We start from the raw sequence: 115,343 nt of genomic DNA on the forward strand, positions 1-115,343 counted from the left end.
GTACAGCATTAGACTTTGTTTTAGAACATGCTAATGCATATTTCCTTTTGCTTGATAATCCAATTGATTCACAAAAACCCTTTATTAAGTTTCCCCAAGCTTTAGATATTTTTTTGGATGATTCTGATGGCTCCTTTACCATTACTTTCTACCAAGGCGATGATTATAAGCAAGCCCTTAATTTTTATAAAAAATATTTTGAAATGGTAAAAAATTGTCTGAAGGAAAATTTTAGTTTTGTTACTAATAAATCTGAACAAAGTGAAGAGTATAAAAACACGTACTCTTTGTTTACAGAAAAATTGCAGCAAAAACCTCGCGCTGTAAAAGTTGATTTATATGATTTCTCTGTTTCAAAAACAAAGCAGCCTGTTAATTATCTTGTTGATATAAGTGTAGGAAAGCTAAACTAATTTTTTTTAGAAAGATTTTTTTAACCCCAAAATTTTCCCTAACCTGCCAGCAGACTGGTGGAAAATTTGTCACCCAGGAATGATGCTTAGCCGGAACGGCGTTCCGACTTACCGTAAGTCGATTCACCGAATCGACTGAATTAATTAGTGATAACATATTCAGACAAAGGTTTACCGACAAAGTCGGGATGAGCTCATTGATCATAGGGAAATTAACCTTTCAGTAAAACTCATTCATAATAAATTTTTGGATTGAGTAAATATTAGTTCAATCCAGGTAAATATTAAATATTCCGGTGATATACGACCAAACTTTATTTAACTGCAGCTGTTAAGAATCTTACTAGAAAATTTTTTATTTTGGTTTTAATTAACTACTGACTTTGTTTTTTAATAAAACTTAATTGAGAAGTTTTGATAAGTACAATGAACAACAGGCAGGAAATCTCAATGGCTGAAAATGATAACTTAACTTCCAGGCGTAAAAAAGATCACATCAAAATTAGCTTAACCGACGAAGCAAACTACAAAATAAAAACTAACGGTTTCGATAAGTATGAATTTGAACATTATGCTATTACTGAAGTAGAGTATAACAAAATTGACCTTTCAACAAAATTCTTCAGCCACAAAATAAATTATCCATTCATAATTTCATGTATGACTGGCGGGACTAAAGAGGCAGAAAACATAAACAAAAAATTAGCAATAGTAGCAAGCGAGTTGAATATTCCAATTGGAGTAGGAAGTTTAAGACAAGCATTAGAAAATAGTAAACAGCATTCTTCATACAAAATTATAAGAAAAAATGCAAAAGACATTCCAATCTTAGGTAATGTTGGCGCTGCTCAGATTGTTAAATTAAAGAATCCGGTAGATTCAATTAAATTTTTGATGAAGCTTGTAGATGCAAATGCTTTTGTAATTCATGTTAATCCATTGCAAGAACTATTACAGCCTGAGGGTGAACCGCACTTTAAAGGTTTATTAAAGTCGATTAAAAAATTAACAAGAGAAATTAAAATCCCTTTTATTGTCAAAGAAGTAGGAGCTGGAATAAGTAAAAAAACTGCAGAACGGTTATTGGAAGCTGGAATTATGGGAATTGATGTAGCAGGCTCGGGTGGAACAAGCTGGGCAGCAATTGAACTATTAAGAGCTAATAAAAATGATGAAATGTTTTTTAGAGAATGGGGGTTGCCTACTTCGTTTTGTGTGAGAAAAACTGCCGAATTAAAAAAACGAAAAAGATTTTTATTAATTGCCTCTGGCGGTATTTCAAACGGAATTGAAATTGCCAAGTCAATAGCATTAGGTGCAGATATGGCTGCTTCTGCTAAAACAGTTTTGCAGAAATTATTCGAAGAAAATGTAGATGGTGTGATAAAACTTCTTTATCAGTGGTTTGATGATTTAAAAAAAATAATGTACTTGACCGGCTGTTCTAATATTAGTGAACTGCAAAAACAAAAGCTCATTAGAAAAGAGGAATTATATTGATTTCTGAATCTGATAATGAAAAATTCTTGAATCTATATAAAAACGAATTAGTTAAGCTTGAGTTAAAAATAACTCGAGTATTTGAAAAGCGGCTTCCAAAGTCACTTTATCAACCATGTAAATATGCAATAGAAAGCGGCGGAAAGCGCATTAGACCATTCTTTGTACTTTTGGCTGCTAAAGCTGCTGGCGGAAATTTTGACCAAGTTTATAACGCAGCAATTGCTGTTGAGCTTTTACACAATTTTACTTTAGTGCACGATGACATTATGGATAATTCAACAATAAGAAGATGTAGACCAACATTACATATAAAGTATGATGTTAACACTGCAATTCTTGCTGGCGATAGTTTAATAGCTTTAGCTTATGAATATTTACTCAAAGATACGCCTGAGAACTCTAAATCAATTATAGAGACTTTTACGCAAAGTGTTGTAGAAGTTTGTGAGGGGCAAAGCTTAGATAAGGAATTTGAAACCAGACGAAATGTTACTATAAATGATTACAAGAAAATGATATATCAAAAAACAGCGGCACTACTGGTTATGAGCGGCAAAATTGGTGCACAAATGGTAACAGTTAAAAAAAATATAATAGATGCAATTTCTAAATATGCTGCAAATATTGGCATGGCTTTTCAAATTCAAGATGATTTATTGGATATTACAGCTAATCAAAATAAATTTGGTAAGAAAATTGGTAATGATCTTATCGAAGGGAAAAAAACTTTTCTTTTCTTAAAAGCTTATGAAAAAGCAAGTGGAAAAGATAAAAGAGAACTAAATAATTTTATAAAGAATAAAGGAATACCTGAGCATAAGATTCCAGTATTTAACGAAATCTATGAAAGGCTTGGCGTTTTTGAAGATGCTAAAAATGAAATTAAACGCTATACACAATTAGGTATTAACCAATTAAAAGTTTTTAAGGATAAAGAAGCAAAAAATTTGCTTGTATGGTTTGCTAACTTTTTATTAAATAGAAAGTACTAATGATTGAAAAAAAGGTTCGAATAATAAACAATGCTGGTTTACATACTCGTCCAGCTGCTACTATTGTGAAAATGGCTGCAAAATATAAATGTGATTTCTTTCTTAACAAAGATGGTATGAAAATTAACGGCAAAAGTATAATTGGGGTTATGACACTTGCTGCTGAAAAAGGCTCTGAAATAACTTTAATTTTTGATGGTGAAGATGAACAACAAGCAGCTAAAGAAATAGTCGATTATTTTAATAGAGGATTTGACGAATTGTAATGAAACACACAGAAGAAAATATAATTCATGGAATTGCCGCTGCACCAGGATTGGTAATTGCACCAGCATATTTGTTTTATAAGGAAACAGAAGAAGTTAAACCAGAAAGTATAACCGATAGCCAAGAAGCGATTCAAAACTTGGATGCTGCTTTATGGCAGTCGAAAAAAGAACTGAAGAAAATTTTCGAATTGGCTGTAGACAAATTAGGTGAAAGGCGAGCTGCTATTTTTGAAGCGCAAATTATGATTCTTGATGACCCCATATTAATTGATAATATTAAAAAAAGAATAATTAATGAAAAGAAAGTACCTGAATTTATTGTGTACGATGAAATTTCAAAGTACCAGAAAATTATGAACGAGTCACTAGAACCTTATATGAAGGAACGCTCGCATGATATAGAAGATATAAAAAACAGAATCATCAGAAACTTGAAAAAGAAAAAATGGCAGTCGAGAATTACAAATGACGTTGTAGTTGTTTCACATACAATTTCACCTTCCGATACCGTCTTGTTTACTAGAGTTAATGTAAAAGGTTATGTTACTGATTTAGGCGGGTTAACTTCTCACGCTGCTATTGTAGCAAGGTCGTTAAATATTCCTGCTGTAGTTGGATTGCATGGACAAACATCTCGAATTCATGAAGGCGATTTATTAGTTGTTGATGGTTTTCACGGTGATGTTGTTATTAATCCTACCGAAGCGCAGTTAAATCACTATAAAAATAGATTGGAAGTGCTCAATAAATATGATGCAGAACTGCTTGAGCTTCGAAACAAACCTGCTTTAACTACAGATGGAAAAGAAATTAAACTAATGGCAAATTTGGATATAACTGCTGAAATTGATATACTCATACAAAATGGTGCAAATGGCATTGGATTGCTTCGCACTGAACAAATATTTGAAGAGTATGAAGTTTTTCCTGAAGAGGAAGAACAATATCAAGTATATAAATCATTAGCAGAAAAAGTTTATCCTGAAAACATAATTATCCGTGCCTTTGATATTGGCGGAGATAAAGTTTTGCCTGTTGACCTGCATGAACCCAATCCTTTTTTAGGATGGCGCGGAATTCGTCTTCTGCTTGATAATCCTTATTTGTTTAAAAAACAAATTAAAGCTGTTCTAAGAGCAAGTGTAAATAAAAATGTAATGTTTATGCTGCCAATGATTTCTTCAATCTCCGAAATAAGAAAATCAAAAAAGATAATTGAAGAATGTAAATTGGAATTAGAACACGAAGGGGTTAAATATGATAATAATATAAAAATTGGGATTATGGTAGAAATACCATCTGCTGCTGTTATGGCAAATGTCTTTGCTCAAGAGGTCGATTTTATTAGCATTGGCACGAATGATTTAATTCAATATTTGCTTGCGGTAGATCGTGGTAATGAAATTGTCTCAAAATACTATCAAGAATTTCATCCTTCTGTTATAAAAACTTTGCACTACATCATAAAAGAAGGGAAAAGAGAAAATACATTTATTAGTATGTGCGGTGAGATGGCTGCAGACCCTTATGCGGTTCCTCTTCTTGTAGGTCTTGGTTTGGACTCGCTGAGCGTTTCACCTGCTACCATTCCTTTACTTAAAAAAATAATTCGCAATATATCATTTAAAGATGCAGAAGAATTAGCAAATGAATGTTTAACTTATCCAACCGAAGAAGAAGTTAGCTCATGCCTCCGCAAATTTTTTAAAGACAAATTGCAGAACACATTACAAAATTTATTTTAAAAGGTAATCCACATGGAAATTTTTAGTCTAATTAAACAAAACGATCCAGAAAATCAGTTTAATGTATTAAAGAACTCTTATTCACAAATTGAGTATGCACAAAATAACCAAGTTAATTTATCAGCTATTGATACAAATAAGATAAAAAACATAATATTATGCGGACTTGGCGGTTCAGCGATAGGAGGTGATTTGCTGCAGAATTTTCTTAGGGATGAATTAAGTTATCCTTTTCAAGTTATTAGAAATTATTATTTGCCGGCATACGCAGACGAAAACACTTTACTAATTGCTTCTTCCTACAGCGGGAATACAGAAGAGACAATCAGCTGCGTAAATGCTGGTTTAAAACGAAATTGCCAAATTATTACCATAACTACTGGCGGTAAGTTAGAAGAGTTATCCCAAAAATATAATTTACCTATAGCTAAATTATTACCTGGCTTCCAGCCGCGATACGCTCTTTGGATAAATTTTTTTACATTGCTAAAAACATTACAATCTTTGAAATTAATCCCCGTACAAAATGAAATTACTAAACAAGTAATAGAACTGCTAAAAAAAAGAGGGGATGAATTTTCAACTTTTCCTAATAGTTCATTAGAGTTTGCAGAAAAATTAGTAGGCTTTATTCCAGTTATTTACTCTGTGTCCGATTTAACATCAGCAGTTGGCTCAAGGTTAAAAGCACAAATAAATGAAAATTCTAAACTGCATGCTTTCTGTAACTTCTTCCCTGAGCAGAACCATAACGAAATAATTGGATGGGAAACATTTTCTGAAAAGCAATTTAATTCTGTTGTAATTAATATCTTAGATGTTGATTATCATCCACAAATTAAAAAAAGATTTGAAATTGTAACTGAACTAATAAGAAGAAGCGGCGTTGAGGTTTTGTCTATCGAAAGTAATTTGCCTGATTATAAACTGCGGTTAATGGATAATATTTATTTTAGTGATTGGGTAAGCTATTACTTGGCTGTTATTAGGAACCAAAATCCAACTGAAATTAAAAATATTAATTACCTCAAGGAACATCTTTGAGTAAAGTACCTTTCGTAAATACCATATTATTTTTATTTTTTTTCTCACAAGCATTATTTGCACAGCTTTATTTTTTCGGTAGGAATAAAGTGCAATACGAAAAATTTGATTGGAAAATTCTTAAAACCGAGCACTTTGATATTTATTATTACGATAATTTTGGTGAAATGGCAGAAATTGGAGCTAAATTTGCAGAAGATGCATTTGATGAGTATAAAGTAAAATTCAATAATTACATATCCAGAAAAATACCTCTTATTTTTTATAACACTCATATTCAATTTGAACAGACAAACATTGCCTCTGGATTTATACCTGAAGGAGTTGGTGGCTTTTTCGAATTTATTAAAGGGAGGGTCGTTATACCTTATCTTGGTTCAATAGAGGAATTTAAACATGTTATTAGACACGAGCTTGTACATGTTTTCATGTCCAATAAAATTTATAATGTTCTTAAAGACCATAGAGTGTCAACCGACAAAGCACCTCCTCTTTGGTTTACTGAAGGTTTGGCAGAATACTGGTCATTTAATGGTGATACTCAATCAGAAATGATTATGAGAGATGCAGTATTGAATGGTTACTTTGTAGATCTTCCTAACTTGTATTCCATTGAAGGTACATATTTGATGTACAAAGAAGGTCAATATTTTTTGCAGTTTATCTCGAAACAATATGGCGAAGATAAAATATTACTACTCATGGAAAATTTTTGGAGATTTTCAACATTTGAGAAAGTTATTGAATTTACTTTAGGGGATAAAATTGAAGAGATAAATAACAAGTGGGTTTTTAGTTTGAAGCAGAAATATTTTCCACTCTATCAAAAAAATTATCCCATCTCTATTAAGGCAATTAAACTTACTGATTCCGGATTTAATTTTGCGCCGCGTTTTTATTCAGCCGATACAACAAAAGAAATTTATTTTGTCGGAAATAAAGATGGCTATACTTCAATCTATAAAATGAATTACGAACCCGATAATGAGGAATTTGTTGAACCAATTAGAGTTATTCAAGGTGAGAAAGACGCAATCTTTGAAGCTTTTCACCTTCTAGATAATTCATTCGACGTTTCAAAAAATGGAATTATTGCTTTTGTAACTAAATCTTTAGGCAGTGATGTAATTCATCTTTTCTCAATAAATGAAAATAAGTTAATTGATACTTTTAAATTTGATGAACTTATTTCTATAAGATCATTGTCATTTTCTAACGATGGCAAAAAAATAGTTTTTAGTGCTACTGATAAAAAAGGATTCGTGGATATTTTCTTACTTGATCTAACTGAAAATAAACTTAATCGTATTACAAATGATTATTACTCCGACACTGACCCAATATTTAACAAAGATGGCTCTGCAATTATATTCTGCTCTGACCGTACAGGTGGAATTTTTTCTCAAAAAGTTAATTTGTTCGAAATAAATATTAATTCCAGAGAAATAAAATATCTCACTTACACTAACTGTAATATTAGTACTCCGCATTTTAATCCAGAATACAACAAGTTATATTTTACATGCGATTATGATGGTGTTTATAATATTTGGGAATTAAATCTTACCGACTCAATTCCTATAGGGATGACACAATTAACAAAGTTCGTTACAAGTGCCTACGATTTTTCTTTTGTAAATAATACTACAGTTGTTACTGCCGGTTTTGAAAAATTCTCTTTCCAATTTTATTCAATTGATTTAGCTAATGTGTCCGATACTGCAAAAAAGTATGTCAAGTTTAATTTTGACCAAACCGGTGTAAAATGGGACGCTGGCAAAATATCACTACAGTCTGAAGCACAAAAAGTAAAATATGAAAAACAATATTCCTTAGATTACGCTGTAAGTCAATTAGTTACAGACCCTGTTTACGGTACTCGTGGCGGTGCTTTGTTTTTGTTGAGTGATTTAATGGGGGACGATAATTATTTGTTTTACATTTATAATACTGCAGAGGTACAGAGTGAAATCTTAAAAAACTTTAATGTGGCAATCTCAAGAATTAATTTGGGGGAAAGAGCAAATTATGGCTACGGAATCTTTCACTATGCTGGCAGAAGGTATGATATCAGAGAATCTGACGAGTTTTTTTATGAAAGAGTTTTTGGTGGATATTTTGATTTGTTTTACCCTTTTTCAAGTTTTGATAGAATTGAGACAGATGTAAGCCTTGCTAATTCTGATAAAGAACTTTTTGAAGATATAATCGGAAGAAAGTCGCTCTTACTTAGCAACTCATTGTCTTTTGTTCACGATAATTCTATCTGGGGACCTACTGGTCCATTAGACGGAAGTAGGTTCCGTGTGCTTCTTGGTTATACAAGCGATATCAAGTACAGTAATGTAAATTACTATTCTTTCATTTTAGACTATCGGAAATATTTTCGGTTAGGATTACGAACTACACTTGCAGCTCGTGCGTCAATTTTTATTAATCACGGCAAACAAGCAAGAAGATATTTTGCTGGAGGCAGTTGGGATTTGCGCGGCTGGCCGCGATTTGGAATTCGTGGAGAAAAACTCTGGCTATCTTCAGTAGAACTTAGATTTCCTCTAATTGACCTACTGCTTATCAATTTCCCAATTTTTGGCCTTAGTTTTTTTAATATCCGTGGAGCTTTGTATTTCGATGCCGGCAGTGCTTGGGATAATTCATATTATCAAACTCTGGGCAGTATTGGAACTGGAATTCGAATAAATTTATTTAACGCAATAGTATTGCGGTACGATGTAGGGAAGAAGATTGAAAATAATTTCAAGCATTTTCAGCCTAAATTATTTTACCAATTTTTCTTTGGTTTCGATTTTTGAAAAAAGCAAATACCATATTACTAATTATATTATGTGGGATTTCTATTAGCTGTACAAGAGCTTTATTTATAAGGAATTTTTATGTGAATAAACCTGGCTTTACAATTTTTTGCGGCAATTACCAAAGAAATTTTTTCGTTCGTGAGAATGTAGATACTGTGTGGACTGAACTATGGAAAGTGGAAACAGAGGGAAGCCAAAGAAGTTCTTCTTTAATTTTTTATGATAAATATCTTATTGCAACTGACCTTAGTGGTAAGATTTATGCCTTCGATGAAAATGGTAAATTGATTGGTATTTCTAAATATTCTGGCTCTATTCCAAGCGCGCCAATTGTTCATAATCAAACGTTAATATTTGTCGTTAACGACCTTAATAAAGACTATTCAACTTTAATTTACTATGATGTTAGTATCCCCAAAACAATTGAAAAGGTAATTATTAGCGGAAGTGTGCACAATGAACTTATTGATGTTAATAATGGTGTTCTTGTTTTGACTGATCAAGGTACTTTGTATAAATTTTCTTACGCTGGATTAAAATTGTCTGAACTGAAAACAAACGTGCAGTCATTCTGCACGCCTGCAATTTTCGATAATGATTTTTTATTTGGCAATCAAAACGGTGAAATTATTTCGGTCAATTACATCAACAATAAAATTAATTATAGAGTGAAAATATCCTCAGGATTCGAGAGTGGCGTTGTAATTAAAAATCAAAAAGGTTTTATTGGCAGTAGTGATGGTAATTTATTTTGCTTTGATGTAAAAGACGGGAAAATTTTATGGGAAGTAAATACCGGACATAAAATTAAAACCTTACCGGTAATGAATGATTCATCATTGTTTATTGGTAATCTTAATGGAGATATTTTTTCTATTAAACAAAGTAACGGAAAACTTAATTGGAAAATTAGCGTTGGGGGCGTAATAGATGTTACCCCTCTTCTTTTTAGTAATTATTTGCTTGAGCCAAATCAAAATAAAAAATTAGATGTAATTGATATTAAAAATGGTAAGGTTGTTAAGTCAATCGCTTACTCCGATAAAATTAGAACAACCCCACTTTACATTAACAATCTTTTATTTGTAGGGATTGACAAGGGAAATATTTATGCATATAAAGTCAACACTTATTAAAAAATGTTTGTTGGTAGTGATAATCTACTTTTCAGCTTTTAGATTGTTTGCTCAAGATTGTTTTTCTTATGTCAGCATTATGTCAAATAGTGACAGCGCATTAATTTACATAGACAATAAAGTTATGGGTATTGGGGAAGTGAAAGCGAAATTACCAATTGGCAGACATTTCTTACAAATAAAGGAAAATAAATTCTTATGGAATTCACAGACTTTTACGGATACAATTTTTATAAAAAAATGCGGGGAAGAGAAAAAGCTTAATTATAAATTCAAAAAAAGAGTTTTAATTGATTCACAACCTCAGAATGCAGAAATAATAAAAAATGACAAAATTATTGCTTTTACTCCTGCATTAATAGAAGAAGATACTAATCAATTAAAATTAACCAAGAAAAATTTTCTACAGAAAGAAATTAATATAAATGCGTTAAAACAGAACGGTAACATATTTTACCTGCAAAGAGTAAATGAAAAATTAAACAATAACAATTTCTTTGAGTCAAGTCTGTTTAAAATGTTATTAGGCACTGCTACTGTTTTTGGAGCAACAGCAGCATTTTTTAAGATTAAGGCTGATAATAAATATGATAATTATTTGCAAACTAAAGATGTTTCAATATATGACGATGTAAAAAGACTTGACTTATACAGCGGGATAGCTTTAAGTCTTCTTCAAATAAACATTGGTTACTTAGTTTATAAATTTTTGAGCAACTAATGAGAATTTTAATGAGCATCCAGCCAATTATCACCAATGCCAATATCAACAACAACGGGCACTTTAAGCGGTAAAGCAGTCTCCATCAAGTTTTTGACAATGGGCTTTAAATCATTAATTTCATCTTTATGTGCATCGAATACAAGTTCATCATGTACCTGCAAAACCATTTTCGACTTGAATTTGTTCTTAATTAATTCTTTGTGAATGTTAATCATTGCTAATTTTATCATATCGGCTGCAGTGCCTTGTATAGGCATGTTTATTGCAACGCGCTCCTCAAATTGTCTTACTACTTTATTATTGCTGTTAATATTTTTCAAATATCGTCTTCTTTTAAGCAAAGTTTCCGCATAGCCTTTTTCTTTTGCATTATTAATAGAATCTGTCATGAATTTTTTGACATTTTTAAAAGTACCGAAATAAGTTTCAATAATATCTTTTGCATGTTCTTGAGAGATTCCTAATCTAGTTTTAAGTCCAAATGGACCAATACCATAAAGTATTCCAAAGTTTACTTCTTTTGCTTTTCTTCTCATTTCAGGTGTCACTTCGCTTGGCTTTACTTGAAAAACCAGTGCAGCAGTGCTTCTGTGAATATCTTCGCCCGACTTAAAAGCATTGATTAGATTTTCATCTTCACAAATGCTTGCCATTATTCTAAGTTCTATTTGGCTGTAATCAGCGCTTAGAATCAAATAATCTTTATCCCTTGGCACAAAAGCCTTTCTAATTTCTTTTCCTAATTCTGTTCTTATTGGTATATTTTGCAGATTAGGATCGTTGCTTGATAAACGTCCAGTTGAAGCCGCAGTTTGATTAAAAGAGGTGTGTACTCTGCCAGTCTTAGGATTTATTAACTTTGGCAATGCATCTGCATAAGTTGTTTTTAACTTTGCAACTTGTCTATATTCTAAAATTAAATCGATAATTGGGTGCTCACCTTTAAGTGACTCCAAAGATTTTGCATCTGTTGAAAAGCCTGTTTTTGTTTTGGATGTAAGTGTAAGCTTGAGCTTGTCAAATAAAATTTTTTGAAGCTGTTGTGTAGAATTAATATTGAATTTTTCTTCTGCTAACTCATAAATCTTGTCAGTGTAGTAATCCATACGATTTTTAAGTTCGTTGCTAAATTCTTTTAATGCTTGTTTATCAATATGAACCCCGGTTCTTTCCATATCTTCAAGGACTAACACAAGAGGGAATTCAACATCGAAGGCAAGCTTTTCAAGTTTCTCTTTCTTTAGTTCCCTTAGCAATATTTCATACAATCTATAAGTAATATCTGCATCTTCACATGAATAATTTGATAACTGCTCAAGGTCAACTTCAAATATTTTTGATGGCTCTTTTTTGTTTCCTATTAGTTGTGTTAATGGTATTGGTTTGTAATTTAAGTATTTTTCCGAGAGGTCATCCATACCATGCTTTTGGTCGGGGTCTAAAACATAACTTGCAAGCATAGTATCGAAATAAAAATTTTCTACATTGATATTGTAATGCCTCATTACCGCTATGTCGTATTTCCCATTTTGGCATACTTTTTTTATTTTTTTGTTTTCAAGGACAGGTTTAAATAGTTTAATAAAATCGTCTATTGGAAGGCGGTCGGATAAATCATTTGAAAACAAGCCTGTCGATAAATACAATGGATTAACTGCAACAAAATAGGCTTCGTTTGGTTTTGTGCAAAAAGAACAGCCGGCAAGCTTTACTTCGAAAATGTTAAGCGAATCAGTCTCGGTATCAAATACAAATAAATCTGATTGCATTAATTTTTCAGCTAAGCTTTTAGCATCTTTATAAGTGGTTATTAATTTATACTTAACTTTATTTTTGTCAAATGAAGCAAGTGAAGGTTTACTTTCAACATAATCTTGTGCAGGAGTATTTTCTTTTTTTTCTAAACTATTGTTTTGGAACATTTTGTTCACTTTAACGGCGATTGATTTAAACTCCAGTTCAGAAAAAATCTGATTAAGTTTTTTAATATCCGGCTGTGTGAATTTTGCTTCATCAAAGTTTAACTTAAGAGGAACATCAGTCTTAATAGTAGCAAGTTCTTTGGAAAGAAATGCGTTCTCCTTATTTTCCAATAATTTTGAAACGATACTTTTTCTATCAATTTTATCAATATTTTTATATATGCCTTCAACGCTCTTAAATTGCTGAATTAGTGGCAGTGCGGTTTTTTCACCAATACCTGCAACGCCTGGGATATCGTCGGATTTGTCGCCAATTAATGCTAAGTAGTCAATCATTTGTATTGGTTCTATTCCCAAATCTTCTTTAACTTTTTTTCTATCAAGTATAATAATCTCGTCAGTTGACTTTCCAGGTTTAACAATAAATATATTATCAGTTATTAATTGAATATAATCTTTATCTGGTGTAACAGCATAGCAGATATAACCTTCCTTCTCTGCCAGTTTGCAAGCAGTGCCAATTAGATCATCAGCCTCGTAACCAGGTAAAATGTAAATTGGAATGTTAAAAGCAGTAATAATATCTTTAATTCTTTGCAGTTGAGGAATCATATCCTCAGGCATTTCTTGACGTGATGATTTGTATAATTCATATCGTTCGTGCCTAAATGTTTTTTCTTTTGAATCAAAAGCTACTGCAATGTGGTCTGGTTTTGTATCCTCTATTATTTTTAGTAATTGATTTACAAAACCAAACACAGCCGAAGTGGGCTCTCCAGCTTTTGTTGATAAAGGTCGATTTATAAATGCAAAATATCCTTTGTAAGCAAGCGACATTGCATCAATTAAAACAAATTTCTTTTTATTATTTTTCATATTATTACAAAATTATTTTTTGCTTGTGAGTTATTTTTTCAAAATGTAGCCTTAGCAAAAGCTTTGTTCTTAGAAAATATATAGAAATATTATTAATATACAACAACAATTAACAAACAAAAATACGTGATGGAAAAATACTTAATTATTACCCCAAAAATTAATTTAATAGTTTCTACACCATTCAGTAGTAGATTAAACTTTTTAATTGTCTGGCTATTAATATTGTTTTTCTTTGGTCCTGTTCAAAAAGTATTTTCTCAGCATTCTAATAGCAATAAATTTATTTATATAGCTAATTGGAATGTGGAAAATCTTTTTGATACTATTGATGACACAACAAAAAACGATGATGAATTTTTACCTTCGTCTAAAAAGAAATGGACCGAGGAAAAGTTCTTAAAAAAAATTGATAATCTCTCACAAGTAATACATTTCATGAATGACGGAAAGGGACCCGATATTATTGGTCTTGAAGAAGTTGAAAACATGAGTGTAATGAAATTTATTGTGTACAAATTTACTAATCGAGATTATATAATTGTCCACCGCGATTCTCCCGATCCTCGAGGCATTGATGTTGGTTTAATTTATGACCGCAATATTTTTGATATACTGCATGTTAATAAAATTCCTGTGCTTCTCCCAAACAATGAACCAACAAGAGATATTCTTCATGTAACCTTAAAATACAAACACGGAAATGATTCGTTACATATTTTTGTAAATCATTGGCCTTCAAGAAGAACTGGGAAAGAAACCTCTGAAGTAAAAAGAAACACCGCAGCACAAATTTTAAAAGAAAAAGTGGATAGTGTTTTACAAATAGACACTAAAAACAAAATAATAATTTTAGGGGATTTTAACGACGAACCGATTGATAATTCTATCCTAGATGTACTAAAGGCAGATACATCAAATTGTAGCGATTTACTTCAACCAGCTGATAATAAATTATACAATTTAGCTTATCACGACTATAAATTGAAATTAGGGACGTATCTGTACAAAAACAATTGGAACTTACTTGACCAAATTATTATTTCAGGAAGTTTATTAAATAACAATGGAATAAGTTATTTTTGTGACAGTTTTGAAATAATAAAGCCTGATTTTATGAAAGTGGACAAAGAAAGTGATGTGAGCGGTCCAATTCCAACCTATATAGGAAATAAATACATAGGTGGTTACAGCGACCATTTTCCGGTAGGTGCTCTTTTTAAATATTTGGGAGATAAATAAAATGTCGAAAAGTTTAATTATTGTTGGTGCCGCAGGTAGACTTGGCACCGAATCGATAAAATTTTTTTTAGAGAAAGACTATGATGAGTATTGTTTAGTTTCAAGAAGGAAAATAGAGATTAATGGTAAAATTCTAAAAAAGCATAAACAAATTGTTATAGATGACCTTGCTAATGAGAATCAAGCGAAAAATCTTTTTGAACAAATTTCTTTTATGCCTAATTCAACTTATTTTTTATTTAGTACAATTGGGGGTTTCTATGGTGGGACAGAATTAAAAGATACCCCGTATGAACAATGGCTTAAAATGTTTAGCATTAACTTGAACACTGCTTTTTTATTATCCAAATATTTTTTAAGCAAAGTAAGTGGTACAAGAGGTGGCAGTATTTGTTTTACGAGTGCACTGAGCGGTTTTTCCCCTCAAAAAGATAAAGCAGCTTATGGTGCATCTAAAAATGCATTAAATTACTTGGTAGAAACCTTAGCAAAGGAAAGTAAAAAGTATAACATAAGTACCAATGCTGTAGCGCCTTATGTTATTGATTCAGAAGAAAGTAGGAAATGGATAGAAGATAAAAAACAATTGTCAACACCGCAAAGCATAGCGCAAGTAGTGCATTTTATATTTGATAATTATAAAATAATTAACGGCAACATTATTAAGCTTGAAGGTACCTTAGAGTGATTTAATAAATTTAAAAAATGATTTAAGATATACAGAGATACGTTAACTCATTAAATTATTTATTGACTTTTTTATGCTAAATCCTTAGACTTCGTTAACTTTTTTTATTAAATAGTATCAGAAAATAAAAATCAATTAATAACTTTTGGAGGTTGCTTCCTATGCATATTACAGAAATTTCAGGATTTATTTCCTACGTTTTTGCACAAGCCACACAAAACCAAAGTGTGCTAAGCTTCTTACAGGAAAAATTTGTTGAAGGTGGTATTTTCATGTGGCCTATTTTAGGTTGTTTAGTCTTAGGTTTAGCTTTTTCTATTGAGAGATTTTGGACATTAATGCGTGCTACTACTAATACTAAAAAATTTGTAGTCCAAATAAAAGATGCACTTAAAAAAGGTGGTGTTCCCGAAGCAATCAAATTATGCGAAAATACAAGAGGGTCAATTGCTTCTGTTTTTCATGCTGGTTTATTAAGAGCAGATGAAGGCATTGAAGCTGCTGAAAAATCTATTATGGCTTATGGTGCTATTGAAATGGGATTCTTAGAAAGAGGTTTAATTTGGATTTCTACTTTTATTTCTTTGGCTCCCCTGTTGGGTTTCACTGGCACAGTTCAAGGTATGATTATAGCCTTTGATGCTATTAAAGAAGCAGCACAAATTTCACCATCGATTGTTGCCGGTGGTATTGCAGTCGCTTTGTTAACTACCTTGTTCGGTCTTGTTGTTGCTATGATACTTCAAGTATTTTACAATTATTTTGTTTCTAAAATTGACCGACTTGTAGCAGATATGGAAGAGAGTTCCATTGAACTTATTGACACTCTCTATGAAATGAATAAAAAATAAAAATCAAAAGTTGAGTTTTAAAGATGGTTCAAATAAAAAAACGTAAATTACCCGAAGCCGAAATTCCAACCAGTTCTATGGCGGATATCTCATTTTTGTTACTTTTATTTTTCTTGGTATCAACAGTAATTGATGTGGATACGGGAATTGGTTTAGTGTTGCCTGAATATGTACCACCTGAACAACAGCAGTTTGTACCTTTATCTAAAGACCGTTTGGCTGCATTGTTGATTAATGAGAATGGCGATGTACTTCTTAACAATGAATTAATTTCCATCCCACAAATTTCAAAAACATTAAAGCCAAGAATAGAAAGTAAAATTGATTTACCTGCTAATAAAAAGCTAGTAGTCTCGGTTAAAACCGACCGCAAGACAAGTTATAATCTGTTTATACAAGCATTAGACCAAGTTAAACAAGCTTATTTCGATGTAAGGAATGAATACGCCCTTAAACATTTTGGAAAAAGATTAATTGACATTGATGATAGAAGCGAAGAAATGAAAGAACTTAAGGACAAAATTCCAATTACTATTAGTATTGCAGAACCTGAAACAGTGAAAAAATAATTAAGGATTATTAATAATGAAATTCGAGAAAAAAAGAGCTAACACAAAGCAAAATATTCCAACTGCATCTTTACCAGACATTGTGTTTATGTTGCTTCTTTTCTTTATGGTTACTACCACTTTAAGAGAGGTCGATGTTTTAGTACAATATCGACTTCCTGAAGCTAAAGCAATTGAAAAAATTGAGAATAAAAGACTGGTTTCATATATATGGGTAGGTAAAGATGGCAGAATTCAAGTTAATGACAGCATTGTGAAATTAGGAGATATACAAAAAATTATGTACTCTAAGAGAGTAGCCCTGCCTAATGTAATTGTTTCGCTAAGAATTGACAAAGGCTCAGAAATGGGTATTGTTACAGATATTCAGCAAGAGTTAAGAAAAGCCTCTTGCTTAAGAATAAATTACTCAACTTTGTTAAAAATATAATTAATAGTATATTTCTATAAAAGGCGGGTTATTTTGAAATGGCCTGCCTTTTTTTTTGAGGTAATTATGAATTTAATTGAAAAAATTAACAACGACTTGAAAAATGCAATTAAATCTGGAGATAAAATTAGGATTGAAACAATTCGCTCTATTCGCGCTCTAATATTAGAGTACGAAAAAAGTGGTAAGGATAAAACAATTACTCCAGAAATTGAAATTAATCTTTTAAGTACAGCGGCAAAAAAAAGAAAAGAAGCTATTGAACAATATAAAAATGCGAATAGAAATGACTTAGCTGAAAAAGAAGAAAAAGAACTAAAGATTATTGAAGAATACCTGCCTAAACAACTTTCTGAGAAAGAACTGTTCCAAGAAATAAAAGCACTTGCATCACAAATTGGTGCACATAAAAAAGAAGATTTTCCTAAATTAATGCCACTTGCCGCCAAGACTCTTAAAGGTAAAGCCGACGGTAAGCTAATAAAAGAAGTTGTAGAAAAATATCTGAGTTCTAATTGAATTATATAGATATTCTAATTTCTGTTGTTATTATTATTGGATTTTTACTTGGCTTTAAAGATGGATTAGTAAGAAAAATAATTGGGCTAATTGGACTAATTGTAGCCGTCGCTTTTGCTTTCGAATTTTCTGATAAAATTGCAAAGTTTATTCTGCCTATATTTCAAGATGATTACCTGGCAAATATTGTAGCAGGCATACTTATTTTTCTGTTGATAATTTTAATTACCTCAATTGTTAAAAGAATTGTTCATCCGCTCGATAAAACAAATAGATTTATTAATCAATTTTTAGGCGGTATTGTTGGTGCTATCCAAATAATATTTTTTTTAAGCGGATTCTTGCTCTTCTTAAACATTTTTGATATCCCATCGAAAAAAGATATAAGTAAATCTATGTTTTATACTAAAGTTTACAACATAATACCAATTTCTATTGATTTTGTTATCGGACACAAAGCGAAGGCTACAGACTTTATTAAGGAATTTATTGAAAATAATGATAAGTCAGATTCTGGCAAGATTATTGATTCTTTCAAGGATTTAAAATGATAACTAAGGAAACATTAGAAAAATTGGAATTCTTTAAAGTAACAGAATATGCCGCAAAATACTGTTATACTGAATTAGGAAAAACACTTACGTTGAACTTGAGACCACTTTCAAAATTAGATGAAGTGATTAATGAGGGGAAAAGAGTTTCACAAGCGAAAGAAATTTTAATAAAATTGGAAACACCCCCATTTAGTTCATTGCCAGATATCTCAGAAATAATTGCAAAAAGTAGAATAGATGGAGCCGTATTAACAATAAGAAATATTTTGGATGTTCTAACTCTTGCTGAAGTTTCAAGAAAAATTGTACAGTTTTTTAGAAACAAAGGAAGTGAATTTCCGGATTTATACTTCCTTGCTAAAGAGCTGTTTGTAGATAAAGTTTTCGAAAGCCATATAACGCGCATAATAGATGAGAACGGCGATATTAAAGACGATGCGACTCCAAGATTAAAGGAAATTAGAAGAGAAATAAAAGAAAAAGAAGAGTCGTTAAGAAAAGTTGTAAACACACTGCTGAAGACATTTAGTGATTCATACTTAGTACAAGATGAGTATATAACATTAAGAGATGGCAGAATTGTATTGCCAATTAAATCAGAACACAAAAGACATATCAAGGGTTTCATACATTCTGAATCTTCAACAGGACAAACTGTCTACATAGAACCAGAGGAGACGTTGGAGCTGAACAACGATATTTTGTCATTAAACTTTGCAGAAAAAAGAGAAATAGAAAAAATATTACGCAGCTTAACAGAAAAAATAGGTTCGTTATCTAACCAGTTAAAAAATTCACTTGACTTAATTGCTTTGCTGGATTCTTACTTCGCTCGTGCTAAGTATTCTATTGAAATACTTGGCAGCTTTCCTTCTTTTCTTGAAGATAAGCCTATTCAGCTTTTGGACTTACGGCATCCTATACTAATTAAGAAAGTAGGAATTAAAAATACTGTGCCGCTTAATCTTAAAGTAGATAATCAAAAAGTTATTTTAATTACTGGTCCAAATGCCGGCGGTAAAACTGTTGTGCTTAAAACTGTAGGTATATCTGTTTTAATGGTTCAATCAGGTTTTCATATCCCTTGTCATCCAGATAGCAACTTACATTTTTTCAGCGACATTTTAGTTGATATTGGTGACCAGCAATCAATCGAAGAGGATCTGAGTACTTTTAGCTCGCATCTATCTAACATTAACAAAATAATTAACTGTGCAAATGAAACCAGCTTAGTTCTCTTAGATGAAATTGGTACCGGGACTGACCCCGTTGAAGGTTCAGCGTTAGCAATTGGAATTCTGCAAACACTGAAAGAAAAAAATGCTTTGGTATTAGCTACTACTCACCACGGCAATTTAAAGATTTTAGCTAATGAGTTAGAAGGATTTGAGAATGCATCAATGGAATTTGACACTCAAAAGCTTGTACCTACTTATAAATTCCATCAAGGAATACCAGGTTCTAGTTATGCTTTTGAAGTAGTTGAAAGAATTGGATTTAGTAAAAGTTTCATTAGCCTGGCCAAAAAATATTTGGATGTTGACAAAAATAAAGTGGAAAGATTTTTAATAGATATTGAGCAAAAATCTAAAGAATTAAGAAAACAGCTAAATCAACTTGAAGTAGAAAATATAAGATTAAAAGGCTTGGCAAACTTGTATCAGCAGAAGGTAGAGAATTTGGAAAGGGAAAAAAATAAAATTCTTCTGGAGGCTAAACAAAAGGCTCAAGATTATTTAAAAGATGTTAATAAAAAAATTGAAGCGGCTATAAAAAATATTCGTGAATCTAAAGCTAATAAAGAGATAGTGCATAAAGAACGCCAAGAAATAAAAGAACTTCAAAAAGAAATTGAATCAAAAATATCTTTTGAACAGACCAAAGAACCGGTCAAAGGAAGTTTTAGGATAGGTGATTATGTCTCAATTAAAAATACAAATACTGTGGGTATTATAAGCGGCATCGATGAAAACAAAAATAAAGCTATAATCGTAATTGGCAGCATAAAACTTCAATCAAAAATTTCTGATTTAGTGCATGCTAATAAAATTGAACCACAAACTGCTGACTTTAAAAGAAATTTATATGATTCTAAAATTCATAATTATAGATTAGATATAAGAGGTAAACGTGTTGATGAATCCGAAAAAGAAATAATAAAATTCCTAGATGATGCATATTCGAGCGGTGTTGATAGAATTGAAATTTTACACGGGAAGGGTACCGGTGCACTCAAACAAAAAGTACAAGAAATTTTAAAAAATTATAAATATGTTAAAAATTATTATTTTGCAGATATTGAAAGTGGTGGGGACGGTATTACGATAGTAGAATTTTAATTTATATGTTCAAAAAAATATTGATTGCAAATAGAGGAGAGATTGCCGTAAGAATTGCAAGAGCATGCAGGGAACTTAATATTAAATCTGCTGCTATTTATTCTGATGCTGATAGAAATTCTCTTCATGTAAGACATGCCGACGAGGCTTATTACATTGGTAGTTCACCCGCTAATGAATCCTACCTTAACTACCCAAAAATTATTGAACTTGCAAAAAAAATTGCCGCTGATGCTATTCACCCAGGTTATGGATTTCTTTCGGAAAATGCTGAGTTTATTAGTGCAGTGGAAAACAGCAATATTACTTTTATTGGCCCTTCTGCTAAGTCAGTAGCATTAATGGGCGAAAAAACAGCAGCCCGACTATTAATGAAAAAAAATAATATTCCAGTTGTACCTGGCAGCGAAAAATCACTTACAAACGTAAATGAAGCGATGGAAATAGCTAATGAAATCGGTTACCCAGTAATGTTAAAAGCTTCTGCTGGCGGCGGCGGTAAAGGAATGAGAAAAGTTTTTAATGAGAACGAATTAAAAGTTGAGTTCGAGAGGGCTAAAAATGAAGCATTAAAAGCTTTTGGCAACAACGCTGTTTATTTAGAGAAACTAATTGAAGAGCCGAAGCATATTGAGGTTCAAATAATAGCTGACAAACATGGAAATTATGCTCACTTATTCGAAAGGGAATGTTCAGTTCAAAGAAGGCATCAGAAAATAATTGAAGAATCACCCTCAACTTTTGTAGATGAATTTATAAGAGAAAAAATTACTAAAGCTGCCATTGAAGCTGCAAAAGCCTGTAATTATTATAATGCTGGTACAATAGAATTTTTAATGGATAAAAACAAAAATTTCTATTTTCTTGAAATGAATACACGGTTACAAGTTGAACATCCCGTAACTGAAATGATTACAGGTATCGACTTAGTTAAAGAACAAATTAGTATTGCGCAGGGCAATAAGTTATCTTTCTCTCAAAATGACCTTAAAATAAACGGTCACGCCATAGAATGTAGAATTTATGCTGAAGATATTAACAATAACTTTGCTCCTTCCATTGGCCAAATTAAATTACACAAACCTCCTCTAGGACCTGGAGTAAGGTTAGATTCTGGCATTGATGTTTTTTCTGATGTACCAGTTTATTACGACCCAATTTTAAGTAAAGTAATCACATGGGGTAAAAATAGAGAAGAGGCAATTGAAAGAATGAAAAGAGCGCTTAGCGAATATCAAATTGTAGGTGTTATTACTAACATACCTGTGTTTAATTGGATTTTTAGTCATGAAGTATTTATTAATGGCTCATTCACAATAAACTTTATTGAAAAGGAATTTTTGCCCAAATTCTTAACAGAAAGCAAATTACAGTCTAATGAAAAGTATGAACTTGTTTCAGCTATATTTGGGGCGATGATAAAAAACTCTGAACAATCTAATGCGGTATTTATTAATAATAACAAATCTAATAATTGGCTAAGTCAAAATTATGAATGAATTCATAATTACAAATGGCAGTAAAAAAATAACTGTTGATTTTATAAACGCTAATCAAATTAAAGTTAACGGTAAAATCTATGAAGTAAGACTTAAAAAAATAAACGATTATTTTTACTTGCTAACACTGGATAACATAACCTATGAAATTGCATGTGATAGACTTGAAAGCGGTAAATTTGGACTATTGATAAAAGGGAATTATTACGAAATAGATGTGAAGACAAAATTAGAGGAAATGGCTAATGACATATTGAAAAAAAAAGATTTAACTAATAAGCACAACATTATTAAAGCACCAATGCCGGGCTTAATACTTAAAGTTAACAAGCATAAAGGCGATGAAGTTAAAATAGGCGAACCTTTATTTTTACTGGAAGCAATGAAAATGGAAAATGAGATACGCTCTCCTGTTAGTGGTGTTGTAAAAGAACTAAAAGTTAAAGAAGGGCAATCAGTCAGCAAAGATGAAATAATTATGACATTCGAATAATAAATCTTATTTTCTTTTACGGCATAAATAACTATATTCTAAGCGCATTAAAAAACTAATTCAACAGGAGGTCTTGTGAAAAAGAAAATCTTACCGATTATTTTTTCACTCACAATTTTGGCAACTAGCATTTATGCTGGTGGGTTTCAAATTAATGAACATGGAGCCAGAGCAATGGCAATGGCAGGTGCATTTACAGCAATAGCTAATGATGCCTCAGCTATTTATTTTAATCCAGCAGGAATTACACAGTTGAAAGGTACAAATTTTTACGGAGGTTTAACATTAATAGCACCTTCAGCTTCTTTTACTGGCCCAGCACCATCTACAACTAAAACTGATATGGATAGTCAAACTTTCACACCAATTAATTTTTATGTTACCCAACAAATAGGTGATAACTTGTTTGTTGGTTTAAGTGTGAATAATCAATACGGGTTAGGGACGAGATGGCCAGTTAATTGGCCTGGCAAGTATTTGGCTTACGATACTGAAATTAAATCTTTCTTTTTTACACCAGTAGTAGCGTATAAGTTTTCCAATCAATTTTCATTAAGTGCTGGATTAGTTATTGCATATGGCGATGTAAAAATTATTCAGGTTTCAAATGTAGGCGCTGGTGATTTTCAAACCGAATTAAAAGGGAACAAAACCTCTGTCGGTTTTAGCGCAGGATTAATGTATAAACCTTCAAATGAGTTTTCAATTGGTGTAAGTTACCGCAGTTCGGTTAAATGGGATTTGGAGGGTACTGCAAAAAGCACACCTGAAGGTTTTACTCATCCATTATTAAAAGTATTTATACCATATCCAAAAGGTGATGTTACAGCACCACTTAAAACACCTCAAAATATAACTGTAGGGCTGGGATATATGCCTACTGATCAGTTAACTTTGGCTGCTGATTTCCAATATGTAGGTTGGTCAAGCTATGATAAGTTGTCAATTACATTTAAGAATTATAATGTTTCTAATCCATTGGCTCCAGGTCCTAGCACAGAATCAGTTGACAGAAATTATGAAAATACTTTTATCATAAGAGGAGGTGCAGAGTACAACTTATCTGATGTTTTTGCACTTAGGGCTGGTATTTTATATGACAGAAATCCAGTTAAAACCGAATATGTTGAACCTACTTTACCAGATGCAAATCGTATCGGATTAAATATTGGCTTCGGTTATAAGTTAACCAATAATCTTTCAATAGATGTGGCATATATGTTCTTGTCATTTAGTGATAGAGATGTTACAGGTTCAAAATTTGGGTTTAACGGCAAATACACAAACAATGCTCATTTAGTTGGTGCTGATTTATCTTTAGCTTTGTAAAGAAGATGAATGGGCTGATGTTAACTAAACTATGTTTACCATCAGCCCGTTTAATTTTAATTTATGGATAGAGTAAGAATTTTTTATTTGATCTGTTCGCTTCCAATTTTAGCTTCTTGTTCTGCATCAAAACAAACAGAAGAGACAAAGCAAAATGAACAGGATAATATCTATGTTTTTAATAACCCGGTTGTTCCTGATTCAACGTTTCAACAAAGTAATACAAATAGTAAGCAGTTAGATGCACTTAAACATACATATTATGTTCAAGTGGGTGCGTTTTCTACCAAAGAACGAGCCGAAAAATTTATTCAAGAAAATAAGAATCGAATTAATATGGAAATGAAAGTAACGTTTAACTCTGCAGTTCAGCTTTTTGTTGTTCGACTGTCGCCTTTTTTTTCACGGGAAGAAGCAGAAAGTTTTCGAAATAAAATTAGAAATATTGATAGTTTTAAAGATGCTTTTATTGTGACCGAAGGTGACAAATAAATTTAAGTGTCAAGTCTTTTACTGCTACTTTCATAAAAAACTTAAGTATTTTGATTAAACAATTTGGTAATTTTATAAGGATATTAAATTGTACCAAAATTCATTTTATAAGAATAATTTTTACTTATTAGATGATTATAAATACGTCTGTTTGACGAGATTGACAAAGACGCAATTTCTCTTGCAATTTTATAAATTAATTCTCATCTTGAAAATGTATTTCAAATAATAGGAGGAGTAGCCTTGGCTCTTTCATTAAATAAAGTTATGTTAATTGGTAACCTTGGCAACGATGCCGAGACAAGATTTACCCCAAATAATGTTAGTGTTACTACTTTTTCATTAGCCACAAATCGTAGCTACAAAGGAAAAGATGGTAACTGGGTAAATGAAACTACATGGCATAATATAGTCTGTTATAATTTACCCGATTCTTTAAAAGAACTGCTGAAGAAAGGGAAAAAATTTTATATTGAAGGCCGTATTTCAAAAAGGGATTACACTGATAAAGATAAAATTAAGAGGTATTTCACCGAAATCATCTCGGAACGATTAATCCCTCTTGATAGTAAAGATGTTGCTTCAGAAAATATTCAGACGTACGAGCAAGAGGGCGATGTCGATGTGGAAGCAACTGATGCAGATAATGATTTACCTTTTTAGAAATTTGTTAAACAATTAGAGGACCAAATTTTTAGTTGGATAATGATTGGCTTATTAGAGTGATTTTATTAATCATTCTAATATTGTTTTCTGCTTTGTTTTCAGGCTCCGAAGTAGCCTTATTTTCCTTAAGTCAAAAAGATGTAAAAGAGTTTTTAAGGACAAATAAAATAGTTGGCAAGTATATACTTAATCTATTAGAATACCCCCGTAGACTACTTGTAAATATTCTATTAGGCAATACAATTGTAAATGTTTCTGCTTCGATAATAGCAGTAAGTATTGCACTTGATGCTGCAAAAATCTTAAACTTATCTGTAGGATTTGTTTTAACAATTCAAATAGTTTTGTTAACCACTATTATTTTACTTTTTGGTGAATTAACACCCAAGATTTGGGCTACAAAAAAGCCTTTGCAATTTGCTAAAGTTGTTGCAGTACCGCTTTATTGGATTGGCATAATTTTTTACCCTATTTCAAAAATATTGACTGATTCACTCAGATTGTTGGTTTCCAAAATTAATTTTGATAAATCTAAAACTGCAATTAAAATAATGGAATTGCCGGAATTAGCCGATTTAGGAGTGGAACGCGGGACGATTAAAAAAGGCGAGCATGAATTAATTCATGGCCTGGTTGAATTTAAAACTGTTTCTGTCCGCGAAGTAATGACCCCGCGCGTCGATATAACAGCAGTACCCGTAAACGCCTCATTTGACGAAGTTATGAATGCTATCGTAAAATCTGGGCATAGCCGTATTCCTTTATATCAAGATAACTTAGACAAAATTATTGGCGTTATTTACGCAAAGGATTTACTGCCATTTTTGAAAAATGATATACTTAGGAAAAATTTTTCTACTCTGAAAATTTATCGCGAAACTTTATTTGTGCCAGAGACTAAATTAATCAGCAATTTATTACACGAGTTTCAACAGAAAAACATGCATATCGGTATTGTTGTTGATGAATATGGCGGTACCTCAGGCTTAGTCTCAATGGAAGATATCTTGGAAGAAATAATCGGTGAAATTAGAGATGAATATGATAAAGATGAAAAAGAAATATATAAAATTGATGATGATAACTATATCGTTGTCGGTAAAGTTGGCATTGAGCAGCTTAATGAATTATTAAACAGCAATTTTTCTTCCGAAAACGATGACTATGACACAGTTGCTGGATTTATTTACTATCACGCAGGCAACATACCACATGTTGGATATCAGTTCGATTATAATGGTTATAAATTTACTGTCAAAGAAGTAGTGGGTAAAAGAATAAAGAAAATACAAATAGAAAAAGTAAAATTAGAGTAACAACTAAAAATTATGAACATTGCTGATGTTGCTTATGCCTTAGAAGTTTTTTGCCTTTACGCTGATCAATTTTTAGAATTTTTCTAAAGTAAGTCTAATGAGAAAAGGATGCTTTTTTACAAGTATTGCCTTAGTGACTGTAGCTATTGGTGCAGGCTCGTATATAATAAAAAAGTACGGAGAAAATTTTTTAACTTTCGGTAAAGAAAAAATTATGGATAAGGCAATAGAAGATTTTAATGATTATCTAAGCAAAAAAATAAATGATAAATCAATGAAAGATTCTGTCTTGACAATAGTCAAAGATTATGAAAATAAAATCAAAGACGACAAATTTGACCTGGCTATGAAAAAAATTGGTGATGTGATCGACAAAGTAAAAGTCTTTGCTTCAGATGACGTTATCGATTCAACTGAAATTAGTGAACTAAAAAAAATAACAGGATATGATGAAAGAAGAACAAAGGACTGAAATAAAAGTTGGAATTACAGTTCTAATCGGAATAATAATTTTTATTTGGGTTTTTAGCTGGGCTAAAAATATTTCAATTAATTCTGAGAAGAAAAATTTGAATATAATATTCGACTCAGTAGCTGGGTTAGAAAATGGCGATGTGGTTACTGTTAATGGCGTACGACAAGGCTACGTTGATAAAATTAACAATCAAGGTAATTTAGTTTTAGTTAATGTGAAATTAAATCCAAATGTAGATTTAAGAAAAGATGCAACTTTCTCCATTATGATGTTAGACTTGATGGGCGGCAAAAAAATTGAAATAAATCCGGGCATATCTAATGAAAAATTAGATTACTCAATATCCCACCGAGGTAAATTTATTGGTGATATATCTACAGCAATGTCAATGCTTAGTTCAGTCCAAAGTGATTTAGTTGATGTAATAAGAGAAGTAAAAGTTACATTGAAAAATACTAATGAGTTGTTAGGAAATAAAAATTTTAGCAATGATATTAAAGTTTCTGTAAACAATCTTAACAGACTTACAAAAGAAATATCTGATCTAATTATTTCAAACAGAGAAAACATACACAACTTAATTTTGGAAACGGAAAAGACCGCATCTTCTTTCAATAACTTTTATGAAAAAAATCAAAATATTTTCAACGAGACATTAGACCAAACTAAAAAGGCAATATCTTCTTCCAATGAATTGCTAAAGAAGCTAAATACTTTTTTTGATGAGACTAAAGAACAAAAAAATAATATTGGTAAAGTAATTTATAACCAGAAATTGATTGATGATTTACAGATAAATTTAGAACAGCTTAAAGAACTTACTAGGATTCTTATTGAACAACTTAAAGGCAAGGGTATTAATGTTGATGCAAATATTTTTTAGTGTTATTATTTCTTTTAGTTTGTATTTGACAACTTAGAAGGTTAATCAATGGTATTAGGTGTGGGAATTGATATAATAGAAATTGACAGAATTAAAAGAAGCGTAGAAAAGTATGGTGAACAGTTCCTTCACAAAATTTTCACAGAGACTGAAATAAGTTATTCCTTGACTAAAGCAAATAAATATCAGCATTTAGCTGCTCGGTTTGCTGCTAAGGAGGCAATTGCTAAAGCTTTGGCGACGGGATGGGGTGACGGTTTTAAATGGAAAGATATTGAAATTTTTAATGAGAAAAACGGCATGCCAAAAGTTAAACTTGCTGGTAAATTGGCTGCTTTTGTTGGTAAAGAAAAATCACTTAAAATTACAATGAGCCACTCTGATAACTACGTCGCATGTTTTGCTATATTATACCAAGAAAACATAGCAATATGAGCTTAAAAAGCTTATTAGGAATGAATTCTTTACCTTTAACATTTTCCATTACAAATCCATTTTTCCATTAAAAAATTCTTAACCTTCTTCTCAGTTTAATATGTTATTAGAAATTTTAAGTGAAAAAATTATTTCTAATGCTATATATTTGCATAGTAAATTAAGATGGATTGTCTAATAATTTAGAAAGGATTAAAAGGTGAAAGAAAATCGTGTTGTTGTAGCAATGAGCGGTGGTGTTGATTCATCTGTGGCAGCAGCTTTGCTAAAAATGCAAGGGTTTGATGTAATTGGTATTACTATGAAAACATGGGGATTTATGGAAGTTGGAGGTGCACCAAAACATGAATCAGGTTGCTGCTCTTTAGATGCAATTTTTGACGCTAAAAATGTTGCTGACAAGCTTGATTTTCCACACTACACATTGGACTTTACAAAAGCTTTTGAAAACACTGTAATTGAAAATTTTGTGGATGAATACATTGCCGGCAGAACACCTAATCCCTGCGTTATTTGTAACAAAAAAATTAAATGGGAAGAGTTGTTAAAAAAAGCTGATTCGTTAGATGCAAAATTCGTTGCAACAGGTCATTATGCTGTTGTTGAATTTAATAATGAAACGGGTCGTTACTGCATAAAAAATTCAGCTGATAACAAAAAAGACCAAACTTACGCGCTTTGGGGGTTGAGTCAAGAAAGTTTAAGCAGAACTATTTTCCCATTGGGAAATTATAATAAGTCCCAAGTTAGGCAATTAGCTGAAGAGTTTAATCTTAAGACAGCAGCAAAACCAGATAGCCAAGAAATTTGTTTTGTTGCAGATAACAACTACGAAAGATTTTTAAGAGAAAGAATTCCTGAAACTATTGAAAAAATAGGAGGCGGTGATTTTGTTTATCATGGTAAAATTGTGGGTAAACATAGAGGCATACCTTTTTATACAATAGGACAGAGAAGAGGGCTCGGCGTTTCTTTTGGCAAACCAGTTTATGTGAAGAATATTGATATCAAAAAAAATATTGTTGAACTTGGTGACAAAGATGAACTACTTAACTCTTTCGCTTTAGCTTCTGGGGTTAATTACGTCAGCAAATCTATTCTTAATGAAGGCGAAGTAGTTTATGCAAAAATCCGTTATTCAGATAAAGCTACACCTGCGCAAGTAGTATTTGCTAATCAAAATAATTTGAAGGTAAAATTTATTGAGCCTAAATCCGCTGTTACACCTGGACAGTCATTAGTTTTATATGATAACAGCGGTTATTTGTTGGCGGGGGGTACGATAACTTCTGAGAACTAAGAAAAAGACTTTTCTAATTCATCAATATTTACGATATTTGCAGCAAAATTATTGTAATTTATAACTAAAGGAGAAAGGTCTTCGAACAGAAGTATGGTACAAACGGTTCTCTTAATGCTAAGGTTTTACTATTAAATCAAAGTTATGAGCCTCTTACAATTTGCAATGTAAAAAAGGCAATTGTATTAATGGTCCTTGGCAAAGCTGAACTAGTAGCAAATAATGACCACAAAAAAGTTAGATCAGTTAAAGTTTCCTATCCTTGGCCAAGTGTAATTCGACTTAACGAATATGTTAGACTTCCTTTTCAAAAAATAATTCTCACACGAAGAAACATCCTTAAAAGAGATGGTCACAGATGTGCTTATTGCGGAAGGGGCGATTTACCTTTAACTATTGACCATATAATACCAAAATCTAAAGGCGGAGATGAAAGCTGGGAAAATCTTGTTGCAGCTTGTATTGTATGCAACAATAAAAAAGGTGACAGAACACCAGAAGAAGCAAACATGAAACTGTTAATTAAACCTTACACGCCAAATCATATTATGTTTATTAGAAATTATGTTGGAAAAATTGAAGAAACGTGGAAACCATTCCTATTTCACTAATATCATTTGTATACAGTCCTATTTATTATGCAGAAATTACATTACAATGCCACAAAGCAAACTATTTAAGTTACATAAGATAAAAGAAGACTTTTTAACCATTCAGTTCAAAAAAATCCAACAAATCCAAATTTTTCGTTATCTTTGCCTCAATTAAAATTGTCTAACTCTCAAAAATAAAGTGGAAAAATGCCTAAAAAAAGAATTCTTAGCGGAATGCGTCCAACAGGTAAACTTCACCTCGGTAATTATGTCGGTGCTTTAGAAAATTGGATTAAACTTCAAGACGATTATGAAAGTTATTTTTTAATTGCAGATTATCATGTTCTTACAACAGATTTATCAACCGAGAAAATATATAGTAATTCTATCGAAATGTTAATTGACTGGCTATCAGCAGGTTTAGATCCTGTAAAAGCGCCTATGTTTAGGCAATCGCAAATAAAACAGCATACAGAATTATTCTTAATTTTTTCAATGTTAATAACTAAAGCTAGACTTGAAAGAAATCCAACTTTAAAAGAGCAAGTACGCGATTTAAACATAGAAAACATAATTTATGGACATCTTGGCTACCCGGTCTTACAAGCAGTTGACATTCTTCTCTACAAAGGTGAATTAGTTCCTGTAGGAGAAGACCAATTACCTCATATCGAAATTACACGTGAAATTGCAAGAAAATTTAATTCTCAATATTGTCTTAATAATCCAATATTTCCTGAGCCTGAAGGATTAATTACAGAATTTGCTCGATTGCCCGGATTAGATGGTAAGAGAATGAGCAAATCATTGGGTAATACAATTTATCTTTCTGACGGACCTGATGTTGTGAAAAGTAAATTGCGTAAAGCAGTTACAGACCCATTAAAAGTTAGAAAGAACGATCCTGGTAGACCAGAGATTTGTCTTGTGTTTACATATCACAAAAAATTTAATCCTTCAGAAACACCACAAATTGAAAAAGATTGCCGCAGCGGCGTGCTTGGTTGTGTAGATTGCAAATTAAAATGTTCTGAAAAAATTAACTCCATACTTGAACCAATTCTACAAAAAAGAAAGTACTACGAAAGTAATTTAGATGAAGTAAAAAATATTTTACTCGATAGTGAAAAACGAGCCAGAGTAATTGCAACTGAAACAATGGAAGAAGTTCACACACAAATGAAACTAGGCTGAACTATGTATAAAATTCGATTACAGGAATTTGAAGGACCTTTGGATTTATTGCTGTTTTTTATTAAAAGAGATGAACTGAACATTTACGATATTCCTATTTCTAAAATTACTAAAGAGTTTATGGAATATTTACACATGCTGCAAGAATTGGATTTGGAAACTGTAGGTGATTTTATCCTAATGGCTGCTACACTAATGCAAATTAAAGTAAAAATGCTGCTGCCAAGAGAAATTGATGATAAAGGAGAGGAAATTGACCCAAGAGCTGATTTAGTTAGGGCATTGTTAGAATATAAGCGCTATAAAGAAGTTTCAGAAGAAATGAGTTTATTAGAAGCTAATCAAAGAAAAATTGCTTTTAGAGGTAATTTCAATGCTGACTTAAAAGAAAAACCCAGCGATTTGAATGTGCTGCTGAAGAATATAACATTGTATGATCTGATAAAAGCTTATAAACATGCTTTAATGAACATGCCTGAACAAACCGTTCACGAAATTCAAAAGCTTAATGTAACTATAGAAGAACAAATTGAATATATATCGCAAAAAATTAATCAAAGAAATGAGATTACATTTATTGAGCTAATTAAGGATTTTAAAGAAAAAATTCGTGTAATAGTTACCTTTATTGCAATGCTTGAAATGGTTAAAATGGGACAAATTGGACTTCGCGAATCAAACAAGTTTAACGATTTTATTATTTATGGGCTAAACAATGGATAGTATTTATAAGTCAATTATAGAAGCATTGATTTTTGCTTCCGACGAACCAATCGCAGCTAACGATATAATAAAAGTTATTAAAGAAATTGACGGTCAAGATATTGAAATCACAATTGATGATATTGAGGCAACTATTAATGAACTTAATCTAAAATATCAGAATAATGAAAACTCTTTTAATATCCTGAAAATTGCAGAGGGATACGTCTTTGGTACTAAACAAGAATATGCTAAATACTTGGGCTACCTTACCACCGAAAAAAATAAAAGAAGATTAAGTCAAGCTGCTTTAGAAACTTTGGCTATTATAGCGTATAAACAACCTATTACAAAACCTGAAATTGAATCTATCAGAGGTGTTAATTCAGATTACATGATTAATACACTGTTAGAAAAAAATTTAATAACAATAAAAGGCAGGTCAGAAACAGTAGGCAGACCATTGCTTTATGTTACCACAAAAGAATTTTTAAAGTATTTTGGACTCAATACCATTAACGACCTTCCTAAACCGCGCGAAATTGAAGAGATAATGAAAGATGAAGATTTTCTTGAACAAAAAAGAAAAATAATGATGAATGGTATTGAAGAAAGTTTAGAAACTGAAATTGAAGATGAAACAGAATCAGGAAATGAAGATACGCTTGAATAGGTTCCTTTCAGAATGTGGCTTGGGCTCACGCAGAAAAGTTGAGGAATTAATTAAAACAGGACGCATTGAGGTAAACAATAATATTGTGACTGACCTTACTGTAAAAATCAATCCCCAAATTGATAAAGTTAAATATGATGGTGAATTGCTTAGACCGCAAAAAAAAGTATACTACTTATTGAACAAACCAAAAGGATTTGTGACAACGTTGAACGACGAAAAAAAAAGAAAAACTGTAATTGAACTCATTAACACTAATAAACGAATTTTTCCTGTGGGAAGGTTAGATTACAACACCACAGGTGTTTTGCTGCTGACTAACGATGGTCAGTTGACAAATTTTTTATTGCATCCTCGTAATAAAATAGAACGAGAATACGTTGTAGTAATTAATAAACCATTACATGAAAAAGATAGTGCTAGATTACTTAAAGGAATTTTTTTAGACGGGAGAAAAAGTTTTTTTTTAGCTTTAGAGTATATTAAAAAGGGCAATAAAATTTTAAAGGTAACAACTAATGAAGGCAGATATCATTTTGTTAAAAGAATGTTTCAAGCTTTAGGATACAATGTAGTTGAACTAAGAAGAATTAGATTTGGTCCGTTTAATCTAAGCGGTCTTAAAATTGGTGAATATCGAGAAATTTCTGAAACAGAATTAAAAAAACTTGTTAACTATGAGAAGTTTATATAGGACAATTATTACTATAATATTACTGTTTACCTCTGTAGCAGAAGCACAAAAAGATTCATCGATTGTTAGGTCCAAGCAAACTGCAAATGCTTTAATTGAATTAAGAGAGCAGCTCGACGATTTATTTAATGATCCAAATTTTAGCGATGCAAATTGGGGAGTGGTAATTAAATCATTAAAAACCGGTGAAATACTGTACAAAAAGAATCCGGATAAATTATTTTATCCTGCATCAGATATGAAATTGTTCACTACGTCGGCTGCTTTGCTTTTGTTAGGCTCTAATTATAAATACATCACGCAATTATTTACAAATGGTGAATTGAAAGATTCAACATTAAATGGTGATTTAATTTTAGTGGGAAGTGGAGATCCCACAATATCAAACCGTTTTACAGGTGGTTCCAGTACAAAAATTTTTGAGGATTGGGCAGATACTCTCCTGTCAAAAGGTATTAAATATATTAATGGGAACTTAGTTGGCGATAACAGCGCATTTGACAATGTAGGCCTTGGTAAAGGTTGGCCGTGGGATAATCTTTCGGATTGGTTTTCAGCTCCATCTTCAGCAATTAGTTTTAATGACAACACAGTTGAAATTGATGTCTTTCCATCGGAAGTAAATTTCCCTGCTAAAGTTTCAATTGACCCAAATACAAGCTATGTGAAAATTATACCTAAAGTAATAACTGTCGCTGGTAACGATAAAACTAAAATTCAGGTAACAAGACAGCAAGGAACGGGCCTAATTACCGTAGCAGGCAAAATTAATGTTCAAGAAGATAAATATATTTATCATGTTGCAATAGAAGACCCTGTTATGTATACGCTTACTGTACTAAAAGAAACCTTTGAAAAGAAGGGCATTAGTATTAATGGGTATATTACCGATATAAAAAATTTTCATAAACGAATATCCTATGATAATTTGTTGCCGCTTATAAAGCATTTTTCAGTGCCTGTTTATGAAATGATTAAAGAGACAAATAAAAACAGTAATAATTTTTATGCAGAACAATTATTAAAAACAATTGGCTTAGAGCTGTTTAACTACGGTTCAACAGAAAATGGCGTTAAAGCTTGCAATGAATTATTTAAAAATATGGGTATTAATCCGGATAATATGGTTATGGCCGATGGTTCGGGTTTATCAAGACTAAATCTTGTTACTCCTCGACAAATAGTCAATCTACTCAGTTACATGTATAAAACAAATGAATTCGAAAAATTTTATGCTTCATTACCAATAGCCGGTGTTGATGGTACTCTTGTTAACAGAATGAGAAAAACAAATGCTGAAAATAATGTTCGTGCTAAAGGAGGGTATAATATTGCAACCTCGTCGTTATCGGGTTATCTGCGAACTACTGCCGGTGAACCAATTGCTTTTTCAATGATAGTTAATAATTACCTTGTACCTACAACTTTGGCTATTTATGTACAAGACAACGCGTGTCAAAGATTAATTAATTTTAATAGGAATTAACCTCTGGAGGTAAATTGGAAAATACTAACCAAATTCAAGATTTGAACACTCTAATACAGCGCCGTTTAGAAGAGTTAGAACAATTGTATAAACTGGGTATTCAGCCTTATTCTTATAGCTTTGATGTTGACTCTTATTCTTTAACAATCAAAGAGAATTATGATAAATATGAAGGGAAAGATGTTAAAATTGCCGGGAGAATTATGGCTATTAGGCGTATGGGGAAAGCCTCTTTTGCTCATATTCAAGATAAAGAGGGAAGAATTCAAATTTATTTAAAAAAAGATGACTTAGGAGAAAATTACGAAGTATTCAAATTATTGGATATTGGTGATTTCATAGGAATTTCAGGATATGTATTTAAGACAAAAACCGGCGAAATTTCAGTCCACACAAAAAATTTAACAGTCCTTGCAAAATCAATTAGACCAATTCCCATTGCAAAAGAAGCAATTGACGAATCGGGTAATAAAATAATTTATGACCAATTCGCAGATAAAGAACTTCGATATCGTCAGAGATACGTTGATTTAATAGTTAATCCAGATGTAAGAAAAGTTTTTATAACGCGTTCTAAGATTATAAGTCAAATTAGAAAGTTTCTTGATTCGAAAGGATTAATTGAAGTTGAGACGCCAATACTACAACCACTTTATGGCGGTGCTGCTGCTCGTCCTTTTATTACTCATCATAACTCTCTTGATATTGACCTATATTTAAGAATAGCTGATGAATTATACCTAAAAAGACTTATTGTTGGCGGCTTTGATGCTGTTTACGAAATTTCTAAGGATTTTCGTAATGAGGGAATGGACCGTACTCACAACCCAGAATTTACTATGCTGGAATTATACGTCGCCTACAAAGATTACTACTGGATGATGGATTTTGTTGAAGAAATGTTTTTAAATATTTGTACTGATGTTTTTGGTACAACACAATTTGTGATTGAAGACAAAAAGATTGATTTTCGGTCACCGTGGAAAAGAATTTTTATGGTTGATGAAATTCAAAAAGCTACTGGGTTGAACGTAATGGATGCAAGTCAAGAAGTTCTAAAAAATTATTTAAAGGAAAACGGAATTAAATTAGATGGTGGAGAAAATAAAGGTAAGCTGATTGATGAAATTTTTGAATTTGCGGTTCAGCCTCATCTAATTCAGCCAACTTTTGTAATCGATTATCCATTAGAAATTTCACCACTTGCCAAAAAGCACCGTTCTAAAGCTGGCTTGGTTGAAAGATTTGAAGCATTTGTATTGGGCAGAGAGATATGTAATGCTTTTAGCGAACTTAATGATCCAATAGACCAAAAAAATCGTTTTATTGAACAATCAAAATTAAGGGAAGAAGGAGATGAAGAAGCTCATCAAATAGATGAAGATTTTATACGTGCTTTAGAATATGGAATGCCCCCTACAGCAGGTCTTGGCGTTGGAATAGACAGACTTGTAATGCTTCTTACAAATCAGCCTTCAATAAGGGATGTGATTCTATTCCCGCAAATGAAACCAGAAAAGTAGTAACTAAAGAAGCTTTTATGAATTTTAGAGATAAAATTTTTCCTTACATCTTATCAATAATTGTAGGCGTCTACATAGGATATCAGTTGAACTATTTTACCAACAACAAAATTGATAAACAAGCTGAAAAATTCTATGATGTATTAGAATACACTAAAAAATATTATGTTAATTCTATTGATACGAAAGAGCTGGTGGAGGACGCAATTAAAGGGATGTTTGATAAATTAGACCCGCATACAATTTATCTTTCACCTACAGAAGAACGACAATCAGAAGAAGAATTTAAAGGAAATTTTTATGGGATTGGAATTGAATTCCAAATCATTAATGACTCAATTACGGTTGTAACTCCTATAAACGGAGGTCCAAGTGAACAGGTAGGTATTTTACCCGGCGACCGAATTGTAAAAATAAATGACAAAAGTTCAGTTGGACTTAGTAACGAGGAGGTAATTAGAACATTAAGAGGAGAAAAAGGCACCCAGGTAAAATTAACAGTTTACAGACCATACACAAAAAAAATAATTGACTTTAATCTTACTAGAGCCGAAATTGCTATAAATTCTGTTGACTCTGCATTTATGTATGATAACTCCACGGGCTATATTAATCTAATTAGATTTTCCGCAACAACTACCGAAGAAATGGAGAAAGCATTAAAAAGTCTCTCTGAAAAAGGAATGAAAAGATTAATCTTAGACCTTAGAAACAACCCTGGTGGTTATTTAGATCAAGCTTATCAAGTAGCTGATTTTTTTATTGATGATCATAAATTAATAGTATCAACCAAAGGAAGACTTAATGAATTTAATGAAGATTTTATAGCACAAAAATCATATCCTTATGAAAAAATACCCATTGTAGTTCTTGTTAACAAAGGTACAGCATCTGCAAGTGAAATTGTGGCAGGTGCTATTCAAGATTGGGATAGAGGATTGATTGTTGGAGAAACAACGTTTGGCAAGGGGTTAGTACAAAAACCAATTATATTAAATGATAGTTCTGCAATTAGGATTACTGTTGCTAAATACTTTACGCCAAGCGGAAGAGAAATCCAAAGAAATTATGACAATAAAAAACTATATTACAAAGAACCAATAAACAGACCAGAAATAAATAGTGATAATTGGCAACATAACCTTGAAAAAGATTCCAGTAAAAATATTTACAAAACTATAAGTGGGCGACAAATTTTTGGCGGTGGTGGTATTACGCCAGATTATTTAGTTGAACCTACAAAATTTTCTAATTTGGAAACACAAATTAGGCAAGCTAATGCTTTTTATTTGTTTGTTAGAAATTACATGGATAAAAATGGTGCTAAATTAAAAACGGAATACAGCGACTTAAATTTTTTCTTGAAAAAGTTTTACTTTACCGCTGCCGAGCTTAATGAGTTTGTAAAGTATTTAGGCAAATTAAAAATTAAGGTCAACAAACCGCAATTTGAACAAGAAGAAAAACAAATTGGAACTATTCTTAAAGCCTATGTTGCCCGTGAACTCTGGAAAAACTTAGGATGGTATTCAGTTGTTTTGCCTAACGATTTACAATTTGTTAAGGCTTATAGTCTTTTAAATAAAGCTGAGGCTATACTTAAGACAAATCAGAACAATAAATTTTAGTTAACTATAACTCATATGAATGAAGTAAAATTATTTCCTTACAAAAGCATAATGCCTCAAATTCATCCATCTGTTTTTTTAGCGAGTGGCGTAAAGATTATTGGAGATGTAAAAATAGAAGAGAACTCTAGTATTTGGTATAATACTGTTATAAGGGGAGATGTGCATTATATTAAAATTGGGAAAAGTACCAATATACAAGACATGTGCATGCTGCATGTAACCAATGATAAATTTCCATTAATTATAGGAAATAATATTACCGTTGGTCATTCAGTAACACTGCATGGCTGTGTGTTAAACGATAATTGTCTAATAGGAATGGGTTCGGTGGTATTAGATGGTGCAATTGTAGAAAAAAATTCGATTGTGGCTGCTGGTGCAGTGGTTCGTCCAGGTTTTATTGTGCCATCTGGAAAATTAGTTGCCGGTGTTCCTGCAAAAATAGTTAGAGAATTATCACATAGTGAGATAGAAGAAATAATCGCTTCTGCTAAAAGATATGTTGAATATGCAAGTATAACAAAGAATTCACTTTTACATAAAAGCGATAACTGATGAAAATAAAATTTTGGGGTACAAGAGGCTCTATACCAATTCCTGGTATAAATACCTTAGAGTTTGGTGGTAATACTCCATGTGTGCAAATTACAGATGAAAATGGTAAAGCTTTAATATTAGATGCAGGCACAGGTATAAGAGAATTAGGTAAACAAATTATATCACAGAATTCACTGTTCAAAATTAATTTATTGGTTTCACATTCACACTGGGACCATATTCAAGGCTTGCCATTTTTTGAACCATTGTACCATAAAGAATATGAAATCAATATATACTCGTATGCACATCAGGGAATTGAAGGGTTTGAAATATTCGAGGCGCAGTGGCATCCGCTTTTTTTCCCAGTTAAAAAAGATGTTCTTAAAGCTACTATTAAATACAATGCAATTGTGGAGGATATGAAATACAACATCGGCGGATTTTTAGTTTCTACAAAAAAAATGAATCATAGCAAAGGAACTCTCGGCTTTCGGATTCATTCTGTTAAAGATATTGTTTATATGACTGACAACGAGCTGATCTTTGACACTGAGAGTCCGTTCAGTATGAAAAACATTTTTGATAAAAATAAAGAATTAGTAGAGTTTTGCAGAGGCTGCGACTATTTAATTCATGATTCAATGTATTCACTTAAAGATAATATAAGTAAAATAGGATGGGGACATTCAAACAATATTTCGGTGCTTCAGTTTGCTGAAATTGCGGAAGTAAAAAATCTTATTTTATTTCATTATGATCCTGATTATTCCGACAAAGATTTGAATAAATTAATTAATGAATCTAATAATTATATTCGTCATCTAAATTATAAAATTAATTGTGTTGCTAGTAAAGAAGGATTAGAAATTACTTTATAACAAACTTCTGATATTATGATTAAAGGCTTATCTGTTTATGCAGAAAAACAATACAAAATTAACAAATCCAACATCCATCTATTGATAGGTCGATTAAAAATCCATCTTAATTTTTTCATTAGTTATTTATCTATAAATTTTGTAAATAACGAACAAATACTTGCTATCAATAAAAAGTTTTTAGGTCATAATTATTTTACTGATGTTATAACCTTTAATTATTCTAAAGAAAGTAATAATTTTGACGGCGAAATTTTAATAAGTATTGATGAAGCTAAAAAAAATGCTAAAAAATATAAAGTTGACTTAAATGAAGAGATTGCAAGATTAATTATTCACGGAGTTTTACATTTGTTAGGTTTTGACGACCAAAATAGTAAAAAGAGAATCATCATGAAGTCTTATGAAGATAAATTAATAAATATCAATAAAAAATATTTACAAAATTTAATTGAAACAGAATGACATCGAAAATTGTTGAAGTGCTAACAAAAATTTTAGAAGGATTAAATAATAATTACTCTTTGGAAGAGGTGAATAAAATTCTTTTAAAAGAAAAGAAATTTGATCAAAAGACTGTGAGTGTTGCTTTTAGCCTGATATTCGATAAAGTGCTAACAAAAAAGACATTTGAAAATAAAGCAAAAAATAAGAGAAGCGAGGACTTGAGGATATTAAGTGAAGAAGAAAGGGAAATTTTAGGACTCGAAAATTATAATTACTTGCTCCATTTAATAAACGTTGGCTTAATTGATTCTAAAAATGTCGAGACAATTTTAGAGCAAGTAATGATGTTCCCAGAAACACAGATTACTAAAAGTGAGATCAATTGGATAATACTTTTGTCTCTTGTTGACTTTAATTCTGAAATACTACCAGGTAGCAGGGTGCTATTGTATTCTTCCGATACTATTAATTAAAAGGATTGTTTATGAACAAAAATTTGATTTTGGTGGAATCTCCATCTAAAGCTAAGACTATCAACAAATATTTAGGTAAAGACTTTATTGTCGAAGCAACAGTCGGCCATTTAAAGAATCTTCCTAAAACAAAATTAGGTGTGGATATTGAGAATGGGTTTCGTCCATCATTATTGAACATACGGGGCAAAGGAGATATTATAAAAAAAATAAAAGAACTCGCATCTAAATCAAATACTGTATTTATAGCAACTGACCCTGATAGGGAAGGGGAGGCAATAGCTCAAGATATTGCCGATTTAATTAATGGCAAGACAAATGCGAAAATTAAGAGGGTATTATTTAACGAAATAACCAAACATTCCGTTAAAGCTGCTATTGAGAATCCGAAAGAAATTAATATTAATCTTGTTAATTCTCAACGCGCACGACGCGTAATGGACCGTATAATTGGCTATAAAATTAGTCCTTTCCTTTGGAAAGCTGTTGTAGATAGTGGTTCACTCTCGGCCGGTAGAGTGCAATCGGTTGCACTTAGGCTTGTTTGTGAACGCGAAGAGGAGATTGAGAAGTTCGTACCTACCGAATATTGGAATCTTATTGCACAGTTCATGACAGAAGACGGCAAGGAATTCTCCGCTAAACTTTACGAAATGGAGGGTAAGCAGCTTAAAGTTCAGCCGAAACCTGAAATGACCGAAGAAGATTGGAAAGAATTTCTTAAAAATAATTTTGCAATTAACACAGAATCATTAGCTAAAGAGATTGCTACTAAAATAGAATCAAAAAATAAATTTGTTATAAGTGATATAACTAAAAAAGAAAACAAAAGAAATCCTTTCCCACCTTTCATTACAAGTACACTGCAAGTAGAAGCTTCAAGAAAATTAGGTTTTAGACCTAAAAAAACAATGATGTTAGCACAAAATTTGTATGAAGGAATTGAACTTGGTAAAGAAGGGCCCACAGGATTAATTACTTACATGAGAACTGACTCTACTCGATTAAGCGAAGAAATAATTTATGAAGCGAGAAGTTTTATCGAACATAATTTTGGCAAAAATCACCTTCCTGCAAGACCAAGAAACTATGAACAGAAAAATAAAAAACATGTTCAAGATGCTCATGAAGCTATTCGTCCCACATCATTAAAATACACACCTGAATATGTAAAGCCTTTTTTGTCAAACGATCAATACAAATTATATGAACTAATATGGAAACGATTTATTGCTTGTCAAATGGAATCGGCTGTTTTAGAAGTTACTACCGTTTTTATCAAAGCTGATGAATTTATTTTTCGTGCATCTGGTACCGCAATTCAATTCCCAGGCTTTCTTGCAATTTATGATGAATCCTCTGAAGACAGTAATGGTAATAACGCTAACGAGAATGGGCAATTACCAATTGGTCTTTATAGAAATCAAGAATTGCAATTAAAGGAATTAAAGAAAATTCAATCTTTTACTAAACCACCTGCAAGGTACACAGAAAGTTCCTTAATTAAGGAACTTGAAAGTAAAGGTATAGGCAGACCAAGTACTTATGCTCTTATAATGAGCACAATCATAGAAAGAAATTATGTTGAACAAATTGATAAAAAATTAATACCCACAAAACTCGGTAAAAAAGTCAACAAAATATTAGTTGAAAACTTTCCAAATATTATAGATGTTGATTTTACAGCTAAGATGGAAGATGAGCTTGATACGATTGCAGATGGGAACATGGAGTATGAAAGAGTTTTGAGAGATTTTTACGAACCTTTTTCAAAAACGTTACAAGAGGTTGAATCAAAAATTGAAAAGCCGAAATGTGAGATATGCGGTGCAGATATGGAAATAAAAATTGGAAGATATGGGAAATTTCTTGCATGCACGAACTATCCAAAGTGTAAAAATATTAAGTCGCTTAAAGAACTTTCAGAAAACAACTCAGAACCGGAATTCACCGGAGAAAAGTGCCCAAAATGTGGTGCTCGTACTGTTTTTAGAGAAGGGAAATACGGTAGATTTATTGGTTGTGAAAGATATCCAGAGTGTGATTTTACGAAGGTAATTACTACTGGTATTCAATGTCCTAAATGTAAAGAAGGTGAACTTACGGTCAAAAAAACAAAACGGGGGAAAATTTTTTACGGGTGCAATCGCTATCCAGAATGTGATTATGCTACTTGGAAATTGCCAAAAGAAGAAGTTGCAGATGAAAATAATGTCTAATTTTTTTAGCTATGTAAATGAGTAAAGCAGATGAAAAGCATAAAGAATTTTGAACAACTGCTCAATATGTTTTTAGTTGACTTATCCGGCATTAGCAGAGTTTCAGAAAATACTATACAGGCATATTCAAACGATATTAAACAACTTCTTGAATTTTGTCAAACTAACAAAATCAATAAATTATCCCAAATAAATCATAAAGTAATTAGAAGATTTTTAGTACAACTAAATTCTTTGAACATATCTAAAAATTCAATTTCTAGAAAGTTATCGAGTATTAGAAAATTCTTTAATTTTTTGGTAAAAAATAGTTTTTTAGAAAGCAATCCAATATCAGATATTTCAAATCCTAAAGTTGTTAGAAAATTACCAAGTCATTTAACTATTGACTCTTTTTTAGAAATTTATAGATTGATAGACAAAGAAATTGAATTTGAGGAAGCAATTAAGCTAAAGGCAATTTTTGAACTACTCTATGGATGTGCTTTACGCGTTTCGGAATTGTGTTCATTAAACATTAATGATATTGACTTTGCTTCTAAATCTATTCGCATTTTAGGTAAAGGTAATAAAGTGAGAATAGTTCCATTAGGTGAAAAATCTATTTCGGTGCTTCAACAATATTTGGAACAAAAGAAATTATTAGTCGAGCCGCATAATCTTTCTGCTTTGCCATTATTTACAGATAAAAAAGGAAAAAGACTAAATCGTTTTGTCGTTTATTACATTGTTAAAAAATATATTTCAAAGGTAAGTGATATAGAAAAGAAAAGTCCACATGTACTAAGACATAGTGCAGCAACGCATATGTTAGACAATGGAGCTGATCTTATTGCAGTCAAAGAAATTTTGGGGCATGAAAATTTGTCTACTACTCAAATATATACCCACGTTAGTATTGAGAGATTAAAAAGCACTTATAAAAAAGCTCATCCAAAATCTTAAAGGAGACAATATGAACATTCAAATAACATCTCGTAAATTTCGTGCAAAAGACTCATTAAAAAGTTACATAACCAAAAGTTTAAAATCGCTGGAAAAATTAAATGATCAAATATTAGATGTAGATGTAATCTTAAGTTTCACTCATATAAAAGACAGCATAAAGACAGTTGAAATTAATGCACAAATTCCTGGCAAACTACTTTCGGTAAGTTCATCAACAGACGATTTTAAAAAGTCTGTAATTGATGCTAGAAATAAATTAGAACGTCAATTAAGAAAAGAGAAAACAAAAAAATTGGCGAAAACCAGATGATAACCGTAGATGAAAAAAATATTATTAAAAAGGATAGTATTAATGTAGAATTTTTTTATAAGCATACTAAAGATAGATTTAATTTAAAGCTGCTTAATCAAAAAGATGGACTTAAAAGGATAATTAATGACCAAAATCTTCATAGACCTGGTCTTGCACTTGCTGGCTTTGTCGATTTATACTCTTACAATCGCGTGCAAGTCTTTGGCAATACAGAGATGAGGTATTTAAATCGATTAACATCTTCTAAAAGAAAAAAAGCGTTAGAGAATATTTTTAAGTTTGATATCCCATGCCTAATCTTAACTGATAACAATAAACCATTAAATGAAATGCTGGAATTAGCATCTAAATACAAGGTCCCTATTTTTGGTACATCTTTTCCTACTACAAAACTTATCTTTTTAGTAAGTGATTTTTTAGATGACCAATTCGCACCTCGATTATCCGTCCATGGTTCTTTCGTAGATGTGTATGGAGTAGGTATGCTCTTTATTGGTAAATCTGGAATTGGCAAAAGCGAAGTGGCACTTGACTTGGTTGAAAGAGGACATAGATTAGTTGCTGATGATGTTGTGATATTAACGAAAAAGGGAGAGGGAATTTTAATGGGTGCGGGTACTGACCTTGTAAAACATTTCATGGAAGTTCGTGGAATAGGAATAATTGATATTAGAAGTATGTTTGGAGTAAGAGCAATTAGATTTCAAAAAAGATTGGAGATTATTGTAGAACTTGAGATTTGGGATGAAAACGGCGATTATACTCGTACTGGTCTTGACGGCACTAAGCAAACACTATTAGATGTAGAAATACCATATATTAAACTTCCAATAGTACCAGGCAAAAATATAACGGTTATCTCAGAAGTTATTGCACTAAATTATTTGTTGAGACATTATGGTTATGATGCTGCACAGGTATTTAAAAGAAGGCTGAATTACAGAATTCGCCAAAAAATGAATAGTGTAGATAGAGTGGTTGACTATTTTGAGCACGATTTTGAATAGTAAATTAGCTTGACTGAATAAAGTGCTTTTATTATCTTCGCAACCGAATTTGATATGAAAAAATTTTACTACTTTTCAAAAGCTAAGCTTAAATTCGTTGAAATTAAGGACTTTTACCGTAAGTTTTTGTTTTTAGTCTTGTTTTTCTCTTTTTTGATTTCATTTTTGGTCTTCGGTACGTTCTTAGTTTACAACGAGTATGTAAATCCCGATTGGGAAGTCAAATCATTACAAAGAAAAAATAATCAATTAAAAGATGATTTCAGATCGCTGTTAGAAAAGTACAAGCAGCTAAGTACTCAAGTAGATAATTTATTTAAGCGTAATAATGAACTTAGGCTTTTAGCCAATTTAGAACCGTTTAACAATGAAGATTCACTTATTGGTATTGGTGGTAATATTTTTTCGGATTTTGATCCTACAACTCCTTCTGACATTAAAGAATTATTAAATAATATTTCTTCTTATGTTGCTCAATTGAACGCTAAAGTAACATTAGAAAAAGAAAGTTTTAATGAAGTTAAAGAAACATTAAAATCAAATGAGAAACTTTATGCGGCAATACCGGCGCTAAAACCTGTAGTTGGCGGTTTTTTTGGAGATTCTTTTGGACTTAGGATGCATCCAATATTAAAAATAAAAAGGATGCACGATGGACAAGATATTGTTGTTGACATTGGCACCAAAGTTTATGCGCCCGGTGCAGGAAAAGTTTCATTTGTTGGTCGTAGAGGTGGGACTGGTCTTACTCTCGAAATTGACCATGGTTTTGGTTACACGACAATTTATGGGCATCTTTCCCAAATTTTAGTTAAACTAAACCAAAACGTGAAAAGAGGTGATGTAATTGCATTGTCTGGTAATTCTGGTAAATTATCAACAGGACCACATCTACATTATGAAGTTAGACATAACGGTATACCATTAGACCCACGTAATTTTATGTATGATGATATTAATATTTTTGATATAGTTAAAAAGAACGATAATTCTAAGGAGATGAAGTAATATGATTTGGACCGTTGAATTAGCGTCTTATCTTGATGACGCTCCTTGGCCAGCTACAAAAGAAGAATTAATAGATTATGCCGAAAGAATAGGCGCTCCTATTGAAGTTATTGAAAACTTGCAAGAGCTCGAAGATTCTGATGAGCCATATGAAACAATAGAGGATATATGGCCAGATTATCCAAGTGACGAAGATTTCTTTTATAGCGACGATGATGAATATAAATCGTAATATCGAGCTCTTAAATGCAAGACTTTTTTAATGAAATTGTAAATCAAAATACAGCAAAGAATATTTTGCAGAGTATCTATAACTCAGGGCGTGTACCACACGCCTTTTTATTTTTTGGACCAGAAGGTGTGGGAAAATTTAACACAGCAATCCAATTTGCAAAAATCCTTAATAGCAACACCAACACTAAAAATGCTGATGCTGTTATTTCAAAAATTAATTCCTTCTTTGAACCTTATGTAAAACTTGTAATGCCGTTGCCCAGAGGCAAAAATGAAACTGGTGATGACTCACCAACTGAAAAATTAAGTGATGACGTGTTAGAAACAATAAATTTAGAACTGCAAAAAAAAAGAGATAATCTTTATCACAAAATAACTATTGAAAACGCTAACTCTATTAAAATAAACAGCATTAGAGATATTAAAAGGTTTATCGCTTTTAATTATGCAGATGTTAATAAAAGAATAATTATTATTTTAGAAGCTCATTTGATGAACGAGGAAGCACAAAATGCTCTCTTGAAAAGTTTGGAAGAACCCCCAGAAGGCATAGTTTTTATTTTATTGACTTCAGATAAAAATAAATTGCTGCCAACTATCTTATCTCGGTGCTGGCAGGTTGATTTTGAGCCTCTTCAGCCTAATGACATTGAAATTATACTGCAGAAATTCTTCAAAATTGATAGGCAAATTTCGACCCACGTTTCTAAATTTGCAGACGGCTCCGTCTATAAAGCACTTCAACTTATTGAAAATGATTTTGAGAAACTATTGGAAACCACTATACAAATTCTTAGATATTCACTCGGGAAAAGATATTTTACAGCTTATAATGCTCTTAAAGAAATCACAAACGACTTCTCTAATGCTTTATTGAAAATGATAATTGATTTAATTATAAAATGGTTCGACGATACATATAAAAATAAATCATCTTACGATAATTATTATTTCAAAGACTTTTTAGATACTATTGAAAAGTTCAATAACAAGTTTAATTCTGTTGATATACCAAACGTTATAACCAATCTCGAAAGACTTAAAGAATTAATAGATAAAAATGTTAGCTTGAATATCATATCTTTATGTCTTATATTTGAAATAGCAGCAATTACAATAGGGAAATAAAGTGTATTACATAGATTTATCTTTCCTTAAAGCAGAAGAATCCGATTATACCCCTCCTCAACTTGATATTATTCAAACGGAATGTAACAATTGTTTTAAGGATATTATTACGAACAAACTTCACTCAAATTATCATAATGTTAGTGCTTGTCTCTCATCAGAAGTTGAAAAGCAGATGAGAGTGCCTATAGACACAAGAAACATTATTGAAGTTAGTTCTGAAGGACTGTTGAGTACAAACTATTGTGAAGTCCCACCTGAACTAATTAACAAGGTTTCTTCCGGTGATTTTATAATTGTAAGCTTCGATGATTTTTTAGAGATTGCTCAAGTAAAATTGATTGGCGAATTAGTTAAAATTAAACGACAACATTATGAACTTTTTGGCGAACCTCTTCCAACTGTGATTCGTAAAATTAACAAAGATGATTTGGAAAGGATTAACAAAAATCGCATTGATGAACAAAAAGCCATAAAAGTTTTCAAGGAAAGTACAGCCAAGTTTGGTCTAGAGATGAAATTGGTAAGTATTCATTTCCAATTTGATAGGAAAAGATTATTCTTTTTTTATACAGCAGATGGACGCGTAGACTTTAGAGAATTAGCTAAAGACTTAGCTTCAATTTTTAAGACAAGAATTGAATTAAGACAGGTAGGAGTACGAGATGAAGCGAAAAGGATTGGTGGGATTGGCACATGCGGGAGAGAATACTGCTGTACATCTTTTTTATGCAACTTCAAAAAAATCACTACACAATTAGCTAATGAACAAAATCTTTTGTCATCTATGGGTAAGCTCAGCGGTCCATGTGGAAAATTAAAATGTTGCTTATCGTTCGAGATTGAATAGATAATTTTGTCCTTTAATTTTTATATGGAGATATGAAATGCAAAAAGTAGTAATTGTTGCTGCTAAACGTACTCCTGTTGGGTCTTTCTTAGGAGAACTTTCCTCATTATCTGTAACACAACTAGGTAGTATTGTAATAAAGGATATTTTAAAAACAACTAAAATCAACCCTGAAATAGTTGATGAAGTAATAATGGGTAATGTTTTATCTGCTGGTGTAGGACAAGCACCAGCAAGGCAGGCAGCATTATTTGCTGGTTTGCCTAATAAGACCGAATGCCTGACAATAAACAAAATGTGCGGAAGTGGATTGAAAGCTGTTATGTTAGCTCATCAGGCAATTAAATGTGGTGACGCTGAAGTAGTAATTGCAGGCGGTATGGAAAGCATGTCTAATGCACCATATTTATTAACCGAAGCAAGAAAGGGATATCGACTTGGTAATTCTAAGTTAATTGACCACATGATTGTTGATGGCTTATGGGATGTTTATAATAATATTCACATGGGTAGCTGTGCTGAGGCATGTGCAAAAGATTTTAATTTTACTCGACAAATGGTTGATGAATTTGCGATAGAATCTTATAGAAGGGCATTAGAAGCTCAAAAGAATCATAAATTCGATGAAGAAATTACCGAAGTTGAAATTCTAACTAAAAAAGAAAAAGTTATTGTTAAAGAAGACGAAGAGCCTAAGAAAGTAAAGTTTGATAAAATCTCTTTATTAGCACCTGCATTTGAAAAGGATGGTATTGTAACTGCTGCAAATTCATCGAAGATTAATGACGGAGCAGCTGCTCTGTTAGTAATGACTGAAAAAAAAGCTAAAGAACTTGGTTTAACGCCCTTGGTTGAAATTGTAGAGCAAGCCTCTGCTGCTAAAGCACCTATTGAATTCCCAACTGCGCCAGCCGATGCAATAAGTAAAGTAATAAAAAAGGCAAATTTGAAAATTGACCAAATAGATTTATTTGAAATAAATGAAGCGTTTGCTGTAGTGTCCTTAGCTGTTAATAAATTGTTGGGTTTGGATGCAAGTAAGGTTAATGTCAATGGTGGTGCAGTTGCTCTTGGGCATCCAATTGGAGCAAGCGGAGCAAGAATTCTTACAACATTAATTTATGAGTTAAGAAGAAGGCAATTAAATTTAGGGATAGCTTCATTATGTATTGGTGGTGGTGAAGCTTCAGCGTTAATTGTCAAAAATTACAAAGGATGAGGTTTATTCCATGAATATCAAAAAAGTTGCTGTAATTGGTGCTGGTACAATGGGTAATGGTATTGCCCATGTTTTTGCACTTAATGGATATAGTGTTCAATTAATTGATATGAGTAATTCATTATTACAAAATGCGTTAAATATTATTCAAAATAATTTAGATAGGCAGTTAAATAAAAATATTATTACCGAATCACAAAAAAAAGCTACATTAAATAACATTACACCAGTTATAGGATTAGAAAATATATTAAATGATACTGAATTAATTATAGAAGCTATTTATGAAAACAAAGAAGCTAAGTTACAAGTTTTCAAAAAATTAGAAGAAATAGTTGATAAAAATTCTATATTTGCTTCAAATACATCGTCTATTTCAATTACTGAATTGTCTTCTGTCTGCCGTGCAGAAAAATTTATAGGCATGCACTTTATGAATCCAGTGCCAGTTATGAAACTTGTTGAAATAATTCGTGGTTACAGTACATCTGAAGAGACATTCCAAACTATTAAAGAAATCGTAATTAAGATAAACAAACAACCTGTTGAGGTTAAAGATTATCCAGGATTCATATCGAATAGAGTTCTTATGCCCATGATAAATGAAGCAATTTTTGCTTTATATGAAGGTGTAGCAAGCATTGAAGATATTGACACAGTCATGAAGTTAGGAATGAACCATCCTATGGGACCACTAACATTAGCTGATTTTATTGGTTTAGACGTTTGCCTTAACATTATGGAAGTTCTTTACAACGGTTTTAATGATTCGAAATATCGACCTTGTCCATTGCTTAAGAAAATGGTAGCTGCTGGCAAATTAGGCAGAAAAAGTGGCGAAGGATTTTATAAGTACAAATAAATCCCATGTTTTTTATACAATACTTTTGTTTTTTTTATAATATTCAAGGTTACACAAACTTTACACATAATGTATATTATGTAAACTAAAGTAAATTCTTCTATAAAATATGTGACAGCTTAAGATATATGTAGAAAATAAGAATTAACATGACTAACCAATACAACGCTGTCCTTCTCTTTTGATGAACTTTTCTAACATACCTAAATTTTAATCTCTTCTTTCTTAATTCAGTTTTATCTTCTTCTGGCTTATAAAAACGTGGCTGATAGTCAAAAACTTTATGCTTAGGTCTTTTCATAAACATGTTAATACTCAAATTTGTTTCTCTTTAAGTCATTCAAATAATGCTGTAACAAACTCCTCAGAATTAAATTCTTGTAAATCATCAATTTTCTCACCTGTACCAAGGTATTTAACAGGTATTTTGTTTTCATGACATATTCTAAAAATGACACCGCCTTTAGCAGTTCCATCTAACTTATTAATTATTAACCCGCTTATTGAAATATACTTACTAAATTCGGAAACTTGAGCTAATGCATTTTGACCTGTAGTTGCATCAATAACTAAAAAGGTTTCATTGGGAGCATATGGTAAAATTTTATTTATAGTTTTATTCATTTTCTGAAGTTCTTGCATTAAATTTACCTTAGTATGCAACCTTCCAGCTGTATCTAAGAGCACAATATCATAATTATTTTTTATTGCTTCTTGTATAGTTGTAAAAGCGATAGAAGAAGGATCCGCACCAGCTTTACCTTGTATGATTTCTACGTTCGCCCGTTTTGCCCATATTTCTAATTGCTCGTTTGCAGCTGCTCTAAAGGTATCCGCTGCACCTATTATTACATTATAACCTTTTATTTTGAAATTGTAAGCTAATTTACCAATAGTAGTTGTCTTACCAACGCCATTAACTCCGCTAATCAAAATAACATAAGGCTTTTGGCTTAAATCGAACTCTTTTTCATTTTTATTGCCCGATAAAGTTAGAATCTCTGTTAATTTTGATTTGAGTAACTCTTTTATATCTTCAAAAGAAATATTTTTATTATTCTTTAAAGATGAACGCATTTTATCAATAATTGCTTCGGTTAATTCAACACCAACATCACTGCTTATTAAAATCTCTTCGATATTTTCTAGTGCTTCTTCGGTAGTAATATCTTTTCTGTTAAATATTTCATTTATTCTGCCAATTAATTTTTCTTTAGTTCTTGCTAGTCCATTTTTAATTTTTATAAAACTCAGTGATTTTGTCAGATTCATTTTTGCTCCACTTAATTGCCTCAATAGCACGGATTAAATATGCTAATACTGATATAATTGAAAACAATATGCTTAGATAAATCAAATACTTGTAAACCCATAGTTCTTTATCAATACCTAATATAATTGTCATTAACAGAAAACCAATAATGAAAACGGTTATTTTACCAATTAAATTTGATGGCAAAACTTTCTTTAGCTTTAAGCTAAAAATAATACCACCAATCAAAATAAGTAAATCTCTTAAGAGTATTACCCAAAACAGGTAATTTGGAAGTTCATGTAATAGAAAAAGACTGAACACAATTACAAAAACTAAGACTTTATCTGCTACAGGGTCAATAATTTTGCCAAACTCTGTTACCTCCCCTCTCTTTCTGGCTAAATAACCATCCATTACGTCAGTTATAAAAGCTATAATTAGCAAGAATACAATTAATATTCTGTAAGAATTAAATGTATTATTGTCTTTAAATAGGAATAATAATGGGAAAGCAATTAAAAGTCTTATAAAGCTTATTATATTCGAAACAGTGATTATCTTTAACTGAGGTCTCATACTTTTATACTTGACTTCATTAATCTTCGTAGACTTCTTTTGATATTCCTAAATTTACTGGAACAGGATAATTCCCAGTAAAACAAGCGGTACAGAAATTCTTAGGTTGATGATCAATCATTGCTTCTAACATTTCTTCGATGCTTAAATAATGTAAGCTATCGACTTCTAAATACTTCCGAATTTCTTCGATATTACTTTTATATTTATAAGCAATTAGTTCTTCTTTAGAAGGGAAATCCATTCCGTAATAGCATGGACTAATAATAGGTGGTGATGAAATTCTAATATGAATCGATTTAGGTTTTGCTTCTTTAAGAAGTTTTACCAACTGTTTAGAAGTTGTTCCGCGCACTATTGAATCATCGACGAGAACTACCGTATTGTTTTCAAGTACGCCTTTTACAGTATTAAACTTAATACGAACACCAATTTCTCTTTTTTTCTGTCCTGGTAAAATAAAAGTTCGGCCAATATAGTGACTTCTTATTAAACCGATTTCAAGTCTTGATGGAATTCCCATTTTTAACAGCTGAGTTTGATAACCTAAAGCTGCAGTATTAGAACTGTCAGGTACACTTATCACAATTACCTTTTCACCATCTGGGTCATAAACTGGATGTTTTTCGGCTAAAATCTTGCCTAATTTTCTTCTAAGTTTATCAACATTCGAACCAAATATTTTACTATCAGGTCTAGAGAAATATATGTATTCAAAGATACAGTGCTTAATCTGTGTTGTGTTGTCAGAAATTCTATAGGAATTTAGGCTTAAGTTATTATCATTCCCATGTTCAATAACGACCATTTCACCCGGTTCAACATCACGAATGTATTCAGCTGCATTGATATCAAGTGCGCAAGTTTCAGAAGTGATAATGTAGGAGCCATTTAACTTGCCAATGCATAAGGGTCGAAAACCATTTGGATCTCGTATACCAATTAATTTATCGTCAGTCAAAAGAACAATACTGTAAGCGCCTTTTACTTGACTAAATGCTTCTTTAATTTGCTCAACTTGGTTTTCTAATTTACTCCTGGCAATTAAATGCAAAATGACTTCTGTATCACTAGTAGTCTGAAAAATAGCCCCTTCTTTTATGAGTTGTTCCCTCAATTCTTTTGCATTTGTTAAATTACCATTATGTGCTATTGCTATATTTCCTAGCCGATAATTAACAACGAAAGGCTGTATATTTTTAATTGAGTCAGATGCTCCTGTAGTAGAATACCTATTATGACCTATAGCAGAACTACCAATTAGTTTAGTCTCGAAAACTGATGAGTCAGAAAAAACTTCAGATACCAATCCTAAATTTTTGTGTACAGCAAATGTATTTTTACCATTTTTGCTTTTATAAGAACTAACGATACCAGCAGCTTCTTGTCCACGGTGTTGCAATGCATGCAATCCATAATAAGTATTAATTGCAGCAGTATTTGAACCACTGATGCCAAATATCCCGCAGTTACATTTTGGTTTATCGGTCATTTTTTAAAAAATTTTTTGTAAACGAAAATAAAACAAAAAAGGCACATATCCCAATGTGCCTTTTTTAGTCTTATCTACCAAAAGGTAGACATATGTCGGAACGGCGGGATTTGAACCCGCGACCCCTACCACCCCAAGGTAGTGCGCTACCCGGGCTGCGCTACGTTCCGTCTACAGCAATGATTTTAATTCAATTAAAAAACTTCTTATTTCTTCTAAGTCTGTTTTAAGAGAACGTGGTTCTTTATTTTGCTCTGCTTCTTCTTGCTCCTTTTTGTCTGTTGAAAATACCTCACCAGTTGAGTTCAGTATTTTTTTAGCACCTTCAATAGTATATTTTTCTTCCCTCAGGAGTTTTTTAATCTGTAAAATTAATTTAATATCCTTATTAGTGTATATTCTATTACCTGCTCTGTTTTTGCCTGGCTTTAACTGGTCAAATTCTGTTTCCCAATACCTTAGAATATATTGTTCAAGACCAGTAAGTTTGCTTACTTCACTAATTGAGTAATACAGTTTTTTTAATCCAAAATCTTTCATAATATTAGCTCAAATGTTACTTAATAAAAGTTAAGTAATGTTAGTAAAATAAGCAAGATTATCGATGTACTTAAATTGCTAATTGAGACTTATTAACAACTTATTTTTTTAGCTATTATTCAAAAATCTAAATTCAACAAATAACTGCAAATATAGTATTCAATAGATATTTTTCTTATGCATTAATTATTTTCTTAAGTAAAAACACTGCAGCCAAGTAACTGTTAGCTTGAAACCCTGAAATATAGCCATTGCATTTAGAAGCGGTTAACAACTTTTGCCTAAAGTCTTCACGCGATGATAAATTTGATAAATGAACTTCAATTTTAGGTAGGTTACAAATTTCTAAAGCATCTCTAATTGCAACTGAAGTATGAGCATAACCGCCGGGGTTAATTATTAAGCCATCAAATTTTTTTTCAGATTGTTGTATTGAGTTAATGATATCACCTTCAGAATTACTTTGAATAAATTCAAATTCAATATCAGGAAATTCTTTGCGGACCTCAGTTTCTATTTTTTCTAAGTTTATTTTACCATATATGTCAGGATTTCGTTTATCTAATAAATTTAAATTAGGTCCATTAATTACTAATATTTTCACGTATTATCTCCCATTTCTTCTATTATTTCTCGAAGTTTTGGAGGCAAATAAATTTTGTCAACCCCAAGTTCGTTCAATGCAGCAGCTAATGTCATAACTTTCCTTTGTGTATTACTCAATTTATTGATTACAATCATTTTGTTTTCTTTGATAATGCAGTATCCGCCTTTAAAATCTCCCCTTTCGAACCTAACTATTGCTCCCATTTCTTTGGCTAATGATTTTAAATCTTGCAATATGTTTTCAAACTCTTTTTCTTTAATCTTCATAGCGTTTTACGAAATGGTTTAAAGAGAAACAAACTTAATGCAGCAAAATAAGCGAATACTTCAATTAAAGGAAAGCTTCCTAATTTTATTATTCTTTGTCGTAAAATTTCTATTATTTCATTGACATTATAATTATTAGATAGCACTTTAATGACAAAATTATAATCCAATTTGGAAAGATAAACTTCAAAAGGTAAGGTAATAAGAATGATGACTGTTATAATAAAAAGCCATCCTTCGTTTTTGAGATTAAATTTAGAAGTAACAAGAAATACTAAAAAACATATAAGAGATGCAGCGTATGTTATTAAATTATAAATAATTAGTGGTAATAGTAAACTCATAGCTTGAGATAATTCTGATACTTGAAAATAACTTTTTAATGCCATTGTTTCTGGTTCAAACAGGCGAAATATTGTTAATAGTTTTCCTACGTAACCGCCAATCCAAAGACAAAAAGATAAAGCAGTTAAGTAATAGAAAATTTTTGCGGTTATTTTAAGGTCATTCATATTAAATTTGTTTTTGAAAAAATAGGAAAAAAAAATGATTGTTGCTTCAATTGATATAGGTTCGAATACCGTCTTGCTTTTAATTGCTAAATTAGAACTTGATAGTCAACCTTTTCTTATTCCTATTGCTAATTATTATAGAATACCTCGAATTAGTAAAGAAATTGATGCAAATGGAATAATTCAAGATGCTGCCGTTAACAGACTTATTGATGTCTTAAGAGAATATGCTATTATTATTAAAAATCATAAATGTGAAAAGGTAGTTGTTACTGGAACTTTTGCATTAAGAATTGCTGCCAATTCTTCTGCAATATTACAGAAAGTAAAAGAGTTATTCGGGTGGGATGTAATAATTATTTCAGGAGATGAAGAAGCAAAGCTTTCTTTTTTAGGTGCAGCCTTCCCTTTTCAGAATGATAAATTTATAAATGTTATCGATATTGGTGGAGGAAGCACAGAGATAATTTGTGGAAATAGAGAAAAAATTCTATACAAGAAAAGTTTTAATATTGGGGTTGTGACTCTAACTGAAAAGTTCATAGATAAGTATACATTAAAATTAGATTATTATTTAATGGAAGAATACGTTAAAAATTTCTTGAAATTAGATTCCCTAAAAGTTTTTAAAAGCAGTGCTAAAACATTAGCTGTAGCCGGCACACCGACAACTTTGTCTGCCATTAAACAGAATTTAAGAGTACACATAGAGAGCAAAATTGAAGGATCAACGTTAACCATTAATGATATAATTAGTATAGTAGAAACATTAAAAGATCTGACACCAAAAGAAATAAAAAATAAATTTGGGGAAGTTGTCAATGGCAGAGAGGATGTTTTATTAACTGGTGCAATTATTTTAAAATCTTCTATGAACTTACTGAGAATCCAAAAAATTTATGTGAGTACGAGAGGATTAAGATACGGTACAATTATAAAATATTTTTTGGGGATTGATGTAACTAAAGTGGGTTAAATAAGTTAGATGAGTAGTAATAATAACTATTATGCCATACCACAACATAGTGAATTCTCAGCACGAAGTGCTGGATTCGCATAAAACATCCACAGCTTGTCGGAGCTAACCCTTACATGTAAGCCAATGACAAGCAGTGGCTTAGTTATCGAAATCCATTTCAATGAATTTTTTGGGTTTAAGCTTACAACGTAAGTATGATGGTTAAAAAATAAGCAAGTCCTATTATTAAGCCGACTAATGTTGAATACAATTTATTTCGGCTTTGTGCATAAGTGGCAAATATCAAAAGCAACAGACTCCAAGCAATCATTATTCCTTCAATAGCAAATAGAAAGTAAGTTACAGTTGGTTTTATAACAAATGGTGACGGGTTAAAAGTAAACCAATATTCTCTATATAAAGCTATTTCAACAGGGAATAAAATTATTAAACTTATTATTTGAGGAACAAAAGAGTAAATGTAGATAGAATAATTATCCTTAAACCTTGTTTTTAAACCAAGTACGTAGTTCAATATTGTAATAAGCAAAGCAATCAATATTAAAAAAGCTGCGAATATTAACAAAGAAGAGAAAGAACTTGTAAAGAGTACTGTTATAGAATATTTTCCCTCTGTAAAAATGTTCTTCACTTGAAATGAGATAAGGGCAAATTTTATACTCATCAGTATTGTTAGCCAAATAATAAAATTTTTATGGTCCGAATAAATAATATTTTTAAAAGTACTTACTGGAGATTCAAATAACTCTGCTATTGTTTGAAAGAGATTGATGTTATAAATGCGTGACCTTAAAAATGAATTGCACTTTAGACATGTTAATCTGTATAATGGATTCTCTTCTTTGCAATTGATGCATTCAATAGTGTTTTTCATTTATCTCACAATGCTGTTAAAATTGATTTTAACTCGGAACACAAGATTATTTAAGGCGACATTTTTCGAAACATCAAAATCAAATAGATGCGCATCTACATAGGCATCTACTAAATTCAAAAAGTAAGTGAGACCAATATAGACCGCAAATAAATCCCTTTGGTCTTTGTAAAATTCTCTCAGATTTTTATACCCAGTATTTCCATTCGGATCACTTGTTAAGCTTTGTAAGTATAAGTCCCTATAATATTTGTAAGAGTTGTTTGTATTAAACCATTGATATGTAAAATACCCTAAAAATCCCCAAATAACTGGTATTTTCCAATATTTTTCAGTGTAAAATTGTCCTAAGCCAGGCACTAAAGCACTACGTAAAACAGCACCCCATGCTGATTTTTGCATTACAAACATTACGGTATCACTCTTGGTAAGTAATGTATCTGATTTTGCGGTCTGGGAATAGCAAATTGATATAAATATTAATTGAAAGACCAATATTCTAATTATATGTTTTATCGATAAGTTCAAATAGTTCTAACAATCGTTCTAATTCTTCATTTGAATAAAATTCAACAATTATTTTACCAGAACCTTTTTTGTTCTGGCTACATTTGACTTTTGTGCCTAATATTTTTTGCAGTTTTTCTTCTAAGTATTGCTGTGAAACATTAGCATTAGTATGCTGTATATTTTTGTTCTTATTTACCTCGTTTATTTTTTCTGTGAATGTTCTTACAAACTCTTCAACTTTTCTAACTGAAAGGTTTTTTTTAATTATTTTATTCATTAATTCAATTTGCAGGGTCTCGTTAGGTAAATTTATCAAAGCACGAGCATGTCCCATAGATATAGAGTTTGAAATAATCGCTTGCTGAATTTCTTTAGGGAGTTTAAGTAAACGAATTGTATTAGTTATAGTTGTTCTATCTTTTCCAACTTTTGCTGCAATTTCTTCTTGAGTTAAATTACATTCATCCATTAATCTTTTATATGCGTTGGCAATTTCAATTGGATTAAGCTTCTCTCTCTGAATGTTTTCGATAAGAGAAAGGGCAAGCATTGCTTCTTTGCTATCAACTTTTATAATGTAGGCTGGAATTTCTTTGTAACCAATTTCCTTGCATGCCCTTAATCTTCTTTCACCAGAAATAAGTTCATAACCGTTCTGTTCGTTTCTTCTAACGGTTATTGGTTGTATTAATCCATTTTGTAGAATAGATTTTTTTAGTTCATCAAGTGCATCTTGGTCAAATTCAGTTCTTGGTTGAAACGGGTTAGGCAATATTTTATCAATTGGTATCTTAGCTAAGTAGTCAATTGATTTCCCATCATCTGCTTGGATTTCTTTGATTGAAATTGCTATAGGTGAATCAGTTTTATTTGCAGTTGGATTAATCAATGCGTCCAGACCTCTACCCAATCCAGGTTTCATTTTACTCAATTTTTAACCCCTCTTGGTTCTAAATTATTTTTTTTAATTAGTTCAGAGGCAAGTGAGATATAATTTTGAGCGCCAGTGGAACTCGCATCGTACAAAATTACCGGTTTTCCGTAGCTTGGCGCTTCGGATATTCTTATGTTTCGATGAATTACAGTCTCAAATACTTTATCTCCAAAATACTTCTTTACCTCACTAACTACTTGGTGAGATAATCTAAGTCTTACATCAAACATGGTTAAAAGCACACCTTCAATCGATAGAGTAGGATTAGAGTTTCTTTTTACAATATTGATAGTGTTGAGCAATTGTCCCAATCCTTCCAAAGCAAAATACTCACATTGAACAGGGATTAAAACTGAATCAGCATAAGTCAATGCATTAAGAGTTAAAAGTCCAAGTGACGGCGGACAATCAATAAAAATAAAATCATATTTATTATCTATTGACTCCAGAGCATTCTTAAGTAAATATTCTCTTCCTTCAAGGTTTACTATTTCGACTTCTGCACCTACTAAGTTTATTGTTGAAGGTAAAATATCTAAAAAAGGCATATATGAACTTAAGATGCAGCTCTCAGCTTTTTCAAGACCAATTAAAACTTCATAAACAGATTTTTCTGGTTTATCAATTCCGATACCACTTGTAGAATTAGCTTGAGGGTCAATGTCAATTAAAAGGGTTTTAAATTCTGCTGCTGCTACCGAAGCAGAAAGATTAATAGCGGTAGTAGTTTTACCTACTCCGCCTTTTTGATTGGCTATAACAATTTTTTTTGTCATTCAGTTATAATTGTTTAAGTAAAATTAAAGTTCTATCTCTTGATTATAATTAAGAATAATACATTTTTTCCCGGTCGCCTCAATCTTCTTTTTAAATTCATATGGATCTGCACTTATAACAGGGAATGTGTTGTAATGCATTGGAATTACAGTAGCAGGATTTACAAGCTGGACTGCTTTAACCGCGTCGTCTATTCCCATAGTAAAATTATCACCTATTGGTACAAGCATATAATCAACTGGGTTCATTTCACCTATTAATTTCATGTCATAAAATAGACCTGTATCGCCGCAATGATACAAAATTTTATTTTCAATAAAGAGTAGAACGCCGGCTGCTTCACCACCATAAACGCCATCAGGTGTTACTGAGCCATGATGAGCAATTGTAAATTTAACTTTTCCAAAGTCAAAATTATGACTACCGCCAATATGCATATTATGAGCCTTAAAACCTTTGCTTGCACAATAGTTTGCTAATTCGTTCACACAAATAAAAGTAGAATTACAGCGCTTAGCAATTTTAAATGAATCACCAATGTGATCGCCGTGTGCATGTGTTAAGATAATATAGTCAGCCGAAACTTCTGATTCTTTTACTGGGGAATTAGGGTTTCCCTCAAAAAATGGGTCAATCAAAATAGAAATGTTTTTTTCGGTTGATATCTGAAAAGCAGAGTGTGAAAAATATTTTAGCTTCATCTTATCACCTCTTTCTTTTTCAAAAAAATTTTGAGTTAAATGTCAAAATAATCAATTAACCATGTAAATTTATCTATTCTTTTTTAGTTGCTCAAATATACCTTTAATTCCTTTGAGTTCTGAAGAAAAACTGCTTGACAAATAATTTCTAAGTGTTTCTTTTGATAGCCCTCTTTTTAATTTGCCTGCTTCAGCAATAGATATGCTGCCAGTCTCCTCCGAAACAATAATACTAATCACATCCGCTTGCTCACTTATACCTAACCCGGCGCGATGTCTCATTCCCAATGAAATACCATCTATACTCATTACAGACGAAAGTGGCAGTGTGCATCTTGCAGCTTCAATAAGATTGTTATGGATTATAACAGCACCATCGTGTAAAGGTGAACGCGGAAAAAAAATAGTGCGCAACAAGCTTTTACTTATTCTTGCATTTAATATTTCTCCAGTTTCAGCTATTCCTCTAATTCCAACAGACCTTACAATAACCATTAATGCACCATGCTGATGCTGTGCAAGTTCAAAAGCTGTTTCTGTGATAATATCAGTTAATCCCGTTTCATCGTTTTTTATAAATATTCTAAGAAGCGGACTTCTGCCTACTAATACAAGTAATCTGCGTATCTCAGGTTGAAAAAGAATAATAAATGCAATTACCCAGATATCGGAGATTAATTTTAATAACCAGCCAACTGCTTTAAGATTAGCCGCTTGTGCGATGAAAGAAAGTATTAGTACTATCACTAATCCATAAAAAATTTGAGCTGCTATTGTTCCGCGAATTACAGAGTAGAGTTTATAAAATATAAAAGTAACTAGTGCGATATCAATAACATCTAGTAAAGAGACTGTAATAAAGCCGATTTTAAAAAGTTCAAACATTCTGTAATTGTTCTGGATTTTCTATGAAATAATTCATTTTACTTGCAACTTTAGCATTTTTTACGTTGTGAGTCCTAATTATTTTAGCCCCATTTTTAATTGCAATAGTTTCAGCAGCAAAGGTTGGTTCTTCCCTTTTATCTACTTCTAAGTTGAACGCTTTTCCAATGAAAGATTTTCTAGAAAGTCCAATTACAATAGGAAAACCAATGCCCTTAAATTCATTTAACCGTTTTATGATTTCATAATTATCAAATATTCTTTTGCCGAATCCTATGCCAGGATCAATAAATATATTTTTTATTCCTTCTTTAACAGCAATATTAACTTTATCAACTAAATAGTCGTAAATCTCTGAAACTACCTCGTCGTAATAAGGATTTTCTTGCATATTTTTAGGGGTTCCTTTCATATGCATTAAAATTAGAGCTGCTTTATACTTTTGAACTACAGATAAAATTTTTTCATCAAAACTAAAAGAACTTGTGTCGTTAATAATTTTAGCACCACATTTACATGCCTCTTCAGCGACAATCGATTTATTAGTATCTATTGAAATAATTGCGTCTGGTTTTTTAGAAATCACAGATTCAATTACTGGAATTACTCTTTTCAGTTCTTCTTCAGCAGAGATTGGTTCAGAACCCGGTCGGGTTGATTCACCTCCAATATCTATAATATCAGCACCATCCTCTAATAATTGTAAAGAGTAGGCAAGAGCTTTATTTTTATCAAAATACTTACCACCATCTGAAAATGAATCCGGTGTAACATTAACTATACCCATAACTAAAGAACATTTAGCAGGGAAAGTTTTTCCTCCAACTTCTATAATTTGATTTTCATATTCAGTAAAATTTTTTATCGTTCTTGTAATCTTGAATCCTAAATCTTCATTACCAATAGCTAATATTTCTTTAGCTAATTCTTTAAATATGCTTATTGAACCAATTGCCAATAAGTCTACATAATCGTTATTAAAAGTATCTGCAGTATAACAGATTTCTTTGTTGGAAAGAATTATTTTTTTTACTTTTTGAGCAAGTGATAATTTAACGTTTCTAATTTCTAAAGCAAGCAAATCCTTCTCATAAAGTTCTCTGAAAATATTGTACTTAACGCTATATCTTTTGAAGACGTTTGTGTAAAAAATGTCTATTAGCTGAACTGTCAAAATTATGCCCCAAATTATTTTTTAACTTGACTCTAAAATTATACTTAAAATTTTACAAAAAATTAATGAAAATTTAGCAAAGAAATGATTAGTCTTGGGCAACTATAATATTTTTTAACTCAATAGTTGCAGCAGAAATATTATCTGAATTAAAGATTGATGAACCTGCAACGAACACATCACATCCAGAATTTGAAATTGATTTTATATTTTTTTTGTCTATGCCTCCATCTACTTCTATTAAGAAATCAAGTTTATTTTCTGAACGAATCTTTTTTAACTGTTTTATTTTTTTAAGAGTTGATTCAATAAATGTCTGCCCACCAAAACCAGGATTTACTGACATAATTAATACCAAATCAACATATTCCAAGATATTTTCTAATGTATTTAGAGGCGTAGCCGGGTTAACCACAACTCCCGCTTTACAATTTAATTCATGTATTTTTGTTATTGTTCTGTGCAGATGAACTACTTCTTCTTGATGAACAGAAATACAATTTGCGCCAGCCTTAGCAAAATCCTCTAAAAAATTATCAGGCTCTTTAATCATTAAATGTACATCGATAAACAAATTTGTAATTCTTCTTACAGCTGAAACTATCATTGGACCAAATGAAATATTGGGCACAAATTTCCCATCCATAATATCGCAATGAATCCAATCAGCCCCTCCTAATTCAACATATCTTATTTGCTGTGATAAATTTCTAAAATCTGCAGATAAAATTGATGGAGCTAAAATTTTTTTTGCTTTCATTTTTAATTCGGGTCATTTACTTTTGATTGAGTTAAAACAACATTCACACTATCGCCTACCGAAACTAAGGTGCTTTCTGATGGCTGCTGATCTACGACAGTGTTAGGTAATAATGTAGAAGAATAAATGTAAGTGGTTTTGCCAACTTTTAACGAGTTTTGTTTCAAAATTCTCGCTGCTTCTTCTAACGATTTGCCTAAAATGTTTGGTACTCTAATCATTCCTAAGTTAGGACCAATACTAATTTTAACATTAACACTATCGCCTTTAGATAAGCTTTTTCCTTCAGGGTATTGTTGTTCAACAATTGTGTTAACTGGGAGTTCTGAGGTTACACTGTCAACTTTTCCCAACTTCAATCCAATTCTTTCGAGAGTAATTTTTGCATCTCTTAAGGATTTATTTACCAATAGCGGCATTTGGATTTGAGGCTCTCCCCCGCTTATTGTTAGGTATATCCTCCTATTTGCCTTAACTAATGTGCCCGCAAATGGTTTTTGAAAAATAACCTCATCTTTTGAATATTTTTCATCATAGCGGGCTGATTGAATAATGGGATTTAAATTCAATTCTTTAAGTTTAGTAATAGCAACATTCTTATTTAATCCTACTACATTTGGTACAGTGTATATTTTGCCGCTAACATAATAAGGCATGACAATATCATCTAAAATAACTAAAATTACCGTTATGGTAATTAAAGCACCTAATGCATAGAAAAAAAGTTTTTTTAGCGGTCTTTTCATAAATCAAATATATTAAATAGAAGATTTATTCACAAAAATTGTCGATTTAATCAAATTTTATTACGAATTTACTTATATGTAAAAAGCTAAAATTAATTGGAGGGCTAAAAATGAATAATAGTGTATGTGTTTTTGAAGACGACAAATTTTTTAACTTTTTACCCCTGGTTTACAATAGACCTGTTTACAACCTAAGATGTGGGATATCTCAACTTAAAGAAAAAATTTTTCGCCATTTTAACACTCAAGACAAAATACTTTTTTGCCGCGAATATTTATCTGAAAAAGTGAAGTACGAAAATCCCAAATTCCATGTTAATGAACTTAAAGGTGACCAAATAATTTTTATTAATGGTCGACTTCTTATTACTAACGATATAGTTCAGGAATTAAAGAAACAAAAGGAAGATATAATTTATTACTGTGAAGATTCGGTAGCAGCTGCTAAAATCAGTAAAAAAAATTTTAATCTTATATTCGAAAAAATGCCAGGTGTTCTCAGTTTTCAAGAATTATCACTGAAATCAATGAGAATTAAAGCAAAGCTATTAAATTATATTTGGGATATAATCAAAGTAAACGGTGAACAAATAACCGCAGATTATAAAGTACTTACTAAAAAAAATAAGAATTATATTAATAAAAAATACAACGGCGTTTATTTCATAAACAAAAAGGAGATTTTTATAGGAGCTAATACAGTAATTTATCCAACTGTTGTTATAGATGCATCCGAAGGACCAGTTTATATAGGCAGTAATGTAAAAATTTTGCCTCATGCTGCTATTGAAGGACCCGCCTTTATTGGAGATAATTCTTTAATTAAAATGAAAGCATCTATCTACGCTAATTCGAGTATAGGCGAAGTTTGTAAAATTGGCGGAGAAATAGAGAATACAATTTTTCAATCATATTCAAATAAACAACACGATGGCTTTTTAGGGCATTCATATATTGGCAGTTTTGTAAATTTAGGTGCTGATACTACATCAAGCGACTTAAAGAATAATTATAGTAAAGTTTCAGTTTTGCTCAACAATAAATCTGTGGATACAGGAATGCAGTTTTTAGGTTTAATGATGGGCGACCATTCTAAAACGGGTATAAATACTATGTTTAACACCGGCACCGTTGTCGGGTTTTCATCAAATATTTACGGCTCAGGATTTCCGCCAAAATTTGTTCCATCGTTTGCTTGGGGTTCACCAAATGAATTTGTAACATACGATTTAGATAAATCAATGCATACTGCCGAGATTGTTATGGCAAGAAGAAATATTACCTTTAATCAAATTGATAAAAAGATATTCCAAAAAATTTATGAATTAACTCAAGATGAAAGAAAATCTTTTAAGAACATTGCTTAGTTACAAAAAATGCTGTTATATAAAAATTATTACTATTTGTTGAGATGTGTAGATGAACTAAGTAATAAATTAAAAAACAAGAAAATCTTTTCCGCCTTTTCACAAGAAAAAGAGCAGCTATATTTCCATATTCCTATAGACAATTTCCCGTATTACCATTTAGTCTTTTCAACCGATCCGAAACACTCGTTAATTTATCATAAACATACTTATCATAAGGCCAAAAAAAACGTCGCTGAATTTTTCACTAAATATCTGCCCGATAAAATTGTGGAATTTTCTATTGCTTATAATGATAGAATAGTTAAAATAGCACTGGAGGATTCAACATTGTATTTTTTAATCCGAGGCAACGACTCTAACTTTATTTTGGTTGATAAGAATAAGTCAATTGACTTTTTTAAAAAAATTAAAGACATAGAAAAAATTGAAGAAACCAAGCAAGAAGTGCTTTCTAAAAAGTATATTTCTTCTATTGATGATTACATACTTGATATAAGCAATACTGATATTGGAAATATTAGTAAAAAACTACCATCATTAGGCAAAGATGTTTTACTGGAACTAGAAACAAGAAATTATTCTTTACCTGAAATAACAATTTTACTTAATGAAATTTATAATTCCCCTATTGCTGTGTTTCATTCGCAAGAACATAAAGAGACTATTTTTATTCCTTCTACCTTTAAAATGATTCATTTGCCGGATAATGCTAACACTTTTAATAATTACTTGGATGCAGCAAGTCATTATTTAGCACTATTAAACAAAACTTCTAATTATAACTTACTACTCGAAGCAATTCAAAAACATGTTAAGAAAGAATTAGAAAAAGTGTCAAATAAACTGAATAACTTAAAAGCTAAAATTGAGGCAGGCTCTAAAGAAAATGAATACAATTTTTACGGTAACCTTTTGCTAACTAATCTTAATAAATTATCTAAGGGAATGAGTGAAATCGAGCTTGATGATTATCGATTTAATAAAAAAATAAAAATAAAATTAGATCCAAAACTTTTGCCTGCAGAAAATGCTCAGTCTTTTTTTGAAAAGGCAAAATCTGAAAAAATAAATTATTCTAAATCAGTTGAGCTTTACAACTCTGCTCTAAGATCGTATGAAAAATTAACTGAGTACAGCAATATTCTAAATTCTAATCCTTCAATTGATAAGTTAGAGGAATTAAAATTAATGTTAAATATTAATTTCCCTTCCACTAATACTAAAGAAAATAAAAAAGATGGAACGAAATTGTTCTTAGAAAATAAATTCAGACACTTTGTTATTGATGGCGCTTACCACCTTTTTGTAGGAAAAGATAGCAAAAGTAATGATGTCTTAACCACAAGATTCGCCAAACAAAATGATTATTGGTTTCATGCGAGAGGTTATACTGGCTCTCACGTTGTTTTACGCGTTGATAATCCTAAATCGGGAATTCCAAAATCTGTAATTAAAAATGCTGCTTCTGTTGCTGCATTTTACAGTAAAGCTAAAACTTCTTCGCTTGTACCAGTAAGCTATACGCTTAAAAAATTTGTTAGAAAAAATAAAAAATTAGAAGTTGGTCAAGTAATAATAGAACGAGAAGAAGTTATTTTGGCAAAACCAGAAATACCACCAAACTGCATCATTGTTACGGATAATTAACTTCCCTATAAATTGCCCAAAGATATGATTCTTGTTAATTTGCAACATGAAATTAGTGAATGTAGACAAAAAAAAATTTTTTTTGATAATTCTCGTTTCTGTTATTACTGGCTTAATTTACAATTGGCTTTCGCCAGATGGATTAAGTTTAATTCGTATACAAAATTCTTTACGAAGTTTGTCCAATGCTAATGCTGATTTAAACAGTCTAATTAATTCTAACAAAAACTTTATCTTAAAAATTTCATTGAAACAAGCATATAAGATTTATCAAGATTCAATATGTTTGTTTATTGATGCTCGTGATAGATGGGAATATGCAAAAGGACATATACCTAATGCCGTAAATATTGCAGAATACAAATTTGAACCTTCAATGCCATTAATAAAGTCACTTAACAAAAATGTATGTTATGTAATTTATTGTGGAGGAAATGACTGTGAAGTAAGTTTAAGATTAGCAACTGAAATGAGCAAAATTGGTTTTGCTAAATTGTTTGTTTTTGAAGGTGGCTGGAATGACTGGCTTAAAGCAAATTACCCAATTGAAAGCGAAGAATAGAAATGAAATTTACACGAGATACTTTTTTCCTCATCATTAGAATATTCCTCTCTTTCCTGTTTATTTTTTCTGGAATTGAAAAAATAAAAGACCCCAATGCTTTTGCTGCTGCAATTACAAATTATCACATACTTCCTAATTTTCTTATTAATTTTTTTGCAATCTCATTACCTTGGATCGAAACTTTTACAGGCATATTGTTGCTTTTCAAATTTTTCGAAAAAGAAAATTTATGTATAATTTTTTCTATGTTAAGTGTTTTTACTATTGCAGTAGTTGTAGCATTAATTAGAGGTATAAATATCGACTGCGGGTGTTTTGGAACTCTTAACAGTGAAAAAGTGGGGGTTCAAAAAATTGTAGAAAACATTTTAATTCTTGTAATAACAGCAGTTCTTTTTATTTACGACGATAAAAAACTAACAGTTAATAAAGACAAATAGTTAATTGATAACAATAAATAAAAATAATGTAAGGAAAATATTAATAATAAAGCTTAGAGGGATAGGCGATGTTGTTTTATCTACAATTGTTTTGAAAAACCTAAAAAGAGATTTCCCTCACAGTGAAATATCTTACTTAACTGAAAAACATTCAGCTCAAGTATTGAAAAATCTTCCTCAGTTAAGACATGTCTATTATTTTGAAAAATTAACTCTTCTTCAAAAAGTCAAATTTTTTTTACTAATAAGATATATTAAGTTTGACCTAATTTTAGATTTTTATTCTAATCCTACTACTGCGTTATTAACTTTTTTCAGCGGAGCAATTTATAGGGCTGGATTTCCTTATAAAGGGAGAAAATACGCATATAATCTTTATGGACCAATTGAAAGAAATAAGTACCATGCTGCTATGCTTCATCTTGAATTCTTAAAAAGAATTGGTCTTTCTGCCAACGAATCAGAGCTTTTATTTTTATTAGATAAAAATGCTAATTCGTTTGCAAGTAATTTATTATCTAATTTAATAATAGATAAAAAATCGCTAGTTGGGATTTGTCCTACTGGCGGTTGGGAGTCAAAAAAGTGTGACCCAATTAAATTGGCTGAAATTGCCGATAACTTAATCAACAAATACAAAATTAATGTTATAATTCTTTGGGGACCCGGCGATGAGTCAGATGCAAATGAAATAAAACATTTAATGAAAAATAATGCTTATCTTGCTCCCAAAACTACTATCTTAGAAATGGCAGCTATTATCGCTAAGTGTAAGTTCGTAATTTGCAATGATAGCGGTCCAATGCATATTTCTGTAGCGTTAGACGTGCCTGTACTTGCCTTGTTTGGTCCTACTGACCCTATTTTACAAGGACCTTTTGGTGAAAAACATGAGTGGGTGAATTTAGAAGAATTAGATTGTATAAAGTGTAACTTGCTGAAATGCCCTAAAAACCATGAATGCTTTTTGAATCTTCCTATTAATAAAATAATGACTAAAGTAGATTTGTTAATTAAAAAAAATGAAATTGAGCTTGATTAAAAAAATTGAGATTTTCTTAAAAAAAATATTCTTAAAAATATTATTAATTGGGAACCCTAAAAGCAACAATAACCAATTAGTAAAGTTTGATTCTAATTCAAAAATATTGTTTATAAGACTTAATAGAATTGGCGATGCTCTTGTTTCCACCCCGCTTCTTCAAATCATCAAGAAAAATCTAAAGTGTAAAACAATTGTACTTGCTAGTGCCAGCAATTATTTTGTTTTTCAGAATAATGAACTTTGTGATAAATTAATAGTTTTCCAGAAGAGCTTAAAGAATTTCGTTAAATTAATCCATCGTCTAAATTCTGAAGATTTAACAGCTGTAGTTGATCTTCATGATGATATTTCAACTACAGTTAGTTTTATTTTAGCTTTGTTGAAAGCTCCTATTAAAATAGGTTTTAAAAAAGGAAATGAAAGTTTATATACTCATTTAGTTGTAAAACTTGACACTCAGAAACATCATATTATTGATAGATTAATGGAGTTTGCCAAGTTTTTTAATGTAAAAACAAATTCATCTGATATAAATGTTTACTATAAACCAGACCAAAAATCGTTGCAAAGTGCGAAGGCGTTTTTAAAAAAAAGTTTTGCTAAACAAAAATTTTTACTGGGTATAAACATTTCTGCTGGCAGTCAAGCGCGTTTTTGGGGAATAAGAAAATATAAAGAGCTAATCAATTCCTTAATAAAATATGATTTAAACATTCTTATATTATGTCAAAAAAGTGATTTAGCTAAAGCCAAAGAAATTTCTAACAATTATTTGCCAATTTTTTATAGTGATAATTTTGATGAATTTGCAGCAATGATTTCTCAACTGAACTTACTCTTTACACCGGATACATCCATTGTTCATGTTGCTTCTTCATTCAAAATTCCAATGTTTGGTCTCTATGTAAAATACAACACTGAAGATGTTATTTGGTATCCATACAAATCCGATTACGAATGTATAATTACAAAAGAGCCTACATTAAAAAATATAAGTAGTGAAAAGGTAATACAAAAATTAATACCATTTTTGGAGAAGTATTTATATGACGAAACAACCACCAGAGTGTAAAAATTTTACCGGTTACAAACCTTGTTTTCCTAATTACAACTGCTGGGAAAACGGCTGTAAAGAGATGAACCCAATCGGGACAAAAATATTGATTATAAACTTAGATGCTATGGGCGACGTATTAATGACTACAGCTCAGCTTCATGCAATTAAAAGAAAATATCCACAGTCAACCATTTGGTGGCTTACTTTAAATAATGCTAAAGACCTATTGGTTAATAATCAGTATATCGATAAAATACTAACATACGATAGCGAATCATTAAGTATTTTGCAATCGATGGAATTTGACATTGTTATGAATGCTGATAAATCATTGCGTGCAGGCTCAGTAACTATGAACGTTAAAGCCGCAAAAAAATTAGGATTTGGAATTAATAATTACGGACAAATTATCCCTCTCAACAGCGGCGCTGAATATAATTATAAAATGGGATTGGATGATAATCTTAAATTCAAAATTAATCAACGCACTAAGCAAGATTACTTAGCTGAAACTTTTGAGCTTGATTATAAACGTGATAAATACATTTTTAATTTTACTGAAGAAGAGATTCTTTTCATAGAAAAATATAAAAATGAAATTGGTATAAAAGACAGCGATGAAATTATCGGATTTAATACCGGTTGCTCTCTTCTTTATCCTAATAAGAAAATGACAATTGAACAACATATTGCATTAATTGAAAAATTTCTCTCATTCAATCGATTTAAAATAATGCTGCTGGGTGGCAAAGAAGATCAAGAAAGAAATTCAATAATAGCTGACGCGTTTAATAATAAAGTTATTAATACACCTGTAAATGAAGGAGTAAGAAAAGGAGCTTGCTATGAAAGCATACCTCAAGTTGTAATTACCGGCGATTCTTTCGGTATGCACTTAGCAATAGCTTTGGGAAAATATGTAATCGCATGGTTTGGTTTAAGCTGCTGGACAGAAATTGACTTGTATGACAATGGCATAAAACTAATACCAGAGGGACTTTTCTGTGCACCTTGCTGGAAAAAAGTTTGCCCATATAACCTTGAGTGTATACAAATGATTGACCTTGAAAAAATAGTTAATGAAACACTAAAGTATTTCGATATGAGAAAGCATGAGAAGACAAAGAATTAATTTGTTAGATAAATACAAATCTATTAAGCGTCCTCTTATCTTGGATGGTGCTATGGGAAGTTTATTGCAACAAAGAGGTATCAACACAAGCAACCCTTTGTGGTCATCTATAGCAAATTTTACTCACAAAAATTTAGTTAAACAAATTCATCTGGAATATATTAAAAGTGGCGCTGAAATAATAACTACAAACACTTTTAGGACGAACCCCTTAGCTTTCGAAAAAAGCGACTTGCAAATTAGTTATCATGATTTCATAAAGAATTCAATTTCCAATGCCATTGAAGCCGTTGAAAATAAAGAAATAATAATTGCAGGCTCAAATGCACCTGCTGAAGATTGTTACCAAAAGAGTCGAACTATAACAATTGATAAATTAGAATACAATCACAAGAAACATATTGAACTACTATGGGAAAATGGTGTCGACGTTATTTGGAATGAAACACAAAGTCATTGGGATGAAATTAAAATAATATGCGAATTTTGCTCTGCAAATAATTTGCCTTTTGTTGTAAACCTTTTTTTTGATAGTGAGTTAAAATTGCTGAGCGGTGAACCACTGATTGAAGCTATAAAATTTATTGAATCATATACACCTGTAGCAATAGGATTAAATTGCATCCAGTATTCATTAATAAAAGCTTTTTTTAATGAGAATTCTTTCAACTATAATTGGGGATTTTATCTTAATTGTGGCCCTGATAACATTGATTTAACTGTTCAACAGCAAATTACATGCGCTGTTAATGAAAAAGAATATTTGGAAATAATTAAAGAATATCTTCATCTTTCTCCAATTTATGTGGGTGCTTGCTGCGGTTCTAATCCTAACCATATAAAAGAAATAAAAAATTACTTAGATGAACTCTATAAACATTAAAGCTCCGGCCAAAATTAATATAGGATTGTTCGTTATTTCTAAAAGAAAAGATGGGTTTCATAATATTTACACCTTATTCTACCCTATTAACGATTTATACGATGAATTAAGTTTTACAAAATCAGAAATGTTTATTTTCAGCAGCAATGCTAAAGATTTAACTGAGGACGACTCTAATTTAATTATAAAAGCAAAAAGTATTATTGAAAAGTACGTCAAACAAAAAATTAATGTGGCAATAAATCTAAAGAAGCGAATCCCTATTGGAGGCGGGTTGGGAGGCGGCAGCTCTGACGCAGCTGCAACTTTAATCTCGCTAAATAAACTTTATAAATTAAATTTAACGAAAGAAGTATTGCTTTCAATGGCGCTTAAATTGGGTTCTGATGTGCCTTTTTTCCTTAATAAAAAAAGTGCTGTCGGCAGTTCAAGAGGAGAAGTTTTACAAGAGATACCTTTGAAGATTGATAAGCCTATTTTAATAGTCAATCCTGGTATTAGTATTTCTACAAAGGAGGCTTTTGCTAATGTCGTCCCTTCTCCAGTTCAATTTGATTACTTTGACTTAGTTAAAAACAATTCAATTGATTATCAAAAAATGAATGAATTTCTGCATAATGTATTTGAAGACTATATTTTTGCAAATTATAAAGAGATTGGAGAAATCAAAAAAAAGATGTACTCTGCTGGCGCACTATTTAGTTTAATGACTGGTACAGGTTCTACGGTTTATGGTATTTTTAACAACATAAATGAAGCTGAAAATGCATATAACTCTTTCCCCAAAAATTATTTTAGATTTATAAGCTGTCCTTATTAATAAAATCATTTTTGAATCAAATATCATAGGGTAAAAACACTCTAACAACTGTGCCGCTTCCCTCTTGTCCTTTTAGTTTGGATGGACTGTCTATCTCAATTCTGCCATTATGTTTTTCTATAATTTCTTTAACTAATGTTAATCCTAATCCACTTCCTTCGATTGCAGTTTTTTCTATATTGCTTGCTCTGTAAAATTGATTAAAAACATTGTTTAGCTCGTCTTTGGGTATTCCTCTTCCGTTATCATTAATTTCGATTATCACTTGGTTTTGATTGTCGTAGAGCTCAATTAATATTTGTCCATTGTGATAATTATACTTTATTGCATTATTTAATATATTCGATATTGCTAATTCAAGTAAGATTTTATCTCCACGAAAAGTCTTGATATGATTTCGGTTATCAATAAAGTCAATACTAATGTTCTTATTCTTTGCATACTCAGACTGTTTTTCTATCACTATATTAATAAAAGACTTAAGCTCTATTTCCTCTAACGTTCTTAAATTTAAGAGCTTCAGTTTAGAAATTCGCAGTATATTGTTCACTAGTTCAACAGCTTCTTCATTTCTTAATTTGGCTCTGTAAAGCTTTTGTCTTATCGTTTCATTTAACGTCCCAATATAATATTTAATTACAACATCAAGCAGTGAATGAACAGCAGAAATTGGTGTTTTTAATTCATGTACTATTCCAATAATATATTTCTCTTTTGATTTTTCAGCTTCGTTTAGTGCAGCAAGTGAATTGTATAATTGTTTCTCCCTTTGGTAAAGTTCATGGGCTATTTTATTCGTTATATATACAGTTGCTATCATTGCAAATCCAAAAATAATCATGAATAGCACATCGAATTTTAGTGTCTTTTCTGGCAAAGTTAAATATAATCCATTCATTGTATAGGTAGCTATCAAATTCGTTCTTTGCAAAAGAATTAGAATTCCAAATATTATTACAATAAAAACTGCCATTAGGTAAACTATATAACCGGGTAAGATTATACTGCCAATAATCATATGAAATATAAAAAAAATGTAAAGCGGTGATTCAATTGTCCCTGTATAATAAACCAAAAACATTAGTGCAGTTACATCCAAAATCATCTGAAGAAGAGATAAATGAAGCGGATTAAATTTTCCCCTTTCATTGTATGTATTTTTTTTAACAATACCTACGACTATATTGTATGAAGTAATAAATAGACTGATAAGAATTATTGCAATTATTTGAGTTTTGCTAAAAGAGAACTCTAAAAACAATTCACTGGAAATCAAGAAGGATAACAAAAATAATACAGCTATATACCTTAGTTTAATAAACCAATTATTCCTTTTTTGGATAGTTTCCCAAAATTCATCATATTGAGAAGCCCATTCTGGGACTAACTTAATCATTATTTCCCTTAGTTAATGATGCAATTTGCATTAAGCAATATACTTTCCTCTTTTAGTATAATGTGTATGCAAAAGTTTATGTGAAAGTTTGCTGCAAGGTCCTTCTTTAATAAATTCTTTATAAAGTTTAATAACATTGGGATTATCGTGAGATTTTCTTATTTGTAAAGATAAATCTTCGGCGTAAATAGCTTCTGCTCTTTTCTTTCTTATTTCTGATGAAGTAGGAATTGGTTGCCCACCACCTCCAAGGCAACCGCCAGGGCATGCCATGAACTCAATAAAATGGCACTCACTGAATTTTCCACCAAGCTTTATATCATTCATAATTTTTTTTGCGTTTGCTGTACCATGAGCAACAGCAACTTTTATAGTAAAATTTTTAAGCCAGTCCCAATTTGGCACTATATGTCTAATCAACTCAGGCACTGGTCCTGTTTTATTACCAATTGGAATTTCCATATATCTAATTCCTTCAAAGCCTCGAATGTTTAGCACATTAGCATTTTCAAAAATATCTTCGACTTTATCCCCAGTTATAAACTCTGCTATTGTTCTTATAGCTGCTTCCATTACGCCGCCTGTAGCACCAAAGATTAACCCAGCACCGGATGCATCTCCAAAAGGATCATCAAAATTTGATTTAGGCATTTCTGGTAAATTGATTCCGGCTTCTTTAATCATTTTTGCAAGCTCTCTTGTGGTTAAACCAAAATCAACATCTTTATAACCTGAGCTCTGCATTTCTGGCCTGTTGCATTCAAACTTTTTAGCAGAACAAGGCATAAGAGCAACGGATACAATATTAGCAGGGTCAATTTTAGCTTGTTTAGCATAGAAAGTTTTTATCAATGCACCAAACATTTGCTGAGGCGATTTTGCAGTGCTTAGGTGGTCTAAATATTCTGGATAAAAATGCTCAATATATTTTACCCAACCTGGAGAGCAGGACGTAAATTGAGGCAGTTTAACTGAATTATCGTTTAATACTAATGCTTTATATAAACGAATAATTAATTCTGTACCCTCCTCAACAATTGTTAAGTCAGCAGCAAAATTTGTATCGAAGACTTTATCAAAACCAATTCTTTTTAACGCAGTATTTAACTGTCCAGTCATAGAATGCCCTGCGCCCAATCCAAATTCTTCTCCAATAGCTGCTCGAGGAGATGGTGCGGTTTGAATTACAACATGTTTAGTAGGGTCATCAATTGCAGCCCAAATCTCATCTGATGGATCGTTTGCTCTTAATGCAGATGTTGGACATCTATTAATACACTGGCCACAATTAATACAAATGACATCTGCCAACGGTTTTTCCAAAAATGTAGAAATATGAGTTTGAGCACCTCGTCCAATAGCCTCCAATACACCAACTTCTTGTAAATCAATACAAGTTCTCACGCATCTTCTACAAAGTACGCATTTATTCATATCCCTAACAACTGCATAGGATGATTTATCGATTTCGTATTTCGGCTTTTCAATGTGACCAAAAGTGAAAGAATCGACCCCATATTCTTTTGCTAATGTTTGCAGTTCACAGTTGCCATTTCTAAAACAAGTATAACATTCACCATAATGTTCACTCAACATAAGATCAATAATATGCCGCCTTGCTTTTCTAACATTTGGTGATGAAGTCTTAATTTTTATTGGTTGTGTTATTGGGAAAGTACAAGATGATTGCAAAGTTTTCATGCCTTCAATTTCAACTACACAAATGCGGCAAAGCCCTGCAATACATAAATCTTCATGATGACATAAAGTTGGAATACTAACCCCAACTTGTTTACACGCTTCTAAAATAGTTGTTCCAATAGGAACGAAATGTTTTTTTTCATCAATTTGAATTGATACTAATCCACCAATTGCTGAAGTATTTTTTGCTATTTCAACAAAGTGTGGTTGTTGGCTTACTGGAGTTCTAAAATCATCTCTACTTTCCATTATCTCTCCTCGCTATTATTGAATATTTCTTCACTAAAATTTTCTAAAATGGATATAAATGGATTTGGTGATGATTGTCCTAATCCACATTTTGATGCTAATTGCATTGTTTTACCCAGTTCTTTTAGTTGGTTAATGTATTTAAAGGTATAATTGCCGGACTCAATCATGTTAACACCTTCTAATAATTTTATATTTCCTATTCTACATGGTGTGCACTGTCCGCAAGATTCTTCAACAAAAAATTCCATAAAGTTTTTTAGTACTTTCAGCATATTACGTGATTCGTTAAAAATGATTATTGATCCTCCGCTTGGGACATCTTCGTATGCGAGAGTGCGTTCGAACTGTGATTTTGGCAAGCATATACCGGAGGCACCGCCGACTTGAACAGCTTTTGTATTTTTAGCTCCGACTATTTTTAACAGTTCGGAAATTCTTATTCCCATTGGTAATTCATATACACCGGGTTTATCACAATCCCCAGAAACAGAAAATAATTTTGAACCAGTTGATTTATCTGTACCATACTTTTTAAACCATTGACTTCCTTTCATTATAATATGTGTTACAGCTGCGAATGTTTCAACGTTGTTAACTATTGTGGGTTTACCTTGGAAACCAGTATTAACAGGGTAAGGTGGTCTGTTACGTGCTTCTCCTCTAAAGCCTTCAAGCGATTCAATTAATGCTGTTTCTTCGCCGCAAACATATGCCCCAGAACCTAATCTAATAATAACATCGAAATCAAACTCTTTATTATTTAATATTGCTTTGCCGAGTAAATTATCAGTTTTCATTTGCTCTAAATAACTTTCCAATTGTTCTTTTAAATACTCATATTCGCCGCGTAAATAAACAATTCCTTTTTTTGCTCCAATTGTATATCCAGCAATAACCATTCCGTCAAAAATTAGCTCTGGATATTCCATCAGTAGTAATCTATCTTTAAATGTTCCAGGTTCGCCTTCGTCAGCATTGCATATAACATATTTTTCATCTGCAACAGCAGCTGCACTCAGCATCCATTTTGTGGAGGTTGGAAATCCGGCACCGCCTCTGCCTTTCAATTTGGATTCACGAATTTCAAGTAAAATTTCTTCTCTTGTCATTGTTAACGCTTTTTTGATTGCTTCGCCCCTCCTGTATTCGGAAAATATTACTTTACCATTACCGCTTCTTTCTGTCATTTTCAACCTCACTGAATTTCATTTATAATTTGAATTGCTTTCTCCGGTGTTAGTTTTGTGTAAACCTTATTGTTGATTAACATAGCCGGTCCTTTATCGCACATTCCCAAACAATTAATGTATTCCAGTGTAAACTTGTTATCTTTTGTTGTTTCACCAAAACTTATTCCTAATTCTCTTTCAATAGCTCTTGCAATTGCTTGTTTCCCCTGCATATCGCAAGAAATTGTTTTGCATAATCGAACTAAATAACGTCCTTTTGGTTTTGTATTGAGAAAAGTATAAAACGATATAACACTATAAACTTCCACTGGATGAATATTTAATAATCGCGCAACCTCCTGCTGAGCAAAGTCAGGAATATACTTATGTACACTTTGTATTTCCTGTAAAATTGGGAGAAGCGATGAACGCAAATTACCGTACTTTTCAACAAGCTTTTCAATTTCTTCTGTCATTGTATTTTTTTCTAAAACTAACATTCACTATTTCTCCTTTTTTTTAATAAAAATTCAACTTTGTGAATAAGTTCATCTGGCGTAATAGGTTTTTCAACAAAATCATCAACAGGAACCACATCGCTTTTGTCAAATTTTAAACCTACAGTCTTTGGTATTGAAGTATACATCAATATCGGTGTATTGATGCCTTCTTTTCTAAATCGATTGGCAAGAAAAAATCCATCATCTGGTTCGCTCATCATTACATCTAAAATTATCAAGTCGGGTTTTTTTAACTGAACAATTTTATAGCCGTCATCTGGGTTGGTTGCGGTAATTACATCATGCCCTTGTGATTTTAGTATTAAACTGCTTACATCAAGAATGTCAACATCATCATCAATTACAATGATAAGTGCCATAAAATTTCTCCATATTAATTTTTAGATTTTCATAAGGAAATACGATTGTTAATCCTTTTCTCTTATTTGCTTATTAACTGTTTCTTTTATTTTCATTTCGTATGCCAAAATATTATTTGATTTTTGTGGTAGTGCTTAAACGAAAGGCATGTTTGCTTATTTTTTTTCTTAACCGTGAGAATTAGTTTACTTTAATTCCATGGTTAAGAATATAATTTTGTAAATAAAAATCTATATAATATAGCGCTGAGGATTTTAGTTGATTTTATGAGGTGTCTAACTAAGAGACCTAACCATATCGGTTTGATAAGTGCTGATTGATTAACCCAGTTTCAACTTTTTGTTTTTTTCTAGTGATTCACTTTCCATTTTTTTCTTATACTCTATTAATTTTTTGTAAAGAATTTTATCTGAGACAGCTAATATTTGCAGGGCAAGGATAGCAGCATTTTTTGCATTGTCTATTGCAACAGTTGCAACAGGTACACCACTTGGCATTTGAACAATAGATAATAATGAATCAAGTCCATCTAACGATTTGCTTTTGACTGGAACTCCAATTACTGGCAGGACAGTGTGGGATGCAGTAAGACCTGGCAAATGTGCAGCACCTCCGGCACCAGCTATTATCACTTTAACTCCTTTTTTGGCAGCATTTACAGCATAATCTTTGACGTGGTTAGGAGTTCTATGTGCCGAAACAATTTTGATTTCGTACGGAACCCCAAATTCTTTGCAGACTTCTGCTGCTTGTTTCATTACATTGTAGTCTGAATCACTTCCCATTATAATTCCAATTAGAGGTTTTTCTTTCATGCTCATCTCCTAAACTTGAATTAGTCTTTCAGCCTGTTTTGCTTTTTTCAATAGTTCAGTTTTATTATTACCAATAACTGTTATATGCCCCATCTTTCTGCCAACTCTCGAAGTTTCCTTATTGTAAAAATGTAAATGGATATCTGGTTGTTTCAGTACTTGATTATAATTTTTTATTAAGCCATCAGAGTTTTGTTTGCCAAGTATATTAATCATTACAGCAGCCTGTTTAATCATTTCTGTTGAACCAAGCGGAAGATCAAGAATTGCACGAATATGGTTTTCAAACTGAGATGTTACACATGCTTCTAAGGTATAATGCCCCGAGTTATGAGGGCGCGGCGCTAATTCATTTAACAAAACTTCATCTTTACGATTAAGAAAAAGTTCGACACCAAAAATTCCATAACCTTTAATAGCTTTTACAGCTTCAATTGCAATTTCTTTTGCATGCTCTTGTATTCGTTTTGTTATATCTGCAGGCGCTATAACAATTTTACAGATGTGATTTTCTTGAATAGTTTCAACAACAGGATAAGTTTTTATTTCTTTTGATGTCCTTACCACCATTACAGCAAGTTCTTTTTGAAACTCTATAAACTCTTCAGCCATTAATTCATTGTGTCGGCCTGTAAGTCTTTCTACTGCTGCTTTCCACGTCTTATCGTTAGTAATTAATGCGTTGCCATACCCGTCGTAACCCATTTTACGAGATTTAAGTATGAACTTTTTACCTAATATTGTTGATATCATTTCGTAGTCATAATTTTTTTTAATCTCGATAAAATTAGGTACAGGGATTTGGTTCCTTCTAATTGCTAATTTTTGAAAAAGTTTATCTTGAATTGTTCCGATTGTTTTAGATGAGGGGAGAACTTTTTTACCAGTCCTTTCTATATGTTCCAAATACTGGTAATCTACAAATTCGTTTTCCAAAGTCACTATGTCGCTTTGCTGAATAAATTTATTAAAAACTTCTTCATCATCAACCCAGCCTACAAATTCATTGTGAGTTAATTGCCCTGCTGGTGAGTTTTTGATTTTCTCAAGGATTGCGATTTCAAAGCCTAACTTGTAAGCTTCAAAGGCAGACATTCTCGCTAATTGTCCACCACCCAATATTCCAATACAAGTTCTTTTAGACAAAAAGTTTCCTACAGTTTATTTTGAATGTTATGTCGAAAATAAATCATAAAGAATAAATATCCAACCAAAGTTAGCCATCATGGTAAAAAAATAGCAGATGAAAATTCAGTGAGCTTCTTTTTGTTGGTATGATTTATTAAATACTTTTAAATTCAAATTTTTCATTCCGTTCTTTTGCTCTCTTCCAGTTAGGTACTATATACTCTCAAAAAACTTATTAACAGTTTGTGCCTTAATTTTAAATCAAACATAAATTTGTTAAAGAGTTTGAAAAAAAGAAACAGCTGAAGAATTTCTATCACAACGAGCTCACTTAAAATGTTACCTCTTGTGAATAGAGCCAACTCCAGAAACATCCGAAACAACTTTTTCTGGATTGCCATAAAAATCCACAGAACCTACTCCAGAAACAGAGGCTTTCAAGTATTTACTTGCATAAACTTTAGCATTAGCAGCTCCACTAACTCTTACAATAACACTTTCCGCGTTTAATTGTTGAGCATTAACTTCACCAACACCAGATAAATCTAATTTTAGATTTTGAGATTTCCCTTTTAACTTTATCTCTCCAGCACCACTCAAATCAATATCTAAATTCTCATTATTAATCCCTTCAACAAATATGGCATTTGCTCCTGAGGATATAATCTTATTCAGCTGCGGGGTAGTTATATAAATTTTTATACTTCTTATAGGTGATATATTTTTTCTGGTATCAATATAAAGAACGCCATTTTTTACCTCTGTTTTAATATACCTTAGCAAATTTTCTTCAGCTGAAATAGATAAACTTGGCTTTTCTTTAATAATAATATCTATGGTAAAAGCGCCAGCAACATTAATTTTATTGAATGAGGTAATATCTCTTTTTTCTTCAATTAAATTGCCTTCCCCTCTTATTCCCCAAATACCACAGCCTGTGATAACTACAATCAACATTAAAAAAAATAGTGACGTTTTTTTCATTTTAATTTTCCTCCCATATTTTTCAGCATTAGACGGTAAAATTCCAAAAATGTTTGCTTTTATAATATAATGTTAGTTTCATTAAATGTTTTTTTCGCCTGTTATTTTTTTATAATTTTTTGTCTCCCTTTAGGAGTTAAAGATTTGGATGAATACCCATAGGATGATAATCGTGTTATAAAATAAATTACTCAAATTTACATGGACGGCTAATATTTTATCAATAAACTTATTATTTTATTTACAAAATAATTTGGATTTATTTAGTATGTCAATTTAACTACAATTACGTTTGAATAGCTTGAGCAAAATCTGATCTATACTTAATAAAAATCTTTTAACAAATTTATTAAAATGAAAATCTATCGCTTAAGCTAATGCATTAAAAATTGGGATTTAACTGTGGAATTAACCAGAGAAGAATTAAATATTAAATTAGATGAGGCTTATAACCATTTAATGAATGGCAGGTATAGAATAGCCTTAAATATTGCAGAGGAAATTATCCAATATATGCCTCAAAACGATGATGCAGTAATTTGTTACGCTTGGGCGCTTTTAGAGAATGGCTATCCAGCAAAAGCAATGGAATATGCAAATTTAGCTGTAGATTTAAAATCTAACAGTCTACGTTCCCGTTTTTTTAGAGCATACATTTTAACACGACTTTCAATTTACGAAGGTGCTTTATCAGACATAGACAAAACAATAGAAGAACAAAAAAGTTACTTAGCACAAACTTACGTAACCAAAGCAAGAGCTTTAGCAGGGTTAAAAAAATTTGAAGATGCGTCGAAAGCGCTTGAATTAGGAATTATAATTGATAACGGCAAGAATGAAAACCTCACCTACACCAAAGAATTTCTAAGAAAAATTATAAAACTCTTTAGAACGCGAATTAAACTTTCAAGCAGCGTAATTTCTGAATTAATTAAAGATTGCGAAGACGCAATAGAAAAAAAAGAATATTGGTTCTCTTTGCATGTCTCAAGAAAACTTTTGGAGGAAGAAAGACTTGGAAGAGAAAAAATTGCTGTTGAGTTAATCGAATTGAAATCTATGTTCTACTTGTTTCAATATAAACCCGCACTTAAAAAAGCAATGGAATTGAAAAAGGATTTAAGTGATAATCCGCAGTTTAATTATATATACAACAGATTGCTAGTATTAACATCAGACAGCCATGAATACGATAATGCAGAGTTGGAATTGAAAAGAACTGGTGAATATGAAACATTAACAGCACACACAGAAAGTTACACACACGAAAAAGAACTCTTCAAAACCGATTCCATAGTTTATCCAAATAAATTTATAGATGTTTTTTCGTTAAAAGTTTTTAATGCCGATATTGAAAAAATTTCTTCTGAGAGAGAATATGTTTTGCAGTTCGACAATAAAATTAGAACAATAGGGGCAGAAATTATTTTCAATAATCCTTTTTTCGATATTTCAGATAAAAACTTTCCGTGCGCTGCAGTTTGGTACTTAAACGATTTTGAAATTTATAGAAATGAGTTTAGACTTAATGTTAAGAAAGACTGGGAATCAGTTATATTTGCTCAATACTGCGGCGATGAAGAAAAAAAGATTTGGAAAGTTGGTCAAGGCAAAGTAGAGGTTTATGTAAATAACTTTAAGGTATGTGAAAAGTGGTTTGGAATTGGTCACAGCATCATTTACGAACCAAGTTATAAAGAACATGAGGCAAATAAAGAAATCATCTCGAAAAAAGAAGAATTTTCTAATCAAAATCAAAAGCAAATCCCAGTAAAAAGCTTAAATGAATTGTTGAATGAACTTGATGAATACGTTGGATTAAATAGCATTAAGCGAGCTATCAGAGATATGATAAGTTTACTTGAATTTCAGAAAGAAAGGAGAAAACATGGGTTGAAATCTGATGAAAAAATAATTGTAAATGCAGTATTTACAGGAAATCCAGGTACAGGTAAAACCACAATAGCAAGGTTAATTGGGCAAATATTGTTTGCAATGGGTATACTTCCAAAAGGACAAGTTATAGAAGTAGACAGAGCAGCACTAGTTGGCCAATATATTGGTGAAACAGCCCAAAAAACCGAGAAAGTTATCAGCGATGCAATGGGTGGTGTTCTATTTATTGATGAAGCTTACACACTTGTAAAAAAAGGTGGCAGTACTCAGGATTTTGGTCAAGAAGCAATTGATATTCTTCTTAAAAGAATGGAAGACCATAAAGGTGATTTTGCTGTTATTGTTGCTGGCTACCCAGAAGAAATGAATGATTTCCTAAATTCTAATCCCGGCTTAAAATCAAGATTTAATTATACTTTTCATTTTGAAGATTACACGCCAGATGAACTTGTTACTATTTTTAAAAAATTATTAATTCGTGAAGATTATAAAATAACAAAAGAAGCAGAAGATGAAATTAAAAAAGAATTTATCTCTTTGTACCGCAACAGGGATAAATCATTTGGAAACGCAAGACTTACCTTAAAATTATTTGAAGAATGTAAAATTAATTTAAGTAAACGATGCCTGGCCCTTAACTCATCAGAAAGAACCAAAGAAGTTTTAACTACATTTACTTTAGATGATGTAAAAAATAGCCTTAAAAAAGAAAAAGCAAAAGAAGTACGACTGCCAATTAATGAAGAAGCATTAGAAGAAGCTCTTACCGAACTGCACAAAATGGTTGGCCTAAAGTCTATTAAAAAAGAAATAGAAGATGTTGTGAAACTTGCACGTTACTATTTGGATGAAGGTGAAGATGTAAAGGAAAAGTTTAATTCACACATTTTATTTTTGGGCAACCCAGGCACAGGCAAAACAACTGTTGCAAGAATTTTCAGCAAAATTTATTCTGCTTTAGGAATTTTAAGTAAGGGGCATTTAATAGAAACAGATAGAAGTGGCTTAGTAGCAGGTTACGTGGGACAAACTGCAGAGAAAACATCTGCATTAATTGATAAAGCCTTGGGCGGGACTTTATTTATCGATGAAGCTTATTCACTAATTAAACAAGAAAGTTCCGAAGGTGACTTCGGGAAAGAAGCAATTGATATACTGTTAAAAAGAATGGAGGATGATAGAGGTAAATTTCTTGTTATTGCTGCAGGTTATACCGATGAAATGGAAAAATTTGTTAATAGCAATCCGGGTATCAAATCTCGATTTAACAAATCTTTTATTTTCGACGACTATAATCCAGACGAACTTATGGAAATTGTTGATAGATATTTAGAAAAAGAAAAGAAGAAAATTACCAACGATGCCAAAAACGAATTATATAAATATTTTAACGAAATCTATAGAACAAGAGATAAAAAGTTTGGCAATGCAAGAATTGTAAGAAATATCTTTGAAACATTAAAAAACAAAATGTTTTTAAGAATTGCTGATCTGCCAAAGGATAAACGCACCGAAGAAATTATATCCACTATAACTCTCGACGATATTAAAGATTCGATAAGCTTTAAAGAACAAGCTAAAGAATATGAAGTAAAAGGTGACCCTCTTAAATTACAAGAATATATTGATGAATTAGATAAATTAATAGGTTTAGAAAATGTTAAACAGGGTATTTATAAATTAATAAGTGGACTTAAAGTTACTCAGCTGCGCAAAGAACGAGGGCTTCAGATTATTGAAAAAAATCTAAACTGCGTTTTTATGGGTAATCCTGGTACTGGCAAAACTACTGTCGCAAGACTAATGAGTAAAATATTCAAAGAACTTGGATTGCTGGAAAAAGGACACTTAATTGAAGTAGACAGATCAAACTTAGTGGCAGGTTATCAAGGACAAACAGCAATAAAAACTGACCAAGTAATTAAACAAGCACTTGGGGGTACTCTTTTTATTGACGAAGCTTATACCTTAGCTCGCGGAATAAATGATTACGGTCTAGAAGCTATTGATACTCTATTAAAAAGAATTGAAGACTATAACGGTCAATTGGCAGTTATTATCGCTGGATATACCGACGAAATGAAATTCTTTATTGAATCTAATCCTGGCCTGAAATCAAGATTCCCAAACTTATTTTTGTTCGAAGATTACACTCCACGACAACTTTTGTGTATAACTGCTGACATTGCAGAAACAAACGGTTACAAACTTGACGAGGGTGCATTACAAGCTTTCATGGATATTTTTAACGAACTTTATCTCTATCGTGATAGAACCTTTGGTAACGCTAGGACAGCCAGAAATTTATTCTATCAAGCAGTAAGCAATCAAGAAGAAAGAATATCCAAACTGAAAAATTATAGTGATGAGGACTTAATTACTATTACTTTAAGTGATGTTCAATCTATTGACATAAAAGCTCACATCTAATTGCATAATTATTGAGAGCTTTTAACTTTCCTAAGATTTAGATTCTACAGCAATTGAAAAAATTTTTTACATACTTTTATAAAGCCAACTAGAAATAAACCCAATTAAATTTATCAAGATTCTTCTAGGGATTAATTTGGTGAGTGATGTTTGAAACTTATTCAACAGTCCATCTACTACATTAAACTTTTTACCGATAGCATTAAAAGTAGTATTTACAACATCAGATGGTTTCCTTGGTTTAAAACCTATTGGGGAGGATGCAATTCTTTGGAATTCAGTTTCTGTGCCGCCTGGGTTAACAGTCAACACGTCTACACTATGTTTTTTCAATTCCCACCAAAGTGCATTACCTAAAAAAATATTAAAAGATTTTGTTGCCGAGTAAGTTGACATTAAAGGTGTAGGCTGGTAGCCAACCACCGACCCAACAAAAATTATCAATCCATTTTTCTTTTCTGCCATTTTCTTAGCGAAGTGATGTGTTAAAATTAAAGGTGCAATACAATTTACCTTGAGCATATTAATTTCTCTTTGGGAATCACACCTAATAAATTCACCTGTCGAACCAAAGCCTGCGTTATTAACTAAAACAGCTACTTCTCTTTCGCCTATTGTTGTTAATAGCTTTTCAAGAAAATTAATCTCGCCCAAATCAACATTTGCTATCAAACACTTAACATTAAATTTGGCTTGAATTTCTTGGGCAAGTTTTGTCAAGCGATCAAGTCGACGCGCTAAAATAATAACATCATAACCCTCTTTAGCAAATCTAATAGCGAATTCTCTGCCAATTCCAGAAGAAGCACCTGTAACTAAAACCCAGCCATTATATTTTTTCAATTGTGCACCTCATTGTTAAAAATAAGTTTAGATATTTTACTGCAAAGAAAGGAAACAACTAAAAGTCTTGAACATAACCTATCCCTTAGAAAACTTTATGTTCATCATAACTTTTGATTTATCTGTATTCTATTTCTACCTATCTTTTTATTTACTCTATCTACACTTTTCTTCACTCTTTCTACTCTGATTATGTTTGCTATTAAAAATCCCTTAGTTTAACTGTTGCTTTGAATAATAAGGTAATAAGTTAATTCACTCTGTTGTCTTATGAGAATTCACCACTTCGTGGATGGCGAATTCTCAAAATATCTTATCTTTTTTTTACTACCTTAGTAACATGAACAAAGAAAAAAAGAAACCAAACCTTATTTAGTTTATTGAAAAAAATAGATAGAACCAATAACAGTAAATTTAGTTGTTAATGTTATCTCCTCGATATATGCATTAGAAACATGAGAATCTGATTTTTGCTTTTCTTTTATATACAAGAATACAGTTATTTTTTTTCATGTTCTACTATTAGATAATTTGGGTTAAATCATTTCACTTAATAATTCAGGGCGAGGTTGAGGAATAACAATTTTATTTACTAAAAGACCTCTATCAGCAATTACTTTAGCTCCAGCTTCTACTGCGCTGCTAACAGCGGCAACTTCTCCAGTCAAAGTACAAAATGCTTTTCCGCCTAAGGCCATTGCCAATCGAATTTCTATAATTTTAACATTTGCTGCTTTGACTGCAGCGTCAGCGCCCTCAATTAAAGAAGCAACTGAAAATGACTCAATAATTCCAAGTGCCTCAAGTAAGTTAATATTAGAATGACCAGATAAAGCTGGAAAAATATCCTTATGTACATTAGGAATTACAAAAGTATCTATAACGGCAAAATCTATTTGATTGACGGCATTATCTACAGCAGACTGAACTTCTGCTACATCTCCTCCAATTAAGACCATGTATTTGCCTGAACAAATTGTTCTTGATAATATAAGTTCGACTTGTGAGGTTTTTAGCATAATATCACAAGCTTGCATGCCTGCTGCAATACTAGTCAATTCAATTAGACCTAATGAATTCATTTCCATGGTTAATTCCTATTTATTTTATCATAAAACTTCTGAAAAATTCAATCTACGAAGTAGTGAATACTCAATGTCATTTCCGTGAAAACGTGAATCCATCAACCACCCACGATGCGAATGCACTACTTCGTGGAGTAGCGAATTTCCACAAAATGGTAAATTCTCATCGGAAGTCGTTGATTCCCATAAAAAATAATTTATTTTTTAGAAATCTCTTTATCAATAATAATAAACTCATCATTAACATGTGAGATTGTGCCGGAAATTGAAGCATGAATTTTTGCACCTAATTTACCATTTTCAACTTCAGCTATTAAATCGCCCTTATTAACAAGATCCCCCTTTTTAACTATTGGATTGCATGGAGAACCTGTATGCTGTTTAGTTAATATTTTTACGCTATTTGGTTCAGGTCTATCTTTTCTAAATGGCGTATGTTTATCATATTGTAAAATATTTAGTTTTTTCATCAGCATTTTTAACGGTACTCGTCTACCTTCTTTCATAGGATGTACCTTAACAGGCTTAGGCTGTTCATACTTGATATTAGCTTTTCTCATATATTCTTTTCCTTGATTGCAAGCCTCGCGAGGGTATAAATCTTCTGGACAAGCATAAAGTGTGCATAAGCCGCATGAACAGCAGAGGTCAGCATATTGATTCCAAACTGCTTCACCAGAAGTTGTAAAAACAAGCGAGCGCATCACTTTATGAGGTTGAACATCATAACCTAATAAATATCTGGGGCAAAACTCAGTGCAATAACTACATTGGTCACACGCCGATTTTCCTATTCTGTTCATATCGTGGATAGGTCGTTGCATTCTTTGAATGAGATAATGGTCTGAGGGCAGAACAATTATACCAGCTGTAGTTTTTGTAATCACTTCAGATAAGTCGAACGTTAGTTTACCCATTAAAATACCGCTGACAAAGATGCCAAAATTTTTAACACTTGCTCCACCCGCAAAATCAAGAACCTCTTGTATTGAAGTGCCAATTGGCACAAAGAAAGTCGAAGGATTGTTAACAGCACCGGCTACGCATATAAATTTTTCGGTAACAGGCAATCCTTCATCAGCTTTAGAAATGTTATAAAATGTCTCTACATTATTAACAACACAGCCAACATCTAGTGGAAGTCCATGCGGAGGGATTAATCTTTTCGTTGCAGCATAAACCAGTTCGTATTCATCACCCGAAGGATAAAAATCACCCAATAACGTAGTTTCAATTTTTCCGTTAGTGTAATTTTTTTCTATTGACTCGATAGCTTCAGTATTTTTTGCTTTTATGCCAAAGTAGGCTTTCTTAGCATTAACTTTCTCAAGCATTAAGTTAACGCCTTTTATAATTTCTGGTGCAAAATGTATCATTAACTCATAATCTTTATGAATAAGTGGTTCGCATTCAGCACCATTTACACATACATATTCTACCTTACTTTTTGCTTTTATGTGAGTAGGAAAACCTGCACCACCGGCACCAACAACTCCAGCGTTAAATATTTTTTCTTCTAATTCCATCTCAACCTTTTCTTTTTATAACAACTACTGTTTTATCATCTTGGTAACGACTTTCATTTGTTGTAAATTTAATTACGTCATCTAAGATGGCAGTGGCAATTTCTTTAGGAGAAAGGTCAACAGTTTTCTTAATTATTTCTTCCAGTCGCTTAGTCTCGTACATTTCATATTTTTCATTAGCCGATTCTGTTATTCCATCAGTATATATAACTAGAATATCACCATTGCTAAAATTAATACTGTCAGTTTCAAATCTTGAATTAGGTACTGGACCAATTAATGGCCCAGTTGGCTGCAAGTAAGTGAAAGAATCGTTTTCCCTATTATAAAATATTGGTGGGTTATGGCCTGCATTGACGTAAAGGAACAATCCCTTTTTATCTATTGACAACTCACCATAAAACAAAGAAGTAAAGCGGTCATCGCTAAAAATTTTATTGATTAATTGATTCAATCTTTTCATCATAGGTGCAATTTTCATTTGAAAAGTAGTTGCCATTCTCAAAGCGCCGGAAATGTACATTGCTTCTGCAGCTGCTGCCAATCCTTTCGACGCAGCATCGCCAACTGCAATACCAAGCCTATCGTCTTCATCACCTATTTTCAAATAGTCGTAAAAATCACCTCCAACTGTTTCAGCTGGTATAGTGACACCAAATATTTCATAACTTTTAAAATGATATTCATGCTCTGGTAAAATGCTGCGCTGCAGTTGTTTTGCTTTATCTATATCAGAAATTAATTTTTTTTGTGAAAGAGACAAAAATCTTTCATTTAATTTTGAGGTTAAGACAGTTGCAACAATGTTTAATGTGTATCTTAAGTCTTCATCTATTACTGGGCTATTAACAGCAAGCAGGTATTCATAATATTTACTGCCATCAATTTTAATTTTTCGCCCAACGCCAGAAGCTGAGTATCGAAATATCCCTTTACTAATTAAGGTTGAATCGGTTTCATCGGCTAATATTGTCCTTTCGCTTGTAATTCTTGATAGGACAGGATAATCGTTTACATTTAATGTGTAATTCTCAGGTATCTTTGCAACTTTTCCGGTTTGGAACAATAGTTTGTATTGTTTATTAACAGGGTCCAATTTCCAAACTCTTCCACCTGTAACATTTATTAAATCACTTTCAACAATTTGTTTTACTACTTCAGACAGCAGTTCTTTTTCGTTAACAAAATTTTTTGATGCAGCCGTTTCAATAGTTCTGTATAATCTTTTTTGGTCCATAATTCAATAAAAAATCAATTTGTATAAAAATCAATAATTTTTATGATGGCTAATTTACACACTTCATTGAATTCATTAGAAGAAAATGAATTCATTATACTGTTTAGTGTTGGTCTATAAACACCTTTTTCCACATAACCGCCTCCCTCAAAAACGCCAATAGTATTTTTGTATTTTTCTGTGGGTGGTGTGGGAATTGGGGTGCCAGGTTTAATTAACTTTTCCCATTTAGAGGAAAAGTTAACCAACGTTGTTAAATTGGGTTCCCAAGGTTCAACATCGGTTGGATACATATCTTGGTATGTATTATCATTTCCGTATTCGTCTGCTAGTCCAGCTAAACCATGACCAAATTCATGTACTATAATTTGCTTGGAAAGTCTGTTATCAATAGCCGAGAGAGTATAATAATTATAGACTGCTCCTCCCCCGTATTTTGATGTATTCACTAAAATAAATATTTGGTCGTATGGTGCATTAGAAGCAACATCTCTCACAAGAAAATAATCTGTCGTCATTAAATAACGCTCGCTACCAAAAGTATAAAAATGTGAATTTAGAAGAGTATTTTTCCAAACATTTTCTCCAGGTATATCTGTTCCATCTTCAATTGAAGGAGCTTCAATTCCCCAAATGTTAAATTTGTTTTTGAATTCTTTAAAAGGTGAATAAGAGAATAAGTATCCAACAAATTTTTTACAATCCTCTTTGAATTTGCTCATTTCTTCTTTAGTATAACCTTCTGGAACTATAACTATGTCAAGTTTTTTTTCAGATAGTCCAGAATACAATACTCTAAAAGAAGGATATTTTACCTTTTGTTCTTTTATTATAAAATAACTTTTCGGGTCAACAGTATATTCAAATTTTTTTTCAAAAATATTTTTACGATTTCTTCTATCAATTTGAATTCGTATTTTATTTTTAGGGAATGGCATTACAACTGAGCCTTGCATAGACCTAAAAACATGTTTAGCTTCTTCAGTAGTTTGCCATTCTTGAAATAAATCTGAAAAGCCTCGAGAGTAAATTTCAGTTCCAGTAGAATCATCATATACATGCAAATAATAATTGCCATATTTTAGTGTATCGACTAAGTTTTTATAAGAGCCGCCCCAGTAAGGTTCTTCAATAAGTTTATCGAAAGAAACTACCTCTGTATTTTTATCGCCGTTATGATAGTAATCGAGGCGTAAAGTTTTTGGTAAAAAGTACTTATTGAATTCAATCTGAGCATAAACGGAAGTTGCAAATAAAAATACAATAAAAAGCCTTTTCATTTTTGTCTCGTGTGTTATTCGAAAAATTATTTTTGTCCTCTAGAGCCTGGTTTTACAAGTGGAATGTTACTTTTGCATAAAGGACATTCATCAGGCAGATAAGAAACTACATCCAATTGTAATGTGCTAAATTGCGGCACGCCAAATTTAACCTTATTATTACTTCGGTCTACTATCATGCCAATACCTACTGTTATTGCCTTGTTTTCTTTGATAATATCCATAACCTCGAACACAGAACCTCCTGTAGTAACAACATCTTCGCAAATAAGAATTTTTTCGTTTGGAAATATCTGGAATCCCCTTCTTAAAGTCATTTTGTTGTTTTCTCTTTCAGCGAAAATGAATCTCTTATTTAACTGTCGTGCAACTTCTTGTCCCACACAAATTCCGCCAATTGCTGGTGAAATAACTGTATCAACTTCGTATTTTTTAAAAAAATCAGCAATTAATTTACAGATGATTTCGTTGTAATGGGGGTATTGCAAAACAAGCGCACATTGAAAATACTGATTGCTATGTCTGCCCGAGGTTAACAAAAAATGCCCATTTAATAGGGCATTTGTTTTTAGAAAAATATTAAGGATATAATTATTGTCCATAGTTAAATTTTTTCAATAATCTCGGCAAGTTTGAAATCATTTTCTGTAACGCCACCTGCACTGTGGGTGGATAAAATTACTTTTACTTTATTCCATGAATGTAGTTGTAAATCTGGGTGATGGTCTAATTTTTCTGCTTCAAAACCAATTTTTAAGATAAAAGTAAGTGCATCAACAAAATTAATTTTAGTAAATTCTTTTTGGAGTGAACCGTTAAAATAATCCCATCCGTTCAGTAGTTTTAATTTTTCTTTAAGCTCTTTTTCGGATAGGACTTTCAAGTTTCACTCCAAATAATATTAATTTTCTTTACTACCCTCGGTAGTTTTCTCTTCTTTTTCTTCTATATCGTCAGACTTACCGGCAACGAAGTAAAGTTCATCTGTATTTTTTTTATGTTTAACAATAATTTTGTCACCCTCTTTAAAATGACCTAATAATAATTCTTCAGCAAGAGGGTCTTCAACATATTTTTGAATTGCTCTTTTCAATGGCCTTGCGCCAAATTTAGGATCAAATCCCTTATCCGATAAAAACTCAATGGCAGATTTACTTAGTTCAATTGCCATTTTGTTATCACTTACATTCTTGACGAGGTCTCTCATTTCAATTGCAATAATGCGCTTTATATCTTCCCTATCAAGACTTCTAAATACAATAGTTTCATCGATTCGATTAAGAAATTCTGGGTTAAACAGTTTTCTCATTGCATCTTCGACAGTGTTTTTTAGATGAGTGTAGTGGTCAGTTTCACTTTCTCCGCCAAAACCAAAACCACCAGTGGACTTAATATCTTTGGTGCCAATATTAGAAGTCATAATTATTATAGTGTTTTTAAAATCAACCTTTCTGCCTAAACTATCGGTTAATACTCCATCGTCTAATACTTGTAATAAAATATTAAACACATCTGGATGAGCTTTTTCAATCTCATCAAAAAGAACAACAGAATACGGTTTTCTTCTAACTCGTTCGGTGAGTTGACCGCCCTCTTCGTAGCCGACATATCCTGGAGGTGCACCAACTAACCTCGATACTGCAAATTTTTCCATATACTCACTCATATCGATACGTATTAATGCATCCTCTGTATCGAATAGGTATCTAGCTAATTCTTTTGCTAATTCTGTTTTACCAACACCAGTTGGACCTAAAAACACAAAACTTCCTATCGGCTTATTAGCGCGTTTTAATCCAGCTCGGGTTCTTCGTATGGCTTTAGAAAGCTTTGTTACTGCTTCGTCTTGTCCTACAATTCTTTCTTTTAATGCCTCTTCCATTTTAAGCAGCTTTTCTGATTCAGCTTGAACAACGCGAGTTACTGGAATACCAGTCATCATTGAAACTACAGTGCCGATGTCATCTTCAGTAACATCATAAACCACATTTTTATTTTTTTCTTCCCATTCTCGTTTAGCAATTTCCAGATCTGACTGAAGTTGTCGTTCGGTATCTCTTAAACGAGCAGCTTCTTCATAATCTTGTTGTTTAACCACTTGAATTTTTTTCTGTTTAATTTTTTCTATTTCTTCTTCGAGTTTAATTATTTCTTCAGAGACAGTGAAATGGCCCATATGGACACGAGAGCCAGCTTCGTCAATAACATCAATTGCTTTATCCGGCAAATGCCTATCTGTAATGTATCTTTCACTCAATCTAACTGCAGCTTCAATAGCTTCTTTTGTATACCTCACGTGATGATGCTCTTCATACTTGAACTTGATGTTCTCCAAGATTTTAATTGTTTCTTCAGCAGATGGCGGGTCAATCATAACTTTTTGAAAACGGCGATCTAAAGCACCATCGGTCTCAATATATTTTCTATATTCATCTAAAGTTGTAGCACCTATGCACTGAATATCTCCTCGAGCCAGTGCAGGTTTAAACATATTAGAAGCATCAAGTGAACCGGAAGCTCCGCCAGCACCAACAATTGTATGTAGTTCATCGATAAATAAAATTACATCATCTGCTTTCTCTAATTCGTTCATTAAAGCTTTCATTCTTTCTTCAAATTGACCTCTGTATTTTGTACCAGCAACTAACCCAGCTAAATCTAATGTAACTACTCTTTTTTCTTGAAGAATTCTTGGTACTTTTCTTTGAACTATTCTGAGCGCAAGACCTTCAGCAATTGCTGTCTTACCTACACCAGGTTCTCCAATTAACACAGGGTTATTTTTCTTTCTTCTACTTAATACTTGCGCTACCCTTTCTATTTCTTTTTCGCGACCAATTACAGGGTCGAGTTTATCTTCAAGTGCAAGTTTAGTTAAGTCTCGACCAAAATTGTCTAGTACAGGTGTTTTTGTTTTTTCAACCTTTCTTGCTGCAGAGAAGCTTGCAGCTTGAGTTTTACTTGGTTCTTTACTGCTTAATATATTATTTAACTCAGCTCTTGCAGAATCGTAAGTTACATTAAATTGATGAAGGATTTGTGTAGCAATATTATCTTCATCCCTTAACAAAGACAAAAGAATATGTTCAGTACCAATAACATCTGATTTATAAATCTTCGATTCAACCTGAGTAATTTTTAGAACTTTCTCGGCTTGCTTGGTTAGTGGTATATTGCCAATTGTTAGTGTTCCACCAGAGGTTCTTACTGTATCCTCGATGGCTTTTTTTAGCTTTATTAAATCAACATCAAGATTTCTCAAGATTTTTACAGCGACACCTTGTCCTTCTCTAATAATACCTAACAAAAGGTGCTCGGTGCCTATGTAATCGTGACCTAAACGTAAGGCCTCTTCTCTGCTTAATCGAATTACCTCTTGTACGCGTTCTGAAAAATTTCCATCCATAATTTCCTACCTTCTAATATTTTTCAAAATTAGCTTGTAATAATCTAAGCTCTGTTAAAAGCTCTACTAAATATAAACAACCAAGCTTCTCTAATCAAGGTTATCAATAACGACTCTTATTTTAACTCTAAAAAGAAATGATTCTTTCAACAAAGTCAATTTTACCCTCATGTATTTTAGAAAAACACATTTTACAAGATTATTTAACCAGCAGTTATTTCACATGTTCCCTATTACTTTTAATTCGATAGGCTTAAGTAGAAGGTTAAGTAAAAATTGGATTATATTTTTTTTATTGGTAAATTGATTTTTATAAATATGTTTAATCAAGAGGGAATATGGAAGCTTTAACAGGGCTATCAGTTGTCGTTATTGTAGTCGTAATTTTTCTGCTAATTATTTTCTTCTATTTTGTACCGATAGGTTTATATATCACTGCGTATTTTTCCGGTGTAAAGATGCGGATTTTTAGGGACTTAATAGGAATGAGATTACGAAAAGTTTCTCCGCAAGTTATCGTTAGGAATATGATTTCAGCTGCAAAAGCTGATATTCATTTGGAATCTGGTTTATTAGAAGCCCATTACCTTGCCGGTGGGAATGTAACAAAAGTAGTAAATGCTTTAATTTCTGCTAATAAAGCGAATCTTGACTTACAGTTCCAAAAGGCTGCAGCTATTGATTTAGCTGGTAGAGACGTTTTAGAGGCAGTTAAAATGTCTGTCCTCCCAAAAGTTATTGAGACACCTATGGTAGCAGCCGTGGCAAAAGATGGTATACAACTAAAAGCAATTGCAAGAATAACTGTTCGTGCAAATCTTGAAAGATTGGTCGGCGGTGCAACTGAAGCTACAATACTTGCACGAGTTGGAGAAGGAATTGTTTCAACAATCGGTTCAAGCAAGTCTCATAAAGAAGTTTTAGAAAATCCAGATAATATCTCAAAAGTTGTTCTTTCAAAGGGTTTAGATGCCGGTACTGCATTTGAGATATTGTCGATTGATATAGCTGATGTTGATGTTGGTACAAATATAGGTGCAATTTTACAGGCTGACCAAGCTGAAGCAGATTTAAAGGTAGCACGTGCAAAAGCTGAAGAAAGACGAGCAGCTGCTGTAGCGCTAGAACAAGAAATGAATGCTGAAGTTGCGCGTATGAGAGCTAAGGTTGTTGAAGCTGAAGCTGAGATTCCTCGCGCTATTGCCGAAGCTTTTAGAAATGGTAATTTAGGTGTAATGGATTATTACAATCTGAAGAATATTCAGGCTGATACAGATATGAGAGCATCTATTGCTAAACCAACCGAGAAGAAAGAGAAGGACAAAAATGGATAACTTATTAGAATATCTAATAGCTTTGTTCTTTATCATTAGTCTTCTCAGCTCGTTAAATAAGAAGAAAAAACAAGAACATACTGAAAAAAATCAATATCCAACTGCAAGCGAGAAAGCTTATGACAATAGGCATGAAAATTCTTATAAAATTGATTTTGATAAATTATTAGAAAAAAAGCTTACAATCGATAAAGAAAAATCAATTACATGGGATCCCTCCAAAGAATTTGAAGATAAAATCTCTGAACCAGAATTTCATAAAGAAATAAACGAAGTTGACTACGATAATTTACCATCTTTAGAAAGAAATGAGGCGATTATTGAAAATCATTTCCCTTCTCTCAAGGTAGATATTACTGGCACAAAAAGGGATTTACAAACTGCATACGAATATAGTATTTTTGAAAAAGAGCTTGCTGTAAGAATAAGAGAAAAACTATTAGATAGAAATTTTATCAAAGATTTTTTTATTATTACTGAAATTCTAAACAAACCAATGGCACTTCGTAATCGATGGCAAAAAAATATATATTAAGCAGAACCCAAAAATTAGGCACAAATCATAAACCAACCGCCGAACCAAAATTTACAATAAACTATCAACAGCAACTAAACCCAGCCCAATACGAAGCAGTTTGTGCAAACGAGGGAATTTACCTTGTAATAGCCGGTGCAGGCAGCGGAAAGACAAGAACTTTGGTGTATCGTGTAGCTCGTTTAGTAGAGATGGGCTACGAACCACAATCAATTCTACTGCTTACTTTTACTCGTAAAGCGGCAAAAGAAATGATGGATAGAGCGTCGTTGCTGCTGGATAACCGCTGTTCTAAAATTAATGGCGGTACTTTCCACTCGTTTGCAAATATTACTCTAAGAAAATATGCAAAATTCGTACAGCTTGATAACAATTTTACTATTCTGGATCAAGGCGACAGCGAGGATGTAATTAACCTTATTCGTGGTCAACTTAAACTTGGAGAATTAAAAAAAAGATTCCCAAACAAAGAAACTCTTTTTAAAGTATTTAGCTTAAGTGTTAACACAGAAAAGTCTATAGAAGATATTTTGATAAATGAATATCCACACTTTAGTGAATATTTAGATAAATTTATAGAAATACAAAAAATCTACACTGCTTATAAACGCAAAAATAACCTCCTTGATTACGATGACTTATTAATCTTCCTGTTAAAATTTCTAAATGAATTAAGTCCTGCAGCTAAAAGTCTTTTATCAACTATAAAATTCACAATGGTGGATGAATATCAAGACACAAATAAACTCCAAGCAGATATTATTAGGGCATTAGCACAAGTAAATAAAAACGTTATGGTTGTTGGAGACGATTCACAATCAATTTATTCATTTAGAGGAGCTAATTTTAAAAACATAATTGATTTTCCTAATTTATTTGAAAATGTTAAGATTATTACTTTAGAAGAAAATTATAGAAGTACACAAGAAATACTGGACTTTGCAAACCATATAATAGACCAAGCGATTGAAAAATTCCCTAAACACTTATTTACCAAAAAGTATGGCGGTAGTTTACCAGCAATAATACGTGCAGCGAATGAAAATATGCAATCGAGATTTATTGTTGAACGCATTTTAGAGCTGCGCGAAGAGGGTATTCCATTAAATGAGATAGCTGTACTGTTTCGTTCATCGTTTTCTTCATTCGACTTAGAAATTGAATTGAACAAAGCGAACATACCCTACATAAAATTTGGAGGAATGAAATTTATTGAAGCTGCTCACGTTAAAGATATACTTGCGTTTTTACGTATTTCTCATAACCCAATTGATTTTGTAAGTTGGTACAGAATTCTTCTTTTGCATGAAGGAATTGGACCCAGGAAAGCACAACAAATTATGAACGAAATCTCAGAAGGAAAACTTAATATTACTTCCCATCCCGAAAAAAATGTCTCTTCAAAGTATAATGAACATATTTACAGATTGTTTGAGCTTCTTTTTCAAATTCATACAAAAAACCAATCACCCGTAGATAAATTAGAAGCAATTTTAGTTTATTATGAACCATTATTTAAAAACAAATACGATGATTACAACAAAAGAAAAAAAGATTTAGATATGATCCTAACTATTGCAGAACATTATAAAAGCATAGAAAGTTTTTTAACTGATATGGCATTAGAACCACCTCAGGATACTGTAATAGATGTAGAACCTGGAGATAAAGAAAAAGAATATTTAACACTTTCAACAATTCACTCAGCAAAAGGATTAGAGTGGCATACTGTTTTTATATTAAATGCAATAGATGGCTTTTTCCCATCAAGTTTTTCTTTTGGAAATTATGAGCAATTGGAAGAAGAGAGACGTTTGATGTACGTTGCTGTAACTAGGGCCAAACAAAATTTATACGTCTCTTATCCTATGCAAATTTTTGACAGGTTAAGTGGGGTAACACTTGCAAAACCCTCGCGATTTATTGAAAATATAGAAGAAAATAAAGCCGAGATTTGGCTTTTAGAGGAACAATACTGAAGTTGTAATTTTTCGTTCGCCGTTAATTTTATGAAATATATTCAAATGAAAGAATTTTTCAGATACATTCATGATATAATTTTTAGTGGCATTTTATTTTTTAAAACCAATCCTATATCTTTGCCAAAACAAATGTTATTTTAAATGAACAACTACAAAAAACTCGCAGAAGAAGCCATAAAGGCAAAATCAAAAGGGCTGCCAAAATATTCAAATTTTCATGTTGGAGCTGCACTTTTAACAAAAGATGGCAAAATTTTTCACGGCGCTAATATTGAAAATTCTTCTTACGGTTTAACAATATGTGCTGAACGTACTGCTGCTTTTAGCGCAATAATCGAAGGCGAAAGAGAATTTTCGGCAATTGCAATAGCAAGCGATGCAAAGGACTTCTTGCCGCCATGTGGAGCCTGTAGACAAGTTTTACTTGAACTTTGTGGAAAAGAACTTGAGGTTGTAATGATTAATCATAATCAAAAAATAAAAAAAATAAAATTAAGTGAACTAATCCCTTTTTCATTCGGTGAGGAGCATTTAAAGAATGACTGATTTTTTTCTCCATTCTATGCCAAAAGATACTGGCTGGATTGAAGTTATTGCAGGCTGCATGTTCAGCGGAAAAACCGAAGAATTAATTAGAAGACTTAGAAGAGCTAAAATTGCCAGACAAAAAGTAATGATTTTCAAACCCAAGATTGATACTCGTTATTCATCTACAGAAATTGTATCTCACAATGAACAATCTCTCCCCTCAATTTTAGTAGAAAATGCTAATGAGATTTTAGAATTATCAAAAGACGCTCAAGTTGTTGGAATAGACGAAGCTCAATTTTTTTCACTTGAACTTGTTGATGTCTGCAATAAACTTGCTGACTTAGGTAAAAGAGTAATTGTTGCTGGGTTAGACCAAGATTATCGCGGCGTACCGTTTGAACCAATGCCGCAAATTCTTGCTATTGCAGAATACATTACAAAAACACTTGCAATATGTGTTGTATGCGGAAACCCTGCTGATAAAACACAAAGAAAAGTCGTTTCAAAAGAAAGAGTACTTGTTGGTGCAGCAGATAGTTATGAAGCCCGCTGCAGAAAATGTCATTATATATCAGAAAATCAATCGGAATAGCTATGAAAATTGACTCTCTTATACGTGGTATTATAGGAATTGCAGTAATTATAGGCATAGCTTTTTTAATCTCTAACAATAAGAAAAAGATAAATTGGCGACTGGTAATTAGCGGGATTGGCTTGCAGGTAATTTTTGCTATTTTAATACTTAAGGGCGATGAGCTCAGAAATTTTTTTGCTCCATTAGGCTGGCCAAAAGATATTTTTAAGTTCTTCAGTAGTTTCTTTGTGTTGCTGTTAAATTTTACAACGGAAGGTGCAAAGTTTGTCTTTGGTAATTTAGCACTTGGTTCAGGAAATCCAGAAAGCATGGGCGTTTTCTTTGCTTTCCAAGTCCTTCCTACAATCATTTTTTTCGCTTGTTTGATGTCGGTGCTCTATTATTTGGGAATTATGCAAAAAGTAGTTCAAGCCATGGCTTGGGTAATGGCTAAAGTGATGGGAACAAGCGGCGCTGAATCATTATCAAATACGGCAAACATATTTGTCGGACAAACAGAAGCACCATTGATGATTAAACCATTTATTAAAGGAATGACAAATAGCGAATTATTAACTATAATGGTTGGTGGAATGGCTACTATTGCAGGTGGAGTTATGGCTGCATATATTCAAATCTTGGGACAAGCATTTGCTGATTCAATGAAAATTCCTGTACAACAAGCTCAACTGTTATTTGCCACGCACTTGCTTGGCGCAAGTGTTATGGCTGCTCCGGCTTCATTAGTAATTTCGAAAATTATGTACCCGGAAACAAGCGAACCAGAAACAAAAGGAACAGTGAAAGTAAAAATAGAAAAAAATGCCAGTAACGTAATTGAGGCTGCAGCCGCTGGTGCAAGCGATGGCCTTTTTTTAGCTTTAAATGTTGGAGCTATGTTAATAGCTTTTATAGCGTTAATAGCCTTATTTAATTATTTGTTAAATGGTCTTGGTGATATACTTAATGTTAACGAATACCTTAAAAATCATTTTGGACAACCATTAAATATGCAATTTATTTTTGGGTCAATTTTACAGTTCCTTGCCTACGGAATTGGAGTGCCATGGCACAGCGCCTATCAATTTGGAAGTTTATTGGGAACAAAAGTGGTTCTTAACGAATTTGTTGCTTATTTGGATATGAGTAAATTAATTGAAATGAAAACACTTAGTGATCCCAAAGCAATTTTGATGGCTACCTATGCTCTTTGTGGTTTTGCTAATTTTAGTTCCATTGCAATTCAAATTGGTGGTATTGCTCCTATGGCTCCAGAACGGAGAGGTGATTTAGCCAAACTTGGTATTAGAGCCGTTATCGGTGGTTCTTTAGCAACACTTATGACAGCAACTTTAGCTGGTATTTTGTTCTAATGGTAGATCTAAATGAGAAATACGAACAACTTATTCAGGCTTTACAAAAACATATTCCTTTTGCACCTGAATTGTGTATTATACTTGGCAGTGGTTTAGGTGACTTTATAAATAAAATAAAGTTAGTTAATTCAATATCATCAAAAGAATTACCCAATTATCCTCAATCAACAATTGAAGGTCATAAAGGTTATATTCATTTTGCTAAACATGCTCAAAAAAAACTTCTCCTTTTCCAAGGAAGAATCCATTTTTATGAGGGTTACACTCTTTCTGATGTTTTTTTGCCTGTACATATAGCCTCAAAGCTTGGTTGTTATTATTTGTTATTAACTAACGCCGCTGGTGGAATAAACAAAAATCTCGTACCAGGCGATTTAATGCTTAATGTTTCCTTCAATGCTATCAATATTAAAAAGGAACTGGCTAATACAATAGGTGTGATTACTATTAAAGAGAAAAATAGATTCTTAGATTTTCCTTCTGAGGAATTTAATTCTGTTATAAAGCAAGCAGCAATTGAAGAAAAAATAAATTTAAAAGAAGGCAATTACTGGTATACCAAAGGACCTAGTTATGAAACACCCGCCGAAATAAAAATGATTTCACTATTTCATGGAGATGCTGTAGGAATGTCAACAGCTCACGAAGCAATTTACGGAGCAAAATTAGGGATGAAGGTTGCCTCTGTCTCTTGTATAACAAATTATGCTGCTGGCTTATCTAATAAAAAACTCAATCACCAAGAAGTAATTGATACTGCTGATAAAGTAAAAAATAAATTTGAGAAATTAGTTAAAAAAACTATTGAATTACTTTAGTAACTACTTTTAGAATATTATCTTACAAAATCCACATAACAAAACTCTAAAAAACAAATCATCAAAACGTATAAGTTATGTTTTAGTGAAATATAGAATAATATTATCGTAACTAAACTCTATTCTTTCAAGTCGTTGCTTGACATCTTAAAACTGCAATTAATGTGGTTTATTGCCTTATTTCTTAAAAATTATTTATCTGCAAAATCAATAAAGGGCTGCTCCCGTTTCGATTATTTCTAATCGAATCTTTAGACAGCCCCAATACAAATTTCACTATGAATAATTCTTTCACAGTAATCAGATACTAAAGCTTAACCGAGAATAAACATACCTCCCATTAAATCCAGACGGCAACATACTAGTGAATGGTAAGATACCATTAAAGCTGTTTATCTTAATTACCTTATCTGGATACACATCAAATAGATTATTAGCACCAATAGCAATGGTTAGTTCTTTTATTATCTTGTAAGAAGCTTCAGCATCAACCAACCAAATTGGAGAAAAAGTTTGGTCCCTTGTTGGATCGTTATTAAATGATGTTACTTGTCCATATCTCTGTAATCTTGCCATAAAAGAAAAATTGTAGATTGAATAATTAGCTTGAAAATTCCATGAACTTAAAGGCTGACCACGTTCAAATCTTCCTTGCTCTACCCTGCCCAGCAAAGGTATTGTAGTTATACTTTGAAGCTGAGCAGGAGTTTGAATTTTGTCCTTGTTTGTAATGTCAGTCTTATTAAAATTAAGCGAAGCCATAAATCTTAATGTACCATCACCCAGCAGCAATCCGTATTTTGCTGTTATATCAAGTCCTTTAGTCTTTGTATCCAGGGCATTGGTAAAAAAGCGACCACCCGTAGCATTTACTCCTTTAGATTGCAAGAAATTAGCTATTCCCGAACCCGTAAAATTTTCTGTTAATACTATTCTATCTTTTAAATTAATTTCGTAAACGTCGATTGTAATTGCCAGGTTATTATCGGAAAAAGTTAACCCTCCACTAATATTTACAGATTTTTCAGCGGTTAAATCTTTTGCACCTAATGCCTTTGCAACTGCAGAGCTAACAGGGAAAGTGCCCAGTTCAAATGGAACACCGCCTATAAAAGTCGTAGCAATAGATGAAAAATATTCTTGGGATAAAGATGGTGCTCTAAAGCCAGTACTAATTGCACCTCTAAGCGCGAGATTAGGAATGAATTCATAACGTGCGTCAAACTTACCTGTCAAAGTCGAACCAAAATCGCTGTAATTTTCAAAACGAGCCGCTGCACCAAGAGATAATTGTGCATTAATTTGATTTTCTAAGTCTAAATACACTCCAACATTGGTTCGACTTTGATTTTGTTCGTTGCTTGGAGCAAAGCCAGGGAAAACCTGTGAACCTACAGGAGCCGGCTTTCCAGCATTCGGTCCATCAAGAATTGGTACACCACCATCTAAGTAAGATTTTGGTTCACCAGCAGCGATTTGATAATTTTCCCACCTAAATTCTAATCCAGCCGCAATATTCAATGGATTTTCAGTCCCAATATCAATCTGCTTTGAAAAATCAATTGTTGTTGTTGATTGGTAAAATTTTAATGCCCCTGCAAAAAACGAGGTGGGACTTTGAGCTCCATACGATGCGTTCAATGAATTATCCACATAGAAATTAAAAGAGTTACCTCCAAACACTTCTGCTGCATCATAAATTAAATCCCCCAAAGTTCCTTTGATGCCCGCAGCAAATGAGCCATCGTAAATTTTTGTATCAATCATTGGTAAAAATCCATCCGGATAAATTGCACGAACATTTCTATCATCTAAAGAACGGCGATAAAATCCGCCAGCTGAACCTTTCCTAAAACTGTAACCGCCAAAAGAATAGAATTCAGTACCCTCAGAAATTGGAATAGAACTATTAAGAAACACACCAATGTCTTCTAAATCAGCATCACCAAATCTGTGATTTAACCTTCCAAAAGTTGCTTCGCGTGGGTCTGGTTGACCATTAATTGTAAAATATTGTTGTCTATAGTCTATGCCAGATCTATTTGTAAAATTATGTTTGCGATAGTCTCCGCTTAGATAAACAACACCACCGTTAACATCAAAACCATAACCTAAGTGTACATTTTTAGAAATCCCATCTTGAATATTTACTTTTTCTGTTTTCCCGTCCCATGAATATGTGGAAGCATTTTCTCCGGGTAAATTACCTTCTGATTCTGAATATCCTCTTGTATAACCTGTTAGATACTCGCCATACGAAGTAGACACATCAAAACCTTTTTTAGATTTAAGTATAATATTAATTACACCAGCAATTGCATCTGAGCCATATTGAGCCGATGCACCATCTCGTAAAACTTCTATTCTTTCAATTGCTGAAGCTGGTATAGCATTTAAATCCGTTCCTGAAGAACCACGACCAATTGTACCATTCACATTTACAAGCGCGCTTGTATATCTTCTCTTGCCATTTATTAGAACAAGTACTTGATCCGGATTCAGCCCTCTTAACGTAGCAGGACGAACATGATCGGAACCATCTACTATACTTGTTTGTGGTGCATTATAAGATGGAACTAATGATTTCAACAAATCTGTTGTTAATGAAAACCCGGATTGCTCAATTTCTTTAGCTGTAATAATATCTATTGGCACTGGCGAATTGACAACAGTCCTGTCTTGTGTTCTTGTACCAACAACAACAACTTCTTGCGTGCCGATAATATCGTTTTGAAGCAAAAAATCTTGACTTATTGTCTCACTTGATTTAATATCAAATTCTTTCCTTACCGTTTTATAACCTATGAAACTCACTTGAATTACACGATGGCCTGTAGGTACTCTTAAAATATATTCGCCGTTGATATTTGCAGTTGTACCAATGTTTGTACCTATCACAATGATATTGGCGCCTACTAAATTTTCCCCTGTCTTTGCATCCTTAATTACCCCCTTTATAATTCCGTTTTGCGAAAAGGATAGTGAGTTGAAGACTATCAAAAAAAAGAATATCCCCCATAAATAAACATAATTGTTAAGCGGTTTTTGATAATAATGCATAAATCCTCCATTTTAGTTATAATAGAAATTCAATGGTGCTCTTTTGTTTTTTACACCTTTTATTTTTTATTGGTACTCACTATTAATTGAGTTTAACTTATTCTTCGTCAAAGGATAAAGAAGAAATTTCTGCCCATTTTGTTCAAATTATTAAAAAGCTAAAATTACTTTTAGATATGAACTGTACTAAAAACCAACAGCTGCACCGCTGCCACGAGCATCAGAAGCGCCGTAAATAAATCCATTTTCCTGGTCGATCATTATTCCTTCTGCCAATCCTAAAATTGTAAACTTCTGCTCTGCTTCTTGAAATTTGTAACCCATTTTTTTCAGATTTTCTTTAACATCTTTAGACAACGATAACCTTTCATAATAAATTTCATCTGGCATCCATTGATGATGAATGCGAGGTGCGCTGATTGCCTCTGCTATGTTCATTCCAAAATCAATACAATTTAAAATTACTTGAAGTACTGTTGTAATAATTCTTGAACCACCTGGTGAACCAATAATTATAAACGGTTTGTCATTTTTTAGCACTATGGTGGGTGTCATTGAACTAAGTGGTCTTTTTTCTGGTTGGATAGAATTGCCTTCAGTACCTAACAATCCAAATTGATTATATTCACCAGGTTTAGCACTAAAATCATCCATTTCATTGTTTAACAAAAAGCCAGCTCCATCTACAACAATTTTAGAACCGTAAGCTGAATTTATTGTTGTAGTAACACTAACAGCATTTCCAAATTGGTCATAAACTGAATAATGAGTAGTCTCATTGCTTTCTATAAATTTTTCTGGATTACCATGAGAAATTTGAGATGATGGTACAGCTTGATTTTTTCTTGCTTCTATTTTTTCAAATATGCTTTTTGCATATTCTTTGGATATTAATCCTTTTTTAGGCACTTTATAAAAATCTTCATCGCCAAGTAAGTAAGTTCTATCAGCATAAGTGTACTTCATAGCTTCAACTAAACGATGTATATATATGCTGCTTCCCCAGTCATCTTTAGAAAAGTTATAATTTTCTAAAATGTTGAGGAGTTCTATAAGGGCGATTCCACCAGAACTCGAAGGCGGCATTGAAATTATTTTGTATCCCCTATAAGTTCCTTCAACTACTGGCTTTTCAATAACTTTGTATTTTTCAAGATCCTCTTGAGTTATATAACCGCCAAGAGACTTAATTTGCTTTATAAGAAGATTAGCAACTTTGCCTTTATAAAAGCCATCTATGCCGTATTTTTTTATCATTTCTAAAGTATTTGCTAAGTCTTCTTGTTTAAATATTTCTCCTGTCTCATACGGTTTTCCATTTTTAGAAAAGATTTTAACTGATGAAGGATATTTCTTAAACTCATCTAAAAAACTTTTAAAAGAATCTGCAGTTCTATAATCTAAAATCCATCCATCTTTTGCTAAGTCGATTGCAGGCTGAATTACTTTAGCAAGAGGCATAGTTCCATACTTATTCAGCGCATAAATTAGTCCTGCAACACTGCCTGGCACCGCAACAGAGGTTGCACCTTCTCTACTTAACGATGGAACATATTCACCGTTTACCAAATACATATCTTTATAAGCCGAAAGAGGCGCTTTTTCTCGATAATCAATAGCAGTATTTTTTCCATTACTTAAATGAATGACCATGTAACCACCGCCTCCTAAGTTCCCAGCGAAAGGGTAAGTAACAGCTAATGCAAAACCAGTCGCCACTGCAGCATCAATTGCATTGCCGCCTTCTTCCATTATTTTAGTGCCGACTTTGCTGGCTAACTCGCTGGCACTAACAACCATACCATGTTTACTTCTTATTAATTGCGATGATTGAGCAATTATGAAACAATTGCTAATTAAAAAAAACAGCAATATTTTTTTAAAAGAGCTGTGATGTGTAATATTGAAATGGTTCATGGACACTAAATCCGATTAGGTAAAATTTAGTGACCAATATATTATCTGAAATGGCTTTTGTCAATAAATGTTTTATATGAATAAAATAATAATGTGCATTAACTTTCAAGAAGATTGTTAAGAATTGCAGAAACATATATGATCGCTGTCTCTGTCCTTAAACGATTGTTAGAAAGTTTAATCTTTCTTTTATTCTCAATCATATCAATTTCAGAACTATTTAGGCCACCTTCTGGACCAAAGATTAGGTAAAGTTTATCGGATTTCGACTTTTCAACACACTCTATAAAATCCCTTATAGTTTGATTTGTGTTTTGTTCGAAAAAAATTTTTATACCTTCGAACTCATTAAGTTTGCTGAGATTCTCCAAGACGGCAATATTAGGTAACCATGTGTGCAATGACTGTTTCATTGCAGAGAGCAATATTTTCTGCCATCTGCTTACTTTAAAATTTTTCATAATACTGCGGGAAGACCTAAAAACCAAAAAGTTAGTTATGCCTAACTCGACTGCTTTTTCCAATGCAAATTCAAAACGATAAGGCGATTTTAGTAATGGAAGACAAATGATGATATTACTAAAAGGATTATCAAATTGATTGACCTCAACAATTCTGCATGTAATCTCTCTCTGTTTTATGTTTTCTATTACTGCCTCAAAAATATTACCCTTACCATTTGTTACGAATATCTGATTTCCAATTTTATGGCGCATCACATCAATTATGTGATGTGCTTCTTCGCCATCAATTTTTATTTGGCCATTATTGATATTCGGAGAAAAATAAAGTTCAATATTAGAAAGCGAATCCAGTCCCAATTATAAATTCTCCTTTACCTAATTCATTTACTGCGTATTCGAATCTTATTGCATTATATGGTAAAATAAGTAATGTAATCCCTAAGCCGTATCCAGAATAGAAATCATTAAATTTTATCTTATCTAAATAGTTATATGTTGCACCAGCATCTGCAAAAGTCGTAATATAAATTCCAATTCTTGCAGAGGTTAATTTTCGTGGTAACAATGGTATTTTCAAGCTAAGGTCCCATTCTTTTAATAAAGGGTAACTAAATTCGACTGAAGTAAGTATTGAATTATAGCCCTCTTTATAATCATTAATATGACCTCTTACATACTCACTGTATCCTAAATATGAATAATCATAATAAGGTATAATTCTACCAAATGTTGATCTTGTTGCTATTTTAAATCGACCAATAAAATCGCCGTAAATATTCTTATGCTCTTGGAATTCTATTCTTAAAATATTGTATGATATATTGTCGATCCCAAATCCTTTATGTGTAAATTGAATAGAAGAGTAAATTCCCTCTTGCGAAAATTGCTTTAAATCGCGTGAGTCAAATTCGTAGCCAGAGCTTAACCAAACAGTCCTATCAATCGATGAAGAAGATGCAGAAATGCCAAAGATATTGTTAGAAGGAAAAGTTACATAATCAAAACCAAATGCAACATAAATTTTATTGAACTGATTTAGTCTCTTTGATAAGCTTAAAGCTGTAGAATAAAATATATTGTTAAAGTCACCTCCATAAAGCAGCTTAGCCGCATTACTTTTGTTGCTAATTTTTTGATAAGCAAGTGCAAATGAAATACCAATGTTTTCATCATATTGAAAAGCTGGATTATCATATAGCAAAGTAAAAAAGGGATCATAACCAAAATTTATTGTTGACCTTAATACCTCATTTCTTCCTCGAAAGTTTTTATAGGTTAGATGCAAACCGTAAGAGTATTTTTTTGCTCCGTTGGATTTACTGATAAAAGGAATCGGATAGATGTACCAAGATTCATTAACATCAATAAAAACAATTGAATATCCATTTGTTTCCTTCGGATAAATCTCAACTTTGCTAAATAAATTCAAGCTAAAAATTCTTTCACGATTATATTCAATATCTGATTTACTAATAACATCCCCTTTCTTAAAAGTAAGTTCTCTTAAAATGATAAAATCCTGCGTAATGTCATTTCCTTTAATTACTATTGAATCAACTCTGATTACATCATCAAGCACAGAATCAGCTGCAACAGCAGAGTTACTTTCAAATGCAAAAAGTAATAATGGTGAACAGGCATAAATCAATATAAATTTAATAATAGAATGGTTACGAAAGAATTGTTTGCTCATTAAAAAATTTTGAATTGGTTTCACATCAAAATATTATACATTACTTTAATGCAAGTATCTTGGATTACAGTAATTCCTTCTCTAACTACAGGCTCAACTGCCTCATCATTTCTAATGCCAAGTTGTAACCAAAGTACTTTCGGTTTAACAAAAAGTACATCATTTATAATTTCCGGAATGTCATTCGATTTTCTGAAGACGTTAACTATATCAATTTTGTAGGGAATTTTTAGTAACGATGGGTAAACTTCTATACTGTCAATTTTTATATCTAGATTAGGATTTACTCCAACTACATTATATCCTCGTTCAAGCAAAAAACCCGCTATTTCTCTGCTAATCTTAAAAGGGTTTCTCGAAATTCCAACCACAGCTATAGTTTTTGATTCGGTCAATATTTTTTTTATTTGAGAATTCGGTATTGTGTTCATGCGGAGTATTCCTTTTCAGTTTCATAAACACTAACAGGTAAACAACTACAAACTAAATTCCTATCGCCATAAGCATTATTTACCCGTCCAACTGCAGGCCAGAATTTATTTTGTTTTGTGTAAGCAGAAGGAAATGCAGCTTTCTCTCTGCTATATGGATGTTTCCAATCTTCCGATACAATTTCTAATGCGGTATGAGGTGCATTCTTAAGTACATTATTTACTTTATCAGCAACGCCGTTTTCAATCTCCTCAATTTCATTTCTAATAGAAATTAGTGCATCGCAAAATTTATTTAATTCAGTTAAAGATTCACTTTCTGTCGGTTCAACCATTAAAGTACCTGGCACTGGGAAAGAAACAGTAGGTGCATGGTAACCATAGTCCATTAATCTTTTAGCAATATCTTCCACATCAACACCGGTAGTTTGTTTAAATTTTCTCACATCAAAAATTAATTCATGAGCTACAAAACCATTCTTACCTGTGTAAAGAACATTATAGTAGTTTTCCAATTTAGCTTTCAGGTAGTTAGCATTTAAAATTGCAATTTTACTTGCTAAGGTTAAACCATCAGCACCCATCATTTTAATATACGCATAAGAAATAATTAGAATACTTGCACTTCCCCAAGGAGCAGAAGAGACAGCATGAATCGATTTATCGCTGCCAATTTTTACAATTGAATGACCTGGCAAGAATTGAGATAAATATTCAGCAGCAGCAATTGGGCCGGCCCCAGGTCCGCCGCCACCATGAGGAATTGCAAAGGTTTTGTGAAGATTTAAATGACAAACATCGGCACCGATAGTTTTGGGGTTGGTTAATCCTACTTGCGCGTTTAAATTTGCACCATCCATATAAACCAGGCCACCATATCTATGTACAATCTCACATATTTCAACAATATTTTCCTCAAAGACGCCATGAGTAGATGGATAAGTAACCATTAATGCCGAAAGGCTATCTTTATATTGTTCTGCTTTTTGCAGCAAATCAGAAAGGTCAATATTACCATCCTCATCGCATTTAACCACAACAACCTTGTTACCAGCCATTACCGCACTTGCTGGATTAGTACCATGCGCAGAAGATGGAATTAACACTACATTCCTATTAACGTCGCCTCTGCTACGATGATAAGCACGAATAACCATTAAACCTGTGAATTCACCTTGAGCACCAGAGTTAGGCTGAAGCGAAACTGCTGAAAATCCTGTAATTTTTGTTAATTGGTCCTTTAATTTACTAAATAAAATTTGATATCCTTCAGTTTGATCCAATGGAGCAAAAGGGTGAATATCTGAAAACTCCGGCCAAGAAATAGCTATTAATTCAGCTGCAGCATTTAATTTCATTGTGCAAGAACCTAATGGAGTCATGGACGTAGTAAGTGAAAGATCTTTTTGTTCTAAGGACTTAATGTACCGCATCATTTCTGTTTCGGAATAAAAAGAATTAAAAACTGGATGGGTTAAATATTTTGATGTTCTTTTCAGTTCTTCAGGAATATTAACTCTCACAGAACTGGCAATCTCATCGATATCTTTTTCCGAAATAGTAATTTTACTTACGGACTTAAATATTTCTATTAATTCTAATACATCTTCGTATGTTTTGGTCTCATCTAAAGATAGGGTTATGGTAGTCTCATCAACGTAATTTAAATTAATTTCTTTCGACAGTGAGATCTCTTTGATTTTTTGTAAATCTTCATTATGCAATTTTATTTTAAGTGTATCAAAATAAATTTTATTGACTTGATTAAGTCCCAGCAATTGTAATGTTTTATCTAACATTACAGTTAATTTGTGTATTCTTTCAGCAATTGCTTTTATTCCTTTAGGTCCATGATAAACAGCATACATACCTGCCATTATTGCAAGCAGCACTTGAGCTGTGCAAATATTGCTTGTAGCATGTTCTCTTTTAATATGCTGCTCGCGAGTTTGTAAAGCCATTCTTAATGCGTGCCTACCATGTGAATCAATTGAGACACCTATTATTCTGCCGGGAATTTGTCTTTTAAATTCTTCTTTTGTTGCAAAATAAGCTGCATGAGGACCGCCGTATCCCATCGGGACACCAAATCTTTGCGTTGAACCTACAACTACATCAGCTCCAAATTCACCAGGAGGAATAAGCAAAGCTAAGCTTAAGATATCAGCTGCAACAGCTTTGAAAATATTAAGTTGGTCAGCCTGCTTGAATAAATCTCTATAATCATAAATTTGACCATCTTTAGCCGGGTACTGAACTAAGATTCCGAACATCTCGTCTGTTAACTGAATGTTCTTATGGTTCCCTATTTGAATTTTAATTCCTAAGGGTTCAGCGCGTGTAAGAAGGACATCTATTGTTTGGGGAAATACATCTTCGGATACAAAAAATACATTAGAATTTTTCTTATTAGATTTTCTTGAAGAGTAGAGCATCGACATTGCTTCAGCGGCAGCTGTTCCCTCATCTAAAAGTGATGCGTTAGCTATTTGCATTGCAGTTAAATCAATAATCATAGTTTGAAAGTTCAACAATGCTTCAAGTCGACCTTGCGAAATTTCCGGCTGGTATGGTGTGTATTGTGTGTACCATCCAGGATTTTCTAAAATGTTTCTTTTAATTACTGAAGGTGTAATTGTTGGATAGTAGCCCATTCCAATATAGGTCTTGTAAACTTTGTTTTTTTTAGCAATTTCCTTTAAGTGAGATATTAGTTCGAACTCAGTCAAAGGCGGTTCTAACTCTAAAGGACTTTTTAATCTAATTGAGTTAGGGATAGTTTGGTCAATTAGCTCATCTAATGAGCTAACTTTAATTGTTTTTAACATCTCTTTAATATCTTGATTACTTGGACCAATATGACGGTCTAAAAACCTGTCGTAAAATTCAAAGTTATTCATGTTGTTTCTCTATAAGATTATGAGTAAAAATTTTTTTCTTAGGGAAATATAAAGAAAAGGATTGAATTGAAGATTTGAAATAAAAGTTAATTATGGCTTTTTAATTTAATTAATGCATTTTTTGATGCTTCTTGCTCAGCATTTTTTTTATTATTTCCTTTACCAACACCAAATATCTCTCCTGCAATAGAAACCTCCACAGTAAATTCTTTGTTATGTTCTGGTCCTATTTCATTTACTACTTTGTACTTTGGCTGTTCTAACTTTTTAGCATGGGTATATTCTAACAGTTGTCCTTTATAATTAGTATCGACAAAAAAATCTGGATAGTCATTCACTTCACTTAATATCCACTTTGAAATAAATTTTTCAGCATCAGAAATACTTTTTTCTAAATATATAGCTCCTATCAATGCTTCCAGAGCATCTGCTAAAATTGTTTTTAAACCCTCACTAGAATTGCCAATATATTTATTGTTAAACAGGACGATATCTTTTAACCCCATTTTACTGGCAGAAGCATATAGTTTTTCTTTATTCACTAAGAAAGCTCTTTTTTTCGTTAAATAACCTTCATTTTCGTAAGGGAATCTTTTAAATAAGAATTTAGCAGAAATAAGATTTAAGACGGCATCGCCCAAAAACTCTAATCTTTCATTTGATTTTTCAAGATTTGGATATACTTCAAGGTAAGAACGATGTGTAAGTGCTTTTAAAAAAAGCGATTTATTTTTAATTCTGAATCCCAGAACTTTCTGAAGTAAAGATAATTTTCTTTTTTCTTCAGCAGATAATAAAAGTTTACTACGATAATGCGGTATATTTAGGGAAATTATTCTTTTAAGCCAGCTTATCACAACTTATAACTAATTACTCCACAAATTTTTTAAATAACAAAGTAGCATTATGCCCTCCAAAACCAAAAGTGTTGCTAATTGCGTAGTTAATTTCTCTTTCCACTGCAACTTTTGGTGTATAATTTAAATCGCACTCGGGGTCAGGAACATCTAAATTTATTGTAGGAGGTATAAGATTATTTTTAATTGTTAAAATAGTAGCGATAGCTTCAACAGCACCAGCAGCTCCGAGTAAATGCCCTGTCATAGATTTAGTTGAGCTAATTGATAATTTATAAGCGTGGTCACCAAAAACTGTTTTAATAGCTTGGGTTTCATGTAAATCGTTAAGTTCAGTAGAAGTTCCATGTGCGTTAATATAGTCAATTTCATCGGGTTTAACGTTGCCATCTCTTAAAGCTTCTCGCATAGACCTAACAGCACCTTCCCCGCCAGGTGGTGGAGCAGTAATATGAAATGCATCACCGGTTAAGCCTACACCAATAATCTCAGCATAAATTTTTGCATTTCTATTTTTGGCATGTTCCAATTCTTCGAGAATAAGAGTGCCTGCTGCCTCTCCCATAACAAAGCCATTTCTATCTTTATCAAATGGACGCGACGCTTCTAAATATCGGTCGTTCCATGTAGAAAGAGCCCGTGCAGCGTTGAATCCGCCTATTGACATTGGAGTAATTGCAGCTTCAGAGCCACCACAAAAAATTATATCTGCCGAACCCCGTTGAATTAAAATAAAAGCATCGGCTATAGCATGAGATGAGGTTGCACAAGCTGAAGTTGTAGCGTAATTAGGTCCCTTTAACCCATATTTTATTGAAATTTGTCCAGCAGCAATATCTGAAATCATCATTGGTACAAAGAAAGGACTAATTCTTTTTGCTCCACCTTCTATAAAAGCGATATGTTGCTTTTCGAAAGTATCCATTCCCCCTATTCCAGAGCCAAAAATGACTCCTGCTCTTTCCAAATTAATTTTTGATAAGTCAATTTGTGAATCTTCTAATGCCATTGCTGCGGTTGCCAACGCATACTGAGTATAAGGATCCATACGTCGAACTTCTTTTTTATCTATATAAGTTAGCGGGTCAAAATTTTTAATTTCGCAGGCAAATTTAGTGTTGAAATTTGTAGTATCGAATCTTGTAATTAAGCCGGCACCATTTCTGCCCGTTTTAAGTCCCTCCCAAAATTCCTCTAAGTTATTTCCAATGGGGGTTAAGGCGCCCAGACCAGTTATAACAACTCGTCTTTTGCTCATTATTAATCCTTTAAAATTGTTTAAAAACAATGAGAATTCAGCACTTTGTGGTAAAGCTGACATAAACAACTATATAATTACAAAATTAAGTTTATGTCAGCTAATAGTTTTATTGAGCTACTTTCTCTTTCAAATAATTTATTGCATCACCGACAGTAGAAATTTTTTCTGCATCTTCATCTGGGATTGAGATATTGAATGCAGTTTCAAATCCCATTACTAATTCTACGATGTCGAGAGAATCAGCTCCTAAATCATTTGTAAAAGAAGCTTGAGGGGTAATTTGCGACTCCTCAACACCAAGCTTATCCATAATTATTTCTTTAACTTTAGCTTCAATATCCATTTTATTCTCCTTAATTGATTTATAGATTTATTTAGAAAATTAAATGAATTACATTGTCATTCCACCATCAACGGCAATAACTTGGCCTGTAATATAAGACGTTTTTTCATCTGCCAAAAATAATACTAATTTAGCAACATCTTCAGGCCTACCCAGCCTTTTTATGGGGATTGCAGTTAATAACGTTTCTCTTTGTTTGTCATTTAACTTGGAAGTCATGTCAGTTTCAATGTAGCCCGGTGCAATAGCATTAACAGTAATTCCGCGAGATGCAACCTCTCTGGCTGTAGCTTTTGTGAACCCCACAATTCCAGCTTTGGATGCTGCATAGTTTGCTTGACCAGCGTTACCGATTAGCCCAACTACAGATGATATGTTAATTATTCTACCGTATCTTTGTTGAATCATGTATTTTAGCGAGGCTTTAGTGTAGTTAAACACACTTTTCAAATTAATTTTAATTACCTGATCAAAATCTTCCTCAGACATTCTTAAAAGCAAATTGTCGCGTGTTATTCCTGCATTATTTACTAAAACATCAATTCCACC

At 32.1% G+C, this 115,343-nt stretch carries 110 protein-coding genes and 1 tRNA gene (2 of these 111 only partly in view); 67 read left to right on the forward strand and 44 right to left on the reverse strand.

Translation table 11 applies throughout. The annotated features are described in order from the left end of the window. The 9 genes from ABRY23_02200 to ABRY23_02240 all read left to right on the forward strand — a co-directional run. Positions 1-413: the 3' portion of a hypothetical protein gene (locus ABRY23_02200; protein MFA3781860.1), read on the forward strand. Its footprint begins 427 nt before the window's first position; the window shows 413 of its 840 coding nt (coding positions 428-840); its start codon lies off the left edge, out of view; the stop codon is at positions 411-413. Positions 414-863: 450 nt separating this feature from the next. Then, positions 864-1,913 carry a type 2 isopentenyl-diphosphate Delta-isomerase gene (fni, locus tag ABRY23_02205; protein MFA3781861.1) on the forward strand — a complete coding sequence of 350 codons (1,050 nt, stop codon included), beginning with the start codon at positions 864-866 and terminating at the stop codon, positions 1,911-1,913. Continuing rightward, entirely contained in the window at positions 1,910-2,908 is a 999-nt protein-coding gene (locus tag ABRY23_02210; GenBank protein ID MFA3781862.1) for a polyprenyl synthetase family protein, read from the forward strand. Before fni ends, ABRY23_02210 begins: the two co-directional genes overlap by 4 nt. Beyond that, positions 2,908-3,174, forward strand: a complete 267-nt coding sequence (locus ABRY23_02215) for an HPr family phosphocarrier protein (GenBank protein MFA3781863.1) — start codon at positions 2,908-2,910, stop codon at positions 3,172-3,174. The genes ABRY23_02210 and ABRY23_02215 overlap by 1 nt, the downstream gene beginning before the upstream one ends. Then, entirely contained in the window at positions 3,174-4,922 is a 1,749-nt protein-coding gene (ptsP, locus tag ABRY23_02220) for a phosphoenolpyruvate--protein phosphotransferase (protein MFA3781864.1), read from the forward strand. The genes ABRY23_02215 and ptsP overlap by 1 nt, the downstream gene beginning before the upstream one ends. Before the next feature lie 12 nt (positions 4,923-4,934). Next, positions 4,935-5,966 (forward strand): bifunctional phosphoglucose/phosphomannose isomerase, encoded by a 1,032-nt coding sequence (locus tag ABRY23_02225; protein MFA3781865.1) that lies wholly within the window; start codon positions 4,935-4,937, stop codon positions 5,964-5,966. An 89-nt stretch (positions 5,967-6,055) separates the two neighbouring features. Further along, positions 6,056-8,779, forward strand: coding sequence for a peptidase MA family metallohydrolase (locus tag ABRY23_02230; protein MFA3781866.1), 2,724 nt, complete (start codon positions 6,056-6,058; stop codon positions 8,777-8,779). A gap of 83 nt (positions 8,780-8,862) precedes the next feature. Continuing rightward, the gene (locus ABRY23_02235; protein ID MFA3781867.1) at positions 8,863-9,918 is read left to right on the forward strand and encodes a PQQ-binding-like beta-propeller repeat protein; all 1,056 of its coding nucleotides are present in this window, start codon (positions 8,863-8,865) and stop codon (positions 9,916-9,918) included. Next, entirely contained in the window at positions 9,893-10,639 is a 747-nt protein-coding gene (locus tag ABRY23_02240; protein MFA3781868.1) for a hypothetical protein, read from the forward strand. Before ABRY23_02235 ends, ABRY23_02240 begins: the two co-directional genes overlap by 26 nt. Before the next feature lie 8 nt (positions 10,640-10,647). On the opposite strand, the gene polA is transcribed toward ABRY23_02240, so the two are convergent. Beyond that, positions 10,648-13,440, reverse strand: a complete 2,793-nt coding sequence (gene polA / locus ABRY23_02245) for a DNA polymerase I (protein ID MFA3781869.1) — start codon at positions 13,438-13,440, stop codon at positions 10,648-10,650. 129 nt (positions 13,441-13,569) lie between these two features. On the opposite strand from polA, the gene ABRY23_02250 reads away from it, so the two are divergent. From ABRY23_02250 to ABRY23_02445, 40 genes are all read left to right on the forward strand, one after another. Beyond that, positions 13,570-14,682, forward strand: coding sequence for an endonuclease (locus ABRY23_02250; protein MFA3781870.1), 1,113 nt, complete (start codon positions 13,570-13,572; stop codon positions 14,680-14,682). Position 14,683: 1 nt separating this feature from the next. After that, complete coding sequence (locus tag ABRY23_02255) at positions 14,684-15,370, forward strand: SDR family oxidoreductase (protein ID MFA3781871.1); 687 nt, start codon at positions 14,684-14,686, stop codon at positions 15,368-15,370. 161 nt (positions 15,371-15,531) lie between these two features. Further along, complete coding sequence (locus ABRY23_02260) at positions 15,532-16,221, forward strand: MotA/TolQ/ExbB proton channel family protein (protein ID MFA3781872.1); 690 nt, start codon at positions 15,532-15,534, stop codon at positions 16,219-16,221. Positions 16,222-16,244: 23 nt separating this feature from the next. Beyond that, positions 16,245-16,790, forward strand: a complete 546-nt coding sequence (locus ABRY23_02265) for an ExbD/TolR family protein (protein ID MFA3781873.1) — start codon at positions 16,245-16,247, stop codon at positions 16,788-16,790. A gap of 16 nt (positions 16,791-16,806) precedes the next feature. Then, the gene (locus tag ABRY23_02270) at positions 16,807-17,220 is read left to right on the forward strand and encodes an ExbD/TolR family protein (protein MFA3781874.1); all 414 of its coding nucleotides are present in this window, start codon (positions 16,807-16,809) and stop codon (positions 17,218-17,220) included. 66 nt (positions 17,221-17,286) lie between these two features. Continuing rightward, a complete protein-coding gene (locus ABRY23_02275; protein ID MFA3781875.1) occupies positions 17,287-17,739 on the forward strand; it encodes a GatB/YqeY domain-containing protein in 453 nt (150 codons plus the stop codon). Continuing rightward, entirely contained in the window at positions 17,736-18,290 is a 555-nt protein-coding gene (locus ABRY23_02280) for a CvpA family protein (GenBank protein ID MFA3781876.1), read from the forward strand. Before ABRY23_02275 ends, ABRY23_02280 begins: the two co-directional genes overlap by 4 nt. Continuing rightward, positions 18,287-20,632 (forward strand): endonuclease MutS2, encoded by a 2,346-nt coding sequence (locus ABRY23_02285; GenBank protein MFA3781877.1) that lies wholly within the window; start codon positions 18,287-18,289, stop codon positions 20,630-20,632. The genes ABRY23_02280 and ABRY23_02285 overlap by 4 nt, the downstream gene beginning before the upstream one ends. A gap of 5 nt (positions 20,633-20,637) precedes the next feature. Continuing rightward, positions 20,638-22,131, forward strand: coding sequence for an acetyl-CoA carboxylase biotin carboxylase subunit (accC, locus tag ABRY23_02290; protein ID MFA3781878.1), 1,494 nt, complete (start codon positions 20,638-20,640; stop codon positions 22,129-22,131). Further along, positions 22,124-22,624: an acetyl-CoA carboxylase biotin carboxyl carrier protein subunit gene (locus tag ABRY23_02295; GenBank protein MFA3781879.1), complete on the forward strand. Its 501-nt coding sequence runs from the start codon at positions 22,124-22,126 to the stop codon at positions 22,622-22,624. Before accC ends, ABRY23_02295 begins: the two co-directional genes overlap by 8 nt. 75 nt (positions 22,625-22,699) lie before the next feature. Further along, on the forward strand, positions 22,700-23,953 hold the full coding sequence (locus ABRY23_02300) for an OmpP1/FadL family transporter (GenBank protein MFA3781880.1): 1,254 nt from the start codon (positions 22,700-22,702) through the stop codon (positions 23,951-23,953). A gap of 63 nt (positions 23,954-24,016) precedes the next feature. After that, positions 24,017-24,445 carry an SPOR domain-containing protein gene (locus ABRY23_02305; protein ID MFA3781881.1) on the forward strand — a complete coding sequence of 143 codons (429 nt, stop codon included), beginning with the start codon at positions 24,017-24,019 and terminating at the stop codon, positions 24,443-24,445. Positions 24,446-24,688: 243 nt separating this feature from the next. Next, entirely contained in the window at positions 24,689-25,108 is a 420-nt protein-coding gene (locus ABRY23_02310; protein MFA3781882.1) for a single-stranded DNA-binding protein, read from the forward strand. Positions 25,109-25,143: 35 nt separating this feature from the next. Further along, positions 25,144-26,427, forward strand: coding sequence for a hemolysin family protein (locus ABRY23_02315; protein MFA3781883.1), 1,284 nt, complete (start codon positions 25,144-25,146; stop codon positions 26,425-26,427). Positions 26,428-26,524: 97 nt separating this feature from the next. After that, the gene (locus ABRY23_02320) at positions 26,525-26,899 is read left to right on the forward strand and encodes a hypothetical protein (GenBank protein MFA3781884.1); all 375 of its coding nucleotides are present in this window, start codon (positions 26,525-26,527) and stop codon (positions 26,897-26,899) included. Continuing rightward, complete coding sequence (locus ABRY23_02325) at positions 26,874-27,785, forward strand: MlaD family protein (GenBank protein ID MFA3781885.1); 912 nt, start codon at positions 26,874-26,876, stop codon at positions 27,783-27,785. Before ABRY23_02320 ends, ABRY23_02325 begins: the two co-directional genes overlap by 26 nt. Before the next feature lie 48 nt (positions 27,786-27,833). Continuing rightward, positions 27,834-28,220 carry a holo-ACP synthase gene (acpS, locus tag ABRY23_02330; protein ID MFA3781886.1) on the forward strand — a complete coding sequence of 129 codons (387 nt, stop codon included), beginning with the start codon at positions 27,834-27,836 and terminating at the stop codon, positions 28,218-28,220. Between the two features lie 199 nt (positions 28,221-28,419). Then, entirely contained in the window at positions 28,420-29,520 is a 1,101-nt protein-coding gene (gene mnmA / locus ABRY23_02335; GenBank protein MFA3781887.1) for a tRNA 2-thiouridine(34) synthase MnmA, read from the forward strand. A gap of 188 nt (positions 29,521-29,708) precedes the next feature. After that, complete coding sequence (locus tag ABRY23_02340; GenBank protein MFA3781888.1) at positions 29,709-30,131, forward strand: HNH endonuclease; 423 nt, start codon at positions 29,709-29,711, stop codon at positions 30,129-30,131. Positions 30,132-30,320: 189 nt separating this feature from the next. After that, positions 30,321-31,307, forward strand: a complete 987-nt coding sequence (gene trpS, locus ABRY23_02345; GenBank protein MFA3781889.1) for a tryptophan--tRNA ligase — start codon at positions 30,321-30,323, stop codon at positions 31,305-31,307. Between the two features lie 3 nt (positions 31,308-31,310). Then, a complete protein-coding gene (locus ABRY23_02350; GenBank protein ID MFA3781890.1) occupies positions 31,311-32,030 on the forward strand; it encodes a ScpA family protein in 720 nt (239 codons plus the stop codon). Beyond that, entirely contained in the window at positions 32,023-32,682 is a 660-nt protein-coding gene (gene scpB, locus ABRY23_02355) for an SMC-Scp complex subunit ScpB (protein ID MFA3781891.1), read from the forward strand. Before ABRY23_02350 ends, scpB begins: the two co-directional genes overlap by 8 nt. Further along, positions 32,675-33,376: a pseudouridine synthase gene (locus tag ABRY23_02360; GenBank protein MFA3781892.1), complete on the forward strand. Its 702-nt coding sequence runs from the start codon at positions 32,675-32,677 to the stop codon at positions 33,374-33,376. Before scpB ends, ABRY23_02360 begins: the two co-directional genes overlap by 8 nt. After that, the gene (gene dacB, locus ABRY23_02365) at positions 33,360-34,862 is read left to right on the forward strand and encodes a D-alanyl-D-alanine carboxypeptidase/D-alanyl-D-alanine-endopeptidase (protein MFA3781893.1); all 1,503 of its coding nucleotides are present in this window, start codon (positions 33,360-33,362) and stop codon (positions 34,860-34,862) included. Before ABRY23_02360 ends, dacB begins: the two co-directional genes overlap by 17 nt. A 14-nt stretch (positions 34,863-34,876) precedes the next feature. Next, on the forward strand, positions 34,877-36,385 hold the full coding sequence (gene lysS / locus ABRY23_02370) for a lysine--tRNA ligase (GenBank protein MFA3781894.1): 1,509 nt from the start codon (positions 34,877-34,879) through the stop codon (positions 36,383-36,385). Between the two features lie 17 nt (positions 36,386-36,402). Then, entirely contained in the window at positions 36,403-38,013 is a 1,611-nt protein-coding gene (locus tag ABRY23_02375) for a S41 family peptidase (protein ID MFA3781895.1), read from the forward strand. Positions 38,014-38,028: 15 nt separating this feature from the next. Further along, positions 38,029-38,571: a gamma carbonic anhydrase family protein gene (locus ABRY23_02380; GenBank protein MFA3781896.1), complete on the forward strand. Its 543-nt coding sequence runs from the start codon at positions 38,029-38,031 to the stop codon at positions 38,569-38,571. Beyond that, positions 38,571-39,434 (forward strand): MBL fold metallo-hydrolase, encoded by an 864-nt coding sequence (locus ABRY23_02385; GenBank protein ID MFA3781897.1) that lies wholly within the window; start codon positions 38,571-38,573, stop codon positions 39,432-39,434. The genes ABRY23_02380 and ABRY23_02385 overlap by 1 nt, the downstream gene beginning before the upstream one ends. 15 nt (positions 39,435-39,449) lie before the next feature. After that, complete coding sequence (gene ybeY / locus ABRY23_02390; protein MFA3781898.1) at positions 39,450-39,899, forward strand: rRNA maturation RNase YbeY; 450 nt, start codon at positions 39,450-39,452, stop codon at positions 39,897-39,899. Next, the gene (locus tag ABRY23_02395) at positions 39,896-40,354 is read left to right on the forward strand and encodes a DUF494 family protein (GenBank protein ID MFA3781899.1); all 459 of its coding nucleotides are present in this window, start codon (positions 39,896-39,898) and stop codon (positions 40,352-40,354) included. Before ybeY ends, ABRY23_02395 begins: the two co-directional genes overlap by 4 nt. A gap of 11 nt (positions 40,355-40,365) precedes the next feature. Then, the gene (gene topA, locus ABRY23_02400) at positions 40,366-42,573 is read left to right on the forward strand and encodes a type I DNA topoisomerase (protein ID MFA3781900.1); all 2,208 of its coding nucleotides are present in this window, start codon (positions 40,366-40,368) and stop codon (positions 42,571-42,573) included. 30 nt (positions 42,574-42,603) lie between these two features. After that, positions 42,604-43,518, forward strand: coding sequence for a tyrosine-type recombinase/integrase (locus ABRY23_02405; protein ID MFA3781901.1), 915 nt, complete (start codon positions 42,604-42,606; stop codon positions 43,516-43,518). A 10-nt stretch (positions 43,519-43,528) separates the two neighbouring features. Then, positions 43,529-43,831, forward strand: coding sequence for a ribosome hibernation-promoting factor, HPF/YfiA family (gene hpf, locus ABRY23_02410; GenBank protein MFA3781902.1), 303 nt, complete (start codon positions 43,529-43,531; stop codon positions 43,829-43,831). After that, entirely contained in the window at positions 43,828-44,841 is a 1,014-nt protein-coding gene (gene hprK, locus ABRY23_02415; protein MFA3781903.1) for an HPr(Ser) kinase/phosphatase, read from the forward strand. The genes hpf and hprK overlap by 4 nt, the downstream gene beginning before the upstream one ends. 54 nt (positions 44,842-44,895) lie before the next feature. Then, the gene (locus ABRY23_02420; protein ID MFA3781904.1) at positions 44,896-45,849 is read left to right on the forward strand and encodes a M23 family metallopeptidase; all 954 of its coding nucleotides are present in this window, start codon (positions 44,896-44,898) and stop codon (positions 45,847-45,849) included. A 1-nt stretch (position 45,850) separates the two neighbouring features. Next, positions 45,851-46,081: a DUF2795 domain-containing protein gene (locus tag ABRY23_02425; protein ID MFA3781905.1), complete on the forward strand. Its 231-nt coding sequence runs from the start codon at positions 45,851-45,853 to the stop codon at positions 46,079-46,081. A gap of 14 nt (positions 46,082-46,095) precedes the next feature. Next, positions 46,096-47,211 (forward strand): ATP-binding protein, encoded by a 1,116-nt coding sequence (locus ABRY23_02430; GenBank protein MFA3781906.1) that lies wholly within the window; start codon positions 46,096-46,098, stop codon positions 47,209-47,211. Between the two features lies 1 nt (position 47,212). Further along, positions 47,213-48,061 (forward strand): stage 0 sporulation family protein, encoded by an 849-nt coding sequence (locus ABRY23_02435; protein ID MFA3781907.1) that lies wholly within the window; start codon positions 47,213-47,215, stop codon positions 48,059-48,061. A 37-nt stretch (positions 48,062-48,098) separates the two neighbouring features. Beyond that, positions 48,099-49,280 (forward strand): acetyl-CoA C-acyltransferase, encoded by a 1,182-nt coding sequence (locus ABRY23_02440; protein MFA3781908.1) that lies wholly within the window; start codon positions 48,099-48,101, stop codon positions 49,278-49,280. Between the two features lie 16 nt (positions 49,281-49,296). Beyond that, positions 49,297-50,142 (forward strand): 3-hydroxyacyl-CoA dehydrogenase family protein, encoded by an 846-nt coding sequence (locus ABRY23_02445; protein MFA3781909.1) that lies wholly within the window; start codon positions 49,297-49,299, stop codon positions 50,140-50,142. 336 nt (positions 50,143-50,478) lie between these two features. Here the strand turns inward: ABRY23_02445 and ftsY are convergent, their stop codons facing one another. From ftsY to ABRY23_02485, 8 genes are all read right to left on the reverse strand, one after another. Continuing rightward, complete coding sequence (ftsY, locus tag ABRY23_02450; protein ID MFA3781910.1) at positions 50,479-51,414, reverse strand: signal recognition particle-docking protein FtsY; 936 nt, start codon at positions 51,412-51,414, stop codon at positions 50,479-50,481. Then, complete coding sequence (locus ABRY23_02455) at positions 51,377-51,973, reverse strand: CDP-alcohol phosphatidyltransferase family protein (GenBank protein ID MFA3781911.1); 597 nt, start codon at positions 51,971-51,973, stop codon at positions 51,377-51,379. Before ABRY23_02455 ends, ftsY begins: the two co-directional genes overlap by 38 nt. Positions 51,974-51,992: 19 nt before the next feature. Beyond that, positions 51,993-53,465 carry an amidophosphoribosyltransferase gene (purF, locus tag ABRY23_02460; GenBank protein ID MFA3781912.1) on the reverse strand — a complete coding sequence of 491 codons (1,473 nt, stop codon included), beginning with the start codon at positions 53,463-53,465 and terminating at the stop codon, positions 51,993-51,995. 95 nt (positions 53,466-53,560) lie between these two features. Continuing rightward, a tRNA-Pro gene (locus tag ABRY23_02465) sits at positions 53,561-53,635 on the reverse strand. 1 nt (position 53,636) lies between these two features. Further along, positions 53,637-54,005, reverse strand: a complete 369-nt coding sequence (locus ABRY23_02470; GenBank protein ID MFA3781913.1) for a MerR family transcriptional regulator — start codon at positions 54,003-54,005, stop codon at positions 53,637-53,639. 175 nt (positions 54,006-54,180) lie between these two features. Further along, positions 54,181-54,609 (reverse strand): type II 3-dehydroquinate dehydratase, encoded by a 429-nt coding sequence (locus tag ABRY23_02475; GenBank protein ID MFA3781914.1) that lies wholly within the window; start codon positions 54,607-54,609, stop codon positions 54,181-54,183. Then, entirely contained in the window at positions 54,606-54,878 is a 273-nt protein-coding gene (locus tag ABRY23_02480; GenBank protein MFA3781915.1) for a hypothetical protein, read from the reverse strand. Before ABRY23_02480 ends, ABRY23_02475 begins: the two co-directional genes overlap by 4 nt. Next, positions 54,875-55,390 (reverse strand): hypothetical protein, encoded by a 516-nt coding sequence (locus ABRY23_02485; GenBank protein MFA3781916.1) that lies wholly within the window; start codon positions 55,388-55,390, stop codon positions 54,875-54,877. Before ABRY23_02485 ends, ABRY23_02480 begins: the two co-directional genes overlap by 4 nt. A 34-nt stretch (positions 55,391-55,424) precedes the next feature. Between ABRY23_02485 and ABRY23_02490 the strand changes: the two genes are divergently transcribed. Beyond that, complete coding sequence (locus tag ABRY23_02490; GenBank protein ID MFA3781917.1) at positions 55,425-56,366, forward strand: hypothetical protein; 942 nt, start codon at positions 55,425-55,427, stop codon at positions 56,364-56,366. A 184-nt stretch (positions 56,367-56,550) separates the two neighbouring features. Here the strand turns inward: ABRY23_02490 and ABRY23_02495 are convergent, their stop codons facing one another. The 9 genes from ABRY23_02495 to ABRY23_02535 all read right to left on the reverse strand — a co-directional run bounded on the left by ABRY23_02495 (position 56,551) and on the right by ABRY23_02535 (position 63,730). After that, positions 56,551-57,243 carry a YIP1 family protein gene (locus ABRY23_02495; protein ID MFA3781918.1) on the reverse strand — a complete coding sequence of 231 codons (693 nt, stop codon included), beginning with the start codon at positions 57,241-57,243 and terminating at the stop codon, positions 56,551-56,553. Continuing rightward, positions 57,244-57,654, reverse strand: a complete 411-nt coding sequence (locus ABRY23_02500) for a DUF5683 domain-containing protein (GenBank protein MFA3781919.1) — start codon at positions 57,652-57,654, stop codon at positions 57,244-57,246. 88 nt (positions 57,655-57,742) lie between these two features. After that, the gene (locus ABRY23_02505; GenBank protein ID MFA3781920.1) at positions 57,743-58,675 is read right to left on the reverse strand and encodes a ParB/RepB/Spo0J family partition protein; all 933 of its coding nucleotides are present in this window, start codon (positions 58,673-58,675) and stop codon (positions 57,743-57,745) included. A 5-nt stretch (positions 58,676-58,680) separates the two neighbouring features. Further along, positions 58,681-59,463 (reverse strand): ParA family protein, encoded by a 783-nt coding sequence (locus ABRY23_02510; protein ID MFA3781921.1) that lies wholly within the window; start codon positions 59,461-59,463, stop codon positions 58,681-58,683. 24 nt (positions 59,464-59,487) lie between these two features. After that, a complete protein-coding gene (locus tag ABRY23_02515) occupies positions 59,488-60,165 on the reverse strand; it encodes a metal-dependent hydrolase (GenBank protein ID MFA3781922.1) in 678 nt (225 codons plus the stop codon). A gap of 69 nt (positions 60,166-60,234) precedes the next feature. After that, on the reverse strand, positions 60,235-61,050 hold the full coding sequence (gene cdaA / locus ABRY23_02520; protein MFA3781923.1) for a diadenylate cyclase CdaA: 816 nt from the start codon (positions 61,048-61,050) through the stop codon (positions 60,235-60,237). After that, entirely contained in the window at positions 61,043-62,224 is a 1,182-nt protein-coding gene (folP, locus tag ABRY23_02525) for a dihydropteroate synthase (protein ID MFA3781924.1), read from the reverse strand. The genes cdaA and folP overlap by 8 nt, the downstream gene beginning before the upstream one ends. Before the next feature lie 88 nt (positions 62,225-62,312). Further along, positions 62,313-62,984, reverse strand: a complete 672-nt coding sequence (gene rpe, locus ABRY23_02530; protein ID MFA3781925.1) for a ribulose-phosphate 3-epimerase — start codon at positions 62,982-62,984, stop codon at positions 62,313-62,315. A gap of 2 nt (positions 62,985-62,986) precedes the next feature. Beyond that, complete coding sequence (locus ABRY23_02535) at positions 62,987-63,730, reverse strand: PASTA domain-containing protein (GenBank protein MFA3781926.1); 744 nt, start codon at positions 63,728-63,730, stop codon at positions 62,987-62,989. Between the two features lie 110 nt (positions 63,731-63,840). Between ABRY23_02535 and ABRY23_02540 the strand changes: the two genes are divergently transcribed. From ABRY23_02540 to ispE, 9 genes are read left to right on the forward strand one after another with little or no spacing between them, the layout of a single operon-like run. Continuing rightward, complete coding sequence (locus ABRY23_02540; GenBank protein MFA3781927.1) at positions 63,841-65,097, forward strand: putative sugar nucleotidyl transferase; 1,257 nt, start codon at positions 63,841-63,843, stop codon at positions 65,095-65,097. Positions 65,098-65,106: 9 nt separating this feature from the next. Beyond that, positions 65,107-66,747 (forward strand): NFACT RNA binding domain-containing protein, encoded by a 1,641-nt coding sequence (locus ABRY23_02545; protein MFA3781928.1) that lies wholly within the window; start codon positions 65,107-65,109, stop codon positions 66,745-66,747. 46 nt (positions 66,748-66,793) lie between these two features. Then, on the forward strand, positions 66,794-67,309 hold the full coding sequence (locus ABRY23_02550) for a rhodanese-like domain-containing protein (GenBank protein MFA3781929.1): 516 nt from the start codon (positions 66,794-66,796) through the stop codon (positions 67,307-67,309). A gap of 2 nt (positions 67,310-67,311) precedes the next feature. Further along, positions 67,312-67,752 (forward strand): MauE/DoxX family redox-associated membrane protein, encoded by a 441-nt coding sequence (locus ABRY23_02555; GenBank protein MFA3781930.1) that lies wholly within the window; start codon positions 67,312-67,314, stop codon positions 67,750-67,752. Positions 67,753-67,756: 4 nt separating this feature from the next. Continuing rightward, complete coding sequence (locus tag ABRY23_02560; GenBank protein MFA3781931.1) at positions 67,757-68,794, forward strand: glycosyltransferase family 9 protein; 1,038 nt, start codon at positions 67,757-67,759, stop codon at positions 68,792-68,794. Then, complete coding sequence (locus ABRY23_02565) at positions 68,787-69,869, forward strand: glycosyltransferase family 9 protein (GenBank protein ID MFA3781932.1); 1,083 nt, start codon at positions 68,787-68,789, stop codon at positions 69,867-69,869. The genes ABRY23_02560 and ABRY23_02565 overlap by 8 nt, the downstream gene beginning before the upstream one ends. Next, entirely contained in the window at positions 69,844-70,986 is a 1,143-nt protein-coding gene (locus tag ABRY23_02570) for a glycosyltransferase family 9 protein (protein ID MFA3781933.1), read from the forward strand. The genes ABRY23_02565 and ABRY23_02570 overlap by 26 nt, the downstream gene beginning before the upstream one ends. Then, a complete protein-coding gene (locus ABRY23_02575) occupies positions 70,967-71,869 on the forward strand; it encodes a homocysteine S-methyltransferase family protein (GenBank protein ID MFA3781934.1) in 903 nt (300 codons plus the stop codon). The genes ABRY23_02570 and ABRY23_02575 overlap by 20 nt, the downstream gene beginning before the upstream one ends. Then, positions 71,850-72,689: a 4-(cytidine 5'-diphospho)-2-C-methyl-D-erythritol kinase gene (gene ispE, locus ABRY23_02580; protein MFA3781935.1), complete on the forward strand. Its 840-nt coding sequence runs from the start codon at positions 71,850-71,852 to the stop codon at positions 72,687-72,689. The genes ABRY23_02575 and ispE overlap by 20 nt, the downstream gene beginning before the upstream one ends. 16 nt (positions 72,690-72,705) lie before the next feature. Here ispE and ABRY23_02585 read toward each other — a convergent pair whose 3' ends face one another. The 8 genes from ABRY23_02585 to ABRY23_02620 form a co-directional block, all read right to left on the reverse strand. After that, positions 72,706-74,085 (reverse strand): ATP-binding protein, encoded by a 1,380-nt coding sequence (locus ABRY23_02585; protein MFA3781936.1) that lies wholly within the window; start codon positions 74,083-74,085, stop codon positions 72,706-72,708. A 30-nt stretch (positions 74,086-74,115) separates the two neighbouring features. After that, complete coding sequence (locus ABRY23_02590) at positions 74,116-76,035, reverse strand: NADH-dependent [FeFe] hydrogenase, group A6 (GenBank protein MFA3781937.1); 1,920 nt, start codon at positions 76,033-76,035, stop codon at positions 74,116-74,118. Then, positions 76,035-77,225: an NADH-quinone oxidoreductase subunit F gene (locus tag ABRY23_02595; protein ID MFA3781938.1), complete on the reverse strand. Its 1,191-nt coding sequence runs from the start codon at positions 77,223-77,225 to the stop codon at positions 76,035-76,037. Before ABRY23_02595 ends, ABRY23_02590 begins: the two co-directional genes overlap by 1 nt. A gap of 8 nt (positions 77,226-77,233) precedes the next feature. Beyond that, positions 77,234-77,707 carry an NADH-quinone oxidoreductase subunit NuoE gene (gene nuoE / locus ABRY23_02600; protein MFA3781939.1) on the reverse strand — a complete coding sequence of 158 codons (474 nt, stop codon included), beginning with the start codon at positions 77,705-77,707 and terminating at the stop codon, positions 77,234-77,236. Continuing rightward, entirely contained in the window at positions 77,701-78,087 is a 387-nt protein-coding gene (locus ABRY23_02605; protein ID MFA3781940.1) for a response regulator transcription factor, read from the reverse strand. The genes nuoE and ABRY23_02605 overlap by 7 nt, the downstream gene beginning before the upstream one ends. Positions 78,088-78,408: 321 nt before the next feature. After that, a complete protein-coding gene (purE, locus tag ABRY23_02610) occupies positions 78,409-78,909 on the reverse strand; it encodes a 5-(carboxyamino)imidazole ribonucleotide mutase (protein MFA3781941.1) in 501 nt (166 codons plus the stop codon). Positions 78,910-78,912: 3 nt separating this feature from the next. Then, positions 78,913-80,049 carry a 5-(carboxyamino)imidazole ribonucleotide synthase gene (locus ABRY23_02615; GenBank protein MFA3781942.1) on the reverse strand — a complete coding sequence of 379 codons (1,137 nt, stop codon included), beginning with the start codon at positions 80,047-80,049 and terminating at the stop codon, positions 78,913-78,915. A gap of 321 nt (positions 80,050-80,370) precedes the next feature. Continuing rightward, on the reverse strand, positions 80,371-81,015 hold the full coding sequence (locus ABRY23_02620) for a head GIN domain-containing protein (protein ID MFA3781943.1): 645 nt from the start codon (positions 81,013-81,015) through the stop codon (positions 80,371-80,373). Between the two features lie 402 nt (positions 81,016-81,417). Between ABRY23_02620 and ABRY23_02625 the strand changes: the two genes are divergently transcribed. Next, positions 81,418-85,341: an AAA family ATPase gene (locus ABRY23_02625; GenBank protein ID MFA3781944.1), complete on the forward strand. Its 3,924-nt coding sequence runs from the start codon at positions 81,418-81,420 to the stop codon at positions 85,339-85,341. A 66-nt stretch (positions 85,342-85,407) separates the two neighbouring features. On the opposite strand, the gene ABRY23_02630 is transcribed toward ABRY23_02625, so the two are convergent. The 8 genes from ABRY23_02630 to ABRY23_02665 all read right to left on the reverse strand — a co-directional run bounded on the left by ABRY23_02630 (position 85,408) and on the right by ABRY23_02665 (position 94,718). After that, entirely contained in the window at positions 85,408-86,184 is a 777-nt protein-coding gene (locus ABRY23_02630) for an SDR family NAD(P)-dependent oxidoreductase (GenBank protein ID MFA3781945.1), read from the reverse strand. A gap of 536 nt (positions 86,185-86,720) precedes the next feature. Continuing rightward, positions 86,721-87,272: a BMC domain-containing protein gene (locus tag ABRY23_02635; protein MFA3781946.1), complete on the reverse strand. Its 552-nt coding sequence runs from the start codon at positions 87,270-87,272 to the stop codon at positions 86,721-86,723. A 194-nt stretch (positions 87,273-87,466) separates the two neighbouring features. Continuing rightward, complete coding sequence (locus ABRY23_02640) at positions 87,467-88,795, reverse strand: 4Fe-4S dicluster domain-containing protein (protein MFA3781947.1); 1,329 nt, start codon at positions 88,793-88,795, stop codon at positions 87,467-87,469. Position 88,796: 1 nt separating this feature from the next. Beyond that, complete coding sequence (locus tag ABRY23_02645) at positions 88,797-90,032, reverse strand: PP2C family protein-serine/threonine phosphatase (GenBank protein ID MFA3781948.1); 1,236 nt, start codon at positions 90,030-90,032, stop codon at positions 88,797-88,799. Positions 90,033-90,046: 14 nt separating this feature from the next. After that, positions 90,047-91,312 (reverse strand): M64 family metallopeptidase, encoded by a 1,266-nt coding sequence (locus ABRY23_02650; protein ID MFA3781949.1) that lies wholly within the window; start codon positions 91,310-91,312, stop codon positions 90,047-90,049. 26 nt (positions 91,313-91,338) lie between these two features. Further along, the gene (pyrE, locus tag ABRY23_02655; GenBank protein MFA3781950.1) at positions 91,339-91,914 is read right to left on the reverse strand and encodes an orotate phosphoribosyltransferase; all 576 of its coding nucleotides are present in this window, start codon (positions 91,912-91,914) and stop codon (positions 91,339-91,341) included. A gap of 2 nt (positions 91,915-91,916) precedes the next feature. Further along, positions 91,917-92,195 carry a 4a-hydroxytetrahydrobiopterin dehydratase gene (locus tag ABRY23_02660; GenBank protein ID MFA3781951.1) on the reverse strand — a complete coding sequence of 93 codons (279 nt, stop codon included), beginning with the start codon at positions 92,193-92,195 and terminating at the stop codon, positions 91,917-91,919. 18 nt (positions 92,196-92,213) lie between these two features. Beyond that, entirely contained in the window at positions 92,214-94,718 is a 2,505-nt protein-coding gene (locus ABRY23_02665; GenBank protein MFA3781952.1) for an ATP-dependent Clp protease ATP-binding subunit, read from the reverse strand. A 338-nt stretch (positions 94,719-95,056) separates the two neighbouring features. Here ABRY23_02665 and floA point away from each other — a divergent pair, with 338 nt between their 5' ends. The 7 genes from floA to ABRY23_02700 all read left to right on the forward strand — a co-directional run bounded on the left by floA (position 95,057) and on the right by ABRY23_02700 (position 101,868). Beyond that, complete coding sequence (gene floA, locus ABRY23_02670) at positions 95,057-96,052, forward strand: flotillin-like protein FloA (protein ID MFA3781953.1); 996 nt, start codon at positions 95,057-95,059, stop codon at positions 96,050-96,052. Continuing rightward, positions 96,045-96,587, forward strand: a complete 543-nt coding sequence (locus ABRY23_02675; GenBank protein MFA3781954.1) for a hypothetical protein — start codon at positions 96,045-96,047, stop codon at positions 96,585-96,587. The genes floA and ABRY23_02675 overlap by 8 nt, the downstream gene beginning before the upstream one ends. Further along, entirely contained in the window at positions 96,566-98,566 is a 2,001-nt protein-coding gene (locus ABRY23_02680) for an ATP-dependent helicase (GenBank protein MFA3781955.1), read from the forward strand. The genes ABRY23_02675 and ABRY23_02680 overlap by 22 nt, the downstream gene beginning before the upstream one ends. Positions 98,567-98,710: 144 nt before the next feature. Continuing rightward, positions 98,711-99,115 (forward strand): cytidine deaminase, encoded by a 405-nt coding sequence (gene cdd / locus ABRY23_02685; protein MFA3781956.1) that lies wholly within the window; start codon positions 98,711-98,713, stop codon positions 99,113-99,115. Next, positions 99,108-99,692 carry a thymidine kinase gene (locus ABRY23_02690; protein MFA3781957.1) on the forward strand — a complete coding sequence of 195 codons (585 nt, stop codon included), beginning with the start codon at positions 99,108-99,110 and terminating at the stop codon, positions 99,690-99,692. Before cdd ends, ABRY23_02690 begins: the two co-directional genes overlap by 8 nt. A gap of 2 nt (positions 99,693-99,694) precedes the next feature. Further along, positions 99,695-101,047, forward strand: a complete 1,353-nt coding sequence (locus ABRY23_02695; GenBank protein MFA3781958.1) for a NupC/NupG family nucleoside CNT transporter — start codon at positions 99,695-99,697, stop codon at positions 101,045-101,047. Further along, complete coding sequence (locus ABRY23_02700) at positions 101,047-101,868, forward strand: purine-nucleoside phosphorylase (GenBank protein ID MFA3781959.1); 822 nt, start codon at positions 101,047-101,049, stop codon at positions 101,866-101,868. Before ABRY23_02695 ends, ABRY23_02700 begins: the two co-directional genes overlap by 1 nt. Before the next feature lie 300 nt (positions 101,869-102,168). Here the strand turns inward: ABRY23_02700 and ABRY23_02705 are convergent, their stop codons facing one another. From ABRY23_02705 to fabG, 10 genes are all read right to left on the reverse strand, one after another. Then, a complete protein-coding gene (locus ABRY23_02705) occupies positions 102,169-104,928 on the reverse strand; it encodes a TonB-dependent receptor domain-containing protein (GenBank protein MFA3781960.1) in 2,760 nt (919 codons plus the stop codon). 186 nt (positions 104,929-105,114) lie between these two features. Further along, positions 105,115-106,845 (reverse strand): gamma-glutamyltransferase, encoded by a 1,731-nt coding sequence (ggt, locus tag ABRY23_02710; protein ID MFA3781961.1) that lies wholly within the window; start codon positions 106,843-106,845, stop codon positions 105,115-105,117. Between the two features lie 98 nt (positions 106,846-106,943). Further along, a complete protein-coding gene (locus ABRY23_02715; GenBank protein ID MFA3781962.1) occupies positions 106,944-107,666 on the reverse strand; it encodes a 16S rRNA (uracil(1498)-N(3))-methyltransferase in 723 nt (240 codons plus the stop codon). Then, the gene (locus ABRY23_02720; protein ID MFA3781963.1) at positions 107,644-109,002 is read right to left on the reverse strand and encodes a POTRA domain-containing protein; all 1,359 of its coding nucleotides are present in this window, start codon (positions 109,000-109,002) and stop codon (positions 107,644-107,646) included. Before ABRY23_02720 ends, ABRY23_02715 begins: the two co-directional genes overlap by 23 nt. 20 nt (positions 109,003-109,022) lie before the next feature. Further along, the gene (locus ABRY23_02725) at positions 109,023-109,433 is read right to left on the reverse strand and encodes a CoA-binding protein (protein MFA3781964.1); all 411 of its coding nucleotides are present in this window, start codon (positions 109,431-109,433) and stop codon (positions 109,023-109,025) included. Continuing rightward, positions 109,430-112,333 (reverse strand): aminomethyl-transferring glycine dehydrogenase, encoded by a 2,904-nt coding sequence (gene gcvP / locus ABRY23_02730; protein MFA3781965.1) that lies wholly within the window; start codon positions 112,331-112,333, stop codon positions 109,430-109,432. Before gcvP ends, ABRY23_02725 begins: the two co-directional genes overlap by 4 nt. A gap of 86 nt (positions 112,334-112,419) precedes the next feature. Further along, positions 112,420-113,190: a ribonuclease III gene (gene rnc / locus ABRY23_02735; protein ID MFA3781966.1), complete on the reverse strand. Its 771-nt coding sequence runs from the start codon at positions 113,188-113,190 to the stop codon at positions 112,420-112,422. 13 nt (positions 113,191-113,203) lie between these two features. Next, positions 113,204-114,448 (reverse strand): beta-ketoacyl-ACP synthase II, encoded by a 1,245-nt coding sequence (gene fabF, locus ABRY23_02740; protein ID MFA3781967.1) that lies wholly within the window; start codon positions 114,446-114,448, stop codon positions 113,204-113,206. 109 nt (positions 114,449-114,557) lie between these two features. Further along, a complete protein-coding gene (locus ABRY23_02745; GenBank protein MFA3781968.1) occupies positions 114,558-114,794 on the reverse strand; it encodes an acyl carrier protein in 237 nt (78 codons plus the stop codon). A 48-nt stretch (positions 114,795-114,842) separates the two neighbouring features. Continuing rightward, positions 114,843-115,343, reverse strand: partial view of a 3-oxoacyl-[acyl-carrier-protein] reductase gene (gene fabG / locus ABRY23_02750; protein ID MFA3781969.1) — the 3' portion only. It continues 252 nt past the right edge of the window; 501 of the gene's 753 nt are visible here — the last part of the coding sequence; its start codon lies off the right edge, out of view — the gene reads right to left on this strand; the stop codon is at positions 114,843-114,845.

Source organism: Melioribacteraceae bacterium 4301-Me (assembly GCA_041538185.1).
GTDB classification, from domain to species: domain Bacteria; phylum Bacteroidota; class Ignavibacteria; order Ignavibacteriales; family Melioribacteraceae; genus Pyranulibacter; species Pyranulibacter aquaticus.

Coding starts and splice junctions, on each gene's coding strand:
- ABRY23_02700 (MFA3781959.1), top strand. CDS start 101,047: ATGGTAGATCTAAATGAGAAATACGAACAACTTATTCAGGCTTTACAA.
- purE (MFA3781941.1), bottom strand. CDS start 78,909: ATGAGCATGAAAGAAAAACCTCTAATTGGAATTATAATGGGAAGTGAT.
- hprK (MFA3781903.1), top strand. CDS start 43,828: ATGATAACCGTAGATGAAAAAAATATTATTAAAAAGGATAGTATTAAT.
- ABRY23_02495 (MFA3781918.1), bottom strand. CDS start 57,243: ATGAAAAACACTATTGAATGCATCAATTGCAAAGAAGAGAATCCATTA.
- ABRY23_02270 (MFA3781874.1), top strand. CDS start 16,807: ATGAAATTCGAGAAAAAAAGAGCTAACACAAAGCAAAATATTCCAACT.
- ABRY23_02640 (MFA3781947.1), bottom strand. CDS start 88,795: ATGGAATTAGAAGAAAAAATATTTAACGCTGGAGTTGTTGGTGCCGGT.
- ABRY23_02250 (MFA3781870.1), top strand. CDS start 13,570: ATGGAAAAATACTTAATTATTACCCCAAAAATTAATTTAATAGTTTCT.
- ABRY23_02595 (MFA3781938.1), bottom strand. CDS start 77,225: ATGACAGAAAGAAGCGGTAATGGTAAAGTAATATTTTCCGAATACAGG.
- ybeY (MFA3781898.1), top strand. CDS start 39,450: ATGATTAAAGGCTTATCTGTTTATGCAGAAAAACAATACAAAATTAAC.
- ABRY23_02545 (MFA3781928.1), top strand. CDS start 65,107: ATGCTGTTATATAAAAATTATTACTATTTGTTGAGATGTGTAGATGAA.
- pyrE (MFA3781950.1), bottom strand. CDS start 91,914: ATGGACAATAATTATATCCTTAATATTTTTCTAAAAACAAATGCCCTA.
- ABRY23_02375 (MFA3781895.1), top strand. CDS start 36,403: ATGAATTTTAGAGATAAAATTTTTCCTTACATCTTATCAATAATTGTA.
- ABRY23_02440 (MFA3781908.1), top strand. CDS start 48,099: ATGCAAAAAGTAGTAATTGTTGCTGCTAAACGTACTCCTGTTGGGTCT.
- ABRY23_02575 (MFA3781934.1), top strand. CDS start 70,967: ATGAGAAGACAAAGAATTAATTTGTTAGATAAATACAAATCTATTAAG.
- ABRY23_02550 (MFA3781929.1), top strand. CDS start 66,794: ATGAAATTAGTGAATGTAGACAAAAAAAAATTTTTTTTGATAATTCTC.
- ABRY23_02720 (MFA3781963.1), bottom strand. CDS start 109,002: ATGAGCAAACAATTCTTTCGTAACCATTCTATTATTAAATTTATATTG.
- hpf (MFA3781902.1), top strand. CDS start 43,529: ATGAACATTCAAATAACATCTCGTAAATTTCGTGCAAAAGACTCATTA.
- ftsY (MFA3781910.1), bottom strand. CDS start 51,414: ATGAATCTGACAAAATCACTGAGTTTTATAAAAATTAAAAATGGACTA.
- ABRY23_02680 (MFA3781955.1), top strand. CDS start 96,566: ATGGCAAAAAAATATATATTAAGCAGAACCCAAAAATTAGGCACAAAT.
- ABRY23_02690 (MFA3781957.1), top strand. CDS start 99,108: ATGACTGATTTTTTTCTCCATTCTATGCCAAAAGATACTGGCTGGATT.
- ABRY23_02430 (MFA3781906.1), top strand. CDS start 46,096: ATGCAAGACTTTTTTAATGAAATTGTAAATCAAAATACAGCAAAGAAT.
- ABRY23_02420 (MFA3781904.1), top strand. CDS start 44,896: ATGAAAAAATTTTACTACTTTTCAAAAGCTAAGCTTAAATTCGTTGAA.
- purF (MFA3781912.1), bottom strand. CDS start 53,465: ATGACCGATAAACCAAAATGTAACTGCGGGATATTTGGCATCAGTGGT.
- ABRY23_02275 (MFA3781875.1), top strand. CDS start 17,287: ATGAATTTAATTGAAAAAATTAACAACGACTTGAAAAATGCAATTAAA.
- cdaA (MFA3781923.1), bottom strand. CDS start 61,050: ATGTTTGAACTTTTTAAAATCGGCTTTATTACAGTCTCTTTACTAGAT.
- ABRY23_02480 (MFA3781915.1), bottom strand. CDS start 54,878: ATGAAGATTAAAGAAAAAGAGTTTGAAAACATATTGCAAGATTTAAAA.
- ABRY23_02285 (MFA3781877.1), top strand. CDS start 18,287: ATGATAACTAAGGAAACATTAGAAAAATTGGAATTCTTTAAAGTAACA.
- nuoE (MFA3781939.1), bottom strand. CDS start 77,707: ATGTTAGTTTTAGAAAAAAATACAATGACAGAAGAAATTGAAAAGCTT.
- ABRY23_02540 (MFA3781927.1), top strand. CDS start 63,841: ATGAATAATAGTGTATGTGTTTTTGAAGACGACAAATTTTTTAACTTT.
- ABRY23_02425 (MFA3781905.1), top strand. CDS start 45,851: ATGATTTGGACCGTTGAATTAGCGTCTTATCTTGATGACGCTCCTTGG.
- acpS (MFA3781886.1), top strand. CDS start 27,834: ATGGTATTAGGTGTGGGAATTGATATAATAGAAATTGACAGAATTAAA.
- ABRY23_02695 (MFA3781958.1), top strand. CDS start 99,695: ATGAAAATTGACTCTCTTATACGTGGTATTATAGGAATTGCAGTAATT.
- ABRY23_02535 (MFA3781926.1), bottom strand. CDS start 63,730: ATGAAAAGACCGCTAAAAAAACTTTTTTTCTATGCATTAGGTGCTTTA.
- ABRY23_02555 (MFA3781930.1), top strand. CDS start 67,312: ATGAAATTTACACGAGATACTTTTTTCCTCATCATTAGAATATTCCTC.
- ABRY23_02725 (MFA3781964.1), bottom strand. CDS start 109,433: ATGAACACAATACCGAATTCTCAAATAAAAAAAATATTGACCGAATCA.
- ABRY23_02260 (MFA3781872.1), top strand. CDS start 15,532: ATGCATATTACAGAAATTTCAGGATTTATTTCCTACGTTTTTGCACAA.
- topA (MFA3781900.1), top strand. CDS start 40,366: ATGAACAAAAATTTGATTTTGGTGGAATCTCCATCTAAAGCTAAGACT.
- ABRY23_02620 (MFA3781943.1), bottom strand. CDS start 81,015: ATGAAAAAAACGTCACTATTTTTTTTAATGTTGATTGTAGTTATCACA.
- ABRY23_02645 (MFA3781948.1), bottom strand. CDS start 90,032: ATGGACCAAAAAAGATTATACAGAACTATTGAAACGGCTGCATCAAAA.
- ABRY23_02225 (MFA3781865.1), top strand. CDS start 4,935: ATGGAAATTTTTAGTCTAATTAAACAAAACGATCCAGAAAATCAGTTT.
- ABRY23_02490 (MFA3781917.1), top strand. CDS start 55,425: ATGATTGTTGCTTCAATTGATATAGGTTCGAATACCGTCTTGCTTTTA.
- ABRY23_02350 (MFA3781890.1), top strand. CDS start 31,311: ATGTATAAAATTCGATTACAGGAATTTGAAGGACCTTTGGATTTATTG.
- ABRY23_02405 (MFA3781901.1), top strand. CDS start 42,604: ATGAAAAGCATAAAGAATTTTGAACAACTGCTCAATATGTTTTTAGTT.
- ABRY23_02325 (MFA3781885.1), top strand. CDS start 26,874: ATGATGAAAGAAGAACAAAGGACTGAAATAAAAGTTGGAATTACAGTT.
- ABRY23_02240 (MFA3781868.1), top strand. CDS start 9,893: ATGCATATAAAGTCAACACTTATTAAAAAATGTTTGTTGGTAGTGATA.
- polA (MFA3781869.1), bottom strand. CDS start 13,440: ATGAAAAATAATAAAAAGAAATTTGTTTTAATTGATGCAATGTCGCTT.
- ABRY23_02395 (MFA3781899.1), top strand. CDS start 39,896: ATGACATCGAAAATTGTTGAAGTGCTAACAAAAATTTTAGAAGGATTA.
- trpS (MFA3781889.1), top strand. CDS start 30,321: ATGCCTAAAAAAAGAATTCTTAGCGGAATGCGTCCAACAGGTAAACTT.
- fni (MFA3781861.1), top strand. CDS start 864: ATGGCTGAAAATGATAACTTAACTTCCAGGCGTAAAAAAGATCACATC.
- rpe (MFA3781925.1), bottom strand. CDS start 62,984: ATGAAAGCAAAAAAAATTTTAGCTCCATCAATTTTATCTGCAGATTTT.
- ABRY23_02515 (MFA3781922.1), bottom strand. CDS start 60,165: ATGAAGCTAAAATATTTTTCACACTCTGCTTTTCAGATATCAACCGAA.
- ABRY23_02510 (MFA3781921.1), bottom strand. CDS start 59,463: ATGACAAAAAAAATTGTTATAGCCAATCAAAAAGGCGGAGTAGGTAAA.
- ABRY23_02265 (MFA3781873.1), top strand. CDS start 16,245: ATGGTTCAAATAAAAAAACGTAAATTACCCGAAGCCGAAATTCCAACC.
- ABRY23_02305 (MFA3781881.1), top strand. CDS start 24,017: ATGGATAGAGTAAGAATTTTTTATTTGATCTGTTCGCTTCCAATTTTA.
- ABRY23_02505 (MFA3781920.1), bottom strand. CDS start 58,675: ATGAAACCTGGATTGGGTAGAGGTCTGGACGCATTGATTAATCCAACT.
- ABRY23_02650 (MFA3781949.1), bottom strand. CDS start 91,312: ATGAAAAGGCTTTTTATTGTATTTTTATTTGCAACTTCCGTTTATGCT.
- ABRY23_02455 (MFA3781911.1), bottom strand. CDS start 51,973: ATGAGACCTCAGTTAAAGATAATCACTGTTTCGAATATAATAAGCTTT.
- ABRY23_02255 (MFA3781871.1), top strand. CDS start 14,684: ATGTCGAAAAGTTTAATTATTGTTGGTGCCGCAGGTAGACTTGGCACC.
- ABRY23_02665 (MFA3781952.1), bottom strand. CDS start 94,718: ATGGATGGAAATTTTTCAGAACGCGTACAAGAGGTAATTCGATTAAGC.
- ABRY23_02385 (MFA3781897.1), top strand. CDS start 38,571: ATGAAAATAAAATTTTGGGGTACAAGAGGCTCTATACCAATTCCTGGT.
- ABRY23_02570 (MFA3781933.1), top strand. CDS start 69,844: ATGACGAAACAACCACCAGAGTGTAAAAATTTTACCGGTTACAAACCT.
- ggt (MFA3781961.1), bottom strand. CDS start 106,845: ATGAACCATTTCAATATTACACATCACAGCTCTTTTAAAAAAATATTG.
- ABRY23_02705 (MFA3781960.1), bottom strand. CDS start 104,928: ATGCATTATTATCAAAAACCGCTTAACAATTATGTTTATTTATGGGGG.
- ABRY23_02605 (MFA3781940.1), bottom strand. CDS start 78,087: ATGGCACTTATCATTGTAATTGATGATGATGTTGACATTCTTGATGTA.
- ABRY23_02470 (MFA3781913.1), bottom strand. CDS start 54,005: ATGAAAGATTTTGGATTAAAAAAACTGTATTACTCAATTAGTGAAGTA.
- ABRY23_02295 (MFA3781879.1), top strand. CDS start 22,124: ATGAATGAATTCATAATTACAAATGGCAGTAAAAAAATAACTGTTGAT.
- floA (MFA3781953.1), top strand. CDS start 95,057: ATGGAAGCTTTAACAGGGCTATCAGTTGTCGTTATTGTAGTCGTAATT.
- ABRY23_02485 (MFA3781916.1), bottom strand. CDS start 55,390: ATGAATGACCTTAAAATAACCGCAAAAATTTTCTATTACTTAACTGCT.
- dacB (MFA3781893.1), top strand. CDS start 33,360: ATGAGAAGTTTATATAGGACAATTATTACTATAATATTACTGTTTACC.
- ABRY23_02500 (MFA3781919.1), bottom strand. CDS start 57,654: ATGTTTGTAATGCAAAAATCAGCATGGGGTGCTGTTTTACGTAGTGCT.
- ABRY23_02380 (MFA3781896.1), top strand. CDS start 38,029: ATGAATGAAGTAAAATTATTTCCTTACAAAAGCATAATGCCTCAAATT.
- scpB (MFA3781891.1), top strand. CDS start 32,023: ATGGATAGTATTTATAAGTCAATTATAGAAGCATTGATTTTTGCTTCC.
- ABRY23_02590 (MFA3781937.1), bottom strand. CDS start 76,035: ATGGAAAGTAGAGATGATTTTAGAACTCCAGTAAGCCAACAACCACAC.
- ABRY23_02635 (MFA3781946.1), bottom strand. CDS start 87,272: ATGGAAATGAATTCATTAGGTCTAATTGAATTGACTAGTATTGCAGCA.
- ptsP (MFA3781864.1), top strand. CDS start 3,174: ATGAAACACACAGAAGAAAATATAATTCATGGAATTGCCGCTGCACCA.
- cdd (MFA3781956.1), top strand. CDS start 98,711: ATGAACAACTACAAAAAACTCGCAGAAGAAGCCATAAAGGCAAAATCA.
- gcvP (MFA3781965.1), bottom strand. CDS start 112,333: ATGAATAACTTTGAATTTTACGACAGGTTTTTAGACCGTCATATTGGT.
- ABRY23_02675 (MFA3781954.1), top strand. CDS start 96,045: ATGGATAACTTATTAGAATATCTAATAGCTTTGTTCTTTATCATTAGT.
- ABRY23_02745 (MFA3781968.1), bottom strand. CDS start 114,794: ATGGATATTGAAGCTAAAGTTAAAGAAATAATTATGGATAAGCTTGGT.
- ABRY23_02585 (MFA3781936.1), bottom strand. CDS start 74,085: ATGATTAAGTTAGTCCCAGAATGGGCTTCTCAATATGATGAATTTTGG.
- accC (MFA3781878.1), top strand. CDS start 20,638: ATGTTCAAAAAAATATTGATTGCAAATAGAGGAGAGATTGCCGTAAGA.
- fabF (MFA3781967.1), bottom strand. CDS start 114,448: ATGAGCAAAAGACGAGTTGTTATAACTGGTCTGGGCGCCTTAACCCCC.
- ABRY23_02215 (MFA3781863.1), top strand. CDS start 2,908: ATGATTGAAAAAAAGGTTCGAATAATAAACAATGCTGGTTTACATACT.
- ABRY23_02320 (MFA3781884.1), top strand. CDS start 26,525: ATGAGAAAAGGATGCTTTTTTACAAGTATTGCCTTAGTGACTGTAGCT.
- ABRY23_02340 (MFA3781888.1), top strand. CDS start 29,709: ATGGTCCTTGGCAAAGCTGAACTAGTAGCAAATAATGACCACAAAAAA.
- ispE (MFA3781935.1), top strand. CDS start 71,850: ATGAACTCTATAAACATTAAAGCTCCGGCCAAAATTAATATAGGATTG.